109 protein-coding genes (2 of these 109 cut by a window edge) are annotated in these 114,454 nt (G+C 64.7%); 25 read left to right on the top strand and 84 right to left on the bottom strand.

The window, feature by feature from the left end; all coding sequences use genetic code 11:
* From HU825_RS17835 to flhA, 9 genes are all read right to left on the bottom strand, one after another.
* A protein-coding gene (locus tag HU825_RS17835; RefSeq protein ID WP_008570478.1) for a flagellar motor protein crosses the window boundary here: on the bottom strand, nt 1-719 show its 5' portion. The gene continues 22 nt to the left of window position 1, outside the view; 719 of the gene's 741 nt are visible here — the first part of the coding sequence; its start codon is at nt 717-719; its stop codon lies off the left edge, out of view.
* Nucleotides 720-1,817 (bottom strand): protein-glutamate methylesterase/protein-glutamine glutaminase, encoded by a 1,098-nt coding sequence (locus HU825_RS17840; RefSeq protein WP_043297333.1) that lies wholly within the window; start codon nt 1,815-1,817, stop codon nt 720-722.
* Nucleotides 1,818-1,863: 46 nt separating this feature from the next.
* Nucleotides 1,864-4,005 (bottom strand): chemotaxis protein CheA, encoded by a 2,142-nt coding sequence (locus tag HU825_RS17845; protein ID WP_234302590.1) that lies wholly within the window; start codon nt 4,003-4,005, stop codon nt 1,864-1,866.
* 12 nt (nt 4,006-4,017) lie between these two features.
* Complete coding sequence (locus tag HU825_RS17850) at nt 4,018-4,812, bottom strand: protein phosphatase CheZ (RefSeq protein WP_043297335.1); 795 nt, start codon at nt 4,810-4,812, stop codon at nt 4,018-4,020.
* Nucleotides 4,813-4,835: 23 nt separating this feature from the next.
* Nucleotides 4,836-5,210, bottom strand: a complete 375-nt coding sequence (locus HU825_RS17855; RefSeq protein ID WP_171819274.1) for a chemotaxis response regulator CheY — start codon at nt 5,208-5,210, stop codon at nt 4,836-4,838.
* A 73-nt stretch (nt 5,211-5,283) separates the two neighbouring features.
* A complete protein-coding gene (gene fliA / locus HU825_RS17860; protein WP_081002728.1) occupies nt 5,284-6,030 on the bottom strand; it encodes an RNA polymerase sigma factor FliA in 747 nt (248 codons plus the stop codon).
* Entirely contained in the window at nt 6,027-6,851 is an 825-nt protein-coding gene (gene fleN / locus HU825_RS17865; RefSeq protein ID WP_008570483.1) for a flagellar synthesis regulator FleN, read from the bottom strand. The genes fliA and fleN overlap by 4 nt, the downstream gene beginning before the upstream one ends.
* Before the next feature lie 90 nt (nt 6,852-6,941).
* The gene (flhF, locus tag HU825_RS17870) at nt 6,942-8,216 is read right to left on the bottom strand and encodes a flagellar biosynthesis GTPase FlhF (protein WP_138300196.1); all 1,275 of its coding nucleotides are present in this window, start codon (nt 8,214-8,216) and stop codon (nt 6,942-6,944) included.
* A gap of 15 nt (nt 8,217-8,231) precedes the next feature.
* Complete coding sequence (gene flhA / locus HU825_RS17875; protein WP_138300197.1) at nt 8,232-10,352, bottom strand: flagellar biosynthesis protein FlhA; 2,121 nt, start codon at nt 10,350-10,352, stop codon at nt 8,232-8,234.
* Between the two features lie 237 nt (nt 10,353-10,589).
* Here flhA and sodC point away from each other — a divergent pair, with 237 nt between their 5' ends.
* Nucleotides 10,590-11,111, top strand: coding sequence for a superoxide dismutase family protein (sodC, locus tag HU825_RS17880; RefSeq protein WP_043297340.1), 522 nt, complete (start codon nt 10,590-10,592; stop codon nt 11,109-11,111).
* A 48-nt stretch (nt 11,112-11,159) separates the two neighbouring features.
* On the opposite strand, the gene flhB is transcribed toward sodC, so the two are convergent.
* The 18 genes from flhB to fliE form a co-directional block, all read right to left on the bottom strand.
* Nucleotides 11,160-12,296, bottom strand: coding sequence for a flagellar biosynthesis protein FlhB (flhB, locus tag HU825_RS17885; RefSeq protein ID WP_234302591.1), 1,137 nt, complete (start codon nt 12,294-12,296; stop codon nt 11,160-11,162).
* Between the two features lie 33 nt (nt 12,297-12,329).
* Entirely contained in the window at nt 12,330-13,106 is a 777-nt protein-coding gene (fliR, locus tag HU825_RS17890; protein WP_234302592.1) for a flagellar biosynthetic protein FliR, read from the bottom strand.
* A 3-nt stretch (nt 13,107-13,109) separates the two neighbouring features.
* Nucleotides 13,110-13,379 carry a flagellar biosynthesis protein FliQ gene (fliQ, locus tag HU825_RS17895; RefSeq protein WP_043297348.1) on the bottom strand — a complete coding sequence of 90 codons (270 nt, stop codon included), beginning with the start codon at nt 13,377-13,379 and terminating at the stop codon, nt 13,110-13,112.
* 10 nt (nt 13,380-13,389) lie between these two features.
* A complete protein-coding gene (gene fliP / locus HU825_RS17900; protein WP_003287610.1) occupies nt 13,390-14,166 on the bottom strand; it encodes a flagellar type III secretion system pore protein FliP in 777 nt (258 codons plus the stop codon).
* Nucleotides 14,166-14,585: a flagellar biosynthetic protein FliO gene (fliO, locus tag HU825_RS17905; RefSeq protein ID WP_077682899.1), complete on the bottom strand. Its 420-nt coding sequence runs from the start codon at nt 14,583-14,585 to the stop codon at nt 14,166-14,168. Before fliO ends, fliP begins: the two co-directional genes overlap by 1 nt.
* 1 nt (nt 14,586) lies before the next feature.
* A complete protein-coding gene (gene fliN / locus HU825_RS17910; RefSeq protein WP_003287608.1) occupies nt 14,587-15,057 on the bottom strand; it encodes a flagellar motor switch protein FliN in 471 nt (156 codons plus the stop codon).
* A 40-nt stretch (nt 15,058-15,097) separates the two neighbouring features.
* On the bottom strand, nt 15,098-16,069 hold the full coding sequence (gene fliM / locus HU825_RS17915) for a flagellar motor switch protein FliM (RefSeq protein WP_003287607.1): 972 nt from the start codon (nt 16,067-16,069) through the stop codon (nt 15,098-15,100).
* Nucleotides 16,070-16,081: 12 nt separating this feature from the next.
* Nucleotides 16,082-16,606: a flagellar basal body-associated protein FliL gene (gene fliL / locus HU825_RS17920; protein WP_234302593.1), complete on the bottom strand. Its 525-nt coding sequence runs from the start codon at nt 16,604-16,606 to the stop codon at nt 16,082-16,084.
* A 206-nt stretch (nt 16,607-16,812) separates the two neighbouring features.
* Nucleotides 16,813-18,039: a flagellar hook-length control protein FliK gene (locus HU825_RS17925; RefSeq protein WP_234302594.1), complete on the bottom strand. Its 1,227-nt coding sequence runs from the start codon at nt 18,037-18,039 to the stop codon at nt 16,813-16,815.
* Nucleotides 18,040-18,117: 78 nt separating this feature from the next.
* Complete coding sequence (locus HU825_RS17930) at nt 18,118-18,468, bottom strand: Hpt domain-containing protein (protein WP_003287603.1); 351 nt, start codon at nt 18,466-18,468, stop codon at nt 18,118-18,120.
* A gap of 29 nt (nt 18,469-18,497) precedes the next feature.
* Nucleotides 18,498-20,186, bottom strand: a complete 1,689-nt coding sequence (locus HU825_RS17935) for a fused response regulator/phosphatase (RefSeq protein ID WP_234302595.1) — start codon at nt 20,184-20,186, stop codon at nt 18,498-18,500.
* A 7-nt stretch (nt 20,187-20,193) separates the two neighbouring features.
* Nucleotides 20,194-20,499 (bottom strand): STAS domain-containing protein, encoded by a 306-nt coding sequence (locus HU825_RS17940; RefSeq protein WP_043297357.1) that lies wholly within the window; start codon nt 20,497-20,499, stop codon nt 20,194-20,196.
* Between the two features lie 184 nt (nt 20,500-20,683).
* Nucleotides 20,684-21,136: a flagellar export protein FliJ gene (gene fliJ / locus HU825_RS17945; RefSeq protein ID WP_102828893.1), complete on the bottom strand. Its 453-nt coding sequence runs from the start codon at nt 21,134-21,136 to the stop codon at nt 20,684-20,686.
* 3 nt (nt 21,137-21,139) lie between these two features.
* Nucleotides 21,140-22,498, bottom strand: a complete 1,359-nt coding sequence (gene fliI, locus HU825_RS17950) for a flagellar protein export ATPase FliI (protein WP_043297359.1) — start codon at nt 22,496-22,498, stop codon at nt 21,140-21,142.
* Nucleotides 22,488-23,258 carry a flagellar assembly protein FliH gene (fliH, locus tag HU825_RS17955; RefSeq protein WP_234302596.1) on the bottom strand — a complete coding sequence of 257 codons (771 nt, stop codon included), beginning with the start codon at nt 23,256-23,258 and terminating at the stop codon, nt 22,488-22,490. Before fliH ends, fliI begins: the two co-directional genes overlap by 11 nt.
* A 3-nt stretch (nt 23,259-23,261) precedes the next feature.
* Nucleotides 23,262-24,278, bottom strand: coding sequence for a flagellar motor switch protein FliG (gene fliG, locus HU825_RS17960; protein WP_008570497.1), 1,017 nt, complete (start codon nt 24,276-24,278; stop codon nt 23,262-23,264).
* Entirely contained in the window at nt 24,271-26,058 is a 1,788-nt protein-coding gene (gene fliF / locus HU825_RS17965; protein WP_043297362.1) for a flagellar basal-body MS-ring/collar protein FliF, read from the bottom strand. The genes fliG and fliF overlap by 8 nt, the downstream gene beginning before the upstream one ends.
* 13 nt (nt 26,059-26,071) lie before the next feature.
* Nucleotides 26,072-26,401 carry a flagellar hook-basal body complex protein FliE gene (gene fliE, locus HU825_RS17970; protein WP_043297364.1) on the bottom strand — a complete coding sequence of 110 codons (330 nt, stop codon included), beginning with the start codon at nt 26,399-26,401 and terminating at the stop codon, nt 26,072-26,074.
* A gap of 253 nt (nt 26,402-26,654) precedes the next feature.
* Between fliE and HU825_RS17975 the strand changes: the two genes are divergently transcribed.
* On the top strand, nt 26,655-27,842 hold the full coding sequence (locus tag HU825_RS17975; protein WP_234302597.1) for a benzoate/H(+) symporter BenE family transporter: 1,188 nt from the start codon (nt 26,655-26,657) through the stop codon (nt 27,840-27,842).
* Between the two features lie 109 nt (nt 27,843-27,951).
* On the opposite strand, the gene HU825_RS17980 is transcribed toward HU825_RS17975, so the two are convergent.
* A complete protein-coding gene (locus HU825_RS17980; protein WP_234302598.1) occupies nt 27,952-28,713 on the bottom strand; it encodes an SDR family oxidoreductase in 762 nt (253 codons plus the stop codon).
* Between the two features lie 210 nt (nt 28,714-28,923).
* Between HU825_RS17980 and HU825_RS17985 the strand changes: the two genes are divergently transcribed.
* Nucleotides 28,924-29,922, top strand: a complete 999-nt coding sequence (locus HU825_RS17985) for an NADP-dependent oxidoreductase (protein WP_077683192.1) — start codon at nt 28,924-28,926, stop codon at nt 29,920-29,922.
* A 4-nt stretch (nt 29,923-29,926) separates the two neighbouring features.
* Here the strand turns inward: HU825_RS17985 and pyrF are convergent, their stop codons facing one another.
* Nucleotides 29,927-30,622: an orotidine-5'-phosphate decarboxylase gene (gene pyrF, locus HU825_RS17990; RefSeq protein ID WP_077682893.1), complete on the bottom strand. Its 696-nt coding sequence runs from the start codon at nt 30,620-30,622 to the stop codon at nt 29,927-29,929.
* A gap of 181 nt (nt 30,623-30,803) precedes the next feature.
* On the opposite strand from pyrF, the gene HU825_RS17995 reads away from it, so the two are divergent.
* Both HU825_RS17995 and HU825_RS18000 read left to right on the top strand, forming a co-directional pair.
* Complete coding sequence (locus tag HU825_RS17995) at nt 30,804-30,971, top strand: DUF2897 family protein (protein WP_008570503.1); 168 nt, start codon at nt 30,804-30,806, stop codon at nt 30,969-30,971.
* A 136-nt stretch (nt 30,972-31,107) separates the two neighbouring features.
* Nucleotides 31,108-33,669, top strand: coding sequence for a bifunctional diguanylate cyclase/phosphodiesterase (locus HU825_RS18000; protein WP_234302599.1), 2,562 nt, complete (start codon nt 31,108-31,110; stop codon nt 33,667-33,669).
* 26 nt (nt 33,670-33,695) lie between these two features.
* Here the strand turns inward: HU825_RS18000 and HU825_RS18005 are convergent, their stop codons facing one another.
* The 7 genes from HU825_RS18005 to HU825_RS18035 form a co-directional block, all read right to left on the bottom strand.
* On the bottom strand, nt 33,696-34,193 hold the full coding sequence (locus tag HU825_RS18005; RefSeq protein WP_234302600.1) for a hypothetical protein: 498 nt from the start codon (nt 34,191-34,193) through the stop codon (nt 33,696-33,698).
* Nucleotides 34,194-34,234: 41 nt separating this feature from the next.
* Nucleotides 34,235-35,665: an aminotransferase-like domain-containing protein gene (locus tag HU825_RS18010; protein ID WP_234302601.1), complete on the bottom strand. Its 1,431-nt coding sequence runs from the start codon at nt 35,663-35,665 to the stop codon at nt 34,235-34,237.
* A gap of 94 nt (nt 35,666-35,759) precedes the next feature.
* Nucleotides 35,760-36,566 carry an OmpA family protein gene (locus HU825_RS18015; RefSeq protein ID WP_052079031.1) on the bottom strand — a complete coding sequence of 269 codons (807 nt, stop codon included), beginning with the start codon at nt 36,564-36,566 and terminating at the stop codon, nt 35,760-35,762.
* On the bottom strand, nt 36,563-36,919 hold the full coding sequence (locus HU825_RS18020) for a DUF4398 domain-containing protein (RefSeq protein ID WP_234302602.1): 357 nt from the start codon (nt 36,917-36,919) through the stop codon (nt 36,563-36,565). Before HU825_RS18020 ends, HU825_RS18015 begins: the two co-directional genes overlap by 4 nt.
* A gap of 9 nt (nt 36,920-36,928) precedes the next feature.
* Nucleotides 36,929-37,750 (bottom strand): substrate-binding periplasmic protein, encoded by an 822-nt coding sequence (locus HU825_RS18025; protein ID WP_234302603.1) that lies wholly within the window; start codon nt 37,748-37,750, stop codon nt 36,929-36,931.
* Between the two features lie 119 nt (nt 37,751-37,869).
* Nucleotides 37,870-38,799, bottom strand: coding sequence for an electron transfer flavoprotein subunit alpha/FixB family protein (locus tag HU825_RS18030; protein ID WP_156715051.1), 930 nt, complete (start codon nt 38,797-38,799; stop codon nt 37,870-37,872).
* Entirely contained in the window at nt 38,800-39,549 is a 750-nt protein-coding gene (locus HU825_RS18035) for an electron transfer flavoprotein subunit beta/FixA family protein (protein WP_234302604.1), read from the bottom strand.
* Between the two features lie 328 nt (nt 39,550-39,877).
* Between HU825_RS18035 and HU825_RS18040 the strand changes: the two genes are divergently transcribed.
* A complete protein-coding gene (locus HU825_RS18040) occupies nt 39,878-41,533 on the top strand; it encodes an electron transfer flavoprotein-ubiquinone oxidoreductase (protein ID WP_234302605.1) in 1,656 nt (551 codons plus the stop codon).
* 77 nt (nt 41,534-41,610) lie between these two features.
* On the opposite strand, the gene HU825_RS18045 is transcribed toward HU825_RS18040, so the two are convergent.
* The 3 genes from HU825_RS18045 to HU825_RS18055 form a co-directional block, all read right to left on the bottom strand.
* Nucleotides 41,611-42,180, bottom strand: coding sequence for a DUF1285 domain-containing protein (locus HU825_RS18045; RefSeq protein WP_234302606.1), 570 nt, complete (start codon nt 42,178-42,180; stop codon nt 41,611-41,613).
* Nucleotides 42,181-42,218: 38 nt separating this feature from the next.
* Complete coding sequence (locus tag HU825_RS18050) at nt 42,219-42,827, bottom strand: DUF4823 domain-containing protein (protein ID WP_418652793.1); 609 nt, start codon at nt 42,825-42,827, stop codon at nt 42,219-42,221.
* 78 nt (nt 42,828-42,905) lie between these two features.
* Nucleotides 42,906-43,526, bottom strand: coding sequence for a TetR/AcrR family transcriptional regulator (locus tag HU825_RS18055; protein WP_008570636.1), 621 nt, complete (start codon nt 43,524-43,526; stop codon nt 42,906-42,908).
* 73 nt (nt 43,527-43,599) lie between these two features.
* Between HU825_RS18055 and HU825_RS18060 the strand changes: the two genes are divergently transcribed.
* Entirely contained in the window at nt 43,600-44,733 is a 1,134-nt protein-coding gene (locus HU825_RS18060) for an aminotransferase class V-fold PLP-dependent enzyme (protein WP_077683882.1), read from the top strand.
* Between the two features lie 201 nt (nt 44,734-44,934).
* On the opposite strand, the gene HU825_RS18065 is transcribed toward HU825_RS18060, so the two are convergent.
* The 14 genes from HU825_RS18065 to HU825_RS18130 all read right to left on the bottom strand — a co-directional run bounded on the left by HU825_RS18065 (nt 44,935) and on the right by HU825_RS18130 (nt 56,648).
* A complete protein-coding gene (locus HU825_RS18065; protein ID WP_043299404.1) occupies nt 44,935-46,329 on the bottom strand; it encodes an amino acid permease in 1,395 nt (464 codons plus the stop codon).
* Nucleotides 46,330-46,492: 163 nt separating this feature from the next.
* Complete coding sequence (locus HU825_RS18070; protein WP_077683881.1) at nt 46,493-47,278, bottom strand: TatD family hydrolase; 786 nt, start codon at nt 47,276-47,278, stop codon at nt 46,493-46,495.
* Nucleotides 47,279-47,362: 84 nt separating this feature from the next.
* On the bottom strand, nt 47,363-47,719 hold the full coding sequence (locus tag HU825_RS18075) for a PilZ domain-containing protein (protein ID WP_008570640.1): 357 nt from the start codon (nt 47,717-47,719) through the stop codon (nt 47,363-47,365).
* Between the two features lie 50 nt (nt 47,720-47,769).
* A complete protein-coding gene (locus tag HU825_RS18080; RefSeq protein ID WP_043299401.1) occupies nt 47,770-48,756 on the bottom strand; it encodes a DNA polymerase III subunit delta' in 987 nt (328 codons plus the stop codon).
* Nucleotides 48,749-49,381, bottom strand: coding sequence for a dTMP kinase (gene tmk, locus HU825_RS18085; RefSeq protein ID WP_043299399.1), 633 nt, complete (start codon nt 49,379-49,381; stop codon nt 48,749-48,751). The genes HU825_RS18080 and tmk overlap by 8 nt, the downstream gene beginning before the upstream one ends.
* On the bottom strand, nt 49,378-50,445 hold the full coding sequence (mltG, locus tag HU825_RS18090) for an endolytic transglycosylase MltG (RefSeq protein WP_077683879.1): 1,068 nt from the start codon (nt 50,443-50,445) through the stop codon (nt 49,378-49,380). The genes tmk and mltG overlap by 4 nt, the downstream gene beginning before the upstream one ends.
* On the bottom strand, nt 50,442-51,263 hold the full coding sequence (pabC, locus tag HU825_RS18095) for an aminodeoxychorismate lyase (protein WP_054095073.1): 822 nt from the start codon (nt 51,261-51,263) through the stop codon (nt 50,442-50,444). Before pabC ends, mltG begins: the two co-directional genes overlap by 4 nt.
* Nucleotides 51,260-52,504 carry a beta-ketoacyl-ACP synthase II gene (fabF, locus tag HU825_RS18100; protein ID WP_043299395.1) on the bottom strand — a complete coding sequence of 415 codons (1,245 nt, stop codon included), beginning with the start codon at nt 52,502-52,504 and terminating at the stop codon, nt 51,260-51,262. The genes pabC and fabF overlap by 4 nt, the downstream gene beginning before the upstream one ends.
* Nucleotides 52,505-52,685: 181 nt before the next feature.
* Nucleotides 52,686-52,922 (bottom strand): acyl carrier protein, encoded by a 237-nt coding sequence (gene acpP, locus HU825_RS18105; RefSeq protein WP_003283670.1) that lies wholly within the window; start codon nt 52,920-52,922, stop codon nt 52,686-52,688.
* A 190-nt stretch (nt 52,923-53,112) separates the two neighbouring features.
* Nucleotides 53,113-53,856: a 3-oxoacyl-ACP reductase FabG gene (gene fabG, locus HU825_RS18110; protein ID WP_043299393.1), complete on the bottom strand. Its 744-nt coding sequence runs from the start codon at nt 53,854-53,856 to the stop codon at nt 53,113-53,115.
* Between the two features lie 14 nt (nt 53,857-53,870).
* A complete protein-coding gene (gene fabD / locus HU825_RS18115; RefSeq protein ID WP_234302607.1) occupies nt 53,871-54,809 on the bottom strand; it encodes an ACP S-malonyltransferase in 939 nt (312 codons plus the stop codon).
* A gap of 63 nt (nt 54,810-54,872) precedes the next feature.
* Complete coding sequence (gene plsX / locus HU825_RS18120) at nt 54,873-55,922, bottom strand: phosphate acyltransferase PlsX (RefSeq protein WP_138300218.1); 1,050 nt, start codon at nt 55,920-55,922, stop codon at nt 54,873-54,875.
* Between the two features lie 3 nt (nt 55,923-55,925).
* On the bottom strand, nt 55,926-56,108 hold the full coding sequence (gene rpmF / locus HU825_RS18125) for a 50S ribosomal protein L32 (RefSeq protein WP_008570655.1): 183 nt from the start codon (nt 56,106-56,108) through the stop codon (nt 55,926-55,928).
* 12 nt (nt 56,109-56,120) lie between these two features.
* On the bottom strand, nt 56,121-56,648 hold the full coding sequence (locus tag HU825_RS18130; RefSeq protein ID WP_077683875.1) for a YceD family protein: 528 nt from the start codon (nt 56,646-56,648) through the stop codon (nt 56,121-56,123).
* Between the two features lie 105 nt (nt 56,649-56,753).
* On the opposite strand from HU825_RS18130, the gene HU825_RS18135 reads away from it, so the two are divergent.
* On the top strand, nt 56,754-57,332 hold the full coding sequence (locus tag HU825_RS18135; RefSeq protein ID WP_054095076.1) for a Maf family protein: 579 nt from the start codon (nt 56,754-56,756) through the stop codon (nt 57,330-57,332).
* A gap of 10 nt (nt 57,333-57,342) precedes the next feature.
* Here the strand turns inward: HU825_RS18135 and sppA are convergent, their stop codons facing one another.
* Genes sppA through rluC form a run of 3 tightly spaced genes read right to left on the bottom strand, consistent with a single transcriptional unit; the run spans nt 57,343 to nt 59,948 of the window.
* Nucleotides 57,343-58,326 carry a signal peptide peptidase SppA gene (gene sppA / locus HU825_RS18140; protein WP_054095077.1) on the bottom strand — a complete coding sequence of 328 codons (984 nt, stop codon included), beginning with the start codon at nt 58,324-58,326 and terminating at the stop codon, nt 57,343-57,345.
* Entirely contained in the window at nt 58,316-59,002 is a 687-nt protein-coding gene (locus HU825_RS18145) for an HAD-IA family hydrolase (protein ID WP_234303423.1), read from the bottom strand. Before HU825_RS18145 ends, sppA begins: the two co-directional genes overlap by 11 nt.
* Entirely contained in the window at nt 58,995-59,948 is a 954-nt protein-coding gene (rluC, locus tag HU825_RS18150) for a 23S rRNA pseudouridine(955/2504/2580) synthase RluC (RefSeq protein WP_077683872.1), read from the bottom strand. The genes HU825_RS18145 and rluC overlap by 8 nt, the downstream gene beginning before the upstream one ends.
* Nucleotides 59,949-60,505: 557 nt before the next feature.
* On the opposite strand from rluC, the gene rne reads away from it, so the two are divergent.
* Together rne and HU825_RS18160 are read left to right on the top strand one after the other, a co-directional pair.
* A complete protein-coding gene (gene rne, locus HU825_RS18155; RefSeq protein WP_234302608.1) occupies nt 60,506-63,520 on the top strand; it encodes a ribonuclease E in 3,015 nt (1,004 codons plus the stop codon).
* 155 nt (nt 63,521-63,675) lie between these two features.
* Nucleotides 63,676-65,280: an FMN-binding glutamate synthase family protein gene (locus tag HU825_RS18160; RefSeq protein WP_234302609.1), complete on the top strand. Its 1,605-nt coding sequence runs from the start codon at nt 63,676-63,678 to the stop codon at nt 65,278-65,280.
* Between the two features lie 10 nt (nt 65,281-65,290).
* Here HU825_RS18160 and murB read toward each other — a convergent pair whose 3' ends face one another.
* From murB to HU825_RS18200, 8 genes are all read right to left on the bottom strand, one after another.
* Entirely contained in the window at nt 65,291-66,310 is a 1,020-nt protein-coding gene (gene murB, locus HU825_RS18165) for a UDP-N-acetylmuramate dehydrogenase (RefSeq protein WP_234302610.1), read from the bottom strand.
* Entirely contained in the window at nt 66,307-66,771 is a 465-nt protein-coding gene (locus HU825_RS18170) for a low molecular weight protein-tyrosine-phosphatase (protein ID WP_234302611.1), read from the bottom strand. Before HU825_RS18170 ends, murB begins: the two co-directional genes overlap by 4 nt.
* 2 nt (nt 66,772-66,773) lie before the next feature.
* Nucleotides 66,774-67,538, bottom strand: a complete 765-nt coding sequence (gene kdsB, locus HU825_RS18175; RefSeq protein WP_234302612.1) for a 3-deoxy-manno-octulosonate cytidylyltransferase — start codon at nt 67,536-67,538, stop codon at nt 66,774-66,776.
* Nucleotides 67,535-67,720, bottom strand: a complete 186-nt coding sequence (locus tag HU825_RS18180) for a Trm112 family protein (protein ID WP_008570668.1) — start codon at nt 67,718-67,720, stop codon at nt 67,535-67,537. The genes kdsB and HU825_RS18180 overlap by 4 nt, the downstream gene beginning before the upstream one ends.
* A 46-nt stretch (nt 67,721-67,766) precedes the next feature.
* Nucleotides 67,767-68,771, bottom strand: coding sequence for a tetraacyldisaccharide 4'-kinase (lpxK, locus tag HU825_RS18185; protein ID WP_234302613.1), 1,005 nt, complete (start codon nt 68,769-68,771; stop codon nt 67,767-67,769).
* Nucleotides 68,771-69,199, bottom strand: coding sequence for an ExbD/TolR family protein (locus tag HU825_RS18190; RefSeq protein ID WP_234302614.1), 429 nt, complete (start codon nt 69,197-69,199; stop codon nt 68,771-68,773). The genes lpxK and HU825_RS18190 overlap by 1 nt, the downstream gene beginning before the upstream one ends.
* Nucleotides 69,196-69,828, bottom strand: a complete 633-nt coding sequence (locus tag HU825_RS18195; protein ID WP_043299365.1) for a MotA/TolQ/ExbB proton channel family protein — start codon at nt 69,826-69,828, stop codon at nt 69,196-69,198. Before HU825_RS18195 ends, HU825_RS18190 begins: the two co-directional genes overlap by 4 nt.
* Nucleotides 69,829-69,899: 71 nt before the next feature.
* Nucleotides 69,900-72,122 carry a DNA internalization-related competence protein ComEC/Rec2 gene (locus HU825_RS18200; RefSeq protein ID WP_234302615.1) on the bottom strand — a complete coding sequence of 741 codons (2,223 nt, stop codon included), beginning with the start codon at nt 72,120-72,122 and terminating at the stop codon, nt 69,900-69,902.
* Nucleotides 72,123-72,272: 150 nt separating this feature from the next.
* Between HU825_RS18200 and HU825_RS18205 the strand changes: the two genes are divergently transcribed.
* Nucleotides 72,273-72,788 (top strand): DUF2062 domain-containing protein, encoded by a 516-nt coding sequence (locus tag HU825_RS18205; protein WP_043299361.1) that lies wholly within the window; start codon nt 72,273-72,275, stop codon nt 72,786-72,788.
* Nucleotides 72,789-72,797: 9 nt separating this feature from the next.
* Here the strand turns inward: HU825_RS18205 and HU825_RS18210 are convergent, their stop codons facing one another.
* From HU825_RS18210 to HU825_RS18220, 3 genes are read right to left on the bottom strand one after another with little or no spacing between them, the layout of a single operon-like run.
* Nucleotides 72,798-74,042, bottom strand: a complete 1,245-nt coding sequence (locus HU825_RS18210; protein ID WP_234302616.1) for a lipoprotein-releasing ABC transporter permease subunit — start codon at nt 74,040-74,042, stop codon at nt 72,798-72,800.
* Entirely contained in the window at nt 74,042-74,740 is a 699-nt protein-coding gene (lolD, locus tag HU825_RS18215; RefSeq protein WP_234303424.1) for a lipoprotein-releasing ABC transporter ATP-binding protein LolD, read from the bottom strand. Before lolD ends, HU825_RS18210 begins: the two co-directional genes overlap by 1 nt.
* A gap of 7 nt (nt 74,741-74,747) precedes the next feature.
* Entirely contained in the window at nt 74,748-75,995 is a 1,248-nt protein-coding gene (locus tag HU825_RS18220; RefSeq protein ID WP_043299355.1) for a lipoprotein-releasing ABC transporter permease subunit, read from the bottom strand.
* A gap of 98 nt (nt 75,996-76,093) precedes the next feature.
* On the opposite strand from HU825_RS18220, the gene HU825_RS18225 reads away from it, so the two are divergent.
* The 3 genes from HU825_RS18225 to HU825_RS18235 are packed head-to-tail and all read left to right on the top strand — an operon-like array spanning nt 76,094 to nt 77,704.
* Nucleotides 76,094-76,666, top strand: coding sequence for a PilZ domain-containing protein (locus HU825_RS18225; protein WP_054095090.1), 573 nt, complete (start codon nt 76,094-76,096; stop codon nt 76,664-76,666).
* A gap of 4 nt (nt 76,667-76,670) precedes the next feature.
* Nucleotides 76,671-76,973 carry a phosphodiesterase gene (locus tag HU825_RS18230; RefSeq protein ID WP_234302617.1) on the top strand — a complete coding sequence of 101 codons (303 nt, stop codon included), beginning with the start codon at nt 76,671-76,673 and terminating at the stop codon, nt 76,971-76,973.
* On the top strand, nt 76,970-77,704 hold the full coding sequence (locus tag HU825_RS18235; protein WP_234302618.1) for a glycerophosphodiester phosphodiesterase: 735 nt from the start codon (nt 76,970-76,972) through the stop codon (nt 77,702-77,704). Before HU825_RS18230 ends, HU825_RS18235 begins: the two co-directional genes overlap by 4 nt.
* A 150-nt stretch (nt 77,705-77,854) precedes the next feature.
* On the opposite strand, the gene sthA is transcribed toward HU825_RS18235, so the two are convergent.
* The 10 genes from sthA to HU825_RS18285 all read right to left on the bottom strand — a co-directional run bounded on the left by sthA (nt 77,855) and on the right by HU825_RS18285 (nt 88,275).
* A complete protein-coding gene (sthA, locus tag HU825_RS18240) occupies nt 77,855-79,249 on the bottom strand; it encodes a Si-specific NAD(P)(+) transhydrogenase (protein WP_138300232.1) in 1,395 nt (464 codons plus the stop codon).
* 137 nt (nt 79,250-79,386) lie between these two features.
* On the bottom strand, nt 79,387-79,620 hold the full coding sequence (nqrM, locus tag HU825_RS18245; protein ID WP_234302619.1) for a (Na+)-NQR maturation NqrM: 234 nt from the start codon (nt 79,618-79,620) through the stop codon (nt 79,387-79,389).
* Nucleotides 79,617-80,540, bottom strand: coding sequence for an FAD:protein FMN transferase (locus HU825_RS18250; RefSeq protein WP_234303425.1), 924 nt, complete (start codon nt 80,538-80,540; stop codon nt 79,617-79,619). Before HU825_RS18250 ends, nqrM begins: the two co-directional genes overlap by 4 nt.
* A 105-nt stretch (nt 80,541-80,645) precedes the next feature.
* Complete coding sequence (nqrF, locus tag HU825_RS18255) at nt 80,646-81,869, bottom strand: NADH:ubiquinone reductase (Na(+)-transporting) subunit F (protein ID WP_234302620.1); 1,224 nt, start codon at nt 81,867-81,869, stop codon at nt 80,646-80,648.
* 13 nt (nt 81,870-81,882) lie between these two features.
* Nucleotides 81,883-82,491, bottom strand: a complete 609-nt coding sequence (gene nqrE / locus HU825_RS18260) for an NADH:ubiquinone reductase (Na(+)-transporting) subunit E (RefSeq protein ID WP_008570687.1) — start codon at nt 82,489-82,491, stop codon at nt 81,883-81,885.
* Nucleotides 82,491-83,165 carry an NADH:ubiquinone reductase (Na(+)-transporting) subunit D gene (locus HU825_RS18265; protein WP_175415042.1) on the bottom strand — a complete coding sequence of 225 codons (675 nt, stop codon included), beginning with the start codon at nt 83,163-83,165 and terminating at the stop codon, nt 82,491-82,493. The genes nqrE and HU825_RS18265 overlap by 1 nt, the downstream gene beginning before the upstream one ends.
* A complete protein-coding gene (locus HU825_RS18270) occupies nt 83,162-83,947 on the bottom strand; it encodes a Na(+)-translocating NADH-quinone reductase subunit C (RefSeq protein ID WP_043299343.1) in 786 nt (261 codons plus the stop codon). The genes HU825_RS18265 and HU825_RS18270 overlap by 4 nt, the downstream gene beginning before the upstream one ends.
* Entirely contained in the window at nt 83,940-85,151 is a 1,212-nt protein-coding gene (locus HU825_RS18275; protein ID WP_043299342.1) for an NADH:ubiquinone reductase (Na(+)-transporting) subunit B, read from the bottom strand. The genes HU825_RS18270 and HU825_RS18275 overlap by 8 nt, the downstream gene beginning before the upstream one ends.
* A gap of 3 nt (nt 85,152-85,154) precedes the next feature.
* Complete coding sequence (locus tag HU825_RS18280) at nt 85,155-86,492, bottom strand: Na(+)-translocating NADH-quinone reductase subunit A (protein ID WP_234302621.1); 1,338 nt, start codon at nt 86,490-86,492, stop codon at nt 85,155-85,157.
* Nucleotides 86,493-86,823: 331 nt separating this feature from the next.
* Nucleotides 86,824-88,275: a glyceraldehyde-3-phosphate dehydrogenase gene (locus HU825_RS18285; protein WP_043299338.1), complete on the bottom strand. Its 1,452-nt coding sequence runs from the start codon at nt 88,273-88,275 to the stop codon at nt 86,824-86,826.
* Between the two features lie 159 nt (nt 88,276-88,434).
* On the opposite strand from HU825_RS18285, the gene mfd reads away from it, so the two are divergent.
* From mfd to pdeM, 8 genes are all read left to right on the top strand, one after another.
* Nucleotides 88,435-91,872: a transcription-repair coupling factor gene (gene mfd / locus HU825_RS18290; protein WP_234302622.1), complete on the top strand. Its 3,438-nt coding sequence runs from the start codon at nt 88,435-88,437 to the stop codon at nt 91,870-91,872.
* A 9-nt stretch (nt 91,873-91,881) separates the two neighbouring features.
* On the top strand, nt 91,882-92,391 hold the full coding sequence (locus HU825_RS18295; RefSeq protein ID WP_234302623.1) for a CsiV family protein: 510 nt from the start codon (nt 91,882-91,884) through the stop codon (nt 92,389-92,391).
* 3 nt (nt 92,392-92,394) lie between these two features.
* On the top strand, nt 92,395-95,679 hold the full coding sequence (locus HU825_RS18300) for a DEAD/DEAH box helicase (RefSeq protein ID WP_234302624.1): 3,285 nt from the start codon (nt 92,395-92,397) through the stop codon (nt 95,677-95,679).
* 107 nt (nt 95,680-95,786) lie between these two features.
* On the top strand, nt 95,787-96,347 hold the full coding sequence (locus tag HU825_RS18305; RefSeq protein WP_234302625.1) for a hypothetical protein: 561 nt from the start codon (nt 95,787-95,789) through the stop codon (nt 96,345-96,347).
* A gap of 112 nt (nt 96,348-96,459) precedes the next feature.
* Nucleotides 96,460-97,476 carry a ligase-associated DNA damage response exonuclease gene (locus tag HU825_RS18310; protein WP_234302626.1) on the top strand — a complete coding sequence of 339 codons (1,017 nt, stop codon included), beginning with the start codon at nt 96,460-96,462 and terminating at the stop codon, nt 97,474-97,476.
* A complete protein-coding gene (locus HU825_RS18315) occupies nt 97,473-99,164 on the top strand; it encodes an ATP-dependent DNA ligase (RefSeq protein WP_234302627.1) in 1,692 nt (563 codons plus the stop codon). Before HU825_RS18310 ends, HU825_RS18315 begins: the two co-directional genes overlap by 4 nt.
* Nucleotides 99,165-99,201: 37 nt before the next feature.
* Nucleotides 99,202-101,760 (top strand): ligase-associated DNA damage response DEXH box helicase, encoded by a 2,559-nt coding sequence (locus HU825_RS18320; protein WP_234302628.1) that lies wholly within the window; start codon nt 99,202-99,204, stop codon nt 101,758-101,760.
* A 19-nt stretch (nt 101,761-101,779) separates the two neighbouring features.
* A complete protein-coding gene (pdeM, locus tag HU825_RS18325; RefSeq protein ID WP_234302629.1) occupies nt 101,780-102,436 on the top strand; it encodes a ligase-associated DNA damage response endonuclease PdeM in 657 nt (218 codons plus the stop codon).
* On the opposite strand, the gene HU825_RS18330 is transcribed toward pdeM, so the two are convergent.
* Nucleotides 102,437-102,670, bottom strand: coding sequence for a hypothetical protein (locus tag HU825_RS18330; RefSeq protein WP_077683855.1), 234 nt, complete (start codon nt 102,668-102,670; stop codon nt 102,437-102,439).
* A gap of 186 nt (nt 102,671-102,856) precedes the next feature.
* Between HU825_RS18330 and HU825_RS18335 the strand changes: the two genes are divergently transcribed.
* On the top strand, nt 102,857-104,194 hold the full coding sequence (locus HU825_RS18335; protein WP_234302630.1) for an erythromycin esterase family protein: 1,338 nt from the start codon (nt 102,857-102,859) through the stop codon (nt 104,192-104,194).
* A gap of 20 nt (nt 104,195-104,214) precedes the next feature.
* On the opposite strand, the gene HU825_RS18340 is transcribed toward HU825_RS18335, so the two are convergent.
* The 6 genes from HU825_RS18340 to cysM all read right to left on the bottom strand — a co-directional run bounded on the left by HU825_RS18340 (nt 104,215) and on the right by cysM (nt 110,809).
* Complete coding sequence (locus tag HU825_RS18340) at nt 104,215-104,376, bottom strand: hypothetical protein (protein WP_165595088.1); 162 nt, start codon at nt 104,374-104,376, stop codon at nt 104,215-104,217.
* Nucleotides 104,377-104,476: 100 nt separating this feature from the next.
* Nucleotides 104,477-105,016 carry a DUF2058 domain-containing protein gene (locus tag HU825_RS18345; RefSeq protein ID WP_077683853.1) on the bottom strand — a complete coding sequence of 180 codons (540 nt, stop codon included), beginning with the start codon at nt 105,014-105,016 and terminating at the stop codon, nt 104,477-104,479.
* A gap of 108 nt (nt 105,017-105,124) precedes the next feature.
* Nucleotides 105,125-105,955, bottom strand: a complete 831-nt coding sequence (gene mazG / locus HU825_RS18350) for a nucleoside triphosphate pyrophosphohydrolase (RefSeq protein WP_234302631.1) — start codon at nt 105,953-105,955, stop codon at nt 105,125-105,127.
* 181 nt (nt 105,956-106,136) lie between these two features.
* Nucleotides 106,137-108,380: a GTP diphosphokinase gene (gene relA, locus HU825_RS18355; RefSeq protein WP_008570709.1), complete on the bottom strand. Its 2,244-nt coding sequence runs from the start codon at nt 108,378-108,380 to the stop codon at nt 106,137-106,139.
* Nucleotides 108,381-108,470: 90 nt separating this feature from the next.
* On the bottom strand, nt 108,471-109,835 hold the full coding sequence (rlmD, locus tag HU825_RS18360; protein ID WP_234302632.1) for a 23S rRNA (uracil(1939)-C(5))-methyltransferase RlmD: 1,365 nt from the start codon (nt 109,833-109,835) through the stop codon (nt 108,471-108,473).
* A 71-nt stretch (nt 109,836-109,906) separates the two neighbouring features.
* The gene (cysM, locus tag HU825_RS18365; protein WP_077683850.1) at nt 109,907-110,809 is read right to left on the bottom strand and encodes a cysteine synthase CysM; all 903 of its coding nucleotides are present in this window, start codon (nt 110,807-110,809) and stop codon (nt 109,907-109,909) included.
* 205 nt (nt 110,810-111,014) lie between these two features.
* Here cysM and HU825_RS18370 point away from each other — a divergent pair, with 205 nt between their 5' ends.
* The gene (locus tag HU825_RS18370; RefSeq protein WP_008570712.1) at nt 111,015-111,641 is read left to right on the top strand and encodes a trimeric intracellular cation channel family protein; all 627 of its coding nucleotides are present in this window, start codon (nt 111,015-111,017) and stop codon (nt 111,639-111,641) included.
* Nucleotides 111,642-111,732: 91 nt separating this feature from the next.
* Nucleotides 111,733-114,454, top strand: partial view of a response regulator gene (locus HU825_RS18375; protein ID WP_077683849.1) — the 5' portion only. It continues 65 nt past the right edge of the window; 2,722 of the gene's 2,787 nt are visible here — the first part of the coding sequence; the start codon lies at nt 111,733-111,735; the stop codon falls past the right edge of the window.

The raw sequence follows: 114,454 nt of genomic DNA on the forward strand, positions 1-114,454 counted from the left end.
TTCATTTCGATGGAACGCGGATTCTCACCCTCGGCGATCGACAGCACGCCTTCGAGCAGCATCTCGCGATAGGCCGTCTGCCGCTGCACCACGCTCTTGAGCTTGTTGCCGATCGGCAGCACCAGCAGGTTGGCCACGCCGACGCCGTAGATGGTCGCGACGAACGCCACGGCGATGCCGTTGCCCAGCTGGCTGGGGTCGGCGAGGTTGCCCATCACATGAATCAGGCCCATCACCGCGCCGATGATGCCAACGGTCGGCGCGTAGCCGCCCATGCTCTCGTAGACCTTGGCCGCGCGCAGGTCACGGCTCTCCTGGGTGTACAGGTCGACCTCGAGGATGCTGCGAATGACTTCCGGCTCGGCGCCATCGACCAGCAGTTGCAGGCCCTTGCGCGCATAGGGATCGGGCTCGGTTTCAGCCGCCGGCTCCAGGCCCAGCAGGCCCTCCTTGCGCGCGGTGTTGCTCCAGCCGGTGACCAGTTGAATGCCGCCGTTCATATCGATGCGCGGCGGGAAGAAGATCCAGCGCGCGATGGACACCGCACGCATGAACACCGCGATTGGCGTCTGCAGCAGCACCGCGCCCAGGGTGCCGCCCAGCACGATGAGAGCGGCCGGCCCGTTGAGCAACGAGGAAATGTGCCCGCCTTCGAGGAAATTGCCGCCGACGATGGCGACAAAGGCCAGCACCAGCCCGATCAGGCTGAGAACATCCATCTAGATGCACGCCTCGGTGAGATGGCGACCGATATCGTCCAGGCTGTAGACGGCGTCGCTGAGATTCGCCTTAACCACCGCCATCGGCATGCCATAGATCACGCAGCTGGCCTCGTCCTGCGCCCACACCTGACTGCCGCTCTGCTTGAGCAGGCGCGCACCCTCGCGGCCATCGGCGCCCATGCCGGTGAGCACCACCGCCAGCACCTTGTCGTGAAAAGACTTGGCCGCCGAGCCGAAGGTGATGTCCACGCACGGCTTGTAGTTCAGTCGTTCATCGCCGGGCAGGATGCGCACCGCCCCGCGTCCGTCGATCATCATCTGCTTGCCGCCCGGCGCCAGCAGCGCAAGCCCGGGGCGCAGCAAATCGCCGTCCTCGGCTTCTTTGACGCGAATCTTGCAGAGCTTGTCGAGGCGCTCGGCGAAGGCCTTGGTGAACGCCGCCGGCATGTGCTGGATCAGCACGATCGGCGCCGGGAAACTGGCTGGCAACTGGGTCAGCACCCGCTGCAGCGCCACCGGGCCGCCGGTCGAGGTGCCGATGGCGACCAGCTTGTAGGCCTTGCGTTTGGGTGCCGCGGCGACGGGCGCCGGAGAGGTGCTGGCGCGCGGTGACACGGCCCCGGTCGTCAGCGGCGTGCTGCGGGCGACCGGGGTCGGTGCGGGCGCTGCCGTACCGCTCCAGCTGCCGTAGCGCCGGTTACTGCGCGAGACGGTATGGATCTTCTCGCACAGCAGTTGCTTGACCTTCTCCGGGTTACGCGAGACATCCTCGAAGTTCTTCGGCAGATAGTCCACCGCGCCGGCGTCGAGCGCATCGAGCGTGACCCGGGCGCCTTCGTGAGTCAGCGACGAGAACATCAGCACCGGCGTGGGACAGCGCTGCATGATCTGCCGCACGGCGGTAATGCCGTCCATCATGGGCATTTCATAGTCCATGGTGACAACATCCGGCTTGAGCGCCAGTACCTGATCGATGGCCTCGCGACCGTTGGTGGCGGTGCCGACCACCTGGATACCGGGATCCGAGGCGAGGATCTCCGAGACACGCCGGCGGAAGAACCCCGAATCGTCGACCACCAGGACCTTGACTGCCATAAAACACTCCTAGCGGCAGTGGCCCGTCACGACCCCTGCCGGTCTGTCACACCCGACGCGCGTAGCGCTTGAGCATGCTGGGAACATCGAGGATCAGGGCGATGCGGCCATCGCCGGTAATGGTCGCGCCGGACATGCCGGGCGTACCCTGCAGCATCTTGCCGAGCGGCTTGATCACCACCTCTTCCTGACCCACCAGCTGGTCGACGACGAAGCCGATGCTCTGGTTGCCGACGCTGAGAATGACCACGTGCCCCTCACGCTGCTCGTCATGCTCGGCGCCCTGCACCAGCCAGCGCTTGAGATAGAACAGCGGCAGTGCCTTGTCGCGGACGATGACCACCTCCTGGCCATCCACCACATTGGTGCGCGACAGGTCGAGGTGGAAGATCTCGTTGACGTTGACCAGCGGGAAAGCGAATGCCTGGTTGCCGAGCATGACCATCAGCGTCGGCATGATCGCCAGGGTCAGCGGCACCTTGATCACCACCCGCGAGCCCTGGCCCTTGGTGGAGAACACGTTGACCGTGCCGTTGAGCTGGGAAATCTTGGTCTTGACCACGTCCATGCCGACGCCACGGCCGGACACGTCGGAAATCTCGGTCTTGGTCGAGAAACCGGGCGCGAAGATCAGGTTGTAGCACTCCAGATCACTCAGGCGCTCGGCGGCATCCTTGTCCAGCATGCCCTTCTCCACCGCCTTGGCACGCAGGATGTTCGCGTCCATCCCTTTGCCGTCGTCGGTGATCATCAGCAGGATGTGGTCGCCCTCCTGCTCCGCGGACAGCACCACGCGTCCGACGCGCGGTTTGCCGGCGGCCTCGCGGTCCTCCGGCGACTCGATGCCGTGGTCGACGGCATTGCGCACCAGGTGCACCAGCGGATCGGCCAGCGCCTCGACGAGGTTCTTGTCTAGATCGGTCTCTTCGCCCACCAGCTCCAGGTTGATCTCTTTCTTCAGGTTACGCGCCAGATCGCGAACCAGCCGCGGGAAGCGGCCGAAGACTTTCTTGATCGGCTGCATGCGCGTCTTCATCACCGCGCTCTGCAGATCGGCGGTGACCACGTCGAGGTTGGACACGGCCTTGGACATGGCCTCGTCGCCGCTGTTGGCACCCAGGCGCACCAGACGGTTACGCACCAGCACCAGCTCGCCGACCATATTCATGATCTCGTCGAGCCGGGCGGTATCGACCCGTACGGTGGTTTCCGCGTCGCTGGCCGGCTTCTCGGCCGGAGCCGCTGCGCGCGGCGCCGCCTCTGCCTTGCTCGGCGCGGCAGCGGGCTGGCGCGGCGCGCTCTTGGCCACTGCTGCGGGCTGAGCCGCTGCCGCTACTGCAGCGACCGGCGCCACGCTCTCGGGCTCGAACTTGCCCTTGCCGTGCAACTGATCGAGCAGCGCTTCGAATTCGTCGTCGGTGATATTGTCGCCGGCCGCCGGGGCGCGGGTCTCGGCTACCGCGGGTGCTGACGCAGGCGTGGCGGCAGGCTCGTTGAACTGCCCTTTGCCGTGCAGTTGGTCGAGCAGCGCCTCGAATTCTTCGTCGGTGATCTCGTCGCCCGCGGCCACTACCGGCTCTGCTGGCGTCTCCGCTTCGGCAGGTGCGGCACTGAACTGGCCCTTGCCGTGCAGCTGGTCGAGCAGCGACTCGAACTCATCGTCGGTGATTTCATCGCTCGCCGCCGTTGCGGATCCGACTGCAGCCGGCGTGTCGATGGCCTGCAGCATCTGTTCGAACTCGTCGTCCGCCGCCACCGGCGCCGCGACTTCTGCCGCCACGCTGGGAGCATCCGCCGACGCCGGCTCGGCCAGACGCGCCAGCGCCGCCAGCAGCTCAGGGGTTGCCGGGGTCGGCTCGACGCGCTCGCGAACCTGACTGAACATGGCATTGACGGCGTCCAGCGCCTGCAGCACCACGTCCATCAGCTCGGAATCCACCCGGCGCTCGCCCTTGCGCAGGATGTCGAAGACGTTCTCGGCGATGTGGCAGCATTCCACCAGCTCGTTAAGCTGCAGGAAGCCCGCCCCGCCCTTGACCGTGTGGAACCCGCGAAAAATTGCATTGAGCAACGCCATGTCGTCGGGGCTGCTTTCCAGCTCCACCAACTGCTCTGACAACAGTTCGAGAATCTCGCCGGCCTCTACCAGGAAATCCTGGAGGATTTCTTCATCGGCGTCGAAGCTCATATTGCAATTCCCCTAAAAGCCCAGGCTCGAAAGCAGATCGTCCACGTCGTCCTGTCCGGATACGACGTCCTCACGTATATCGGCATGCATCTGCGGACCTTCACCGTTGGAAGGCTCTTTCTCTTGTTTTTTCTTTTCCTGCTCGGCGCGCATCGCGTCGCGGTCGTGCTGGATGCCGGCCACGCGATCGACCTGCCCGGCCATTGCCACCAGGTTGACCAGGTTGCTTTCCAGCTCGGTGATGAGCCGCGTGACGCGCTTGATCACCTGCCCGGTCAGGTCCTGAAAGTCCTGCGCCAGCATGATTTCGCTGAGGTTCTGCGACAGCTGGCTACCATCGTTCATCGAGCGCTGCAGGTACTGGTCGATGCGCCGGACCAGCTCGCGGAACTGCTCGGCATTCATCTCGCGGCGCATGAAGCGCTGCCAGTCGGCGGTCAGGCTCTGGGCTTCGTAGCTGACGTAGTTCACCAGCGGCGCCGACTCCTCGACCAGATCCATGGTGCGGTTGGCGGCCTTCTCGGTCATCGCCACCACGTAGGAAAGCCGGTCGGTTGCATCGGTGATCGGCGACGGATCCCCGCCCGTGGCGCAGGTGTCCACCTCGAGCTTGACGATAGCGTTGTGCAGTTCGCGGGTGAGCTTGCCAACTTCTTGATAGAGCCCGTGATTACGGACCTGGTTGAGCTGGTTGAACATCTGCGCCGCCTCGTCGAAGCGGCCCTGCTGCAGGCTTTCAATCAGCTGCGGTGCATTGGCCTGCAGAGTTGCTTCGAACTCCGCCAGGCTTTGGTCTGCTTGCGTCATAGTGCCCTCGCGGCGTTGCTGCTTCAGCCGTTGACGCGCTCGAAGATCTTTTCGATCTTCTCCTTGAGCACCTGGGCAGTGAAGGGCTTGACGACGTAACCGTTAACGCCGGCCTGAGCCGCTTCGATGATCTGATCGCGCTTGGCTTCGGCCGTCACCATCAGCACCGGCAGGTGCTTGAGGCGCTCGTCGGCACGCACGTGGCGCAGCAGGTCGATGCCGCTCATACCCGGCATGTTCCAGTCGGTGACGAGGAAATCGAAGCTGCCGCTCTTGAGCATCGGCAACGCGGTGGTGCCGTCGTCGGCCTCGGCGGTGTTGGTGAACCCCAGGTCTCGCAGGAGGTTCTTGATGATTCGTCTCATCGTCGAGAAGTCATCGACGATGAGGATTTTCATGTTCTTGTCCAAGTCGACCTCCGTAAATCCCAAAATCTCGGCAACCGAGCACGTCTCGCAGTGAGGGTACCGGTCAGCTCGCCCGCCATTCGCCGAGGCGGGCACGCAGACGGGCGGCGCACTGGCTATGCAGCTGACTGACCCGTGACTCGCTGACGCCGAGCACCTGACCGATTTCCTTCAAATTCAACTCTTCGTCGTAGTACAGCGACAGCACCAGTTTTTCGCGTTCGGGCAGGTTGGTGATGGCATCGGCCAGCGCCTGCTGGAAACGCTCGTCCTCGAGATCGCGAAACGGCTCGGAATGAGTGCTAGCGGCATCGTCGTGCAACTCGCCATGTTCGCCGTCCTGCAACAGGTCGTCGAAGCTGAACAGGCGGCTGCCCAGGGTGTCGCCGAGAATGCTGTAGTACTCATCGAGGCTGAGCTTAAGTTCGGCCGCAACCTCATGATCTTTAGCGTCACGTCCGGTTTTCGCTTCGATGGCGCGAATCGCCTCGCTGACCATGCGCGAGTTGCGATGCACCGAACGCGGCGCCCAGTCGCCCTTGCGCACCTCGTCGAGCATGGTGCCGCGGATGCGGATACCGGCGTAGGTTTCGAAGCTGGCGCCTTTGCCGGCGTCGTACTTCTTTGCCGCCTCCAGCAGGCCGATCATTCCGGCCTGGATCAGGTCGTCGACCTGGACGCTGGCCGGCAGCCGTGCGAGCAGGTGATAGGCAATGCGCTTGACCAGCGGCGCATACTGGTCGATCAAACGATGCTGGGCATCCTTCGCCTGAGCCTTGCTGTAATACATAGCGAATCCAGCAGCTGTCATTCGTGAGTGTCGTTCGCCGGCCTGATCAGGCGCTCGACGAAGAATTCAAGATGCCCGCGCGGCGTGGCCGGCAGCGGCCAGGTATCGACTTTCTGCGCGATGGCCTTGAATGCCAATGCGCATTTTGACCGCGGATAAGCCTCGTAGACTGCACGCTGCTTCTGAACGGCCTTGCGCACGGCTTCGTCGTAGGGAATCGCACCGACGTATTGCAGCGCGACGTCGAGGAAGCGCTCGGTGACCTTGGTCAGCTTGGCGAACAGATTGCGCCCTTCCTGCGGGGCGTGCGCCATGTTGGCCAGCACGCGAAAGCGATTGATGCCGTAGTCGCGATTGAGCAGCTTGATCAGAGCATAGGCGTCGGTGATCGAGGTCGGCTCATCGGTGACCACCAGCAGCACCTCGTGCGCGGCGCGCACGAAGCTGACCACCGCCTCGCCGATGCCGGCGGCGGTGTCGATGATCAGTACGTCGAGATCCTCGATCTCGCTGAACGCCTGAATCAGGCCGGCGTGCTGCAGCGAGGACAGCTGCACCATGCTTTGCGTGCCGGATGCCGCCGGCACGATGCGGATGCCGCCCGGCCCCTGGATGAGCACGTCGCGCAGGTCGCATTCACCGGCAATCACGTCGGCAAGCGTGCGCTTGGTGGTCAGCCCCAGCAGCACGTCGACATTGGCCAGCCCGAGGTCGGCGTCGAGCAACACCACCCGCCGCCCGAGTTCGGCCAGCGCCAGTGCCAGATTGACCGACACGTTGGTCTTGCCGACGCCACCCTTGCCGCCGGTCACCGCAATCACCTGTACGGGATGCATACCCATGTTCAAACGCCTATATGTTGCTCGGCCTGCAAGGCCGGCGATGCATTCAGCTCGAATGCATCAGGTTTATCCGAGTAACGCACTGCCGCTTCAGCCCGCTCGCCGCGATGATTCGTTGTACAGGCCGGCGAACATATCGGCCATCGTTTCCTCGCTCGGCTCCTCGCCGGATTGCAGGCTCACCGCCCGACTGACCAACTGATGACTGCGCGGCAGGTGCAGGTCATCAGGAATACGCGGCCCGTCGGCGAGGTAAGCTATCGGCAGGTGCTGGCTGATCGTTAGTCCGAGCACGTCGCCGAGCGAGCCGGCCTCGTCGAGCTTGGTCAGGATGCAACCGGCCAGGCCGCAACGACGATAGTTGTGCCACGCCGCCTTGAGCACCTGGCTCTGGCTGGTAGCGGCCAGCACCAGGTAGTTCTTCGATTTCACGCCACGATCGGACAGCGCTTCGAGCTGCATGCGCAGTGTCGGATCGCTCGCCGGCAGCCCGGCCGTGTCGATCAAAATCACGCGCTTGCGTGCCAGCGGCGCCAGCGTCTTGCCCAGCGGCTGCGACGGGTCGATCTGCACCACCGGCACATCGAGAATACGACCGAGCGTCTTGAGCTGCTCCTGCGCGCCGATGCGGTAGTTATCCATGCTCGCCAGCGCGATGTTCTGCGCGCCGTACTTCAATACGTAACGGGCCGCCAGCTTGGCCAACGTGGTGGTCTTGCCGACGCCAGCCGGCCCGACCAATGCGATGACCCCGCCCTCTTCCAGCGGTTCGTGCTTGGTGACCTTGATCGCCTGCGCCAGGTGCGCCAGCAGCATACGCCAGGCCTGTCGCGGATCAGCGATGGTCGCGACCTTTTCGAGCAGGCTGCGCGACAGTTCCGCCGGCAGGCCGAGACGCTGCAAGCGGCGCCAGAGCCCGGCCTGCTGCGGCCGCCGGCTCTGCTCCTGGCCCCAGGCGATGGAGCCGAGCTGCACTTCGATCAGCTCGCGCAGGCCCTGCAGTTCGGTGCACATGCTTTCGAAGGCGCGCGTATCGACCGGCGCGCTGGCAGCGGGTTGCGGCGCGGCGGCAGGCTGCTCGTCAAGCAGTTGACGGTCCTGGCCCGACTTCACGCGATTCGGCGCGCTCAGTTCGGCATGAGCCGAGGCGATACGCGCCTGCGTCTTGCGCAGCTCGGCTTCCAGCACGGGGTTGGGCTTGTTCGCTTCCGGGGCGGCCTGCATCGGGTAATCGAGCACGGCAGTCAGCTCGACACCGCCGGCGACCCGGCGATTGCCGATGATCACGGCATCGGCGCCCAGCTCGTCGCGCACCATCTTCATGGCGATGCGCATATCGGCGGCGAAGAAACGTTTGACCTGCATGGCCTGCACCCTCGATTAATTCTGACCCACCGTCGCAACGATGGTGACCTGCTTGTTGTCCGGAATTTCCTGGTAGGCCAGTACATGCATGTTCTGTACGGCCAACCGGGCGAAGCGGGACAACATCGCGCGAACCGGTCCGGCCACCAGTAGAATCGCCGGCTTGCCGAGCATTTCCTGGCGCTGAGCCGCTTCTACCAGCGACCGTTGCAACTTCTCTGCCATTCCCGGTTCCAGCAGGATGCCATCTTCGGCACCCTGTCCGGCCTTCTGCAGGCTATTGAGCAAGATCTGTTCCAATCGCGGCTCCAGAGTGATCACAGGCAGCTCCGGCTCTAGTCCCACAACGTTCTGCACGATTGCGCGAGACAGCGCGACGCGCACTGCCGCCACCATCGCGGCGGGATCTTGACTCTTGTTGGCGACATTGGCGATGGCTTCGGCGATGGTGCGGATGTCGCGCACCGGCACCTGCTCCTGCAGCAGCGCTTGCAAGACCTTGAGCAGCGTGGACAACGACAGCATGCCCGGCACCAACTCCTCGGCCAGCTTGGGCGAGCTACGGGCAAGCAGTTGCAGCAACTGCTGGACCTCCTCGTGGCCGAGCAGTTCATGCGCGTGCTTGTACAACACCTGATTGAGGTGGGTGGCAACCACGGTACTGGCATCCACCACGGTATAGCCGAGCGACTGCGCCTGGTCGCGCTGGCTGCCCTCGATCCACACCGCATCCAGACCGAACGCCGGGTCCTTGGCTGCAATGCCATTGAGCGGCCCGAATACCTGGCCGGGGTTGATCGCCAGCTCGCGATCCGGATAGACCTCCGCCTCGGCCAGGCTGACGCCCATCAGCGTCAGGCGATAGGCATTGGGCAGCAGATCGAGATTGTCGCGGATATGCACCGACGGCATGAGAAAGCCGAGATCCTGCGACAGCTTCTTGCGCACGCCCTTGATTCGCGCCAGCAGCTGGCCCCCCTGATTGCGATCGACCAGCGGAATCAGCCGGTAGCCGACCTCCAGCCCGACCATGTCCACCGGCGTCACGTCGTCCCAGCCGAGTTCCTTGGTTTCCGCCGCGCGCTGCGCTGGCAGCAGCTCCTGCTGCTTCTGCACATCCTGCTCGGCCTGCTGCTTGACGCGCTTCTGCCGATACCAGATCCAGTAGGCGCCCCCGGCAGCGAGCGCACCGAGGCCGAGGAATGACAGGTGCGGCATGCCCGGCACCAGTCCCATCGCGATCATGATCGCGGCCGATACCGCCAGCGCCTTGGGCGAGGCGAACATCTGCCGGTTGACCTGCTGGCCCATGTCCTCGGAACTGGTGACCCGGGTCACCATGATCGCCGCCGCGGTGGACAGCAGCAGCGAGGGGATCTGCGCCACCAGGCCGTCACCGATGGTCAGCAGCGCGTAGACCTTGCCGGCGTCGGCGAAGCTCAGGCCATGCTGCGCCATGCCGATACCCATGCCGCCGAGCAGGTTGATGAAGAGGATCAGCAGGCCAGCGATGGCGTCGCCGCGCACGAACTTGCTGGCACCGTCCATCGAGCCGTAGAAATCCGCTTCGGACGCAACCTCGACCCGGCGCTTCTTCGCTTCGGCCTGATCGATCAGCCCGGCATTGAGGTCGGCATCGATCGCCATCTGCTTGCCGGGCATCGCATCGAGGGTGAAGCGCGCGCTTACTTCGGAAATCCGCCCGGCGCCCTTGGTGACCACCACGAAGTTGATGATCATCAGGATCGCGAACACCACGATACCGACTACGTAGTTGCCGCCGATCACCACGTTACCGAAGGCTTCGATCACATGACCGGCCGACGCGCCGCCTTCGTGACCGTGAATCAGCACCACCCGTGTGGACGCGACGTTCAGCGCCAGACGCAACAGGGTCGCTACCAGCAGAATGGTCGGGAACACCGCGAAATCCAGCGGGCGCAGCGCGTAGACACTGACCAGCAGCACGACGATCGACAGCGCGATGTTGAAGGTGAACAGCACGTCGAGCAGGAACGGCGGCACGGGCAGCATCATCATGCCCAGCATCACCAGCAACAGCAGCGGCACCCCGAGGTTGCCGCGACCGACACCCGTCAGGTTGTTGCGCATGTTGATGAGTTGCGTGCGATCCAACGTGGCCCCCAGCAGAAAGTTTTTTGACGCCCGATGCGCCCTGCCGTGGGCTATAGCAAGAAGGGGTCCAACTTGGCGACGCAACGGCGGACTGGCGCAGTCACGCCAACTGATCTCAACTGAAACAGGCGCTACGGGACATCTCGCCGCATGCGGGCGAACCCGACCAGTGTCGCGCAGTCAGACCTTCGACCGGCGGAACCGCTCCGCCCGGCCCAACCTGCAAGGAGACAATCGATGAAACAGTGGATCATCGCCGCATTGGCCGGCTGCACCGCGTTGACTGTCCAGGCGGAGACGCTCAGCGTTCCGCTCAAGGCCGTCAGCGCCCAAGGCGTCGGCGCCGCCGTCGGCAGCGTGAAGATCGAGAGCAGCGAATACGGCCTGGTCCTGCGCCCCGAACTGTCGGGGCTGGAACCCGGCATTCACGGCTTCCACGTGCACGCCAAGGGCAACTGCGAGACCGCCGAGATCGACGGCAAGGTCACGCCGGCGGGCGCTGCGGGCGGCCACTGGGACCCGAAGAACAGCGGCAAGCACGGCGAACCCTGGGGCGACGGCCACCTGGGCGACCTGCCCGCGCTCTATGTCGACAAGGATGGCAAGGCCAGCCAGCCGGTGCTGGCCCCACGCCTGAAAAGCCTGGGCGACATCAAGGGGCTGGCGCTGATGGTGCATCAGGGCGGCGACAACCATGCCGACCATCCGCAGCCGCTCGGCGGCGGCGGTGCACGGGTCGCCTGCGGCGTCATCGAGTAACGGCAGCGCCGGCTTTCAAGCTGCAAGCGGCACGCTTGCAGCTTGCCGCTATTCGTCGCGACGCAGATCTGGCGGAATCGGAAGATCGTTCAGTGGATCGGGTCGACGGCCCTTGCCGGCGCGGTACTGGCGCAACTGATAGACGTAAGCCAGCACCTGCGCCACGGCCAGGTAGAGGCCGGCGGGAATCTCCTGCTCCAGCTCGGTCGAGTAGTACACCGCTCGCGCCAGCGCCGGCGACTCAAGCACCGTCACGCTGTGCTCCTGGGCGATCTCGCGAATCTTCAGCGCCACGAAGTCGCCGCCCTTGGCCACCAGCCGAGGCGCGCCACCCTTGTCGCCGTCGTATTTCAGCGCCACGGCAAAGTGCGTCGGGTTGGTAATCACCACATCGGCTTCGGGCACGGCCTGCATCATGCGCCGCTGCGCCGCCTCGCGCTGCAGCTGACGGATGCGCGACTTGACCTCCGGCTTGCCCTCGGAGTCCTTGTACTCGTCCTTGACCTCCTGCTTGGTCATCATCAGCTTCTGCTTGTTGTCCCAGAGCTGGAACGGCACATCCACCGCGGCGATCAGGATCAGCCCGCAGGCCATCCACAGCGCGCACCAGCCGACCACCTCGGCGCTGTGCATGATCGCCAGGTCTAGCGGCTGCTTGGCGATGGGGAGCAGATCGTCCTCGTAGGAGGACAGCACCATCAACGCCACCAGCAGCACCACCAGGAACTTGCCGAGGGCCTTGAGCAACTCCACCAGCGCCTTGGTCGAGAACATGCGCTTGAGCCCGGCAGCGGGGTTCATCCGACCGAAGTTGGGCGCCATCGCCTTGGCGGAGAACAGCCAGCCACCCAGCGCGATGGGCCCGGCGATCGAGGCGATGAGCAAGGCGATCAGCAACGGCAGGGTTGCCTCCAGCGCGATCCTGCCGCTGGCCGCCAGCAACACCGCCATGTTGCTCTCGTCCAGCAGGGTTTCGCGGCTCAGCTCGAAGCTGCCCTGCATCATGGCCATCAGCGCCTGCGCCAACCCGCTGCCGGACGCCAGCAGGCCGCCAATGCCGCCGATGGTCACGGCCACCGTGCTCAACTCGCGCGAGCGCGCGATCTGGCCTTTCTCGCGAGATTCCCGGCGCCGTTTCTCTGTGGGTTCCTCGCTTTTGTCGGCACCGCTTTCGCTTTCAGCCATCGACGGCCTCCGCGTTGTGCATGAGTCTATTCATCAGCGCAGCCCCACCAGCTCGCGCAGCATCGCCAGCGCTTCGCCGACGAAGATCTGGTATTGCGCGAGGATATCGGCCATCCCGATCCAGACGATGACCAGGCCCAGCACCAGGGTCAGCGGAAAGCCGATGGAAAAGATATTCAGCTGCGGGGCGGCGCGGGTCATCAGGCCAAACGCCAGGTTCACCACCAGCAGCGCGGTGATCGCCGGCAGCACCAGCAGCAGGCCGGCGCCGAGCACCCAGCCGAGCTTGCTCGCCACCTCCCACAGATGATTGGTCGACAGCCCACCGCCCACCGGCAAGGTCACAAAGCTCTCGGTGAGAATTTCCAGCACCACCAGATGACCGTTCATCGCCAGGAACAGCAGGATCACCAGCATATTGAAGAACTGGCCGAGCACCGGCACCGACACACCGTTGGCCGGATCGACCATCGAGGCGAACCCCAGGCCCATCTGCATCGCCAGCAGCTGCCCGGAGACGATGAACACCTGAAAGAACAGCTGCAGGACGAAACCGAGCATCACACCGATCAGAATCTGCTCGGCGATCAGCAGCAAGGCACGCAGGCTCAGCGCCTCGACCAGTGGCATCGGGCCTAGGTTCGGCGCCAGCACCAGGGTGATGGCCAGCGCCAGATACAGCCGTACCCGCGGCGGCACCAGCTGCGTGCCGATGATCGGCATGCTCATCAGCAACGCGGCGATACGGAACAGCGGGAGCAGAAACTGCGCCACCCAGCTGCCGATCTGCGCATTGCTCAGTTCCAGCATGGTTCAGCCGATGATCAGCGGAATGTTGGTGATCAGCCCCTGGGTATACTCCATCAGCTCGCGCACCAGCCAAGGCCCGGCCCAGATCAGCGTCAGCAGCATCACCAGGAGGCGCGGCAGAAAGCTCAGGGTCTGCTCGTTGATCTGCGTGGCAGCCTGGAACATGGCCACCACCAGACCGACCAGCAGGCTCGGCATCACCAGCACGCCGACGATCATCGCGGTCATCCACAGGCCTTCGCGAAACAGGTCCACCGCGACTTCGGGCGTCATGACGAGCCTCCTAGAGCGTGCCGAAGCTGCCGGCCAGGGTGCCGATGATCAGCCCCCAGCCGTCGACCAGCACGAACAGCATGATCTTGAACGGCAGCGAGATGATCAGCGGCGAGAGCATCATCATGCCCATCGCCATCAGCACGCTGGCCACCACCATGTCGATGATCAGGAACGGAATGAAGATCATGAAGCCGATCTGGAACGCGGTCTTCAGCTCCGAGGTGACGAAGGCCGGCACCAGAATGGTCAGCGGCGCCGCTTCCGGGCTGGCGATGTCGGTACGCCGCGACAGACGCATGAACAGATCGAGATCGCTCTCGCGAGTCTGCGCCAGCATGAACGCCTTGAGCGGGACTTCGGCGCGGGTGATCGCCTCCTGCGCCGGAATCTGCTCGGCGAGGTACGGCTGCAGCGCTTCCTGGTTTATCCGCTCGAACACCGGGGCCATGATGAACAGCGTGAGGAACAGCGTCAGACCGATGAGAATCTGGTTCGATGGCGTCTGCTGCAGGCCCAGCGCCTGACGCAGGATGGAAAACACGATGATGATCCGCGTGAAGCTGGTCATCAGCATGACGAACGCCGGGATGAAGCTCAGCGCCGTCATGATCAGCAGAATCTGCAGGCTGACCGAATACTCCTGCTGGCCCTGGGCGTCGGTGCTCAGGGTGATCGCCGGGATTGACAGCGGATTGTCGCCACGGGTCAGCAGTCCGCCCGCCTCCTGGCCGAGAGCCAGCGGGGCGACCACGGCCAGCAGCAACGCCAGCAGAATTCGCAACATCAGGGCTTGTCCTTGTGATCCTTGCCCAACAGCTCCATCAGGCGCTGGGCGAACTCCGGGTTGGCCGGTTCGGAATCGGGCAGATGCACCGGCTCCTTGAGCACGTGCAGCGGCGTGATGCGCCCGGCGGAGAGACCGATCAGCACTTGCTCGCTGCCGACCTGCACCAGCACCAGCCGCTCGCGCGGGCCGAGTGCCTGGCTGGAAACCAGCTTAATCACCTGAGTACCGCGTGGATTCATCTGCTGGACGCGGCGCAGCAGCCAGGCCAGCAGAAAGATCAGGCCGACCACCAGCAGCAGGCCGAGCAGCAGCTTGCTCAGCTGCGCGCCCATGTCGGTGCCACTCATGCTGGCGGCCGGTTCGGCAGCCAGTGCCGGCAGCGCTACCAGCAGAGCGAGAAAGGCTAGCGCGCGCATGTCAGCGCAGCTTCTTGATGCGTTCGGTGGGGCTGATCACGTCCGTCAGGCGAATGCCGAACTTCTCGTTGACCACCACCACCTCGCCATGGGCGATCAGCGTGCCGTTGACCAATACGTCCAGCGGCTCGCCAGCCAGCCGGTCGAGCTCCACCACCGAGCCCTGATTGAGCTGCAGCAGGTTGCGGATGCTGATCTCGGTGCTGCCGACTTCCATCGAGATGGACACCGGAATATCCAGAATCACATCCAGATTCGGCCCTTCCAGCCCCAGCGGCACGCCGCCGCCGCCCTTGGGTGCGCTGGCGAAATCCTCCAGCGGGGCACGCGGAGCAGCCGGTGCCGCCGCCGGTCCCTGGTTGAGCAGCGCGTCGATGTCGTCCTGGCTGGCATCGCCGGCCTCGGCCAGCGCCGCGGCCCATTCGTCGGCCAGCGCCTGCTCTTCGGGGGAAGTGTTCTGATCGTCTGCCATCGCTAGTCCTCGACCGGCTCGAATTGAGTAGAAAAATGAGTCACCGGGTTCGCACCACCGGCTCCAGCACCTGCAGGGCCAGATTGCCCTTATGCGCACCCAGCTTGACCTTGAAGGCCGGCATGCCGTTGGCGCGCATGATCATGTCCTCGGGCATCTCCACCGGAATCACGTCGCCCGGCTGCATGTTGAGAATGTCGCGCAGTTTCAGCTGGCGGCGCACCACCGTCGCGCCGAGCGGTACGTTGACGTCGAGGATGTCCTCGCGCAGCGCCTTGATCCAGCGCTCGTCCTGGTCGCTGACGTCGGACTGGAAGCCGGCGTCGAGCATTTCGCGGATCGGCTCGATCATCGAGTAGGGCATGGTCACGTGCAGGTCGCCGCCGCCGCTGTCCAGCTCGATGTGGAAGGTCGATACCACCACCACTTCGCTGGGGCTGACGATGTTGGCCAGCGCCGGGTTCACCTCCGAGTTGATGTACTCGAAGTTGACGTCCAGCACCGCATGCCAGGCTTCCTTGAGGTCGGTGAAGGCCTGATCGAGCACCATGCGCACCACACGCAGTTCGGTGGGGGTGAATTCGCGGCCCTCGATCTTGGCGTGGCGGCCGTCGCCGCCGAAGAAGTTGTCCACCAGCTTGAACACCAGCTTGGCGTCGAGGATGAACAGCGCGGTACCACGCAGCGGCTTCATCTTCACCAGATTGAGGCTGGTCGGCACGTACAGCGAATGTACGTACTCGCCGAACTTCATGACCTGCACACCGCCCACCGAGACGTCTGCCGAGCGGCGCAGCAGGTTGAACATGCTGATGCGGGTGTAACGCGCGAAGCGCTCGTTGATCATTTCCAGCGTCGGCATGCGCCCGCGGACGATGCGGTCCTGGCTGGTGAGGTCGTAGCTCTTGATCGCGCCCGGTTCGGAATCGCTTTCGGTATCGACCAGACCGTCATCGACGCCATGCAGCAGCGCATCGATCTCGTCTTGCGAAAGCAGGTCTTGAACAGCCATCGGCGGAACCTTCTATTGCAGTACGAAGTTGGTGAACAGTACTTGCTCGACCGCCAGCTTGCCGACTTCCTTCTGCGCCAGTTCCTGCACGCTGGAGGTCGCCTGCTGACGCAGCATTTCCTTGCCCACCGGGGTCATCAGCGCCGCAAAATCCTGGCTGGAGAACAGCATCACCAGATGATTGCGCAGCAACGGCATATGTCCTTTGAGCGCATCGAGCGCCAATTGATCGCGCGACATCAGTGCCACGCTCACCTGCATGTAGCGCTGGCGCCCCTTGTGATTGAAGTTGACCACGAAGGCCGGCATCAGCACCTCGTAGATCGCCGCCGGCTTGCCGGTCGCCGTCTCGGCCTCGGCCGGTTGCTCAGCCGCCTCGTCCCCACCCTTGTCGAGGAAGAACAGCGTGCCGCCGATGGACAACCCGATGGCCAGCAGGAAGGCCACCGCGATCGCGATGATGATTTTCAACCGACCTTTGCCCGCGTCCTGCGCGTCGGCAATCGGTGGTCCGGGGGGTACCTGTTTCTTCGCCATGCCAAATATCCGTCATTCTGCGCGCGACCGCTCACTGAGGCATCGTTGGAGCAACTGCTGTGCCAATGTCAGCGCCGCGCTGCGCATTAGGCCGCAGAGGATACGGCATCCCTGAAGGCGCCGCCCCGCACGCCCGAAGGAAGATAGATGACCGCTCCGGCGCGAGACGGGCCTGCGCGCCAGAGCGACGGGAGACCGGCGGCCGGTCAGGCGTAGTAATCCACCAGCCCGCGGTTGCCCACGGCACGATTGCTGGCGACTTCGCTGACGCCTTGCAGCTGCTCGTCGTCGCCCGCCGTCGCGGCAGGCGACGCGCCACCCCGCCCCGCCTCGCCTTCGCCGCGGCCCTGCCAGCCACGCGCCAGGGACTGATCGGAAACGTTGACGTTCATGCTCATGCCTTGCTGTTCGAACATCTCGCGCAAGCGCTGCATCTGCCCTTCGAGCGCATCGCGCACGCCGGCATGCGGGCTGAGGAAGGTGATCTGCGCCTGCTCGCGGTTCATCTCGATGCGCACCTCCATCCGTCCCAGTTCAGCCGGATCGAGCTGGATCTCCGCCGATTTGAGGTTCTGGCTGGACAGCCACATCACCCGATCGACCACCGCCTCGCTCCAGCCGGCCTGCTGCATCGCTACCGGCTGCCCCGGTACCAGCGGCGTGCGCTGCGCCTGCTGAATCTGTTGGGTGATCGCCTGGCTCAGCGGGCTGGCACGGCCGAGCGCCGGATCGGCCGGCTGACGGCTGTCCTGCGGCGCATCCAGGCCCTTCGAGACTTCACTCAGCGCAACCTCCAGCTCGACGTCTGGCTCGGGCTCGCTGCTGGCTTGCAGCAGACTGGCGAAGTCGCCCTCGGCGGGTGCCGCGGTCTCGCTCGCAGCGGCTGGCGAAACGGCGGTGGGCGCGGCCTTCAGCGTCAGGGCCGGTGCCGCGACGGTGGTCGCCGATTCGCCGGAAACATCCTCCGACACCTGCATCTCGGCATCAGCGAGCGGCGGTGTCAGCTGCGTCTGGCCCAGCCCTGGCATCAGCGTCAGGGTCGCGGTCTGAGCGGCGGCCGGCTCGGGCGCCGGCAACTGGCCATTCAGGCCGAACAGCAGCAGCGGATCGAGCTCGCCCTCCGGCAGCGGCTCATCGCTCGCTTCCTCGCCAGGCAAGGAATTGCCGCTCTCGGCAACCGTCGACTTCTCGGCGTCAGCGGTTGCCGTCGGCTCACCGGCGCTCTGCTCCTCGTCGACTTGCTCGCGCGACGATGCCGAAGCATCGTCCTTGCGCTCGACAGGCTTGGTCTGGCGCTCGCGCGCATACACCTCGGAGAAGCTGGAACGCTTGCCATCGCTCGCCTCGGGCGCCGGCGACGGTTGCGCGGCGGCGGCCTTGGGACGCACTTCGAGAGTCGGGGACTTGAGCAACAGATCGGGGGAAACGGCCATGAAACATTCCGCTCAGTGTGGTTCGTGCAGAACCTTGAGCAAGTTCCGGGCCAGCAAAACCGTCAGAGAGCCGTCCGTTCAGCCGTAGCGCTGACGCTCGGCACGAAACAGGATGCCGACGATGGCGAACTCGCGCTCGATCCGCTCGATCATCGCCGGCGCTTCGACCAGTCGTTGCTCGCGGGCCAGGGTCTCCAGCTGGCAGCACAGATCGGCCAGCGCGGCGGCGCCCAGGTTGCTGCAGCTGCCCTTGAAGCTGTGTGCCGCACGCCGCAGCGTCTCGCCCTCCCCGGCTTGGAAGGCCTGGCGCAGCAGGCGCAGGCGCTCCTCGGAGTCGGCCAGGAAGGTGTCCAGCAGAAGTGGGTACTCGCCTTCCATGACCGCTTGCAGCGTGACGAGTACGGCACTGTCGAGATGAGGAATGGACACCGATCCGCTCCTGGGAGAAAGGCGCTGAATTATGCCTGAGCCGACCAACGGAACTCCACGCTCAGTCCGCGCCCGTCGGCCTGCCAGGCGAAACCGTCACTGAGCTGACGGATCAACTGCAATCCCCGTCCACGCAGAGATTCCACGCCGCGCGCCTCGCCCAGCGCGCGCTCGACATCGAAGCCCGTGCCGCTGTCCTGAATGCCGATGCGCAGGCGACCGCCCGCTGCGTCGCACTGGATATCCAGTTCGAGACGGATGTAACCGTCCACCAGCGCGGCCAGACGCTCGCTACGCGCCTCGTAATAGCGGGCGAAGCCGGCGGCATCGCGCTTGAGCGCCGAATCCAGACCGAGCACGCCGTGCTCCAGCGCGTTGGAATACAGCTCGACCAGTACCGCATAAACGGCGCCGGCGCGAGGCCGCAGCTGATGGAACTGCAGCAGTACTTGCAGTAACAGCGGCAAGGGATTGCCGGCGCGCAGGCTGGCCGCACGCAGCTCGAAGCGCCCGGACCAGTTGGCCGGCCGGCCCTCCTTCGGCGCACCGAACGACAACGGCAGCTGCAGCGCCGCCATTTTCTCGCTCAGATCGACCTCGACCAGGCTGAGGTCGTCGCGCAGCTGGCCGTGAAATGCCAGCAGCGCCTCCTCAATCTCGTCGAACAGCCGCGTCGCATCACGGTTGGCATCGAGAACGGCCAGCAGGCGTTGTTCGCCGAACAGCTCGTCGCGGGCATTGATGCTCTCCACCACGCCGTCGGACAGCAGCAGCAGCCGGTCGCCGAGCTTCAGCGGGTGGCTCTCGAAGTGCGCATCGAACGCGCCTGGTGCCAGCACGCCCAGCGGCAGATGACGCGACACCAGTGCTACGCGCTCGCCGTCGGGACGGATCAGGTAGCCGTCCGGCAGCCCGCCACTCCAGACATTCAGCACGCCCTGAGTGAGGTTGATGTCCAGCAATGTGGCGCAGCAGAACATCTCCACCGGCAGGATCTGTTTGAGCTTGGCATTCAGCTCGCGAAGGATGTCCTTGGCGGCGTAGCCCTTGGCCGTCATGCCGTAGAAGGTCTCGGCCAGCGGCATGGCGCCGATCGCCGCCGGCAGGCCGTGGCCGGTGAAGTCGCCCAGCAGCACGAACATCTGTCCGGTCGGCGATTGCGCCGCCAGCAGCAGGTCGCCGTTGAAGAGCGCACGCGGCGATTGCCGGTAGCGGATGTTCGGCGCGCCCAGGCAACCGGCATGCGCCACCTTGTCGAAGATCGCCTTGGCCGCGCGCTGCTCGTCGAGCAGCTGCTGGTTGCGCCGGGCGATCAGGTCGCGCTGCTCGACCACCGTCGCCTGCAGCCGACGCAGCCGATGCATGGCCTTGATCTTGGCTTCGAGAATTACCGGGTTGTACGGCTTGACGATGAAATCGTCGCCACCGGCATCCAGACAGCGCACCAGCGCCTGATTCTCGCTGAGCGAGGTGAGGAAGATGATCGGTACCAGCTCGTCGCCAGCCAGGCTCTTGATCCGCCGCGCGGCCTCGAAGCCGTCCATCAGCGGCATCAGCGCATCCATCAGCACCAGTTGCGGACGCTCACGCTCGTAGAGCGCTACGGCTTCCAGGCCGTCGCTGGCGGTCAGCACGTGGTGGCCCTGGCGGGCGATGATGGTCGACAGCAGCATCCGATCGACCGGGCTGTCCTCGGCGATCAGGATGGTCAGGCGCATCGGCACCTCAGGCGATCACGAACAGTTGTTCGAAGTTGGACACCGAAAGAATCTTGCGCACGTCGGCATTGCAGTTGACCAGCCGGACGTCGGCTTCATCGCCGCCGGCATGATCGCGCAGCAGCAACAGCATGCCGAGCGCCGAGCTGTCGAGATAGGTCGCACCCTGCAGATCGACGACGTAGCGCTCGGGCGCGACGTCCTGGCGCTGGTACGCATCGCGGAATGCCTGGTGGGCGTTGAAATCGAAGCGTCCGCTGATGGCGATCGTCAGTTCGCGCCCATCGGCCGATGGTTGAGAAGTAATGGTCATGTAGCACTCCCTGATCCGAAACGGGGTCTTGCCAGACCGCCATGCGCCACGTGAGAACGACTGTGCCTGCCGGCGAACCGGGCGCAGGCTGCACGGCGCTGAATGGGCGCGTACCAGCGAGCTGTCGCGGGCTGCTGCGATGATACCCGAGAAGATTTAGCATTCAGACCCTACAGCGGCAAGCTCAATCCTGCCGGGGCCGTCCTGCCAGCCGCTGCGAGAACTCGTCGAGCAGTTTCTGCTCACGCTTGTCGGCCGCGACGCGCGCCTCGCGCAAATAACTCTCCACCAGCTTGCTCAGCCCTTCGAGCCGCGCGTGCCGCTGCTGCCACTGGCTTCGCAGCTTGGCCAGGTTGTCGCGATGCCAGGCCACGCTGCGCTGCTGCTGGCCGATGGCCGATTCGAGCTGGGACAGAAAACGCTGATAGTTCATCAGCCACTGGCCGGACACGCCTTGGCTGCCCTGGCGCAGCCACTGCTGCTGGTAATCGCTGAAATACTGCTCGAGCTCGCCGAGCTTGGCCTCGGCCTGCGACAGCTGCATCTGCCCCTGACCGAGCATGCGCGCGGCGTCGCGCTCGGCCTTCTGCGCCATCTCGATCACCGGCGCCAACCGGTCGGCACGACTGCTTGCCACGGATTACGCGCCCTGACGCGGGCCGAATACCGCGGCCAGTTGTGCCGCGCTTTCCTCCAGCCGCTCGCTTTCGTTCAGACCCTGGCGCAGGTAGCGAACCATCTCGGCCTGGCGGGCGATGGCAAGGTCGGTATCCGGGTCGCCGCCGGGCACGTAGGCACCGACGCTGATCAGGTCGCGACTCTGCTGGTAACGCGACCACAGCTGCTTGAAACGCTGCGAGGCGCGCACATGCTCGGCATCGACCACTTGCGGCATGACCCGGCTGATCGACGCTTCGATATCGATGGCCGGGTAGTGGCCCTCCTCGGCCAGCCGCCGCGACAGCACGATGTGGCCGTCGAGCACGCCGCGCGCAGCATCGGCGATCGGGTCCTGCTGATCGTCGCCTTCGGAGAGCACCGTGTAGAACGCGGTGATCGAGCCGCCGCCCTGCTCGGCATTACCGGCGCGCTCGACCAGACTCGGCAGCTTGGCGAACACCGATGGCGGATAGCCCTTGGTCGCCGGCGGCTCGCCGATGGCCAGGGCAATTTCGCGCTGGGCCTGGGCGTAGCGCGTCAGCGAATCCATCAGCAGCAGGACGTTCTTGCCTTTGTCGCGAAAGTACTCGGCGATGCGCGTGCAGTACTGTGCGGCGCGCAGGCGCATCAGCGGCGCCTCATCGGCGGGCGAAGCGACCACCACCGAGCGCTTGAGGCTCTCCTCGCCGAGGATGTGTTCAATGAATTCCTTGACCTCGCGGCCACGCTCGCCGATCAGGCCGACGACAATGATGTCCGCCTCGGTGAACTTGGTCATCATGCCCAGCAGCACCGACTTACCGACGCCGGTACCGGCGAACAGTCCCAGACGCTGGCCGCGGCCGACGGTGAGCAGGCCGTTGATGCTGCGGATGCCGACGTCCAGCGGCTCGCTGATCGGATGGCGCTTGAGCGGGTTGATCACCGGGCCGTCCATCGGCACCCAGTCCTCGGCGCGCATGCCGCCCTTGCCGTCCAGCGCGCGGCCGGCGCCGTCGAGCACCCGGCCAAGCATCGACATGCCCATCGGCAGGCGACCGGTGTTGGGCAGCGGCACCACCCGCGCACCCGGCGCGATACCGGCGAGACTGCCGACCGGCATCAGATAGAGCTTGCCGCTGGAGAAGCCCATGACCTCGGCCTCGACCTCGGTCGGGTGGTAGCTGTCGTCGTTGATCACCCGGCAGCGGCTGCCGACCGCGGCGCGCAGGCCTTCGGCCTCCAGCGTCAGGCCGACCATGCGCAGCAGACGGCCTTCGAGAATCGGCTGACTGGGCAGCTTGACCGCCTCCGTGTAGCAGGCCAGGCGCCGGGCGAAACTGACCCGGTCAAGGCGCATCGGGGTGGTCCAGATCGAGGTGCAGGTCAGCCGCCGGCGGATGGGTGGCGTTCTCGCGCTGTTGCTCGAACAGCTGCTTGATCGCCTGGCTCAGGCGCGTCTCGACGCTGGCATCGATGCGGCTGTGTTCGGTCTCGATGAGGCAGCCGCCGGGCAGCAGGCTGGCATCTTCGAGAATCCGCCAGCTCTCCTCGTGGCGCTCGCGCAGCGCCTTGATCATTTCGAAATCCTGTGGATTGACGTGAACATGCACATTCTGCGCGCCCATCGGCAGCAGCTTGAGCGCCTCACGCAGCACCTGGCGGATCTGGCTGGAATCGATCAGCAGATCGCGCTGGATCACCTCGCGTGACAGGTGTCTGACCAGTGTGACCAGAGCGTGTTCGAGGTTGCGATCCTGCTCGGCGATCGGATCGAGCAACTGCGTCATCAACTGCTCCAGGCTTTGCAGGCGTGCGGCCAGCACCGTCTCGGCCTCCTGGCGCGCCTTCAGCTGGCCGGCGTGGAAGCCGTCCTTCTCGCCGGTGGCGAAGCCGTCGTTGTAGGCCTCCTGGCGAATCGCTTCCAGCTCGTCGAGTGTCAAGGGTTTGACTTCCTCGACAGGTACCTCTTCGCTGTGCGCCAGCTCTTCGACGATCGGTTCCGCTTCGAGGGGCGCTTCGGCTGCCGCACCCTCGGCGTCGAAGCTGGGCAACGCCCAGCGGTCGAACAGCCGCACGTCCTGGGCACGGATCACATCGCTGGGATTTTCCTTGGCCACGGCTTAGACCATTTCCTCGCCGCCCTTGGCACCCAGGACGATCTCCCCGGCTTCGGCCATGCGGCGGGCGATGGTGAGGATTTCCTTCTGCGCGTTCTCGACTTCGCTGACGCGCACCGGGCCCTTGGCCTCCAGGTCGTCGCGCAGCAGTTCGCCGGCACGCTTGGACATGTTCTTGAAGACCTTTTCCTTGATCGCTTCGTCGGCACCCTTGAGCGCCAGCACCAGCACGTCGGAGGAAACCTCGCGCAGCAGGATCTGAATGCCGCGGTCGTCGACGTCGGCCAGGTTGTCGAAGACGAACATCAGGTCCTCGATCTGCGTGGACAGGTCCTCGTCGACTTCGCGGATGGCGTCCATCAGCTGGCCTTCGATGGAGCTGTCGAGGTAGTTCATGATGTCGGCGGCACGCTTCACGCCGCCAAGGCTGGCGCGGCTGGTGTTGGTGTTACCGGAGAATTGCTTCTCGAGGATCAGGTTGAGTTCCTTCAGCGCCGCCGGCTGCACGGTGTTGAGCGACGACACGCGCAGCACGATGTCCAGACGCACCTTGTGGTCGAAGTGCGACAGCACCTCGCCGGCCTGATCGGGGTCCAGATAGGCCACGACAATCGCCTGGATCTGCGGGTGCTCGTAGCGGATCACGTCCGCCACGGCGCGCGGTTCCATCCACTTCAGGCTGTCCAGGCCGCTGGTGTTGCCGCCCAGCAGGATGCGGTCGATCAGACCGCCGGCCTTGTCCTCGCCCAGCGCCTGGGTGAGCATCTTGCGGATGTAGCCGTCGGAGCCGACGCCGAGGCTGGTCTGGTCGCCGACGATCTCGACGAATTCGCTCATCACCCGCTCGACCTGCTCGCGGTGGATGTTGCGCATCTGCGCCATCGCCGTGCCGACCCGCTGCACTTCCTTCGGACCGAGGTGACGCAGCACCTGCGCGGCATCGGTTTCACCCAGCGACAGCAGCAGGATGGCGGCCTTGTCGACCTTGTTGAGCTTGGTTTGAACCCGGTTCTCACTCATCGGCGTTGATCCACTCTTTCACCACCTGGGCGACCCGTCCCGGATCTTCGGCCACCAGGTTCTTGATCGCGTTGAGCTGGGCTTCGTATCCCTCGCTCGGACTCGGCAACATGATGTTCTGCGGACCGCTCAGGCTGACGCGGTCGTTGGCCAGCGCACCGTCGACGCCGTCCATGTCTCCCAGTTCGACATCGCCGTCGCCAATGTTCTGCAGTTCCTTGCCCTTGCCGGCATGGGTCAGGTTGTTCAGCACCGGACGCAGCACGCCGAACACCAGCACCAGGATGAACAGCACGCCCAACACCTGCTTGACCACATCCCAGAACCAGGGCTGCGAGTAGAACGGGATGTCGATCACCGCGTCGTCGAAGGAATCCGCGACGAAGGCGGTATTGATCACGCTGACGCTGTCGCCACGGCTGGCATCAAAGCCCACGGCGTCCTGCACCAGGCGGGTGAAGCGCGCCAGGTCGTCGGCCGTCCACGGCGTACGGGTGACTTCTCCGGCGGCATTGGTCATGACCTGGTCGTCGACCACCACCGCCACCGACAGCCGGCGCAGGCGACCCTGCTGCTGCTTGGTGTAGCTGATCGAGCGATCCAGCTCGTAGTTGCGGGTGGCCTGCTCGCGCTTGTCCGAGGGATATGGTGCCAGCATCGGCTGACCGGTCGCCGGATCCATGATCTGCTGACCGTTGGCATCCAGCAGCGGCTGGCCGGGTGCCACGGCGCCCGCGGCGGCGGCCTGCTGCCTGGCCTGCTCCGGCGCCGAAGCCGGTCCGGGCGGCTGATTGCTCAGCGCACCGGGCACGCCCTGCGGCGGCAGGCTGCTCTGGCGCTGCTCGTTGACGCTCTGCTCGCTGCGCAGTGCCGGCTGGTCAGGGTTGAAGGTTTCCGAGGTGGACTCCACCGCACTGAAATCGACGTCCGCCGAGACTTCCGCCTTGTAGCGACCGCTGCCCAGCACCGGCTGCAGGATGTTGTGCACGCGCTGGGTGTAGAGGCCTTCCATGCGCCGGCTGTAGTCGAACTGCTTGCCGGCCATGGTCAGCTCGGACAGCTCCTGCTGGTCGGACAGCAGGTTGCCCTTCTGGTCCACCACGGTGATCTGCGACTTGCTCAGCTCCGGCACGCTGGTGGCGACCAGGTTGATGATCGCCATCACCTGACTCGGCTCCAGCGAGCGGCCCGGGTACAGCTCGACCAGCACCGAGGCGCTGGGCTTGCGTTCGTCACGGACGAACACCGAACTCTTGGGAATCGCCAGGTGCACGCGGGCACCCTTGACGTTGTTCAGGCTGGACACGGTGCGAGCCAGTTCGCCTTCCAGGCCGCGGCGATAACGGGTCGCCTCCATGAACTGGCTGGTACCCAGGCCCTGCTCCTTGTCGAGAATTTCAAAGCCGATGTTGCTGTCGGCGGGCGCAATGCCGGCACCGGCGAGCTTCAGCCGGGCGCGCGCCAGGTCGTCGGCCTTGACCAGCAGCGCGCCGGAATTGGGTTCGACGGTGTAGGCGATATCCGCCGCGGCGAGCGTCTCCATCACCTGATTGGCGTCCATACCGGCCAGGCTGCCGAGCAGCGGGCGGTAGTCCGGCTGCTGCGACCAGAGCACCACGGCGAAACCGATGGCGACGCTCGCCGCCAGCCCGACCAGCAGGCCGATCTGGCGCAGCATCGACATCTCAGAGAGATTTTCCAGGAACGACAGCCCCAGCAGCGGCTTCTTCGCCTCTACCGCGCCGCTCTGCACCGGAACGTTGCTCACCGCATCAGCCATAATTCAATCCGCCTCACACCGGCATCTGCATGATGTCTTGATAGGCCTGGACCAGCTTGTTACGCACTTGGGTCAGGGCCTGGAAAGAAACGCTGGCCTTCTGCGAGGCGATCATCACTTCGGTCAGGTCGACGCCGCCCTGCCCCATCTCGAAGGCGGAGGACATCTGACTGGAAACCTGCTGGGTTTCGTGCACCTTGTTCACCGCCTGGCCGAGCATGTCGGAGAAGCTCGGCGCACCGGCTTCCTGTACCGGCGTCTCGGGCTTGGTGCGTGCCATGGCATCGGTCTGCATGGCCCGCATTTCCAGCATCAAGCGATTGAATTGGACACCCTGACTCATCTACTTCCTCCAACAGCCACGGATTTTTGACGCTACGTGGCAGGCAGTGAGTAGATAGCAACAAGGGTGCCAGAAACTGTGACATGCCCTGCCGCCGGCCCCTCCCTTCGTCCGACTGCGAACACCGACACTGTTCCGGCGAACCCGGCGCCGGCTGTACTGCATGGCGCGCGCATCGCGCCGGTAGGCTAGCCTGCAGATTCGCCCCGGCCCGGCCGGCGGCGCCCCGTCGGCCCGCACAAGAACAAGCACCATGACCGAATCCGTCCGCCTCGGACTGCGCCCCCTCGGCGACAGCTCGCCCTCGACCGTCGTCGCCGGCTTCATCGCCATGCTGACCGGCTACACCAGCTCGCTGGTACTGATGTTCCAAGCCGGCCAGGCAGCCGGTCTGAGCGCCGGGCAGATTTCCTCGTGGATCTGGGCGCTGTCGATCGGCATGGCGATCTGCAGCGTCGGCCTGTCGCTGCGTTACCGCACGCCGGTGGTGGTCGCCTGGTCAACGCCCGGTGCCGCCCTGCTGATCGCCAGTCTGCCCGGCGTACCGTATGCCGAGGCGATTGGCGCTTACATCTTCGCCTCGGCGCTGATCGTGCTGTGCGGGCTTACCGGCAGCTTCGAACGGTTGATGCGCCGCGTCCCCGCGTCGCTCGCCGCGGCGCTGCTGGCCGGCGTGCTGTTCAATATCGGCAGCGAGATTTTCCGCGCCGTGCCGGCCCAGCCGTTGCTGGTGCTGGGCATGTTCTTCACCTACCTGCTGGGCAAACGGCTGCTGCCGCGCTATGCGGTGCCGGGTGCGCTGGTGGTCGGCTGCGTGTTGGCGGCCGTGCAAGGGCTGCTGGATTTCCGCGACTTGCGTCTGGAACTGGCGGTGCCGGTATGGACCACGCCGGCGCTCTCATTTGCCGCGATTCTCAGCATCGGCATCCCGCTGTTCGTCATCGCGATGGCGTCGCAGAACATGCCGGGGCTGGCGGTGCTGCGTGCCGAGGGTTACGACGTACCGGCCTCGCCGCTGATTTCGGTGACCGGCATCGCCTCGGTGCTGCTGGCGCCGTTCGGCTCGCACGGCATCCATCTGGCGGCGATCACCATGGCGATCTGCGCCGGCCCCGAGGCGCATCCCGACCCGCGCAAGCGCTACACGGCGGCGGCGTGGTGCGGGGTATTTTATGGCATCGCCGGCATCTTCGGCGCGACCCTGGCAGCGCTGTTCGCGGCGTTTCCAGCGGCGCTGGTGCTGTCGATCGCGGCGCTCGCGCTGCTCGGCTCGATCGGTGCGGGGCTGACCCAGGCCATGCAGCAGCCGCATGAGCGCGAGGCGGCGCTGATTACCTTCATGGTCACGGCATCGGGACTGACGCTGTTCGGCATCGGGGCCGCGCTGTGGGGCTTGATTGCGGGGGTGGTGACGTTGCTGGTGCTAAGCAAGCGAGACTGAGCGCGCCTGGTTTTCCGCGCCGCTCCGGGGCGGCCCGGGGCAGGCACGCTGACCGGCAGGGCGAAACCCGAGGCACTCGCGAATCGCCCAGCTCCCGACACCCAGAACGCTAAATCGCCGTCGCTCCACCATCCACCGCCAGCGCATGGCCTGTGGTAAACGCCGCGCCATCGCTGCACAGATAGAGCACCGCCGCCGCGATCTCCTCGACCTTGCCGATGCGCCCAACCGGATGCATCGCCGCAGCGAACTCCGCCTTGCGCGGATCGGCCTCATAGGCACGGCGGAACATGTCGGTGTCGATCACCGCCGGGCACACCGCATTCACCCGGACTGCCTTCTTCGCATACTCGATGGCAGCCGACTTGGTCAGGCCGATCACCGCATGCTTGGATGCCGAGTAGATGCTCATCTTCGGCGCCGCACCCAGGCCGGCCACCGAGGCGGTGTTGACGATGGCGCCGCCGCCCTGCGCCAGCATCAGCGGCAACTGGTGCTTCATGCACAGCCACACGCCCTTGACGTTGACGCCCATGATCGCGTCGAACTCCGCCTCGCTGCCTTCGGCCAATCGGCCTTGCTCGATCTCGATACCGGCGTTGTTGAAGGCGTAGTCCAGCCGGCCGAAACGACCCACGACCTGCTCCAGCAAGGCTCTGACCTGTTCGTCGCGCGTGACATCGCAACGGACAAACAACGCCTCGCCGCCGTTTTCCCGAATCGCTGCGGCGGCCGCCTCGCCCGCGGTTTCATCGAGATCGGCGAGGACGACCTTGAGGCCCTGCTCGGCGAAGGCCTGCGCCGTGGCGCGGCCGATACCCGCCGCTGCACCGGTAACGAGGGCGACCTGACCGGAGAATTTCATGCTCATGCTGGAGATCCTGAACGAGAGATTGAACCTGGCGACGGGTCCTGACGTGACCACGAGACCATAAGCGGTCACCGTTATACCGCTCCGTGGAACCCACGATGCCGATATCACCGCTCTGGATGCCAGTGCATACGCGCCGACGGATGCATGTTGCGATCACGCCCGGCGGCGGCTAAACCAAGCTTTTCGCTCAACGAAGGCTTGTTCGACATGCTCAATCAACAGTACCTGCTGGCCCAGCGGCCGATCGGCGCACCGACGCGCGACACCTTCCGGTTCGTCGAGGCGGAAACCGGCGAGCCCGGCCCCAACGAAATCCTGGTGCAGGTCGAGTACCTGTCCATCGATCCGGCCATGCGTGGCTGGATGAACGAGGGCAAGTCGTACATCGCGCCGGTAGGTCTCGGCGAGGTGATGCGCGCGCTCGGCGTTGGCAAGGTGATCGCCTCGCAGCATTCGGGCTTCGCCGTCGGCGACTACGTCAATGGTCCGCTGGGTGTGCAGAAATACTTTTGCGGCGAGCCGAAGGGTTTCTACAAGGTCGACCCACAGCAGGCACCGCTGCCGCGCTACCTGTCGGCGCTGGGCATGACCGGCATGACCGCCTACTTCGCCCTGCTCGCCGTCGGCCAGCCGAAGGCCGGCGATACCGTGGTGCTTTCCGGCGCCGCTGGCGCGGTGGGCAGCGTGGCCGGGCAGATTGCCAAGATCAAAGGCTGCAAGGTGGTGGGCATCGCCGGCGGCGCCGACAAGTGTCGCTTCCTGGTCGAGGAGCTGGGCTTCGACGGCGCCATCGACTACAAGCACGAGGACCTCGCCGCGGGCCTGAAGCGCGAATGCCCGCAGGGTGTGGACGTGTATTTCGACAACGTCGGCGGCGACATCCTCGACGCCGTGCTCACCCGTATCAACGTCGGTGCACGGGTGGTGCTGTGCGGCGCGATCAGTCAGTACAACAACAAGGAAGCGGTCAAGGGACCGGCGAACTACCTGTCGCTGCTGGTCAACCGCGCGCGCATGGAAGGCATGGTGGTGACCGACTATATGGCGCGCTACCCGGAGGCGATGCGCGAGATGGCCGGCTGGCTGGCCAGCGGCCAGCTGAAGAGCAAGGAAGATGTCGTCGAGGGTCTGGAGACCTTCCCCGACACCCTGTTGAAGCTCTTCAGCGGCGAGAACTTCGGCAAGCTGGTGCTCAAGGTCGGCTGAGCGCTCAACCCAGCTCGGCGACGACCGCGGCCAGCGCCTGCGCCGGATCGGCGGCCTGGGCGATCGGCCGCCCGATGACCAGATAGTCCGAACCGGCGGCCATCGCCTGCGCCGGGGTGAGGATGCGCCGCTGGTCGTCCTGGGCGCTGCCGGCCGGGCGGATGCCGGGCGTCACCAGCTGCAGCTGGGGGTATTGCGCCTTCAACGGCTGCGCTTCCTGGGCCGAACAGACCAGGCCATCGAGGCCTGCTCGCGCGGCCAGGCCGGCCAGACGCAGCACCTGCTCCTGCGGCGCGATGTCCAGACCGAGATCGGCCAGATCGGCCTGTTCCATGCTGGTCAGCACAGTCACGCCGATCAGCAGCGGCGCCGGCCCGCCGATCTTGTCCAGCGTCTCGCGACAGGTCGCCATCATGCGCAGACCGCCCGAACAGTGCACGTTGACCATCCACACGCCCAGCTCGGCGGCCGCCTTGACCGCCATCGCCGTGGTGTTGGGAATGTCGTGGAATTTCAGGTCGAGGAACACCTCGAAGCCGCGCGCGCGCAGCGCCTCGACCACTGCCGGGCCGCAGCGGGTGAACAATTCCTTGCCGACCTTGACCCGGCACAGCGCGGGATCGAGCTGCTGCGCCAGCGCCAGGGCGGCGTCCTGCGAAGGAAAGTCGAGCGCAACGATGATCGGAGTCTGGCAAGTCATGACGGGGTCCTCGGCAAAATTCGGCGCGCATTGTCGCAGAAAATCTGCGGTCGAACTAAAGCCCCCGCCGCTTGCGCCGACAAACCGGATCGCACGTGACCCATACTACGGCGCAGCGTAAAGTGACGCTGTCCGCAAATCAGGTCTGCGGGTTCGTCTATTTCGTCTGTGGAGGTACGCCATGCCCTGGTACTTCTGGCTGATTCTGGCCGTAGCGCTCGGCTCCATCGTCGGCAGCCTGCTCATGTTGCGCTCGACGGCGCGCAAGATTCCCCTCAGCGAAGAACAGAAGAAGCGCATTGCCGAGCGCAATGCCGCAGCAGACGCACAGGACGCACGCGACCGCTGAACCCGGTCGCCGCTGCGGCTGCAGCATCGCAATCGCCGCACGTTCGGCAAGTGAAAGGAAGCACGACACGCTCATCGGTGGCAGCGCCCGTCCGGATCGCCGCGCCGATTTTTCCTTTCCCTCCAGATGAATGTGCATGCCAGCAGCCCTGCCCGATATCGAAGAAAACCGCCTCCACGCCCGCGCCATTTTTACCCGTCGCATACTGCCCGGCGCAGTTGGCGTGCTGCTTTGCGCGCTGCTCGGCGCCAGCGTCGCGGTCAGCCGGATCGCCACGAGCATCGATGAAGACGCCCTTGCGCAAAGCCGCTTCCTCACCGGCAAGGCCATCGAGGGGCAGCGCGAGTGGATGGGCCGCTCGGTGGTCGACTACGCCTTCTGGGGTGATGCCTATGCGCACCTCAACGGCCCGGTGAGCATCGACTGGGCCTATACGCAAGCCAACTTCGGCGCCTCGCTGTACGAAGACTTCGGCTATGAAGGCGTGCTGCTGGTGACACCGCAAGGCGAAACGCCCTATGCGGTGATTGACGGCGAGCTGCGCTCGGTCGACGCCTACCGGTGGTTGCAGGGCGGCCTGGAGCTGCTGCTGGCGCGCGCACGCCTGGCGTTCGACCACGAACAGGGCGTAGTCGGCCTGTTGTCGGTGGATGGCACGCCGGCGATGGTGGCCGCGGCCGTGCTCTCGCCAGGAGACAGCACGGTCAAGGCTGCCGCGACGCCGGCCTCGATCGTGCTGTTCGTCGATGTGCTGGATGCCGCCCGCCTCGCTGAGCTCGGCCAGGACTACGCCGTCGACGCATTGCGCGTAGCGGATGCCGACACCCCGCGCACGGCGCCACAGCTGCCGCTGACGCTGGAAGACGGCACCGCCCAGACCTTGACCTGGAAACCCGCGCAACCAGGACGACGGATGCTCTGGGTGGCGCTGCCAACGCTCGCGCTGGCGGCGCTGGCGCTGGGCGGGCTGATCTGGCTGCTGGGCCGTCTGGCGCTGCGTACGGTACAGATGATGGACACCAACTACGCCCGCTTGGCGAGCAAGAGTCGCGAACTGAGCGCCAGTGAAGCGCGCTTTCGCGACGTCGCCGAGGCCGCCTCCGACTGGATCTGGGAAACCGATGCACAGGTGCGCCTGACCTATCTCTCCAGCCGATTCGAGGAAATCACCGGCCACGCTCCGGGCAACTGGATCGGCCGTCCGCTGATCGACCTGCTGATCAGCGACCACGCCGCGCTGCACGAGTGGCTGCAGGCTCCGCATGCAAGCGTACTGAAGTGCAGCTACCGCGCCGCGGACGGTCGCGAGCGGCATTGCCGACTGGCCGCGCGGGCGATCCGCGATGACGGTCAGCTGCGCGGCTATCGCGGCACCGCGAGCGACATTACCGAGGAAACCCGCGCCCAGGCCCGCGTTCAGTATCTGTCGCAACATGACGCGCTGACCGGGCTGCCCAACCGCGCCCGCCTGCGCGACCACCTGGAAGGCCGATTGGCCGCGCTGCGCGGCGCGTCGCGGCTGGCGGTGCTCTATCTCGATCTGGATCGCTTCAAGCCGGTCAATGACACGCTCGGCCATGCCGCCGGCGACGAGGTGCTGATCGGGGTCGCCCAGCGCCTCAAGCAATGCACGCGCGACGATGATCTGGTGGCGCGCCTGGGAGGCGACGAGTTCGTCATGGTGCTCGGCCGCCTGGGCACGCCGGAGGACATCGCGCGGCTTTGCGAGCGGGTGATCGCAGCCATCCACGAGCCGTTCTTCTACGAGGGGCACAAGATCTACGTCGGCGCCAGTATCGGCGTCGCGGTGGCGCCCGGCGACGGTCTGTTGGCCAGCGAGCTGCTGCGCTGCGCCGACATCGCGCTGTACCAGGCCAAGGCCAATGGTCGCGGCACCTGGCACCTGTACGCGCGAGAACTGGACAACCGCGCCAACGATCGCCACCGGCAGGAAGACGAGCTGCGCCAGGCGATGGCCGAAGAGCGTTTCGAAGTTCATTACCAGCCGCGCTACCGCAGCGCGGGCTTGCGCATCATCGGCGCCGAGGCCCTGCTGCGCTGGCCGCATGCAGAGCGAGGGCTGCTGCTGCCCGAGTCGTTCATCCCGCTCGCTGAAGAAACCGGCCTGATCGCCACGCTGGGCAACTGGGTTCTGCGCCAGGCCTGCCGCGACGCGGTAGCCTGGCCGGACGATCTGGTGGTATCGGTCAATCTTTCTCCGCTGCAGCTGCGCCATGAACAATTGCTGGATGAGGTAACGGCCGCGCTGGCCGAAAGCGGCCTGCCCGCCAGCCGGCTGGAACTGGAAATCACCGAGAGCGCCCTGTTGCAGGAAAACGCCGGCACCCTCGCGCTGCTCAGCAGCCTCAAGGCGCTGGGTGTGCGATTGGCGATGGATGATTTCGGCACAGGCTATTCATCGCTCAGCAACCTGCGCACCTACCCGTTCGACGTGATCAAGATCGACACCAGCTTCGTCGGCGGCATGCAGCAGAATGCCGAAGACCACTCGATCGTCCGCGCGCTGATCGATCTCGGCCGTGGGCTGAATCTGCAGGTCACCGCCGAAGGCGTGGAAACCGCAGAACAATTGCGCCTGTTGCAGGCCGACGGCTGCACCGAGGTACAGGGCTTCCACATGAGCCGGCCGCTGGCGGCCGACGCGCTGCTGACGCTACTGGCACGCCGGGCGCCCTGAGCGGCGCGCGGCGCGTCCGGCCGCGCTCAGCGCTTGAACTCGAACTGGATTTCCGCGCCCTCGATCAGCGGATCGTCCTCCTCGTCGCCAGTGATCAACCGCCCGCTCATTTGCACCGACTGGGTGGGTTCGCTGAACAGCGGCGGCAGCAGGCTCATCGCTGGCGCGGGATCGTCGTGCCCGAGCTCCTTGGCCCAGTCTTCCGGCAGGCTCAAGTCGAGGCGGGGGACGGTCAACTCGACCTCTTCGATCTTTTTCTCGCGAGGCGCGGCCTGGTGCGCGGGCGCCGCAGGCGGCGGTTTCGGCACGCTGATCCGCAGCGGCGGTTTCGTCTCGTCGACCTGTTCAGTCGCGGGCGCCACCTCGATCTTCAGATCCGGCGGCGTTTCAGCGGCCTGCCGCGGCGCAGCCGGTGTTTGCAGCACGGGCGGCGCGGTCTTCGCTGGCGCCGGCGGTGCAGGCGACTCCTTTTCGCAGGCTGTCAGCACAAGCAGCGCGCCCGCCAGCCACAGAGGTTTGATCATCGCAGCGCCGCTCCTCTCGTTCGTGCAGGCCGAGCGCGGCGCTATTGTGCCTCTCGGCAAAGCTCGCCGGCCAGCGCGCCGAGCGTACTCAGCGCCCGCTCTGTCTCGCGGTTCCAGGGCAGGCCGCAGTTCAACCGGATGCAGTGATTGAACTGCTCGGTGTTACTGAAGATCAGCCCCGGCGCGATGCTGATGCCCTGCGCCAACGCACGCACCTGCAGGTCCTTGGTGTTGACCCGCGCCGGCAGGCTGACCCAGAGAATGAAGTTGCCCTTGGGCCGGGTCATCTGCGTGCCTTCGGGAAAGTAGCGCTGCACCGCCAGCTGGAACGCCGACAGGTTCTTGCGGTACTCCTGCCGAATGAAGCGCAGGTGGCGGTCATAGCCTCCATTCTCCAGATAAGCGGCCACACCCATCTGCGTCACGCTGCACGCCGAGTGCGTGCTGAATGTCTGCAGGCGCTGCACCTCGGCCTGGTGCCGGCCGGCGATGATCCAACCGATGCGTACGCCCGGCGACAGGGTCTTGGAAAAGCTCGAGCAATAGATCACCCGGCCTTCGCGGTCATTGGACTTGAGCGCCTTGTACTGGCCCTGCTCGAACATCAGCTCGCCGTAGATATCGTCCTCGACGATCTGGATGTCGAAGCGTGACGCCAGGTTGAGCAGCTGCTTCTGCCGGCTGTCGGGCATGCTCACGCCCAGCGGGTTGCTTAGTCGCGCGGTCAGCACCAGCGCCTTGATCGGCCACTGGCTGGCGGCCAGCTGCAGCGCCTCGAGACTCATGCCGGTGTCCGGGTCGCTGGGGATCTCGATCACCTTCAGCCCCAGCAGGTCCGCCAGTTGTAGCAAGCCGTAGTAGGTCGGCGACTCGGCGGCGATCAGATCGCCGGGCCGGGTCAGCACGCGCAACGACATCTGCAGCGCGTCGACACAGCCGTGGGTGATCACCACTTCGGCAGGGTCGACCAGCACCCCGGCGTCGCGCATGCGGATCGCCACCTGCCGGCGCAACGGTTCGTAACCCGGACTGAACATGTAGCTGAACGCCCGCGGGCTGTGGAAGCGGGTTACCTTGGCCAGCTGCTGGTGCAGCGCGCGCACCGGCAGGTAGTCCACGTGCGGAACGGCAGCGCCCAGCGGAATCAGGCCCTCGCGGCGCGACTCGTTGAGCACCTGGTTGATGATGCTGCTGCGGGTGACCAGCGTGGGTCGCTCGACCTGCGCGATGTCGGGCGTCGGCGCGGTCAGCATTGGCGTCTGGTGCACGTAGAAGCCCGACTGCGGACGGGCGCGGATCATGCCCTGGTCTTCCAGGTTGGCGTAGGCCTGCAGCACCGTCGCGTGGCTGACGTTGAGCTGCTGGCTCATCTTGCGCACGGACGGCACGCGCTCCCCAGGACGATAGACGCCGCGCCGGATATCCTCGGCCAGCTGTTGAGCGATGCGCTGATAGAGCAACAGATTGGTCATTTTTGCCGATCCCCGCAAACTGAACCGTAACAGTAGCTCAGCAACGAAGAATGAAACCAATACAGTTACATCGCGAGTGGGCGAAACAGATGTTTCAGCGATCAGGCCCCAGCTCGCCTTGCGCATCGGAAAAGAGGATTTCCACGCGTCGATTCTGCGCACGACCGCGCGCCGAAGCGTTTTCGGCAACCGGGAAGGCTTCGCCGTAACCGCGTATCTCGATGCGCTGCGAGGCGATGCCCAGATCGGTCAGCACCTCGGCGACGGCCGCAGCACGCGCCTGCGATAGCGCAAGGTTGCGGTCGGCGTCACCGCGGCTGTCGGTATAGCCCTCGATGCGTACCCGCCGCTGCGGGTTGAGTTCGAGGAAATGCGCCAGCTTGAGCAACGTGCGATTGGCCTCGCGACCCAGCTCGTCGCTATCGGCACGGAACAGCACGTCGCCCAGCGTCATCACCAGCCCACGATCGGTCTCGGTCGCCGCCATGCTGATGATCTGATCATCACCCCAACGACCCGGCTGCTGCGCACTCAACAGACGCGCGTCGCGCAGCATGTCGCGCAGGCGCTGGCGCTCCATCTGCAGTTGCACGATACGCTGCTGGTTGTCGAGCAGCGTACCGTGCTGCCGGGCGATCTCGCTGTAGCTGAGGCTCAGGTAGGAATAATGCAGCGCGTCCTCGGCGCCGCCCCAGAACTCGGCAAAGCGCTGCGCTCGCGCCAGCGATTCGCCGGCTCGCACGACATCCTTCGGCGCACCGCGCTGGACCCGCGTATCGCTGCTGACCTGGGTGTAGCTCTCTGCTGCCTGGGAAAGCTGCTGTTCGAGTTCGGGGTTGGCGCAGCCGGCCAGTCCGCCCAGCAGGAAGCAGACCAGTACCTGTCGACGAAACCGACTCACCGCAGATCCCCCAGTTGTTGGCGCAGACGCTCGATGCTGCGGTTCAGCTCGGCAATCTGGCTGAAGCTCTTGGCATTCAGCACCCGCGCTTCGGCCAGGCGCGCATCCAGCTCAGCCTGCTCGCTCAGCAGGCGCGCCTGCCGGAAGTCCTCGTCGTTCATGGCCGCATGGGCCGCGGCCAGCTTCAGCTCGGCAAGCATCAGCTCGGCGGTATGCTCGTCGGCACCGACCGCCCGTGCCTGCTGCACGGCCTGTTCGGTCAAACGTATTTGTTCAAGCGGTGCCGGATCACTGGCGCAACCACCGAGGACGGCCAGCGCCAGCCCGAATAATAGACAGCAAAGTTTCTTCACGACGATGTCCTACTGTGGCGACGCCTTCGCCGTTCCGACCTGCTGCAGTTTCCAGCGTTCCAGATTGCTGGCCAGCAGCTGCTCGGGTACCCCGGCGGCGCGCAATTCTGTCATCTTCAGCGCCAGTTGTCCCCGCAGCCAGGCGTCGTTGCAGGCGGAGTTGTGGGAAATGGCCAGATGCATCTCATGGCTGAGCACCGGCGGCTCCAGCCGCTGCACCTTGTCCAATATCGCCAGCGCGCCCATGCCGGCAAGCGCGCTGTAGCGCTCGTGCAGGACGTAGTCGGTCTTGCCGGCCACCAGCTGCTCCATCGCCTGTGACAACGAGGCAACAGGCTGCAGCGTCAGGCGTTGCTTGGCAAAGGCATCGAACTCGCGACCAAATCGACTGGTGCTGACGAAACGTCCGTCATGCCCGGCGAGGTCGTCGCGTGCGGCATAGAAGAAACCCGGCTCGTTGCGCACCCAGGCCACCGTCTGCAGCGAAGCGATGGACGGATGAACGAAATCCATCTCGTCCAGACGCTGCGTCACCAGCCGCGCATCGGCCAGGATATCGACCCGACCGCTGCGCACTTCGTCGAGCGCCTTGCTGGCATCGCCGCTGTAGAGCAGTTCGATCTTTACCCCGAGGGATTTGCCGATCTGCTTCAATAGCTCGGCGTTGGCGCCCATCAGCCGTTGCGGATTCAGCGGGTCGCGCCAGAGAAACGGTGGGTTGTCCGCTGCCCCGGTGGCAACCAGTCGCTCGCATTTACCCACTGCGAATGCCAGCGAGGGCACCACCAGCAGCGCAACCAGAACCGATTTCAGCAGAAGGCCAAACCCCATGAACGACACCTTTATGAAGGAGCACACGAACGCGACGCGGCGTGATCTTAGCATTGGCCGCCCGGCCGTTCGCGCATAAAAAAACCCGCTCGAAAGCGGGTTTTTTGGCGACTGACGAATCAGACCAGCTTTTCCAACTCTGGCACGATCTCGAACAGATCGCCCACCAGGCCGTAGTCGGCAACCTGGAAGATCGGTGCTTCCTCGTCCTTGTTGATCGCGACGATCACCTTGGAGTCCTTCATGCCGGCCAGGTGCTGGATCGCGCCGGAAATACCGACGGCGATGTACAGCTGCGGCGCGACGATCTTGCCGGTCTGGCCGACCTGCATGTCGTTCGGCACGAAGCCGGCATCGACCGCGGCACGCGAGGCACCGACCGCCGCGCCGAGCTTGTCGGCCAGCGAATACAGGTGCTTGAAGTTCTCGCCGTTCTGCATGCCGCGACCGCCGGAAACGACGATCTTGGCGGCGGTCAGCTCGGGACGGTCGGACTTGGCCAGCTCTTCGCCGACGAAGGCGGACTTGCCTGCATCACCGCTGCCGGAGATCTGCTCGATGGCAGCCGAACCACCTTCGCCGCTGACCGCATCGAAACCGGTGGTACGCACGGTGATGACCTTGATCGGTGCGGTGGACTGCACGGTGGCGATGGCGTTGCCGGCGTAGATCGGGCGCTTGAAGGTGTCAGCGCTTTCGACCGACGTGATCTCGGAGATCTGGTCGACGTCCAGTAGCGCAGCGACGCGCGGCAGGAAGTTCTTGCCGTTGGTGGTGGCCGGAGCCAGCACGTGGCTGTAACTCTTGGCGAGATCGGCGATCAGCGGCGCGACGTTTTCCGGCAGCTGATGGGCGTAGGCGGCATCGTCGGCGACCAGCACCTTGGAAACGCCGGCGATCTTGGCAGCTGCCTCGCCAATGGCACCACAGCCGGAACCGGCGACCAGCACATGGATGTCGCCACCCATTTTCGCGGCAGCCGCCACGGTGTTCAGGGTTGCGGCCGCGAGGACGGCGTTGTTGTGTTCAGCGATAACCAGGATAGTCATTTAGATTACCTTCGCCTCGTTCTTCAGTTTCTCGACCAGTTCTGCCACGGACTTGACCTTGATACCGGCGCTGCGGGCAGCCGGCGCTTCGACCTTCAGGGTCTTCACGGTGGAACCGGTGGCGACGCCCAGCGCGTCCGGGGTCAGGGTTTCCAGCGGCTTCTTCTTGGCCTTCATGATGTTCGGCAGCGACGCGTAGCGCGGCTCGTTCAGACGCAGGTCGGTGGTGACGATCGCCGGCAGGCTCAGCGCGACGGTCTGCAGACCGCCATCGATTTCGCGGGTGACGTTGACCTTGTCGCCAGCCACTTCCACCTTGGAGGCGAAGGTGCCCTGGGCATAGCCGGTCAGCGCGGCCAGCATCTGGCCGGTCTGGTTGTTGTCGCTGTCGATGGCCTGCTTGCCGAGGATCACCAGCTGCGGCTGCTCTTTGTCGACCACCGCCTTGAGCAGCTTGGCAACCGCCAGGGAGCTCAGTTCGTCGTTGGACTCGACCAGCACGGCGCGGTCGGCGCCCAGTGCCAGTGCGGTGCGCAGCTGCTCCTGAGCAGCGGCCGAACCGATGGAGACGACAACGATCTCGCTCGCCACGCCCTTTTCTTTCAGGCGTACGGCTTCTTCCACGGCAATTTCGCAGAAGGGGTTCATCGACATCTTGACGTTGGCGAGGTCGACGCCGGAGTTGTCCGCCTTGACGCGAACCTTGACGTTGTAGTCGACCACTCGTTTGACAGCTACAAGAACCTTCATGGATTCCTCGTTACTCTCCGGTGAATAGAATTTCGCCGAGGCGAACCGAACCCGGCGCGAAGGCTCTGGGATCGTCAGTCATCTGCCTGTGCGGCGAGCGCAAACCGTTCGTATCTTGACTGCAGGCCGCAGATGGGGTCAACAACGCATATGCCCCGTCATAACCTTGCGGTACAGGCGATTCTAACAGGCTTCGGAAAAATTCAAACAAACGTTTGTATTGGACCGGTTCGAGCGTCTATATATAATGCGCCGGCCGGTTCGATCAGGGAACGATTGCGGCTTTGCCACTCACATAACAAACAAGCCTTGACTAGGAGAAAGCCCAATGGAACGCGAATACATGGAATTCGACGTTGTCATCGTCGGCGCCGGCCCTGCAGGCCTTTCCGCTGCCTGCCGCCTGAAGCAGAAAGCCGCCGACGCTGGTCAGGAAATCAGTGTATGCGTCGTCGAAAAGGGTTCCGAAGTAGGCGCCCACATCCTCTCCGGCGCAGTCTTCGAGCCGCGTGCGCTGGATGAACTGTTCCCCGATTGGAAAGAACTTGGCGCCCCGCTGAACACTCCGGTCAAACGCGACGACATCTACCTGCTCAAGAACGCCGAAGCCGCCAGCAAGCTGCCCAACGCACTGGTTCCCAAGACCATGCACAACGAGGGCAACTACATCATTTCGCTCGGTAACCTGTGCCGCTGGCTGGCCCAGCAGGCCGAGAACCTGGGTGTCGAGATCTACCCGGGCTTCGCCGCTCAGGAAGCGCTGATCGACGAGAACGGCATTGTGCGCGGTATCGTCACCGGTGACCTCGGCGTCGACCGCGAAGGCAACCCGAAGGACGGCATGTACACCCCGGGCATGGAGCTGCGCGCAAAGTACACGTTGTTCGCCGAAGGCTGCCGCGGTCATATCGGCAAGCAACTGATCAACCGCTTCCAGCTCAACGCCAACGTCGATCCGCAGCATTACGGCATCGGCATCAAGGAGCTGTGGGACATCGACCCGGCCAAGCACGAGCAGGGTCTGGTCGTACACACCGCCGGCTGGCCGCTGGACGATGAGAACTCCGGCGGCTCCTTCCTCTATCACCTGGAAAACAACCAGGTGGTCGTCGGCCTGATCGTCGATCTGTCCTACAGCAACCCGCACCTGTCGCCGTTCGACGAATTCCAGCGCTACAAGCATCATCCGGTGATCAAGCAGTACCTGGACGGCGGCAAGCGCGTGTCCTACGGCGCCCGCGCCATCGCCAAGGGCGGCCTGAACTGCCTGCCGAAGATGGTGTTCAACGGCGGTGCGCTGATCGGCTGCGACGCCGGCACCCTGAACTTCGCCAAGATCAAGGGCAGCCACACGGCGATGAAGTCCGGCATGCTCGCCGCCGAAGCGGCTGCCGACGCGCTGCTGGCCGGCCGCGAGGGCGGCGATGAGCTGACGGCGTATCAGGAAGGCTTCAAGAACAGCTGGCTGTACGACGAGCTGTACAAGAGCCGCAATTTCGGCGCCGCCATCCACAAGTGGGGCGCAATCAAGGGTGGCGCATTCAACTTCATCGACCAGAACATCTTCGGCGGCAAGATTCCCTTCACGCTGCACGACACCAAGCCGGACTACGCCTGCCTCAAGCCGGCCGCCGAGTCGAAGAAGATCGAGTATCCGAAGCCGGACGGCAAACTGAGCTTCGACAAGCTCAGCTCGGTATTCCTCTCCAACACCAACCACGAGGAAGACCAGCCGATCCACCTGCGGCTGACCGATCCGAACGTTCCGATCGAGAAGAACCTGCCGCTGTACGACGAGCCGGCACAGCGCTACTGCCCGGCCGGCGTGTACGAAGTCGTGAGCAACGACGATGGCAGCAAGCGCTTCCAGATCAACGCGCAGAACTGCGTGCACTGCAAGACCTGCGACATCAAGGACCCAGCGCAGAACATCACCTGGGTAGCGCCAGAAGGCACCGGTGGTCCGAACTACCCCAACATGTAAGCAAAGCATTAACGAAAAAGGCTCCTTCGGGAGCCTTTTTCGTTGAGGTGACATTCTCGCGGAGCCGTCTCGCGGTGCTACTCCGGCGCACGCCCGAGCGGGAAGAACTCGCCGCAACTCCAAACACCCAGCCAGCTCTCCCCGTCGAGCAGACGTGGCACCGCCAGCTCCACCAGTTCGTAGAACACATTGCGATGAATCAGCGCCTCCAGATTGGCACGCACATGCACATAGGGAGACGGCTGGTCGGTTTGTGGATCCAGTTCGACGCGCAGCGGATGCTCGCCACCAACCAGAACCTCATCCTCGACGTTGGTGAGCATACGCAGCTGCTGCGCCTCACCCTGCCCCGCCACCTCCAGACGCACCGCCACGAACGGCGCGTCGTCAACGCGTATTCCGACCTTCTCGACCGGCGTAACCAGAAAGTACGCGTCGCCATCGCGCCGCAACACGGTGGAGAACAGACGCACCATCGCCGGCCGGGTGATCGGCGTGCCGAGGTAATACCAGCTGCCATCGCGGGCAATACGCATGTCGATGTCGCCGCAGAACGGCGGATTCCAGAGATGCACCGGCGGCAGTCCACGCCCTTCGGCCTTCGGGATCTGTCCAAGCAGTGCGGTGGCTTTCGTAGATTCGCTCATTGGCATGGTCCTCCGCGTCGCCCTTCTACACGCGACACTCAGTCGCTGAGCCCCAGCAGGCGCCGAGCATAATCGCGCAACGGCGGGCCGAGCAGTTCGTCAGGCTTAGCATCGTACAGATTGAGTAGCCCGCCGCGCGCGCGGATGCGGGCAGTATCGACCAGATAACGCGTGCTGGTCTCGACCAGCATGAGTTGCACGACGCCACTGTCGACCCCCAAGCGATCGACGGCTCGCTGTTCGTTCAGCTCATCGAAACTACCGATACGGTCATCGGCCGCGGCGAAGCGCGTATAGAGCACGTAATGCGCGCCGACGGCCGTTGCCTGCGTCATCGCTTCTTCGAAGCCAACCGGCTGCTCCGCGCGACGCACCATGGGGAAATACTCGACGAACCCGGCGAACGCTTCCTCGGCGACCACATTGGGACGCGGATAGCCATTACCCGGTGGGGTGAAATGTCCCTGCGCAATATAGATGAAGGAATCGGCCTGCAAACGCCATGGGCTCGCACGGCGGGTCTGGCTATGGTCGAGGATACCGGCATCGCGCAGGTGGTAGCGGGTGCCTTCGGCCATGTCGCTGACCTTCATGCAGCCGGCCAGAGTCAGGGCACCCAGCACTACGTAGAGCAATCGCATCTGCATATTCTCCAGCCGGCGACGGAAAGCCGGCACGTGGCTGCCTGAATGCAGCATCCACGCCATACCACCCGCCGGTACCGCTCAATCACGCTTGCGCTTGTTGCCCATGCGCACGCCGATGTCCATGAGGAACTGGAAGAACCCTTCCTGATCCTCGAGCACATTGCTCCAGAACGGCGAGTGATACAGCGCGACTGCGCCATGTACAAGCGCCCAGGCCGCGCAATAGTGGAAATACGGCGGTACGTCTTCGAGCTTGCCTTCGGCGATGCGCCCTTCGATCAGCTGAGTCAGACGCTGGAAGTTGGAGGCGCGGATGCGATGCAGCTCTTCCACCAGCTCCGGCACCTGATTGCCCTTCACAACCTTCTCTTCCAGCCGATCGAACAGGCGGTAGCGCTGCGGATCGCGCATGCGGAACTCGAAATAGGCCCGTGACAACGCTTCCTTGTCACGGTCGACATCTTCGGAATGCAGCAGCGCGTTCAGGTCACGCTCATAATCGAGCATCAGCCGCAGGTAGATTTCGGCCTTGGACTTGAAGTGCTTGTAGATAGTGCCTTTGCCGATTCCGACGGCATCGGCAATCATCTCGACCGTGACGCTGTCTTCGCCCTGATCGAGAAACAGCTGCAGGGCGATGTCGAGTATTTCCTGTTCGCGACGACGAAACTCGCGAACCTTCCGGGATTCTGTCTGCATGGAGGGCTGCTGGCGTGAAAAACGAGGTAGCCATTATGCCTATCCAGTCATCGAATGCACGAGGCATCCAACAATGATTCAATTCAGTAACGAATTTCCTCATCCGGTCGGATTGAGGTACCTGAACCACGCTGCCGTCGCTCCCTGGCCACGACGCGCGGCGCAGGCCGTGTCTCGCTTCGCCGAGCAGAACATGACCATCGGCGCGCGCGACTATCCCCAATGGCTAGAAACCGAACAGCGCCTGCGCGAGCGCCTTGCGCGCCTGCTCAATGCGCCCGGCAGTGCGGACATCGCGCTGGTCAAAAACACCTCGGAAGCCTTGTCGTTCGTCGCATTCGGCCTGAATTGGCAGCACGGCGACCAGATCATCATCAGCGATGAGGAGTTTCCGTCCAACCGAGTGGTTTGGGAGGCGCTGCGGCCGCAGGGCGTGGAGGTCATCCAGGTCAGCCTCAAAGGCGCCGACCCGGAAGCGGATCTGCTCGCCGCCTGCGGCCCGCGGGTACGCCTGATGGCCATCAGCGCCGTGCAATATGCCAGCGGCCTTCGTCTTGACCTCCAGCGCCTGGGCGAAGGCTGCGAGCAACGGGGCGTGCTGCTATGCATCGATGCGATACAGCAGCTCGGCGCCCTGCCCTTCGACGTGCAACAAAGCCGCTGCGCGTTTGCGATGGCGGATGGACACAAGTGGATGCTAGGGCCGGAGGGACTTGGCGTGTTCTATTGCCGGCGCGATCTGCGCGAGCGACTCACGCTGCACGAGTTCGGCTGGCACATGCTCGAGCACGCCGGCGACTACGAGCGCAGCGAATGGGAGCCAGCCCGCAGCGGCCGGCGCTTTGAATGCGGCAGCCCGAACATGCTCGGTGCTATGGCGCTGGATGCCAGCCTGTCGCTGCTTGAGGAGATCGGCATGCCTCAGGTTGCCAGCGAACTGGCCGAGCGCATCGACTGGCTACGCCAGGGCCTGAAAGGTATCGACGGCATTGAACTCCTGAGCCCAGAGCTCCCGGAGCGTCGTTCCGGCATCGTCACCTTCCGTCTGGACAGCGGATCGAATCAAACGCTTTTCGAGCAACTGAAAGCCGAACAGATCGTGTGCGCGCTGCGCGGTGGCGGTGTGCGCTTTTCACCGCACTTCTACACCGAGGCGCGGATCATCGATGAAACCCTGGCGGTAGTCGCCCGGCTGGCTCGCAATTGAGCGATGAACCCTCAGCCGATGTATTCCAAATAGATTTAACAAAACTGCCGCTATTGGCGGCGAATTCTTTTGAACAGGCTAATACTGATAGCACTGGTGAGGCATTCCCCCCACTGCCTGACCAGCTGAGAGCGTGAGGAACACGCTCTCATACTCCTAATGGTCTTGACCCGGCTCTCCGTTCAGGGAAGCCGGGTTTTTTTAGGCCGTCCGGGCGATACGCGTGCGGCGTATCTGAAAGCACAGACCGAGGAAGGCCACCCAGAACGGAATGGCGTACACCGACAGACGGATACCCGGGATGAACAGCATGATGGCCAGGATGCCGGCCACGAACGCGAGGCACAAATAATTGCTGAACGGGAACCAGAACGCCTTGAAGCTCGGCTCGACGCCACGCTGCTGCATCGCCTTGCGGAATTTCAGATGCGCCATGCTGATCATCGCCCAGTTGATTACCAGCGAGGCGACTACCAGCGACATCAGCAATTCGAGCGCATTTTGCGGTGCCAGATAATTGACCAGTACACACAGCAGCGTAACAGCCGCCGAGACTCCAATCGCCAGCACCGGTACACCACGCCGGTTGACCTTGAGCAAGGCTCGGGGGGCGTCCCCTTGCTCGGCCAGGCCATAGAGCATGCGGCTGTTGCAATACACGCCACTGTTGTAGACCGACAACGCGGCGGTCAGCACGACGAAGTTGAGCAGATGGGCGGCGGTATCGCTGCCGATCAGCGAGAAGATCTGCACGAACGGGCTACCGCTGTAGGGGTCGGCTGCCGAGCCCAGGGTTTCCAGCAGGCTGTCCCACGGATACAGCGTCAACAGCACGGTAAGCGCGCCGATGTAGAAGATCAGAATCCGATAGACGACCTGGTTGATCGCCTTCGGAATCACCGTTTTCGGGTCGGCCGCCTCCGCGGCGGTGATCCCCACCAATTCCAGCCCGCCGAAGGAAAACATGATGATGGCAAGCGCCATGATCAGGCCGTGGATGCCGTTGGGGAAAAACCCGCCGTGACTCCACAGGTTGCTGATGCTTGCCTGCTCGCCGCCCTGTCCGCTGAACAGTAGGAACAGTCCGAGCATGATCATGCCAATGATTGCCGCGACCTTGATGATGGCGAACCAGAACTCAGCCTCGCCGAACGCCTTTACGTTGGTCAGATTGATCAGGTTAATCAGCACGAAGAAGGCTGCCGCCGTCGCCCAGGTGGGTATTTCCGGCCACCAGAACTGCACGTATTTGCCGACTGCCGTCAGCTCGGCCATGCCGACCAGAACGTACAGCACCCAGTAATTCCACCCCGACATGAAGCCGGCAAACGGTCCCCAGTACTGATGGGCGAAATGGCTGAACGAGCCGGCTACCGGCTCCTCGACGATCATCTCGCCAAGCTGACGCATGATCAGGAAAGCGATCAGGCCACCAATGGCGTAGCCCAGAATCATCGATGGGCCAGCGCTACGCAGCACCCCGGCCGATCCCAGGAACAGGCCGGTACCGATGGCGCCACCGAGCGCGATGAGCTGGATATGGCGATTCTTCAGGCCACGCTGGAGCGGGCCGGTGTGCAGTGTGTCGCGAGTCATTGCGTCACCTTCTGTGACGGTTGTGGGGCCGCCGACAGGGTGTCGGCAGCGACGAAACTCCGAGCATGTAGCCAACGCATCGGATTACGCTCGATGGCGCGGAGCCACGAGCACAAGCGGCGCGCATTGTACACGCCCGAAACGCGCGCGCAGCCCTCTGAAATCAAGGCGCGACGTGCGCCAGCGGGAATAGGCGGCGGAAGTTGGCCGTGGTCTGCTCGGCGAAACGCTCGAAGGGTACGCCACGCCATTGCGCGAGAAATTCGGCGACCTCACGCACGTATTGCGGCAGGTTGGGCCGGCCCCGATGAGGCACCGGTGCCAGATACGGCGCATCGGTTTCCACCAGCAAGCGGTCGGCCGGTATCCGCCGCGCCACATCGCGCAGCGCATCCGCGTTGCGGAAGGTGACGATCCCGGACAGCGAAATGTAGAACCCCAGATCGAGCGCTGCGCTGGCCATGTCCCAGTCCTCGGTGAAGCAGTGCAGCACACCAGCCTGCGGTAGCGCGGCCTCGCGCAGTAGCGCCAGGGTATCGGCGCGCGCTTCGCGGGTGTGCACGATGACCGACTTGCCTGTGATCTGCGCAGCCTGCAGATGCAGACGGAATGCCTCGCGTTGGCGCTCGGCAGCCTGCGGCTCGTAATGGTAGTCGAGACCGGTTTCGCCAATAGCCACCACTCGCGGGTGCGCCAGCTCGGCGAGCAACCAATCCAGTGCCGGCTGCGCACCCGGCTCCAGATCCAGCGGATGCACGCCAATCGAGCAATCGACATCGGCATGGCGCTCGGCGATGGCCTTGACCTCGGCCGCATTGTCCGCACTGACGCCAATGCAGAGAAAATGTCCAACACCGCACGCACGTGCCGCGTCCAGCGCCGCATCGAGCGAACCGCCATGAGCGGCGAGATCGAGTCGGTCCAGATGACAGTGGGAATCTACCAGCATGGGAAATCGCTTATCGCCTGGTTGGGAAAGGCGGCGATTGTAAGGTAAACACGTGCAGGCTTGGGGCGGTGCATCGCCCGCCGGTCACATCGTGTGGGTCGGGCGATCGGATTTCAGCGCGCCAGCCAGGTAGGTTTCGATCTTGTTGCGGGCCGTGGCGTCGCCGTCATTGAACTGCACGCCAACCCCCGCCGCGCGGTTGCTCTGCGCCCCTTTGGGAGTGATCCACACGACCTTGCCGGCGACCGGAATCTTCTCCGGTTCGTCCATCAGATTGAGCAACATGAAAACCTCGTCGCCGAGCTTGTAACTTTTGTTCGTCGGTATGAACAATCCACCGTTCTTGATGAAGGGCATGAAGGCGGCGTACAACACGGACTTGTCCTTGATGGTCAGGGACAGAATGCCATTACGCGGACCAAGGTTTGCTGGCAGGCTCATGCGATTTCCTAGGTTGTTGACGCTCCGGCGCAAGCCGCGTTCGGTGGATTCTAGCGTGCCCCCGGTAGGCTTGCCCATTGCACCAGCAGTGCTTCGAGAAGCAGGACACGATTGAGGTTGGCCTTGCCGAGTACCTTGTGCCGCTGTGCCAGCAACCAATCCTGCAACGCCATGACGTTTTCGCGCGAAGCTTTCTGGCCCAGGTACTGCAGGACTTTGTTCATATCGGCAGCGCCGAGCGCTGCTTCATCACCGGTCATCTGATAGCGAAGAATCAGGTGTGCCCATTCGCAAAACCAGTCGAATAGCAGCCCCACCGGCAAGGCATTCCAGCTCTCCGCCAACTGGCTCGGCGACTGCTGCGCCTTGTGCAGCTTCTTCACCCCCTCGACGACCTGCGCCCGCAGTTCCAGCACCGATTGCCCGTGAAGCTTTGCCGCCAGCAGCGGCGAGCCACCGGCAAGCGCCAGCAACTCCTCGTGCAGTTCGGCAGCCAGGTCAGGCAGCTGGCTCGCCAGCCATTCGAGACTCTGCTGACGGGATGGCAAGGGACAGGCCTGCTGCACGCAACGACTTTTGATGGTTGGCAACAGGCGACTGGGCTGGTGGCTGACCAGCAGCAGAATCGTCTCGCCCGACGGCTCTTCCAGACTTTTGAGCAAGGCGTTGGCGGCATTCAGATTCATCGCCTCGACGGGCTCAAGCAGCACCATCTTGCGCCCGCCGAGCTGCGCCGTCTGCGTAACGAAACCGACCAGATCACGCACCTGATCGACACGGATCGCCTTGTCGACATCTTCCGGCTCGAGCACGTAGTAATCCGGATGTGTATGTGCTGCCAGCAACTGACAGGCCTTGCAACGACCGCAGGCGCCCGCCGCAGAGGGATTCTGGCAGAGCAGAGAAGCGGCGAACTGCTCGGCGAGCAGCCGCTTGCCGATGCCGCGCGGACCGTGCAGCAGATAGGCATGGGCATGTTGCGCGCGCGCCACCAGTTGCTGCCAGATTCCACGTTGCCAAGCCAGTACCTCACCCATCGAAGCGCCCCAGCAATTCGGGGATGAGAAGATCGATTGCCTGCTGCACTTGGGTCAGAGGCTGCGCTGCATCGATCACGTGATAGCGCGATGGGCTGGCATGCGCGCGCGCGAGATAGGCTTGGCGCACTGCCTCGAAGAATCGCAGCCCTTCCTGCTCGAAGCGATCCAGCCGGCCACGCGCAGCGGCGCGGCTGAGCCCAATCTCGACAGGCAAATCGAAGATCAGCGTCAAATCCGGGCGCAGATCGCCCTGAACGAAGGTCTCGAGCTGCGCAATCCGCCCGACCGATAAGCCACGACCGCCCCCCTGATAGGCATAGGTCGCATCGGTGAAGCGGTCGCAGAGCACCACGGCGCCCCGCTGCAACGCAGGACATATCACTTGCGCCAGATGCTGAGCGCGCGCAGCGAAGACCAGCAACAGCTCGGTATCGTCGGCCATCGGCTCGTCGGCCGGAGTCAGCAGCAGCTCACGAATCCGCTCCGCCAGCGGCGTACCACCGGGTTCGCGAGTAAGCACCACATCCAGCCCGCGAGCGCGCAGCCGCTCGGCCAGGTACTCGCGATTGGTGCTCTTGCCGGCGCCTTCCGGCCCTTCCAGGGTGATGAAAAGTCCTGTCACGGTGCTTGCTCGCTGGTGCTCGGGGCCGGTTGGGGTGCCGGACTGGACCGATAGTCGGCGCGCCGGTTGAGTTGATACTGACGTACCGCGCGATTGTGCGCGTCGAGGGTGTCGCTGAAGACGTGGCTACCATCACCGCGCGCGACGAAGTAGAGACTGCGCCCCTCCTTCGGATGCAGCGCGGCGTGAATCGCTTCGCGCCCGACCATCGCAATCGGGGTCGGCGGCAGACCGGCGGTGGTGTATGTGTTGTAAGGCGTCGGCCGGCGCAGGTCGTTGCGGCTGATGCGTCCGCGATAGCTCTCGCCCATGCCATAGATCACGGTGGGATCGGTTTGCAGCAACATGCCGCGTGCAAGGCGGCGCACGAATACGCCGGCGATTTCGCCCCGCTCCTGCGGCACTCCGGTTTCCTTCTCGATGATCGAGGCCATAATCAACGCCTGGTAGGCGTCCTGATAAGGCAGTCCTTGCGCGCGCTCCTGCCACTCTTCCGCAAGCACCTGTTCCAGGCGCGCGTAGGCCTGTTTTAGCAAGTCGAGGTCGCTGGTACCCCGGGTATAGCGATAGGTATCGGGAAAGAAGCGTCCCTCAGGATGCAGGTCGGGCCGCCCCAGACGGGCCATGACCTCTGCGTCTGCAAGCCCCTGCAGGGTCTGCTGCAGTTTCGGCTGCGCCTGGAGGGCAGCGCGCAGCTGACGGAAATTCCAGCCCTCTACCAGGGTGAGGCTGTACTGCTCCACGTCGCCGCGTTGCCAGAGCCCAATCAGATCACGTGCGCTCATGCCGGGCGTCAGCCTATATTCGCCGCTGTGCAGGCTTTGACCGGACAGGTTCAACCGCCAGTAAACACGCAGCCAGAACGAATCACGCAGCAAGCCCTGCGCCTCCAACCGCTGGAATACGCCACTGGGCGTGTCGCCGGGCTGGACGTCGAGCAACTGCTGCTCCTCCAGCGCCAACGGCTGTTCCAGCGCGGAGTACTGCTTCCAGGCAAACAGTCCGAGACCGGCGAGCGCCAGCAACGCGACCAGCCCAAGCGAAATGAGAAGTTTACGAATCACGAGACACTCGACAGGTCGGCTATGGCCGCTTGCAGTTTACGGGTCAGAACGCCCACCGGCCAAGTATGTCCGGCCAGCGCTACCACGGGCCAGATGCCGTAAAGACTGTTGCAAAGCAACACCTCATCGGCCGCCAGCAGTTCCTCGTACGACAGATCGCGCACGACTACGGCAACGCCTAATTGCTGCGCGCGCTCGATGAGTTCCGCACGCATCACTCCGGCGACACCACATCGCTGTAGCGCTGCGGTGAGCAATATGCCGTCACGCACGATAAACAGATTACTGAAGACGCCCTCGATCACCCGTCCCGCGCTATCGCGCATTACCCCCTCGGCACAGGTCGAATCCTGCCACTCGGCACGGGCCAGGACCTGTTCCAGTCGATTGAGATGCTTAATTCCCGCCAGCAGCGGTTGTTCGGCAAGCCGCGTCGCGCAGGGAAACAGACGTACACCTGTCTGCCCGTTGTGTACCGGATAGGCCGGCAGCGACGAAGCGAGCAGCAGTCGCCGCGGAGCGCAGGGTTGCGGGGGGGCATAGCCGCGACGGCCGGCACCACGGGTTACCATGAGTTTGGCCACTCCGGCGTCGAGCTCGCGGCAGAACGCCAGAAGCTCTCCCTTGACCAGAGGCACATCGAGAGGGATAGCCAGCCGCCGGCAACCTTCGACAAGACGCTGCAGATGACGTTCGAGCAACTGCGGCTGACCGCGCACGACTTTGATAGTCTCGAACAGGCCGTCGCCATAGGCCAGGCCGCGATCATCGACGGGCAACCCGGTAGCAGGCTGTCCGTCGATCCAGCAGGGTTTCACTCGGCGAATCGGCGGAACACCAGCGAGCCGTTGGTGCCACCGAAACCGAACGAGTTGGAAATCGCCACATCGATGGGCATCGGCTTCGCTTGATGCGGCACGAAGTCCAGATCGCAGCCCTCGTCCGGCTCATCCAAATTGATGGTCGGCGGCGCCACCTGATCGCGAATCGCCAGCACACTGAAGATCGCTTCGACCGCGCCGGCTGCCCCCAACAGGTGACCAACCATCGATTTGGTCGAGCTAACGGACAGCTTGTAGGCGTGATCGCCGAACACGCTGCGTATCGCCGCAGCCTCGGCCTTATCACCTGCCGGAGTAGAGGTACCGTGAGCGTTGATGTACTGCACCTCTACGGCGTTGAGTCGGGCATCGTTCAACGCGTTGCGGATACAGCGTGCCGCACCAGCGCCATCGTCCGGCGGTGAGGTCATGTGGAACGCGTCAGCGCTCATGCCGAAACCGATCAGCTCCGCATAGATGTGCGCACCGCGCGCCTTGGCATGCTCCAGCTCCTCGAGCACCAGCGCGCCGGCACCATCGGACAGCACGAAGCCATCACGCTGCCGATCCCATGGACGACTGGCAGCAGCAGGATCATCGTTACGCGTCGACAGCGCGCGCGCCGCGGCAAATCCGCCAATGCCCAGACCGCTAGCAGCCATCTCGGAGCCGCCGGCAACCATTACGTCCGCTTCACCGTAAGCGATGTTGCGCGCCGCCATGCCGATGCAGTGGGTGCCGGTAGTGCAGGCGGTAGCAATCGCATAGTTAGGTCCCTGTAACCCCAGATGAATCGACAGGAAGCCGGACACCATATTGATGATCGAGCCGGGAACGAAAAACGGCGAGATACGCCGCGGCCCCTGCTCAATCAGCACTTTGCAGCTGTTCTCGATATTGGTCAGCCCACCGATACCGGAGCCCATGGCGACGCCGATGCGCTCGCGGTTGGCGTCGGTAATTTCCAGACCGGAATCGCGAACGGCCTGGAAGCTGGCTGCAAGGCCGTATTGGATGAACAGATCGAGCTTGCGTGCCTCCTTGGCCGGCAGGTATTGCTCGACCTCGAAACCTTTGATCGAACCGCCAAAACGTGTGGAATAGGCGGAAAGATCCATGTGCTCAAGCAGGCCGATGCCGCTGCGGCCGGCCAGGATACCCTGCCAGCTGCTCGGCACATCGTTGCCCAGCGGCGATAGCATGCCCATACCGGTAACCACGACGCGTCTACGCGACACAGCAATTCTCCTATACCTTGACGTTTGGCTCAGCTCCCGCGCGTAATTCCGACGAACGCGGGAACACTCGCGGCCTGCGGCAAACATACATCGCCGCACCGCGAATGGACTCTCAAAGAAAAGCCGCACTACCTCGTGCAAGGCAGTGCGGCTTTTCCTAGTTCCGAAGCAGGATTACAACTTACTGCGCGTGCGCGTTGATGTAATCGATGGCTTCCTGAACGGTGGTGATCTTCTCAGCTTGCTCGTCCGGAATCTCGGTCTCGAATTCCTCTTCCAGAGCCATCACCAGCTCGACGGTGTCAAGAGAGTCGGCACCCAGGTCTTCGACGAAGGAAGCGCTGTTGGTAACTTCCTCTTCTTTAACGCCAAGTTGCTCGGCAACGATTTTCTTGACGCGTTCTTCGATGGTGCTCATACCTTGTTTTCACTCCTATGGAAAAAGCAGGCAGCTGGTCTGCGCGGTAGTGTATAGAAAGCGTTTTCCGCATTTCAAGCTGAAAGCGGGCAAGCATGAGCCCACTTCCAACCATCTGTCTATAAACGTTTCGCAGCTTATAGCGATTAAAACAGCCATTATGACTGCCGAGTCACGCCCGGCGTCACATTCAACTCATGTACATGCCGCCGTTCACCGGAACCGTGGCACCAGTGACATAGGCAGCGCCATCCGAAGCCAGAAAGGCAACGACCTTGGCGATTTCCTCAGCCTGACCGAGACGTCCCAGCGGGATCTGCCCCAGCAAGGCGTCACGCTGGGCCTCCGGCAATTCACGCGTCATATCGGTATCGATGAAGCCCGGCGCCACGGAGTTGACCGTGATACCACGCGACCCCACCTCACGCGCCAGGGCACGACTGAATCCTTCGAGGCCGGCTTTGGCGGCGGCGTAGTTTACCTGCCCCGCGTTACCCATTGCACCCACCACCGAACCGATGTTGATGATACGTCCCCAACGCGCCTTGGTCATGCCGCGCAACACGGCCTTGCTAAGGCGATACAAGCTGTTGAGATTGGTATTGATGACATCGAACCACTCATCATCCTTCATCCGCAGCATCAGATTGTCGCGTGTGATCCCGGCGTTATTGACCAGAATCGCGGGCTGCCCGAGATGTTGCTGAATGTGTTCCAGCGTACTGGCGACCGACTCGTCGTTGCCGACGTCGAGCACCAGACCAGCGCCTTCGATGCCGTTCGCCTTCAGGGTTTCGGCGATACGCTCGGCACCTGACGGCGTGGTAGCCGTGCCGATAACGATGGCGCCCTGGCGCCCCAACTCCAGGGCGATGGCCTGACCGATACCGCGGCTAGCGCCAGTGACCAGCGCCACCTTGCCTTGCAGATTCATAGTGTTCTCCTTGATCAAGCCAGCGCAGCGCGGGTGGCGGCGAAGGCTTCTGGGGTGTCTAGGTTGTAGGTGTTGATGCCCTTCACGCAGCGCTTGTTCAGGCCGGACAGCACCTTGCCGGGGCCGCACTCGACCAAATCCGTCACGCCGCGCTCGCTGAGCGCAACCATTGACTCGACCCAGCGCACCGGACTGTAGAGCTGAGCCAGGAGATCGCGCTGAAGAGTTTGCAGATCAGCGACGACCGCTGCGCTGACATTCTGGACCAGCGCGATCTGCGGTGCCTGCCAGGCAACAGCGGCAATCGCATCCGCAAAGCGCTCGGCCGCGGGACGCATGAGCTCACAATGCGAAGGCACACTCACGGGCAGCGCCATCGCGCGCTTGGCGCCACGCGCTTTGCAGGCTTCGATGGCGCGTTCAACGGCGGCCGCATTGCCGGCGATCACAACCTGCCCGGGCGCGTTGAAGTTCACTGCACTGACGATTTCTCCCTGCGCCGCCTCGGCACAGGCCGCCAGCACGTCGGCATCTTCCAGCCCCAGAATCGCCGCCATTCCACCCAGACCAGCCGGCACCGCCTGCTGCATCAACTGGCCACGGAGCTCGACCAGTTTCACCGCTTCGGCGAACGGCAAACTGCCCGCGGCGACCAGCGCGGAATACTCCCCAAGACTGTGCCCGGCAACGAAGGCGGGACGTGCGCCGCCCTCGGCCAGCCACAGACGCCACAGCGCCACCGATGCAGCCAGGATGGCCGGCTGGGTCTTATCGGTCTGATTCAGTTGTTCTTCCGGACCTTGCTGGGTCAACGCCCAGATGTCATAGCCAAGTGCCGCCGAGGCTTCGGCGAACGTGTCGATGACGAGGCTCTGCTGGACGCCCAGCTCGGCGAGCATCCCGAGCGACTGCGAACCCTGACCAGGAAAGACGAAAGCGAATGATGCGGACATGAAGCAGCTCTCTTATGGTTCTGATCGTCTGTTACGCGAACCTGGAGGCAGGCGTCGCGAATTTCAGTTGGATGGTCGACTACCGGACGCAGTCACATTGTCCGATCCCAGCACCTGCGCCAAGCGCTCGCGCAAATGGCCAGGCAGGTCATGCTGGACATCTTCCGCCGCACGCAGGATAGCGGACCTGAAGCCAGCCTCCCCGGCGCTGCCATGACTCTTTACCACAATCCCCTGAAGGCCGAGGAAACTGGCGCCGTTGTAGCGTGATGGTCGCAGCTCCGTGCGCAACTGACGCAGCATCGGCAACGCCAGCCCGCCAACGATGCGTGCGGCAAGCGACCGCCGAAAAAGCGCCTCCACCCTGGCGATCACCATCTCCGCCAGCCCCTCACTGGACTTGAGCAAAACATTGCCGACGAAGCCGTCACACACCACGACATCCGCTTCGCCGCGATACAGACCATCGCCTTCGATGAAGCCGATGAAGTTGAGCCCCTGCATCTGCTGCAACAAGGTGGCCGCAAGCTTGACCTGCTGGTTACCCTTGACCTCTTCGACTCCGATGTTCAGCAGGGCAACGCGAGGACGATCGACACCCAAAGCCTGTGCAGCAACCGATCCCATGACCGCAAATTGCTGCAACTGCTCGGCAGCGCAATCGACGTTAGCTCCCAAATCGAGCAACAAACAGGGTTTTGCGCGCGTCGGGATCGCAGTCACCATCGCAGGGCGATCAATGCCTGGCAGCGTTTTCAGCACCTGCCGCGCCAAGGCCATCAACGCACCGGTATTGCCAGCACTGACACAGGCCTGCGCCCGCCCGTCGCGCACGAGCTCCAGCGCGACATGCATCGATGATTGCGATCTGCCGCGTAGAGCCTGCGCCGGACGCTCGGCCATACCGATAACGTCCTCGGCGTCAACGATCTGCAGACGTGTGCGATCGACCGATGAGTGCTCGGCGATGAGGCGTTCCAGAAGGGAGGATTGGCCGACAAGAGCCAGATGCAGCGAGGGGAGGTCAGCCAGGCAGGACAGACTGGCTGGAACAATGCAACGGGGACCGTAGTCCCCGCCCATTGCGTCGATCGCGATGACCGGAGCGGACAAGGATTACTCGTCAGCGCCCTTGTCGATCACCTTGCGACCACGGTAGAAACCGTCCGGAGAAACGTGGTGACGCAGGTGGACTTCACCAGTGCTCTTTTCCACGGACAGAGCGTTCGCCTGCAGAGCATCGTGGGAACGACGCATGTCGCGAGCGGAACGGGATTTTTTGTTCTGCTGAACAGCCATTTGGATCAACTCCTAAACGTTTGGGTCACGCTTTAACTGCGCCAGTACGCTGAACGGGTTGGACCGCGTTACCTCGTCCTCACTCGGCTCAGGCTCGTCTGGCCCAACCGGCGGCTGGCAAATTTCAGGATCATGGAGTGGAACAATCGGCAGAGCGAGCAACAGCTCGTCTTCGACCAGCGCCAGCAGATCCAACGGATCTTCTCCCACTTCCAGCACGTCATAGCCCTTGGGCAGGTGCTGGCTGCTCGCCCCCTCATTGACAACGGCGTAGTCGCATTCGCTGTGAATGGGCAAAACAACCGGCTCCAGACAACGCTGGCAAATCATTTTGACGTCAACATCGAGCTGGCTGTGGATAACCGCAGTACGCTGCTCGTCGCGCCCGAACGAAAAACTGGCACGCACCACACCCTGATCATCTTCAAGAGACTCAGCGAGTCGCTGAAGCTGCGACAGGCTTAGCTCGCCCTGCAGGCTAGCCGCCCGATCTGCAAGCTTGCGCGGATCAATGTGCGGAGGTATCGGTCCTTTCAACATAAGCGCGGCATTCTATGGATGCGCCCCATGACTGTCAAAGGAATTCAGCCCGCTGGCCACACCGCGCGCATAGAATTGCCCATCCATATATAAAAGGAAGGACACATGCGCCGACTATTACTTGCTTCGAGTTCCAAGTACCGACAGGAACTGCTTTCACGCCTGCGCCTGCCTTTCACAAGCTGCGCCCCGGCCATCGACGAAACTCCACATCCTGGCGAATCAGCCGAACAACTGGTGTGCCGTCTGGCCGCCCAAAAGGCACAAGCACTCGCCGAAACCCACCCCGATCATCTGATCATCGGCTCCGACCAGGTAGCAACACTGGGCGACAGCATCCTCGGCAAACCCCACACGTTCGAAAGAGCCAGACGCCAGCTGCAGGCCGCCAGCGGCACCACTGTTCGCTTTCTCACCGGCCTAGCCTTACTCGATAGTCGCAGCGGGCGCATTCAGATCGACTGCGTTCCGTTCACAGTCCATTTCCGCGAACTGGACGACGCGCGCATCGAGCGTTATCTGCAGATCGAGCAACCCTACGATTGCGCCGGCAGTTTCAAGGCCGAGGGCCTGGGCATAAGCCTGTTCCGCGCCACCGAGGGCGAGGACGCTACCAGCCTCATAGGCCTGCCCCTGATTCGCCTGGTGGACATGCTTCTGGCCGAGGGAGTGGAACTACCCTGACGCACAGCCACTAGCGCAACGCTGGCCCCTGCAGACCGACCAGCAGCGCGAGCCGCTCGGCGACGCCCGCGCCGAGCTTCTTGGTGAAGCGGTCGATTGGCGATTCCTTCACGGTGAAGTCTACCAACTCTGGCTCACCGATCACCTCACGCGCCACGTGCGCCGTACTGCCCAAACCATCGATCAGACCAAGTTCCAGGGCCTGCTCGCCCGACCAGACCAATCCTGAGAACAGCTCGGGATGCGCGGCCACCTGCAGGCGATCGCCACGCCCACGCTTGACGCTATCGATGAACTGTCGGTGCGTAGTCGCCAGTACCTCACGCCAGAACTCGGTTTCCTCCGGCTTCTGCGGCTGAAACGGATCGAGGAATGCCTTGTGCTCGCCAGAGGTGTAGACGCGCCGCTCCACACCCAGCTTCTGCATGACCTCGACGAAACCGAAGGTCGCCGCCGTCACGCCAATAGAACCAACCAGACTCGACTTGTCCGCATAGATCTCGTCCGCTGCGCTGGCAATGTAGTAAGCGCCGGACGCTCCCAGGTCGGTAATCACGGCATAAACCTTGATGGCCGGGTACTCGCTACGCAACCGACGAATTTCGTCGTAAACGTACCCCGACTGTACCGGGCTGCCGCCTGGACTATTGATTCGCAGAACGATGCCCTTGGTATTCGTATCCTCGAATGCAGCACGCAAAGCGCCAACGATATTGTCAGCGCTAGCGGACTCCTCGTCAGCAATCATGCCGCGCACATTGATGACGGCGGTATGGCTTTCCCGCGCTGCCTTGTCTTTGCCGAGCTGCCACGCTGGCGAAAACACCATCAGCGCACCGAACAAATAGATGAAGGTCAGCAGTTTAAAGAAGATGCCCCAGCGCCTGGCGCGCCGCTGCTCCTGGATACCTGCCTGCAACGTGTTCTCCAGCAGCTTCCAGCTACTGCGCTCGTCACGCCCTTCGTTCATCGGCGCCTTCCATTCATCCGACATGCTCATTCACCTCACTACTTTGCGACTCACCCAACCAGGTGGCCAGCTCTGCAAAACGATTGATCACCAGGCGCGGACCGTACGCCTGAAGCTTCTCCACCGGCTGCGCACCGTAAGCGACCGCCACGCTATCGACCCCCGCCCGCCGCGCCATCTGCAGATCGAATACCGAGTCGCCGATCATCAGCGCCTGCTCCGGACGCATGCCGCAATGCACAAGAATTTCCTCGATCATCAGTGGATCAGGCTTACCCGCCGTCTCGTCGGCGCAGCGCGTGACATCGAAAAAGTCCGTCCAGCCCTGCCCTGCCAGCACTCGATCCAGCCCCTTGCGTCCCTTGCCGGTGGCGACAGCCAACAGATGGCCGCGCTCGCGAAATCCCTTCAACGCACACGCAACCCCGGGGTAGAGCGCCGAAGGCTGCGCCTCCAGGGCAAGATAATGCTCGCTGTAGCGTTGACGAAATTCCTCGATCAGAACGGGATCATCGATATGCGGATACAACGTGGCAATCGCATCCGTCAGCGCAAGGCCGATGATCGCCTTGATGGAAACATCGTCGCGTGGCGGCAGATCGAAAGCACGCGCAGCCACCCGTACCGATTCGACGATACGCCCAATGGAGTCGACCAGCGTGCCATCCCAATCAAAGATCAGCAGTTGGTATCTACTCACCAAGCTTCTCCAGCGTCCGCGTCCAAACTTCGTCCACGGGCGCCTCCAGCGCCAGCTCGCCGCCATCCGGCAACGGCACCCGCAGCGCATAGGCGTGCAAAAACAGCCGCTTGCCGCCAAGTTCACGAATCTCGCGGGTGAACTCTTCATCGCCGTATTTGCTGTCACCGGCGATGCTATGTCCAGCATGGCGGGCATGCACGCGGATCTGATGGGTGCGTCCGGTCACCGGCCGGGCCTCGACGAGCGTCGCGAAGTCACCGAAGCGTCGCAGAACACGAAAAAGCGTCAGCGCCTCCTTGCCATCCTCGGTCACCTCGACCATGCGCTCGCCAGAGCGCAGCGTATTCTTCAGTAGCGGCGCATTCACCTGCTTCTTCGAGGTTTCCCATCGGCCACGCACCAGCGCCATGTAGCGCTTGTCCACACCATCACCGCGCAGCGCCTGATGCAGATGACGCAGCATGCTGCGCTTCTTCGCAATCATCAGCAGCCCGGACGTATCGCGATCCAGACGGTGCACGAGTTCGAGCTCCTTGGCATCCGGTCGCAACTGGCGCAAGGCCTCGATCACGCCGTAACTAAGCCCGCTGCCACCGTGCACCGCGATGCCGGCCGGCTTGTTCAGCACAATGAGCGCCTTGTCCTCATAGACGATTGCCGCCTCGAGCCGCTCGAGCAGGCCCTGCGCCAACGGCTCGGGTTCGTCGCGCTCGGCCAGGCGCAGCGGCGGCACGCGCACCAGGTCGCCCGCCTGCAGCTTGTACTCGGGCTTGACCCGGCCCTTGTTCACCCGCACCTCGCCTTTGCGCAAAATGCGGTAGATCAGCGTCTTGGGAACGCCTCTGAGCTGGGTCCGGAGAAAATTGTCGATGCGCTGGCCGGCAAGTTCCGGCGCGACCTCGAGCATTTGCACGCCGGAGGTCTGGGAGGGGGTAATGGTCATTATCAGATCATATCAATTTTCATGGAATTGAAGCACTTAAACATTGCTGCTATAGTCGCGAACGCCGCCAAAAGCGGCCGGATCATGGGATGCAGCGATATCGCCAACCTTGATCGGAAAAATGTTCGAGGACGTGAGGCTGTCCGGCGCATCTTCCCAATGTGGTGAGGATACGAAACAAGCCTTGAAGACATGATGCGTGCCCCCAGGTTGGGGAATCGCGACAATCGACAACCCGCTCCCTGGATTCTGCGAGCGGCACCCGATTTTCGAAGTATGCGTGTTGGGTGGAGATGCACAGCATCGGATTTGCGTAGCAAGGGCTTTCACAGACGCTTCATCAATCGTCCGCTACCGATGTCTGATTCCTCCTCCCCAAGCATTTGCTGCTGTTCCGACAGCAAAGCAGGAGACGTCGTCGCGACGCCGGCCCATCTGGCCGCTCATCGCTGGACACTGGAGTGCCTTACAACCATTCCTGACTCACCTGACACCGACCGCGAGAGTCGTGTGTGCCGAACGCCGTTTCCGGACGCCACGGAAACCGACGGTACTACATGAAAAGAATGCTAATTAACGCAACTCAGCCCGAAGAGTTGCGTGTCGCACTGGTCGATGGCCAGCGGCTGTTCGACCTGGACATCGAGTCCGGTGCACGCGAACAGAAGAAGGCCAACATCTATAAGGGCAAAATCACCCGCGTAGAACCCAGCCTGGAAGCTGCCTTCGTCGATTTCGGCGCCGAGCGCCACGGCTTCCTCCCGCTCAAGGAAATTTCCCGCGAGTACTTCTCCAAGGCCCCTGAAGGCCGCGTCAACATCAAGGAAGTGCTGAAGGAAGGCCAGGAAGTCATCGTCCAGGTCGAAAAGGAAGAGCGCGGCAACAAAGGCGCCGCTCTGACCACCTTCATCAGCCTCGCCGGTCGCTATCTGGTATTGATGCCCAACAACCCGCGTGCGGGTGGCATCTCCCGCCGCATCGAAGGCGAAGAGCGCAACGAACTGCGTGAAGCGCTCAACGGCATCAATGTGCCGGCCGATATGGGTCTGATCGTGCGCACCGCCGGTCTGGGTCGTTCCAGCGAAGAGCTGCAGTGGGACCTGGACTACCTGCTGCAACTGTGGACCGCGGTCAAGGACGCCTCGCAGGGCCGCGCTGCGCCGTTCCTGATCTACCAAGAATCCAATGTCATCATCCGCGCCATCCGCGATTACCTACGCCAGGACATCGGCGAAGTGCTGATCGACAGCGTCGAAGCCCAGGACGAAGCGCTTTCCTTCATCCAGCAGGTCATGCCGCAGTACGCCAGCAAGATCAAGCTGTACGAAGACTCCGTTCCGCTGTTCAACCGCTTCCAGATCGAAAGCCAGATCGAAACGGCCTTCCAGCGTGAAGTGAAACTGCCGTCCGGCGGCTCCATTGTCATCGACCCGACCGAAGCCCTGGTATCCATCGACATCAACTCGGCGCGCGCCACCAAGGGCGGCGATATCGAGGAAACCGCGCTGCAGACCAACCTGGAAGCAGCCGAAGAAATCGCCCGTCAGCTGCGCCTGCGCGACATCGGCGGTCTGATCGTGATCGACTTCATCGACATGACCCCGGCGAAAAACCAGCGCGCCGTCGAAGAGAAGATGCGCGAAGCGCTGGAAGCCGACCGCGCGCGCATCCAGGTCGGGCGTATTTCGCGCTTCGGCCTGCTGGAGATGTCCCGCCAGCGCCTGCGCCCGTCGCTCGGCGAGACCAGCGGCATCGTCTGCCCGCGCTGTAATGGCCAGGGGATCATTCGCGACGTCGAGTCGTTGTCGCTGGCGATTCTGCGCCTGATCGAGGAAGAGGCGCTGAAGGACCGCACCGCCGAAGTCCGCGCCCGTGTGCCGTTCCAGGTTGCGGCATTCCTGCTCAACGAAAAGCGCAACGCCATCACCAAAATCGAACTGCGCACCCGCGCACGCATCTTCATCCTGCCGGACGATCACCTGGAAACGCCGCACTTCGAAGTCCAGCGCCTGCGTGACGACAGCCCGGAGATCGCCGCTGGCCACGCCAGCTACGAGATGAGCCACAGCGAAGCCGAGGAAGTCCAGCCGGTCAGCTCGACCCGTACATTGGTACGTCAAGAGGCCGCGGTGAAGACCGCGCCGCAGCGCAGCACACCCGCTCCGGCACCGGCCGCAACGACGGCCGTCGAGGCACCGGCGCCTGCCGCCACGCCCGAGCCGAGCCTGTTCAAGGGACTGATCAAGTCGCTGGTCGGCTTGTTCGCCGGCAAGCAGGAAGAGCCGAAAGCAGCCGTTACCGCCGAGACCAAGCCGGCCGGCAATCGCACGCCGCGCAATGAAGAGCGTCGCAGCGGACGTCAGCAAAATCGTCGTCGTGACGGCCGTGGTCGCGACGAGGAACGCGCACCGCGTGAGGAACGCAAGCCGCGTGAAGAGCGCGCCTCCCGTGAGGAGCGCCAACCGCGCGAAGAACGCCAGCCGCGACCGCCTCGCGAGGAGCGCAAGCCGCGCGAGCAGCTCGAAACCGCCGAAGCTCAGCCGCGCCGTGAACGCGGCCCGCGTGAAGAACGCCAGCCGCGCGAGGAGCGCAAGCGCGAACTGCGCGCGCCGCTGGATGAAGCCAGCGCACTGGAGACTCCAAGCGAAGAGCTGACCGAACGCAAGCCTCGACCGCCGCGTGAGGAACGCAAGCCGCGTGCCGAGCAGGTACCCAGCGAGGAAGAGCTGCAGCAGAACGAGGAAAACGCCGAGGAAGACCAGGAAGCCACCGACGGCGAGCGTCCCCGTCGCCGTTCCCGCGGTCAGCGCCGCCGCAGCAATCGTCGCGAGCGCCAGCGTGACGCCGATGGCAACGAAATCGCCGAAGCAGGCGAAGACAACGCGCCGGTGAAGAGCGAGGACATCGCCGTCGCTGCCACGGCCGCCGCCATCGTTGCAAGCGCCGAAGCGGAGCCGCAAGCCGACACGTCGTCGGCAGCCGAAGTCGCCACCGCTGCAGAGACCGAAGCAGTCATCGAGAGTACGACTGTCGCCGAAGAAGCACCGCAAGCAGCGATCGAGCACCCCGCGACGCTTGTTGAAGAGCAGCCGGCCGTCGCAGCTGAAACCATTGCGGAAACGCCGGAAACTGCGGTCGTCGAGCCGGCGGCGGAAGCGCCTGCGCCGGTCGAGCCGAGCGCCGAGCAAACGGCACCGGCAGTCGCGCCCAGTGGTCGCGCACCCAACGACCCGCGAGAGGTACGCCGTCGTCAGCGCGAAGCCGAGCGCCTTGCGGCACTGGCTGCCGCGGCGCCGGTGCAAGCCGAACAAGAAGCTCCGAGCATCGCGCAGCAGCCGCTGGCCGCTGCAGAGATCGTCGTGAGCGAGCCCGAGATTGCCGCACCGCAAACCGAGACACAGGCCGAGGTGCAGCCATCGGAACAGCCTGAACCGCATGCAGCCCCGAGCGAACCGGAGCAGGCTGTGTCGGCGCACGAGCCACACGTTGTCGCGGAGCCCGCGCCGGAAGTCGAGCAGGCGCCGCTGCCTGAACAAGGCGAGCAAGACGACAAGGACAAGCCTCAGGCCTGACCCACGCCAAAACGAAAAAAGGGATGCTTCGGCATCCCTTTTTTCGTTCAGGCGGCGCGATCAAGTAAGGCCAGCCGACCAAAGCGCAATAGCCGGCATTTCGCCATCAGCGCACCATCCACGCGCCGTGCGATTCCGCAAACCCGAGGGTGCCGATGAATCTGTCGCTGATGAACCGTTACGCCTTCTACGCGTTCTGCGTGCTGTTCACCCTGTTCAGCCTTCCCTGGCTCGAAAAGGTCTGGGGGCTGACCCTGGTCACGGCATTGCTGAGCGCCATCGGCACGCTGGACCTGCTGCAACCCCGGCAGGCTGTGCGACGCAACTACCCGATCCTCGGCAACCTGGGCTACCTGATCGAGACCATCCGCCCGGAAATTCGCCAGTACCTGCTGGAGAACGACAGCGATCCCCTGCCCTTTTCCCGAGCACAGCGATCGCTGGTGTACGCCCGCGCGAAGAACGAAGTGGCCGACAAGCCCTTCGGTACGCTCAGCGACGTCTATGGCGCCGGCTTCGAGTTCATCGGTCATTCGATCCGCACGGCGCCGCACAGCGATCCATCAAGCTTTCGCGTCAGCATCGGCGGTCCGCAATGCCGCCAGCCTTACGGCGCGTCGATCTTCAACATCTCCGCGATGAGCTTCGGCTCTCTCAGCGCCAACGCGATCCGTGCGCTCAATCGTGGCGCCAAGCTCGGCAACTTCGCCCACGACACCGGCGAAGGCAGCATCAGCCGTTATCATCGCGAGTACGGCGGTGATCTGATCTGGGAACTGGGCAGCGGTTACTTTGGCTGCCGCGACGAACAGGGGCGCTTCGATCCGCAACGCTTCGCCCAGCAGGCAGTGGATCCACAGGTGAAGATGATCGAGGTGAAACTGAGCCAGGGTGCCAAGCCGGGCCACGGCGGCATTCTGCCGCGGCACAAGATCACCGCGGAGATCGCCGCGACACGTGGCGTGCCGATGGACCAGGACTGCGTATCACCGGCCAGCCACGGCAGCTTCTCCACGCCGCTGGAGCTGCTGGCATTCATCGCTCAGTTGCGCGAGCTGAGCGGCGGCAAGCCGGTGGGCTTCAAGCTGTGCCTCGGCCACCCGTGGGAGTTCATGGCAATCGCCAAGGCCATGCTCAAGACCGGCATCCTGCCGGATTTCATCGTGATCGATGGCAAGGAAGGCGGCACCGGCGCGGCACCGCTGGAGTTCACTAATCACATCGGCGTACCGCTGCGCGAAGGCCTGCTGTTCGTGCACAACACGCTGGTCGGCCTGAACCTGCGCGAACACATCAAACTGGGCGCCAGCGGCAAGATCGTCAGCGCTTTCGATATCGCCAGCGTGCTGGCCATCGGCGCCGACTGGGCCAACTCGGCACGCGGCTTCATGTTCGCCATCGGCTGTATCCAGTCGCAGTCGTGCCACACCAACAAGTGCCCCACCGGCGTGGCCACCCAGGACCCACTGCGTCAGCGCGCACTGGTGGTGCCGGACAAGGCGGAGCGAGTGCACAATTTCCATCGCAATACGCTCAAGGCGCTGGCCGAAATGCTTGCCGCGGCCGGGCTGTCGCACCCGAGCGAACTGGAGGCCAAGCATCTGGTACGCCGGATGTCAGCCACCGAGATCAAGTTGTTCTCTCAGCTGCACACCTTCCTCGCACCCGGGGAGCTGCTGGCGGAAAACCTGCAGGGTGACTTCTATCCGCGGATGTGGCGAATGGCGCAGGCGGAAAGCTTCGAGCCGAGACTCACGTGACGCGAGCGGATCAGATGACGTTCGGCTCGATCTCCAGCGCCACCCCGAATCGGCTGGCGATATCGCTCTGGATACGCTGCGCCAGCTGCAGCAGCTGCGCGCCCGTGGCCTGGCCATAGTTGACCAACACCAGCGCCTGCAAACGATGCACCCCCACGTCGCCTTCGCGGTAGCCCTTCCAGCCGGCCCGTTCGATCAGCCAACCAGCGGCGAGCTTGACCCGACCGTCCGCCTGAGGATAGGCGACCAACCCCGGATGGGCAGCGCGCAGCCGCTCGGCCAGCTCCGCCGACACCAGCGGGTTCTTGAAGAAACTGCCAGCATTGCCCAATTCGCTCGGGTCCGGCAGCTTCTCACGGCGAATGGCACAGACCGCCTGACTGACATCCAGCGCCGTCGGCGCGATGATGCCCTGCTCCGCCAGGCGCTGCCGGATCGGCCCGTACTCCAGATGCAGGGAAGCCTGCCGTTGCAGCCGCACGCGCACCCGCAGGATTACGTAGCGACCCGGCTGCCGCTTGAACAGGCTGTCACGGTAACCGAAGGCACACTCGGCTTGACTGAAGTCGCGCAGCGCGCCCGTCTCGCAATCCAGCGCGGTGATGCCCGCCAGCACATCGCCGATCTCCACGCCGTAGGCGCCGATGTTCTGGATCGGCGCCGCCCCCACGGTGCCGGGAATCAGGCTGAGGTTCTCCAGTCCAGCCAGGCCCTGCTGCAGCGTCCAGAGCACGAAGGGATGCCATGGCTCGCCCGCTTCGGCCTCTACCAGCACGCTGCCGTCCTGCTCCGCCACGATGCGCTTGCCTCGACTGGCCATGCGCAGCACCAGCGCCTCGACATCGCGTGTCAGCAGCAGGTTGCTGCCACCACCAAGCACCAGCAGGGGCAGGTCGTGTCGCGTCGCGAGCGCCAGCGCCTGACGGACCTCGGCATCGTCATGCGCCTCGGCAAACAGGCGGGCACGCTGCTCCACGGCAAAGGTGTTGAACGGCTTGAGCGAGCGCCACGTGTCGACCCGCAGGTTCACAGGCGCTCCCGAACTTCTGTAAGCAGCGCTTGCGAGCCCTGTTCGATCAGGTCGAGCACTTGCTCGAACCCATCCGCACCGCCGTAGTAGGGGTCGGGCACCACATCGCCCGCCACACCGTAGCGACGCAGGAACAAGTCGAGCTCGGCGGTCGCATCCGCCGGACGCAGCGCTTGCAGACGCGCCAGATTGTCGTGATCCATGGTCAGGATCAGGTCGAAGCGACGGAAGTCCTCAACCTCTACTTGGCGCGCACGCAGCGTGTGGAGGTCATAGCCACGACGCCGCGCCGCCTGGCGAGTCCGGCTGTCTGGCGACTTGCCGACATGCCAGTCGTCAGTACCGGCCGAATCGATCTGGATCCGATCCTGCAAACCGGCCAGCTGCACATGATGACGAAACACGCCCTCGGCAGTCGGCGAGCGGCAGATGTTGCCCATGCAGACGAACAGCACTTTCATGCTTAATGTCCCAGCAGACGCCGGACCCGCTCGAGGTCCTCGAGCGTATCCACTCCCGCCGGCGGCGCCTCGATGGCATCGGCGACGTGAATACGCTGGCCATGCCAAAGTGCCCGCAGCTGCTCAAGGCATTCGGTGTTCTCCAGCCAGCACGGCCCCCAGGCCACGAAGTTGGCCAGGAACCCGGCGCGATAGGCATAGATGCCGATGTGCCGGCGGTACGGCACGCCTTGCGGCAATGCCTCGCGGTTCTGCGCGAAGGCATCACGCGCCCACGGCAGCGGGGCGCGGCTGAAGGTCAGAGCGAGACCGTTGATATCCGCCAGCACCTTCACCGCGTTTGGATTGAACAGCGTCGTCGCATCGATGATCGGCTCGGCCAGGGTCGCGATCGCCGCCTCAGGATGCGCCGCCAGATTCGCCGCAACCTGGTCGATGACCGCCGGCGGGATCAGTGGCTCATCGCCCTGCACGTTGACGACGATGGCCTCGGCATCCAGACCGAGCAGACCAGCCACTTCGGCCAGGCGGTCGGTCCCGGAATTGTGCTCGATGCGCGTCAGCACAGCCTCGGCACCGAAGGCGGCGCAAGCGCTGAGAATCCGCTCGTCGTCGGTCGCCACCACTACACGCTGCGCTGCGCTGCGGCTGGCCTGCTCCCAGACGTGCTGGATCATCGGCTTGCCGACAATATCTTGCAGCGGCTTCCCCGGCAGGCGGCTGGAGGCATAGCGAGCCGGAATCACCACGGTGTAGGGGGTGCTCATTTGTCCAGACGCTCATCCACATCGAGGGTACGAGCTTCCCCTTCCAGCATCACCGGAATACCGTCGCGCACCGGGAAGGCCAGGCCGTCGGCCTTGCAGATCAGTTCGGATTTGTCGTCGGCCAGCTTCAGCGGCCCCTTGCACAGCGGGCAGGCCAGAATATCGAGGAGTTTGGTGTCCATGCGCAGTCCTTGGAAAGCAGCCGACTGCATCGGCAGATCGGACGGCTTATGAGTGAGCGGGCAGCAATCGGGCCAGTTGTTCGTCAAACCAGGTCACGAACGCCGCCGACGGCGCTGCCTCGACCTGCAGATAGGACCAGCCCGGGGGCGCGAACGCCCGGCATTTCACCGCATCCTTCTCGGTCATTACCAGCGGCAGCTCGGGAGCGAACTGCAGCTGCAGCGTGCTGTAGGCGGCATGATCGGCGAAGGCGTGCGGAATCGGGCGCCAGTGTAGCGCCTCGAGCGTGGAGAAGAAACGCTGCGGATTGCCGATACCTGCGACGGCGTGAAGCCTCTGCCCCGGCGGAAAATGGTCGAGTGGCCAGCGCTCGCCGCTGTGCAGCTCGATCAGCGCCGAAGGCCGCAGACGGAAGGCATAGCCTTCTGGAGCATCCGCCTGCGCGCCATTGAGCAACACCGCATCCACCGTCCGCAGGCGCTCGGCCGGTTCGCGCAGGGGCCCGGCTGGCAGGCAGCGACGGTTGCCGAGCCCGCGTGCGGCATCGATCAGCACCAGCTCCAGATCGCGCGCCAGACGATAGTGCTGCAGGCCGTCGTCGGACAGGATCAGATCCAGCGGCTCACTTGCCAGCAGTGCACGCACGGCGCGGGCGCGGTCAGGATCGATCATCAGTGGTACGGCGGTTCGCTGCACGATCAGCAGGGGTTCGTCGCCCGCTTCACTCGCCGCCTGCTCCGCCCGCACTCGCCACGGCACCGTCGGCGGGGTCGCGCCGTAACCGCGACTGACTACCCCGACTCGCAGACCACGCGCACGGCAATGCTCGATCAACCAGAGGATCAGCGGTGTCTTGCCGGTACCCCCGACCGTGATATTGCCGACCACGATGACCGGCACCGGCGCCCGGTAGCTGTCGCCCTGCCCGGCCAGGAAGCGCCGACGCTTGCGTTCGACAACCGCCCGATAAAGCGCCTCCAGCGGTGCCAGCAGGTGCAGTGCGGGATGCCCGCGATACCAGGCGCGTTGCAGCCGCTCGGCGAACGACATCAAGGCGCCGCCTGCGCCTCGACGGTGGTGATGCGCAGATGCGCGAAGCCAAGCTTGCCGGCGGCATCCATCGCGGTGATTACCGCCTGATGGGGCGTCTTGCCGTCCGCGCTGATGATCATCGGCAGGCTGTTGTCGCCCTCAGCCTCCTTGCTCAACGCCGCCATCAGCGAATTCAGGTCGCTCTTGAGCAGACCCTTGCCGTTGAGCGAATAGTTGCCGTCAACATCGATGACGACTTCCAGCTGCTTGACTTCGGTCTGCTCCGGCGGCGTGCCACTGGCCGCTTCCGGCAGATCCACCTGCAGTTGTGTCTCGCGAGTGAAGGTGGTGGTAACCACGAAAAACAGCAGCAGGATGAAGACCACGTCGATCAGCGGCGCCAGGCCGATTTCGACATTCTCCCGCGGTTTGCGCCGGAATTTCACGCCTTGCCCTCGTCCAGATCGACATCGCGGTCGCCCTGGACCACCTCGACCAGCTTGATAGCCTCCTGCTCCATGCCGACCACCAGCTCATCGACGCGACGCAACAGGAAGCGATGGAAAAACAGTGCCGGAATCGCCACGATAAGGCCCGCCGCGGTAGTGATCAGCGCCTTGGCGATCCCGCCGGCGAGTTGCGGCGCATTGGCCATGCCCGACCCCATGAAGGCGCTGAAGATCTCGATCATACCCAGCACGGTACCCAGCAGACCGAGCAATGGCGCGATGCCGGCAATCGTTCCCAGCGCATTGAGATAGCGCTCCAGGTCATGCACGACACGGGCCGCGGCTTCCTCAATGCATTCTTTCATGATCTCGCGGCCGCGTTTGGAATTGGCCAGCCCGGCGGCGAGAATCTCGCCCAGCGGCGAATCGGCGCGCAGCTCCTTGAGCCGTTGGTTGCTGAGCTTCTTTTCCTTGATCCACTTCCACACCTGACCGAGCAGATGCGGTGGCGTGACCCGGCTTGGACGCAGCGTCCACAGCCGCTCGGCAATGATCGCGGCGGCGACGATTGAACACAGAATGATCGGCAGCATTATCCAGCCGCCCGCTTTGACCAGCTCCCACACGAGACGAATCCCCCTCGAAAAAGTGGCGCCACTCTAGCATAGGGTCCGCAGCCCGCCGACCGCCGCCGTTCTCATTTTTCCCGCCAGAATCGGCGCTGCTCGCGCAAACCACGCGCTTCGTGAAACGCCCCCAGTTCAACCTTCAGCGCGCCTGACTCGGCAGTGTCGTACAGCCGCACGCCTACGTCTTGCAAGCGTCCGATGACCATCGGATGAGGATGACCAAACGCATTGTGGCGGCCGCGTGAGATCAGCGCATTCTGCGGCCGTACCGCCGAAAGAAAAGGCAGCGAAGAGGAACTGTTGCTGCCGTGATGCGGTAACAGCAGCCAGTGCGCCGCCAGCGGCCAGTCACTCTGCACCAGCGCCTGTTCCGCCCGCGCATCGATATCGCCGGTCAGTAGCAGGCGCTCGCCTCCCGCCTCGATCATCAGCACGCAGGACGACTGGTTGCCATCCGCCGCCTGCGCCCAGCGCCAGAGGCCGAAGCGCACGCCGTCCCACCGCCAGGTCTGACTCTCGCAGGATTGCGCCTGCAGCACCGCCGGCAGTCGCGCCGGTTCGCCGCCGAGCACTCGCTGCGTCGGCAGCAGTCGCTGCACGGCCACCGCGCCGCCGGCATGATCGCTGTCGGCATGACTGATCAGCAGCACGTCCAGCCGATCCACTCCCAGCCGCCGCAGCGACGGGAAGACGATTCGCTCGCCCGTGTCGAAGTCACCGTGGCGTGGGCCGGCATCGTAAAGCAAGGCATGGGAGCGGGTGCGCACCAGCACCGAGAGGCCTTGCCCAACATCGAACACCCAGACGTCGGCTTTGCCGGCAAGCGGCAGCGGCGTCGACGGATACAGCAGTGGCAGCAGGAGCAGCGCCCCCAGCGCACGGAACGGCACGCCGGCGGGCAGCAGCAACATCAGCGCGCCCACCGTCGCCAGCGACCAGGCCCAGAGCGGCAGGCTCTCCACTATCCAGGCTGCCTGCCAGTCCGCGAACAGCTCCAGCAACTGGAACAGCCATCCCAGCGACCAGCCCGCCAGTAGCAGCAGACCTTCGCCAAGGCCTGACAACGGCAGCAGCGCGGTGCCGAGCAGCGCCACCGGCACCGTCAGACCAACCCAGGGCACTGCCAGTAGATTCGCCAAGGGCCCGCTGGCGCTGATCGGCAGCCCCAACGCCAGCATCAAGGGCAGCAAGCCCACCACCATCGCCCACTGCACACGCGGTAGAGTCAGCCACCAGCGCCAGGCGCCCAGTCGTCCGGAGAACGTCAAGGCGAGCAAGGCGACGGCGCCGAAGGACAACCAGAACCCCGGCTGCAGACTGGCCAGCGGATCGAACAACAGGACACCGTCGAGCGCGATCAGCAGCGGTAGCCAGACACCCAGCTGACGAAAGCACAGACGCCAGAGCAGCACCACTGCCACCATCACGCAGGCCCGCTGGACCGGCACCTCGAACCCGGCCAGCCAGCCGTAACCGAGGGCGCCAGCGAAGGCCGCCGTACAGGCGCAGGGCAGCCACGGCAGATGTCGCGGCCACCAACCGATGCGCGCCAACAGCGCCACCAGCCCGTACAGCAGGCCGGCCAGCATGCCTACATGCTGGCCGGAGATGACCATCAGGTGCACCGTCCCGGTGTCCTGCAGGATGCGCCAATCCGTTGGTGACAGGCCCGAGCTATCGCCGACCACCAGCGCCGCGATCGCGCCCTGCCGGCCCTGCGCCTCGACAGCCAACAATCGGGCACGCAAGCGATCGCGCCAGCTACCGGCACCAACCGCTTCCCGCAGACGCTCGCCGGTTTTGACCGTTCCGGTCGCGCCGATGTGGTGCGCTAGCAGCCAGGCCTCATGATCGAACGAATGCGGGTTAACCAGTCCGTGCGGGCGTTTCAGCCGCGCTGCCAGCCGCCAACGCTCACCGGCGCGCAGCTGCGGACCGCCATACCAAGCCAGGCGCAGGCGCGGCGGCAAGCCGGCGTGCCGCGAGCGGATGTCGCCGAGTTCGAAGCGCACCACACCGTCCTGCGCGGCCGGCAGCCCGAGCACCTGACCTTCGAGCCAGAACGTGCGACCGTCGAGTTCGCTGGCGAGCCGCCCGTCCAGCGCCGCCTGCATCTGCAGAGACGCCCAGAGCAGGCCGAAACACAACCAGGCCAGCGGCCGGGATGCTGGTCGCAACAGGCACAGCAGCCCCAACATGCCCAGCACAATCAATGCCCAGGCCGCTGGCAACTCCGGCAGAAAGCGCGGCAACAACAAACCCATGGCCAATGCCAGCATCCCTGCCCGCATGTTCTTTTCCTCCTCGGAATCCATTCCCCGGAAGTCGTACCGCGCCTACCGCGCCCTATCGGACAGGAGACCTTATGTGACAAAAGCGCTGCCGATCCTGCACGGTAAACAGCGCATAATTCGCCGAGCTCCGTTCGCCCGAGAATCTCCATGCCGCGTCGCTTCTTCAAACGCTACATGCCGCATCCCGACCGCATCAAGACTAACAAGTCGCTGCGATTTCTCGGCGCGCTGATTCACGATCCCAACCTGTGGCATCTCAATCGCCATTCGGTATCCCGGGCCATGGCCATCGGTCTGTTCTGGGCGCTGATTCCCATGCCCATGCAGATGCTCGCTGCAGCGAGCTGCGCCCTGCCAGCCAGAGCCAACCTGCCAATCGCCATCGGCCTGGTCTGGCTGACCAATCCACTGACGATGCCGCCGGTGTTCTTCTGCACGTACAAGCTCGGCGCCTGGCTGATGGATGCCCCCGCACTGAGCATGCCGGATGAACTCACCCTGGCCTGGGTGACGCAGCTGCTGCAGAACAACTGGCAGCCGCTGTATCTCGGCTCGCTGGTAGCGGCAATCGGTTCTGCCGTGCTGGGCTATGTTGGCACGCAGGCCTATTGGCGCTGGTGGGTCGGGCGTAGCTGGCGCCGGCGGCAGAACGGCCGGCGCTGAGCGCCGCCCTTATTCGTAACGCAGCGCCTCCGCTGGCTGCGTCTGCGCGGCGCGCCAGGCTGGATACAGCGTCGCGAGGAAGCTCAGGCTCAACGCCGATACGGCGACGATCGCCACATCCTCCCAGCGCAACTCAGATGGCAGCGTGCTGATGAAGTACACGTCGGAGCTGAAGATATGCTGGCCGGTCACTCGCTCTAGCCAGCCGACCAGTTCGCTCACGTTCAACGCGCCGAGCACGCCGAGCACGATGCCGATCAACGTACCGCTGATGCCGATCAGACTGCCCTGTACCATGAAGATCGCCATGATCTGCCGTGGCGTTGCGCCCAGCGTGCGCAGGATGGCGATGTCCGCGCGTTTATCGGCCACGACCATGATCAGCGTGGCGATGATGTTGAATGCCGCGACCGCCACGATCAGCATCAGCAACACGCCGATCATGGTCTTCTCCATCTTCATCGCGCTGAACAGGCTGCCCTGCGTATGCGACCAATCCTCCGCACGGTAGCCTTCGCCCAACTGAGCCAGCAATTGCCCAGCCACCTGCGGTGCGCGATAAAGGTCGTCCAGCTTGACCCGCACGCCCTGCACCTGCTCCGGCTGCCAGCGGCGAATTTGCGCGGCGTCGGCGCGATGGATCAGCGCCAGGCTGCCATCCAGATCGGCGCCGACCTTGAACACGCCAACGACGTTCAAGCGCTGCATGCGCGGGGTGATGCCACCGGGGGTCGCGCTGACTTCCGGTACGATCAGGGTCAGCTTGTCGCCCACCGAAAGGCCGAAGCGCCGGGCGGTGATCATGCCGATGATCACACCGAACTCGCCCGCCCGGAGGTCATCGAGACTGCCGGCAACCATGCGCGAAGCCACGATCGAGACGTCGCCTTCGACCTGTGGCTCGATCCCGCTGACCTGGAGCGGCTGCATGCTGCCCTTGAACGAGAGCATGCCCTCGAGCTGGGTCAGCGGCGCTGCGGCCTGCACCTCGGGGTGCGTCCGCAACCGCTGCGCCAGCGCCTGCCAGTCGTCGAGCGGCTGACTACCGTCGATCGTGGCGTGCGGCACCATGCCGAGAATCCGTGCGCTCATCTCACGCTGAAAGCCGTTCATCACCGACAGCACCAGAATCATCGCCAGCACCCCCAGCGACAGTCCGATCAGCGAGGTCAGGGAAATGAACGAGATGTAGTGATTGCGCCGCTTGGCACGGGTATAGCGGCTGCCGATGAAGACGCTCAGCGGGCGGAACATTATTCGGCCACCAGTCGGCCGTCTTCCAGACGCAAAACCTGATCCATCTGCGCCGCCAGCTGGCGATCGTGAGTAACCACCAGGAACGCGGTACGCAGCGAGGTGCTCAGCTCCAGCATCAGATCCTGAATGCCCTGCGCGGTGTGATGGTCTAGGTTGCCAGTCGGCTCGTCGAGCAGTACCAGCGCCGGCCGGTTGACCAGTGCACGGGCGATCGCCACCCGCTGGCGCTCGCCACCGGAGAGCTCGGCCGGCTTGTGCTCCAGGCGGTGACCGAGCCCCACGCGGGCCAGTAACTCGCCGGCACGCTGGCGCGCCTCGGGGATCGCCACCTTGCCAATCAGCAACGGCATGCAGACGTTCTCCAGCGCGGTGAATTCCGGCAGCAGGTGGTGAAACTGGTAGACGAAGCCCAGCGCGCGATTGCGCAGCAGGCCGCGCTCCTTCTCGCTCAGCGCGGACAGCTCCTCGCCGGCCAGCCAGACGCTGCCCTCGCTCGGCGTATCGAGCCCACCCAGTAGATTCAGCAGGGTGCTCTTGCCGGAGCCGGAACTGCCGACGATTGCCACGCGCTGGCCGGGAAACAGTTCCAGCTGCAGTGAGCGCAGCACATCGACCGATTCCGGCCCCTGTTCGTAACGCTTGCCCAGGTTGCGGCAGCTGAGCACCGCGCGATCTTGGGAGGACAGCTCATGCATAACTCGTTCACTCATAACGAAGCGCCTCCGCCGGCTGGGTGCGCGCGGCGCGCCAGGCCGGATACAGGGTGGCGAGAAAGCTCAGCAGCAGCGCCGCGACGCACACCTGCACGACATCGGCGGCCATCAGCCGCGACGGCAGGTAGTCGATGAAATACACATCGGCGCTGAGGAATTTGTGGCCGATCAGCCGCTCCAGCGCGGCGATCCAGCTGCTGATATTCAGCGCCGCCAGGATGCCGAGACCGGCACCGACCACCGTACCGACCACACCGATCACCGTGCCCTGCACCATGAAGATCGCCATGATCTGCCGCGGCGTCGCGCCCAGCGTGCGCAGGATGGCGATGTCGCCGCGCTTGTCGGTGACCACCATGACCAGTGTCGAAATGATGTTGAACGCCGCCACGGCGACGATCAGCAACAACAACAGGCCGATCATCGCCTTTTCCATGCGAATCGCCTGGTAGAGGTTGCCGTGAGTCCGCGTCCAGTCGCGTGAATAGAAGTCACCGTCCAGCTGACCGGCTAGCTCCCAGGCGATCCGCGGCGCCTGGAACAGATCGGCGAAACGCAGGCGCAGCCCCTGGACCTGATCGGGCTTCCAACGGTGCAGGCGAGCCAGATCGGCGATGTTGGCCAGCGCAACGTAACCGTCGATCTCGCCGGCGCCGACGTGGAAGATGCCGACTACGGTAAAGCGTTTCATGCGCGGAAACATGCCGGCCGGCGTCACCGTCACCTCAGGCGCAACGAAGGTGAGCTTGTCGCCAACGCCCACGCCGAGTTTCTGCGCCGCCTTGTCACCGATCACGATGCCGAACTCACCGGGCGCGAGCGCGGCCAGCTCGCCCTCGCGGAAGAAGCGATCGATGATCGAAACCTGTGGCTCGATCTGCGGATCGACCGCATTGATCAGGATCTTGCTGACCTTCCCCTCGTGCGTCAGCAGACCCTGCATCTGGATGAACGGCGCCACCGCGACCACCTGCGGGTGCTGGGAAAGGCGCTCGCTCAGCTGCTGCCAGTCGTCCACCGGCACAGGGCTTTCGATGGTGGCGTGCGGCACCATGCCGAGCACCCGGGTGCGCATCTCGTGATCGAAGCCGTTCATCACCGACAGCACGACGATCATCACCAGCACGCCGAGCGCCAGCCCGATCATGGACGTCAGCGATATGAAGGAAACGAAGAGGCTGCGGCGTTTGGCGCGGGTATAACGCGCTCCGATATAAACGGACAGCGGTCTGAACATAGATCGACGGGTTCGCTGGCGGGGGAAGAAACGAGCATGCGACAGGGATAGTCCCAAGGCCTGATACACTCTGGCCATCACGCTGCCTGGGTATCGCCATGCCAACACAAGACACTGAAGAACGCCGGGAATACTATCGTATCGAGGACCGGATCGCACTGGAAATCATCCCCGATACCCAGCCGCCGACCGCTTCGGACGACGAGCGTCAGCAGCTGTTCGATCTGCTCGGCGAGCTGCATCAGTTGGACTTCGAAGCCCAGCACCTGCTGCGCCAGATCGCCGAAGGCAACCGCACGCTGGCCAGCTACCTGAAGGTACAGAACAAGCGCATCGAACTGATCGGCCAGGCGCTGACCCAAGACCTGCTCAAGGACATCGGCCCGGCGCGCACGGTGGTGCTCTCCGAAGGCGGCGTCAGCTTCCGCCATGACACCGCGTTAGGGATCGGCACACTGCTCACTCTCAAGCTGGTCCTGCTGCCACAGGGGCTGGGGCTGAGATTACCGGCCCGTGTGACCCATTGCGCGGCTGACGCCGAAGGCGGCTTTCAGCTGGGTACCGAGTTCGAAGCGCTGACGGATGCACAGCGGCAATTGCTGGCCAGGCATATCCTGCAGAAACAGGCGCTGCAACGGCGTCTGGCCCGTGGCCCTCTACAAGGAAGCTGAATTCATGCTGCGCCTGTCGTATCTGCTGCTCCTGCTCGCTGGCAATCCCGCCGTGGCCGAGGAAATCGGTATACCGCTGGGCCAGCAAGGCCCGTCGAACATCGACGTGCCCGCGCGGGGCGAGCACAAGCACGACGTTCTCGAACGCTTCGGCCTCGCCGACCAGGAGCATCCCGCAGTCGGCAGACCCCCGATCCTCCGCTGGGATTACCGCGAGTTCTCGGTGTACTTCGAGAACGACCGAGTGATCAACAGCGTGCTTCATCATCAGCCCACTCACCCTGCACAGGAACAGTCCCTACCGTGACCCTGATCTACGGCCACCGTGGCGCCAAAGGCGAGGCGCCGGAAAACACCCTGGCCAGCTTTCAGCGCTGCCTGGAGCATGGCGTCCGCCGCTGCGAGCTGGACCTCCATCTGTCTGGCGATGGCCAATTGATGGTCATCCATGACCCTACCCTCAAGCGCACCACCGGTCGGCGCGGCAAGGTCCTCCAGCACACCGCCGAGGAACTGGCCGGTTACGACGCGCGCTTGGGGGGACCGGGCTGGAAACAACCCTGCCCGATCCCGCGTTTGAGCGAACTGTTCGAGAAGTGCGACTTCGAGCACTGGCAACTGGAGGTCAAGAGCGCTTCGCGCGAACGTGCGGCGCGCACGGTACTGGCGATCCGCGAACTGGCCGAGCACCATGGTCTGCTCGAACGCATCACCGTCACGTCAGGTTCGCGCGAGGTGCTGCATGCGCTCAGGCGCCTGACGCCGGAGATTTCCCGCGGACTGGTTGCCGAATACGCCTGGCTCGATCCGCTCAAGGTCGCCCATCACCACGGCTGCCAGCTCCTTGCACTGAAGTGGACGCTGTGCACGCCTGAGCGTCTGGCGAAGGCTCAGCAGCAAGGGCTGCACGTGTCGGTCTGGACGGTCAACGAACCGGCGCTGATGCGCCGGCTCGCCGATTTCGGCGTCGACAGCCTGATCACCGATTTTCCCGGCCTGGCTGTCGAAACGCTGGGCCACGGCGGCTGCGGCGCCTGACAGGCCCGACTGGCTACGGTCATCAGCCCGAGCATTCGGGCTGAAACCGCGCCGTTTCGCTACCTGATCACAGGCTCTCCCGGTTCGGCCAACGCCAGTCGCGGGAATCGCTGGTGCCTCCGACCGGCTCAGGCCACCGGTCGGAGCCGCTCAAAAAAGCCGGTTGAGCCCGTCGAACGCGGCAACGCGATAGGCCTCGGCCATCGTCGGGTAGTTGAAGGTGGTGTTGACGAAATACTTGATGGTATTCGCCTCGCCCTTCTGGTTCATGATCGCCTGACCGATATGCACGATTTCCGAGGCCTGATAGCCGAAGCAGTGCACGCCTAGCACTTCCAGTGTTTCGCGATGGAAAAGGATCTTCAGCATGCCGACCGGCTCGTAGGAGATCTGTGCACGCGCCATGCTCTTGAAGAACGCCTTGCCGACTTCGTAGGGAATCTTGGCCTGTGTCAGCTCGCGCTCGTTCTTACCAATGGAGCTGATTTCCGGAATCGTATAGATACCGGTCGGCACGTCGTCGACGAAGCGCCAGGTGTCGTTGTCAACAATGCTGCCGGCGGCCGAACGTCCCTGGTCATAGGCCGCACTGGCCAGTGAGGGCCAGCCGATCACATCACCAGCCGCGTAGATATTGCCGACCGCGGTGCGATAGAACTCGTCCACCTGTACCTGTCCGCGGCTATTGGCCTTCAGACCGATGTTCTCCAGCCCCAGCTTGTCGGTGTTGCCGGTTCGGCCGTTACACCATAGGAACGCATCGGCCTTGATCTTCTTGCCGGACTTGAGATGCAGGATCACCCCGTTGTCCAGGCCTTCGACCCGCTCGTATTCCTCATTGTGGCGAATAAGCACGTTGTTGTTGCGCAGGTGATAGCTCAGCGCATCGGAGATTTCGTCGTCGAGGAAGCTGAGCAGCTGGTCGCGGTTGTCGATCAGGTCAACCAGAACGCCAAGACCACTAAAGATCGAGGCATATTCGCAGCCGATCACTCCAGCTCCGTAAATGATCATCCGGCGCGGCGTGTGGCTGAGATTCAGGATGGTATCGCTGTCGTAGACGCGCGGGTGGTTGAAGTCGATGTCCGCCGGGCGATACGGACGCGAGCCGGTGGCGATGACGATCTGGTTGGCGACCAGTTTTTCCACCATGCCATTGAGGCACACCACCTCGACGCTCTGCTCGTCGGAGAAGCTCGCGGTGCCGAAGAAGGTGTCGATGCGGTTGCGCGCGTAGTAGCCGGTGCGCGAGGTGACCTGCTTGCTGATCACTTTCTCGGCGCTCTTCAGCACATCGGGAAACGAGAACCAGCGCGGCTCGCCAATCTGACGGAACAACGGGTTGGTGTTGTACTGCATGATCTGGCGGACGGAGTGACGTAGCGCCTTGGACGGGATGGTGCCCAGATGCGTGCAGTTACCACCTACCAACGGGCGATTGTCCACCACGGCGACCTTGCGCCCCGCCTTCACGGCATTCATCGCCGCGCCCTCCCCAGCCGGACCGGAACCCAACACCACCACATCGTAGTTATAGACAGCCATATACACTCCTGAGAACGCGGCGAACCAGCGCCGCTGTCAACAAATTCGCTGAACGCCGGGCAGAGGCGACCCTACGCGTAGGCGCGGTAGCCAGCGCATCCGTACGGGCGAGTACCTGGCAGCGCCCGCAAGCACAATCAGCGCTTGGCTGCGTCGTAAGCCAGTGCCGCGTTATCGCCGCGACTCTTGCTCGCCTCGTTCACTTCTTCACATTTCTCGCGACTGCCGCCGCAGATCGAACATTCTTTCTCGATGCCCAGATTGGCGATGCCACCGCAGGAACCGGCAATCGGCTTGCGGCCCATGATCACACCGATGGCCATGCCAGCTACCACGAGCAGCATGAACAGAAATACCAGTAGCCAGGTCATTGCTTTGCTCCCGCACCGATGACTTGTTCGAAGCGATCGGTGCTCTTGGTTACGAAACCCTGTCCTTCGCGAATCACGAAGAACGCGGCGATCCGATGCTGGCTGGCGAACTCGAAACCACGCTCGGGCCCTAGCACCATCAACGCGGTCGACAGACCATCGGCCTGCAAGGCCGAACCGTCGAGCACCGTCACCGACGCCAGCTTATGCTCGACCGGACGCCCCGTCTGCGGGTCGAGCGTATGTGAATAACGCTTGCCGTCGCGCTCGAAGTAGTTGCGGTAGTCACCCGAAGTGGAAATTGCCAGGCCATCAAGTTCAATGACCTGCTGGGCAACGCGCTGATCGTCACGCGGCGCCTCGATAGCGATCCGCCAAGGTGCGCCATCGGGCTTGCGCCCCTGCGCCTTGAGTTCGCCGGTGATCTCCACCAGGTAGCTGCTCACACCGAGCTCCTGCAGACGCTGCGCCACTCGGTCCACGGCATAGCCAGCAGCGATGCTGTTGAAGTCCACTTCCACAGCGGCGTTCTTGCATAGCTGCTCGCCTTCGATACGCAGGTGTTCGTGACCGACTCGCTGCATTACCTCGGCGATCTGTGCCTCGCCAGGAGTCTGCTCGACACGCCCTTGCGGACCGAATCCCCACAGGTTCAGCAGCGGTTCGAGGGTCAGGTCGAAAGCGTCATCCGTTTGCTGTGACAGTTGCTCGCCAGCCTCGACCAGCAACCGCACGGCGGGCGGCATCACTTCGCAGCTGCCGGCCGGCAGCGCATTGAAACGCTCGATATCGGAATCGGCACGGTAGGTGGAGAGTTGCCGGTCGAGTTCCGTCAGGATGTTCGAGGTTTCCCGCTGCAGTGTCTGTTTGTCCGCCACGCCACTGCTGCGCACGTACTTGATCGAAAAGGTACTGCCCATGGTCGGGCCGTCGAAGGACTCGATCTTGTCCTGAAACAGGCAGCCCGTCATCGTCGCCGCCAAGGCGACAGCGATGACGGGCTGCAGTATCGCTCGGCTCATGTGCTAGCCGCCGAAGTCGTCGAGCAGGATATTCTCCGGTTCGACTCCCAGCTCGGTGAGCATCTTGATTACCGAGGCGTTCATCATCGGCGGGCCGCACATGTAGAACTCGCAGTCTTCCGGCGCCGGATGATCCTTGAGGTAGTTCTCGAAAAGGACGTTGTGGATGAAGCCGGTCGGCCCCTGCCAGTTGTCTTCGGGCAGCGGATCGGACAGTGCCAGGTGCCACTGGAAGTTCGGATTGTCCGCCTGTAGCTGGTCGTATTCCTCAACATAGAAGGCCTCGCGCATCGAGCGCGCGCCATACCAGAAGCTCATCTTGCGCTTGGACTTCAGGCGCTTGAGCTGATCGAAGATGTGCGAACGCATTGGCGCCATGCCCGCGCCACCACCAATGAAGACCATCTCGGCATCGGTATCCTTGGCGAAGAATTCACCAAACGGACCGTACACGGTCACCTTGTCGCCGGGCTTGAGGCTGAACACCCAGGAGGACATCTTGCCCGGCGGGATATCGTCACGTCCCGGCGGTGGCGACGCTACCCGGATGTTGAATTTGACCAGGCCCCGTTCTTCCGGGTAGTTGGCCATCGAATAAGCGCGGATAGTGGTCTCGTCGACCTTGGAGACATAGCGCCATAGATCGAACTTGTCCCAATCGGCGCGAAACTCCGGCTGAATGTCGAAATCCTTGTAGCGCACGGTGTGCGGCGGACATTCCAGCTGCACATAACCGCCAGCGCGGAAGTCCACGTTCTCGCCTTCGGGAAGCTTGAGCGTGAGCTCCTTGATGAAGGTGGCGACGTTCGGGTTCGACTCGACCGTACATTCCCACTTCTTCACGCCGAAGACCTCCTCCGGCACTTCGATCTTCATGTCCGCCTTGACTGGCGTCTGGCAGGACAAACGCCAGCCCTCGCCAGCTTCGCGCCGGGTGAAGTGCGACTCCTCGGTGGGCAGCATCTCGCCGCCACCGCTTTCGACGATGCACTTGCACTGCGCACAGGTACCGCCGCCGCCACAGGCCGACGACAGGAAGATGTTGTTGGACGCCAGCGTCTGCAGCAGCTTGCCGCCGGCAGGCACAGTGATGGTGCGCTCGCCGTTGATCTCAATGCTGACATCACCGCTGGAAACCAGCTTGGCGCGTGCCGCCAGGATCACCACCACCAGCGCGAGCACGATGGCGGTAAACATGCCGATGGCGAGGAAAATTTCGTAACTCATCTGCATCCCGTCCTTAGAGCTGTACGCCAGAAAATGACATGAAGCCCAGCGACATCAGCCCGATGGTGATGAAGGTGATTCCCAGACCCTGCAGGCCATCCGGTACGTCGCTGTACTTGAGCTTCTCGCGAATGCCCGCCAGCAGAGCGATGGCCAGCGCCCAGGACAGACCTGAGCCGACCCCGTAGACGGTACTTTCCGCCAGGTTGTAGTCACGCTCGACCATGAACAGCGAGCCGGCCATGATCGCGCAGTTCACGGTAATCAGCGGCAGGAACACGCCCAGCGCGTTGTACAGGCTGGGCACGTACTTATCGAGCAGCATCTCGAGGATCTGCACGATCGCGGCGATCACGCCGATGTAGCTCAGCAGGCCGAGAAAGCTCAGATCCACGTCCGGCAGTCCGGCCCAGGACAGGGCTCCGGCCTTGAGCAGGTAGGTGTAGATCAGGTTGTTGGCCGGTACGGTAATAGCCTGCACCACGACCACCGCGATGCCCAGGCCGATGGCGGTTTCCACCTTCTTGGAAATCGCGATGAAGGTACACATGCCGAGGAAGAACGCCAGCGCCATGTTCTCGATGAACACGGCGCGCACGAACAGGCTGATGTAGTGCTCCATTAGTAAGCCTCCTTGTTCGAGACTTGCGGTGCCATCCGGTAGGTCGGCTTCTCGACCTGCTCGGTGCGCCAGCTACGGATGCCCCAGATGATCAGGCCGATCAGGAAGAACGCCGAGGGCGGCAGCAGCAGCAGTCCGTTGGGCTGATACCAGCCGCCATCGTTGACCACCGGAATGATGGTGTAACCCATCAGCTTGCCGGCACCGAACAGCTCGCGGATCACGCCGAGCACCAGCAGCATCGCGCTGTAGCCCAGGCCGTTGCCAATGCCGTCGAAGAACGACAGCACCGGTGGGTTCTGCATGGCGAACGCCTCGGCGCGTCCCATCACGATGCAGTTGGTGATGATCAGACCGACGAACACCGACAACTGCTTGGACAGACTGAAGGCATAGGCCTTGAGGATCTGGTCCACCACGATCACCAGGGAAGCGATGATCACCATCTGCACGATCATGCGGATGCTGCCCGGAATCTGCGTGCGAATCATCGAGATGAACATGCTGGAAAACGCCGTCACCAGCGTCAGGGCGATGGACATCACCACGGCGGTCTTGAGGTTCGAAGTGACCGCCAGCGCCGAACAGATGCCGAGGATCTGCAGGCCGATCGGGTTGTTGGCGATGATCGGGTTGATCAGAACTTCTTTGACTGTAGGTTGCGACATGCTCAAGCCTCCCCGGCGCGCAGGTTAGCGATAAAAGGACCGAATCCGTTCTCGCCCAGCCAGAAATGCAACAGGTTGTTTACCCCGTTGCTGGTCAGGGTTGCCCCGGCCAGGCCGTCCACTTGGTGATCGGCCTTCGGACTCTGCGGATCGACGCTGCCCTTGATGATCTGGACAGCCAGCTTGCCATCGTCGAACAGCTCCTTGCCTGGCCACAGGCCACGCCATTTCGGATTGTCGACCTCGCCGCCCAAACCCGGGGTTTCGCCATGCTGATAAAAGCCCAGCCCGGCGACGGTATTCAGGTCACCCTTGACCGCCATGAAGCCATAGAGCGTCGACCACAGCCCATAGCCGCGGACTGGCAGGATCAGCGTATCCAGCTGGCCGTCCTTCTCCACCATATAGACGATGCTGTAGTGCTCGCGGCGCTTGATCGAGGCGATGTCCTGCTCCCCCGGCAGGGATGCGGACAACGCCGGATCCTTGGCAGCAGCCAGCGGGTCGAAGTCCTGCGCGTCGAACTCATCGCTGAACTTGCCGGTTTGCAGATCGACCAGTCGGGCCACGATGCGCTCGCCGTACAGGGCCCGAATCTCTTTGGCGGACATGTTGGCCTGACCGAGACCGGCGATGGCTAGGATGCTGCGCTGCTTGTCCAGCAGCGCGTTCTGCTGTTGCGTCGGCCGCAGTGCGACCGCGGCGCCCGCGACGAACACCGAGCAGACCAGGCAGACCAGCAGGGCCACCGTCAGCGTGCGCGCGGTGGATTCTTTTTTACTAGACATTGCGCGCCAGCCTCCGCTTGATATTGGCCTGGATGACGAAGTGGTCGATCAGCGGTGCACAGAGGTTGGCGAACAGGATCGCCAGCATCATGCCTTCGGGGAACGCAGGGTTGACCACGCGAATCAGTACCACCATCACGCCGATGAGCACGCCGAAGATCCATTTGCCGGTATTGGTCATCGAGGCCGAGACAGGATCGGTGGCCATGAAGATCATGCCGAAGGCGAAGCCGCCGACCACCATGTGCCAATACCAGGGCATGGCGAACAGCGGATTGCTGTCCGAGCCGATCAGGTTGAACAGGGAGCTCAGGCCGATCATGCCCAGCATCACACCGGATACGATGCGCCAGGACGCGATCTTGGTCAGTAGCAGAACTGCCCCGCCAATGAAGATCGCTAACGTGCTGGTTTCACCGATCGAGCCGTGGATCGTGCCGACGAAGGCATCCATCCAGCTGATGCCGTGGTCGATCACGTTTTCGATGCCGCCTGCGTAGCCCAGGCTCAGCGCAGTAGCGCCGGCATAGCCGTCGACCGCGGTCCAGACCTGGTCGCCGGAGATCTGCGCCGGATAGGCAAAGAACAGGAACGCGCGGCCGGTCAGTGCCGGGTTGAGGAAGTTCTTGCCAGTGCCGCCAAACACCTCCTTACCGATCACAACGCCGAAGCTGATACCCAGCGCGACCTGCCACAGCGGAATGCTCGGCGGTAGGGTCAAGGCGAACAGCACGGAAGTGACGAAGAAGCCTTCGTTCACTTCGTGCTTGCGAATGGAGGCGAACAGCACCTCCCAAAAGCCACCAACGATGAAGGTCACCGCATAGATCGGCAGGAAATACGCCGCGCCCTGGATGACGTTATCCCACAGACTGCCCGGATCGAACCCGGCCAGCAGCCCGGTCAGCGCGAACTGCCAGTCCGACTGCGACTGCAGCAACTCCGGATTGGCCGCGTAGATCAGGTTGGCCTGGTAGCCGGCGTTCCACATGCCGAAGAACATGGCCGGGAAGGTGCACAGCCAGACGGTGATCATCATCCGCTTGAGATCGATGCCGTCGCGCACATGTGCCGTGGTCTTGGTGACGCTGCCGGGACGATAGAGGAACGTGTCCGCCGCTTCATAGAGCGCGTACCACTTCTCGTAACGCCCGCCTTTCTCGAAATGGTGCTCGATCTTGTCGAGGAATGCGCGAATGCCCATGCCTTAGCCCTCCTTCTCGATGCGGGTCAGGTTGTCCCGCAGGATCGGGCCATATTCGTATTTGCCAGCGCAGACATAGCTGCACAGCGCCAGGTCTTCCTCGTCGAGTTCGAGGCAGCCGAGCTTCTGTGCCATCTCGGTATCGCCGACGATCAGCGAACGCAGCAGCTGGGTCGGCAGTACATCGAGCGGCATCACTTCCTCATAATTGCCGACCGGCACCATGGCTCGCGGGCTGCCGTTGGTGGAGGTGGAGAAGGCGAACTTCTTGCCTGCCATCAACTTGGAGATATAGATGTTGAGGATCGAATGCTTCTCCGCACCGGCGCGCAGATAATGCAGCATCTCGCGCTCCTTGCCCTCGCGCAGGCAGGAAACCTGATGGTGATAACGGCCGAGGTAGGCGAATGCCCCATGCGCGGTACGTCCACCGAGCAGGGAACCGGAAACCACGCGATTGCCGCCGGGCTGCAGTTCGCCCGCAGTCAGCTCGTCCAGATTGGCGCCCAGACGCGTGCGCAGCAGGCGCGGCGCGGTCACTACCGGACCGGCCAACGCAACGACACGCTCGACCGACAGGCGCCCGCTGGTGAACAGCAGGCCGATGGCGATCACGTCCTGATAGCCAATGCTCCAGACACTCTTGCTGGCGCTGACCGGATCCAGGAAATGGATGTGCGTGCCGGCCAGACCTGCCGGATGCGGACCGCTGAATGCCTCGACCTGCACGTTGGTCAGGCCTTCGCCGGGCAGCGTCGCGCTCGGCGCCTTGCACAGGAACACCTTGGCGAGCCGGGCGAGAGTCTTGAGACCGGCCTCGAAGGCGTCGGCCCGTTCAGCGATGATCAGCGCCGGATCGGCCGCCAACGGATGGGTATCGATCGCGGTCACGAAGATCGAACTCGGCACGGCATCGACCGCCGGCACCTTGCTGTAGGGACGCGTACGCAGCGCGGTCCACAGGCCGGACTGCTGCAGATTCTCGCGAACCTGATCGCTTGTCAGACCATCCAGCTGAGCGCTGCTATAGGCAGCAAAGGTCAGCTCGTCATCACCCTCGAGGTCGATCACAACCGACTGCAGGACACGTTTCTCGCCGCGGTGAATGGCGCTGACGACACCGGCGCCGGGCGCGGTGAAGTTGACGCCTGGAGATTTCTTGTCGGAAAACAGCAACTGCCCTAGCTTGACCCGATCCCCGACCTGCACGTTCATGGTCGGCTTCATGGTCGGGTAGTCGAAGCCAATCACGGCCACGCTGCGCACCGGCCTCGCAGCCTCGATACGCTGCGCTGGCGCGCCGGCTACGGGCAAGTCCAGCCCTCGTTTTATATTGATCATCGGTTTGCTTAACCACTTATTCTGAAAGCTTTTTCAGCCAAGCGACTGATAGCAAAAAAACGCCACACCGCTCGCGCCGATAGCTCATCAGCGCGACGCCATGTCACGGCCCCAAGTGAAAAATCCGCCCGATTATAGGGGGGGGGCGCGCCGACTGACCACCCGGTACCGAGCGTTTTTATCTACACCTTCGCCGCATAGCGGCAGCTCGCTTGCGTAATAAAACATCAGTGCGCGCACCACAGCCCGGCGATGCTCGGCCGTTTTTCGTTACCCCAGAAACGCGAAACGGGAGCCACAGGCTCCCGTTTCGTTTCAGCTGGCGATGCGCTTAGCGGGGAAAGGCAGGCGGGTTGACGCCGGCCATGTCTTCCATCACGCGAACCACCTGGCAGCTGTAGCCGAACTCGTTGTCGTACCAGACGTACAGCACGACACGGTTGTCATTGCAGATGGTGGCCTCGGCGTCCACCACGCCGGCATGACGCGAGCCGACGAAATCTGTTGATACAACTTCCTGCGAGTTGACGAAGTCGATCTGCTTCTGCAGATCCGAGTGCATGGCCATCTGGCGCAGATACTCGTTGATCTCGTCGCGGCTGGTGGCCTTTTCCAGATTCAGGTTGAGAATGGCCATGGACACGTTCGGCGTCGGTACGCGGATCGCATTGCCGGTCAGCTTGCCCTTCAGCACCGGCAGCGCCTTGGCGGCGGCGGTGGCAGCACCGGTCTCGGTAATCACCATGTTCAGCGCAGCGCTGCGACCACGACGACTGCCCTTGTGGAAGTTGTCGATCAGGTTCTGGTCGTTGGTGTACGAGTGAACGGTTTCGACGTGACCGTTGACGATGCCGTACTGATCATTCACGGCCTTGAGCACCGGCACGATAGCGTTGGTGGTGCAGGATGCGGCGGAAATGATCTTGTCGTCAGCGGTGATGTCGGCATGGTTGATGCCATGCACGATGTTCTTCAGCTCACCCTTGCCCGGTGCGGTCAGCACCACGCGGGCAACGCCCGGGCACTTGAGGTGCTGGCCGAGGCCTTCGGCGTCACGCCACTTGCCGGTGTTATCGACCAGCAACGCGTTCTCGATGCCGTACTGGGTGTAGTCCACCGAGGCCGGATCGTTGGAATAGATCACTTGGATCAGGTTGCCGTTGGCGGTGATGGTGTTATTGGCTTCGTCGATGGTGATGGTGCCATCGAACGGACCGTGCACCGAGTCGCGACGCAGCAGGCTGGCGCGCTTGACCAGATCGTTGTCGGCGCCCTTGCGCACGACGATGGCGCGCAGGCGCAGGCCGTCGCCGCCGCCGGTCTTCTCGATCAGGATACGGGCCAGCAGGCGGCCGATGCGGCCGAAACCATACAGCACCACGTCGGTGCCCTTGCGGCCGGTTGCGGTATGACGCTTGTCAGCCACTTCCGCCAGTTCCTGACGCACGAACTGCTCGAGAGTGCGGCCTTCGCCAGCCTGCTTGAACTTGGCGACCAGCTTGCCGAGGTCAACCGAAGCAGCGCCCAGGTTCATCTCGCTCATGGTCTTGAGGATCTGGAAGGTATCATGTACCGACAGCTCGGCCTCGTCGGCGATACGGTGACGCGCGAAGCGGTGCGCCTTGAGAATGGCGATCACCGAGCGATTGATCAGGCCGCGCCCGTAGATCGAAGTCACCACGTTGTTGTTGCGGTACAGCTGACCAATCAACGGAATCATCGCTTCGGCGAGCGCTTCGCGGTCAATCCATTCACCAAGACACTGGTCGGGCTTCTGAGTCACGGGCAGTTCCTTCCAACATGTAGGGGCTGAGAAAAGGGGCTACATTATGACGGCGCACCCTAGCGCCGGCAATCTGCAGCGGACGAAACACTGACAGCCCTGCACCGCGATAGTTACAATCCCGGCGGCCTATTTTTTCGATCGGAGCCACGCCCACTCGTGTCCGTCCTGCGCCTTGCGCCCCTGCCTGCCGCCAGCGGCAAGCAACACTGGGGCAACCTTCCCGGAGCCGCGCTGAGCCTGGCCATTGCCGAAGCCGCCAGCAACGCCAAACGCTTCACCCTCCTGCTTACCGCCGACAGCCAGAGCGCCGAGCGCCTGCAGGAAGAGCTCGCCTTCTTCGCGCCCGAGCTGTCCGTGCTGCATTTCCCCGATTGGGAAACGCTGCCCTATGATCTGTTCTCGCCACACCAGGACATCATTTCCCAGCGCATCGCCACGCTCTACCAACTGCCGGAGCTGAGCCACGGCGTGCTGGTAGTGCCGATCACCACTGCCCTACACCGGCTGGCGCCCAAGCGTTTCCTGCTCGGTTCGAGCCTGGTGCTGGACGTGGGCCAGAAGCTCGACGTGGAGCAGATGCGTCTGCGCCTGGAAGCCGCGGGGTACCGCTGTGTGGATACCGTCTACGAACACGGCGAGTTCGCCGTGCGCGGTGCGCTGATCGACATCTTCCCGATGGGCAGCGCCAAGCCCTACCGCATCGACCTGTTCGACGACGAGATCGAGACGCTGCGCACCTTCGACCCGGAGAACCAGCGTTCGATCGACAAGGTCGAGTCGATCCGTCTGCTGCCGGCGCGCGAGTTCCCGCTGAAGAAGGAAGCGGTCACCGGCTTTCGCGCACGCTTTCGTGAACGCTTCGACGTCGACTTCCGCCGCTGCCCGATCTATCAGGATCTTTCCACCGGTATCACCCCGGCAGGTATCGAGTACTACCTGCCGCTGTTCTACGAAGAAACCGCCACCCTCTTCGACTATCTGCCTGAGGACAGCCAGGTATTTTCGCTGCCCGGGATCGAACAGGCCGCCGAGCAGTTCTGGACCGATGTGCGCAATCGCTACGAGGAGCGCCGCGTCGATCCGCAGCGCCCGTTGCTACCGCCCGGCGAGCTGTTCGTGCCGGTGGAGGACTGCTTTGCCCGCCTCAAGCAATGGCCGCGCGTGGTGGCCAGCCAGGAAGACGTCGAACCCGGCATCGGTCGCGAGCGCTATCCGGCGCAGGCGTTGCCGGACCTGGCAATCGAGGCCAAGGCCGGCGAGCCGTTGGGCAAGCTGCGTCAGTTTCTCGAAAGCTATCCGGGCCGCGTGTTGTTCACCGCCGAGTCCGCCGGCCGCCGCGAGGTGCTGCTGGAACTGCTCGCCCGGCTGAAACTGCGCCCGCAGGAAGTCGAAGGCTGGTCCGGCTTTCTCGGCAGCGACCAACGGCTGGCGATCACCATCGCCCCGCTCGATGAAGGCTTGCTGCTCGACGAACTCGCGCTGATCGCCGAAAGCCCGCTGTTCGGGCAGCGCGTGATGCAGCGCAGGCGCCGCGAAAAGGGTCGAGGCGACGGCGACAACGTGATCAAGAACCTCACCGAGTTGCGCGAAGGCTCGCCGGTGGTGCACATCGACCATGGCGTCGGCCGCTATCAGGGGCTGGTCACGCTGGAGATCGAAGGCCAGGCGCAGGAATTCCTCCTGCTGCAGTACGCCGACGAAGCCAAGCTCTATGTGCCGGTCGCCAGCCTGCACCTGATTGCCCGCTACACCGGCAGCGACGACGCCCTGGCGCCGCTGCACAAGCTCGGCTCGGAAACCTGGCAGAAAGCCAAGCGCAAGGCCGCCGAGCAGGTACGCGACGTGGCTGCAGAACTGCTCGACATCTACGCCCGTCGCGCCGCACGCCAGGGCTATGCCTTCAAGGACCCCCAGGTCGACTACGAGACCTTCGCCGCCGGCTTCCCCTTCGAGGAAACACCGGACCAGCAGGCCGCCATCGATGCGGTGCGCGAGGACCTGCTCTCGGCCAAGCCGATGGACCGCCTGGTCTGCGGCGACGTCGGCTTCGGCAAGACCGAAGTGGCCATGCGTGCCGCCTTCATCGCCGTGCATGGCGGCAAGCAGGTCGCGGTTCTGGTGCCCACCACATTGCTCGCTCAGCAGCACTACAACAGCTTCCGCGACCGCTTCGCCGACTGGCCAGTGCGCGTCGAGGTGATGAGCCGCTTCAAATCGGCCAAGGAGGTGCAGAGCGCCATCGCGGAGCTGGCCGAAGGCAAGATCGACATCCTCATCGGCACCCACAAACTGCTGCAGGACGACGTCAAATTCAGCAACCTGGGGCTGGTCATCATCGACGAGGAACACCGCTTCGGCGTGCGCCAGAAGGAGCAGCTCAAGGCACTGCGCAGCGAAGTGGACATCCTCACGCTGACCGCCACGCCGATCCCGCGCACGCTGAACATGTCCATCGCCGGCATGCGCGACCTGTCGATCATCGCCACGCCGCCGGCGCGCCGGCTGTCGGTGCGCACCTTCGTCATGGAAGCCAACAACCCGACCATCAAGGAAGCCCTGCTGCGCGAGCTGCTGCGCGGTGGTCAGGTCTACTACCTGCACAACGACGTGAAAACCATCGAGAAGTGCGCCGCCGACCTCGCCGAGCTGGTGCCGGAGGCGCGCATCGCCATCGGCCACGGACAGATGCGCGAGCGCGATCTCGAACAGGTGATGAGCGACTTCTACCACAAGCGCTTCAACGTGCTGGTGGCCTCGACCATCATCGAGACCGGCATCGACGTGCCGAGCGCCAACACCATCATCATCGAGCGTGCCGACAAGTTCGGCCTCGCTCAGCTGCACCAGCTGCGCGGCCGCGTCGGGCGCAGCCACCACCAGGCCTACGCCTACCTGCTGACCCCGCCGCGCAAGCAGATGACCGACGACGCGCAGAAGCGCCTGGAGGCCATTGCCAACGCCCAGGACCTCGGCGCCGGCTTCGTCCTGGCCACCCACGACCTGGAAATCCGCGGTGCCGGCGAACTGCTCGGCGAAGGCCAGAGCGGACAGATCCAGGCCGTCGGCTTCACCCTCTATATGGAAATGCTCGAGCGCGCGGTCAAGGCCATCCGCAAGGGCGAGCAGCCAAACCTCGAGCAGCCACTCGGCGGCGGCCCGGAGATCAACCTGCGCCTGCCGGCGCTGATCCCCGACGACTACCTGCCGGACGTGCATGCGCGGCTGATTCTCTACAAGCGCATTGCCAATGCCGCCGACGAGGATGGCCTCAAGGAACTGCAGGTGGAGATGATCGACCGCTTCGGCCTGCTGCCCGAGCCGACCAAGAATCTGGTGCGCCTGACGCTGCTCAAGCTGCAGGCCGAGAAGCTCGGCATCGTCAAGATCGACGCCGGCCCGCAGGGCGGGCGCATCGAGTTCTCCGCCGATACCTCGGTCGATCCGCTGGTGCTGATCAAGCTGATCCAGAGCCAGCCGAACCGCTACAAATTCGAAGGCGCGACGATGTTCAAGTTCCAGGTACCGATGGAACGCCCGGAAGAGCGCTTCAACACCCTCGAAGCGTTGCTCGAAAGGCTCGCGCCCAGCGCATAAGGATTCCGGATGTCGCCGCTACGTCGCCTGTTGCTGTTGCTCGTGCTATGCGCGCCGCCCGCGTGCGCCGATGCGCTGTATCGCATCGAGCTGATCCTGTTCCGCCATGCCGAACCGCTGGAGGCCAGCCGTCGCGCGCCTTACGACTGGGCACGCAATGCCCGTCTGCTCGCAGGCAGCGACGCGCAGCCGGGGGACTTCGAGGCGCTGGCCGAACGACTGGACAGCGGCGACGGCTATCGCGTGCTGCTGCGCCAGACCTGGCGGCAGCGCATCGACGAGCGCGTCGCCGTGGTCGAGGGCGCGCGGCATCTGGAGCATTTTCCCGTGCAGGGCGTGATCGCCCTGCGCCGCCGCCACGGACTGGAAGTCGATGCGCGGTTCTGGGTCAACCGCTTCGGCGAACATGGCCGACTGCTCGCCAGCGAGCAGCTGCAACAGCGCGTGCAGTTGCGCCCCGGTGAGCTGCGCTATATCGACCACGGCAGCCTCGGTGCGCTGATCCGGGCAAGTTACTGACCCATGGCCAGGGATTTTCTCACCCGGCTGCCACCGACCTGGGCGCTGGGCTTCTCGGACAACGCGCTGGCGCGCGGCAAGCAGTACGCCGAGGAGGATCGCGTCACCCTGCTGCGCGAGGACGACGGGCTGATCGAGGCCAGTTGTCGCGGCACCGGCGGCAAGCGCTACCGGCAGTCGCTGCTGCTGGACAAGCGCGGTGGGCTCAGCTGCGTTTGCAGCTGCCCGGTGGGGCTGGCCTGCAAGCACGCCGCGGCCGTCATCCACCACCTGCAGCAGCTGGCCGAGCACGCCCCACAGGGCGCCGACGCCTCGCCGGAGGGCGAGCTGCCCGACGCCCTGCGGCACTGGCTCGCGCAGTTGCCACGTGCGCTCGGCGAGGACACCGGCCAGGACGCGCCCACGCACTGTCTGCATTACCGGCTGCTGCCGGACCTCTACGTGGAAGTGAACAAGGTGCGCCTGCGACAGGACGGATCGGTCGCTGCGCGCGAGCCGTACCCGGCCGTGCGCGAGGCCACGTTCCGCCAGCCGCGCTTCATGCAGCCGCTGGACCTGCATATCGCTGCCCTGCTGGCGCTCGCACCGATCGCCAGCAACCGCTTCGCCCTGACCGGCGAGAACGGTGCCGAGGCTCTGCGTCTGCTGCTGGAAAGCGGTCGCGCCTTTCTCGACTGGGATGCCCCAGCGCTGCAACCAGGCCATCGCCGCTCGGCCCGTTTCGCCTGGCAGCAGCACGAAGGCGCGCTGCGTCCGGTGCTGGAAGTCGAGGGCGGCGCCGAGGCGCTGACCGCCGTGGACCCGCTGTACTACCGCGACGACGCGAGCAACGAGGTCGGCCTGATCGAACACGGCCTGTCGGCACCCCTGGCGCGTCACCTGCTCGAAGCCCCCGCGGTGTCACCGAACCAGGCCGGGCTGTTCAGCCTCTCGCTCAGCGAGATCGCCCCGCAGCTGCCGGTGCCGACCAAGGCCGAAGAGCAGCGCATCGACGACTTGCAGCCCATCGCCCGGCTGACGCTCGGCAGCCATCAGGCGATGAACTGGCAGCCGGCCAGCGGGCGGATGGTCAACGAGCAGCAGCACCGCGCCGGCCTGAGCTTCGTCTACGGCAGCCTCGCCACGCACGGCAAGCTCAAGGGCGAGCAGCGTCTGCGTCAGGCCGAGGGCGAGCGTGTGCTCAGCATCGCCCGCCAGCCTGCGGCCGAACAGGCGCTGCGCCAGCAACTGCAGCAGCTGGGTTTCCGCCCGGCGCTGCGCCAGAGCCCGGCGCTACCGAAGGATTCGGCGGAAATGTTCGAGCTGCCCAGCGAGAGCGCCTGGCAGCACTTCGCCGACACCCAACTGCCGTTGCTGCGCCAGCAGGGTTGGCAGATCGTCATGCAGCCCGGTTTCGCCTACGACCTGGCGCCGGTCGAGCAGTGGTACGCCGAGCTGGACGAATCCCCGGAGCACAGCTGGTTCGACCTGCAGCTGGGCATCCTCGTCGAAGGCGAGCGCATCAGCCTGCTGCCGGTGCTGCTCAGCGTCATCCGCCGCAATCCCGCCCTGCTCTCGCCGCAGCACCTGGCCCAGCGCGCCGACGACGAAACGCTCCGGGTCGCGCTGGGCCGGCGCAGCGCGGTAGACGACCGACCGTTGCAGGTGCTGCTGCCCTTCGGCCGGCTGAAACCGATCCTCGCCACACTGGGCGAGCTGTACCTGCGCGACCAGCCGGCCGGCGACAGTCTGCGCCTGTCACGCCTCGACGCCGCGCGCCTGGGCCAGCTCGACGCGCTGCCGTTCGCCTGGAGCGGCGGCGAGCAGCTGCTCGATTTCGCCCGGCGTCTGCGCGATTACAACCAGCAGCCCGTCGCCGCGCCACCGGGCCTGCGCGCGACGCTGCGCCCCTACCAGCTCGATGGTCTGAGCTGGATGCAGGCGCTGCGCGCACTGGACGTCGGCGGCATCCTCGGCGACGACATGGGCCTGGGCAAGACGCTGCAGACCCTGGCCCACCTGCTGCTGGAAAAGCAGGCCGGCCGTCTCGATCGCCCGAGCCTGGTGGTCATGCCCACCAGCCTGATTCCCAACTGGCAGGACGAAGCAGCGCGCTTCACCCCGCAACTGCGCGTGCTCACGCTGCACGGCAGCGATCGCCAGCGGCATTTCGCACAGCTCGCCGGGCACGACCTGCTGCTGACCACCTACGCCCTGCTGCCGCGCGACATCGAACAGCTCGTCGCGCAGCCGCTGCACCTGCTGGTGCTGGATGAGGCGCAGAACATCAAGAACGCCAGCAGCAAGGCCGCGCAGGCCGCCGGCCGGCTGGTCGCCCGGCAGCGTCTGTGCCTGACCGGCACACCGCTGGAAAACCACCTCGGCGAGCTGTGGTCGCTGTTCCACTTCCTCATGCCTGGCTGGCTCGGCGATGCGCGCAGTTTTACCCGCAGCTACCGCACGCCCATCGAGAAACACGGCGACCGCGACCGCCTGCAGCACCTGATCGCGCGCATCCGCCCGTTCCTGCTGCGTCGGCGCAAGGAAGACGTGGCCCGCGAGCTGCCGCCGAAGACCGAGATCGTCCACTGGGTCGACCTGAACCCGGCGCAGCGCGACCTCTACGAAACGGTGCGCCTGGCGATGGACCGCAAGGTGCGCGAGGAGATCGACCGCAAGGGCCTGGCACGTAGCCAGATCGTCATCCTCGAAGCGCTGCTCAAGCTGCGTCAGGTCTGCTGCGACCTACGCCTGGTCAAGGCCGACGGTGCCCGGGTGGCGCGTAGCGGCCATTCCGCCAAGCTCGACAGCCTGATGCAGATGCTTGACGAGCTGCTGGCCGAAGGGCGGCGCGTACTGCTGTTCTCGCAGTTCACCTCGATGCTCGCGCTGATCGAGGACGAGCTGCGCCAGCGCGGTATCCCCTACGTGATCATCACCGGCGACGTCCGCGACCGGCGCACGCCGGTGCGGCAGTTCCAGAATGGCGAGGTGCCGCTGTTCCTGATCAGCCTCAAGGCCGGCGGCACCGGCCTGAACCTCACCGCCGCCGACACCGTCATCCACTACGACCCCTGGTGGAACCCGGCCGCGGAAAACCAGGCCACCGACCGCGCCTACCGCATCGGCCAGGACAAGCCGGTGTTCGTCTACAAGCTGATCACCCGCGGCAGCGTCGAGGAGAAGATCCAGCAGCTGCAGACGCGCAAGTCGGAGCTTGCCAGCGGCGTGCTGGACAGCGGCGGGACGGACGACTGGCGCCTGCAGCAGAGCGATATCGATGCGCTGCTGGCGCCGCTACCGGACTGACCCCCACAGTCGCCAATGGGACGTGCTCACTGGATGACGGCGGGCTTTTCGTCCAAGCTTGCCCGGCTATCCACGCGCTCGCCCTCGCCCCGCACAAGGATCTTTCGATGAGCCTCTACGAGATCGCCTTTTCCGGCCAGCTGCTTCCCGGCGCCCGCCTCGAACAGGTCGAAGCCAACCTGACCCGGCTGTTCCAGGCCGATGCCCAGCGCATCGCTCTGCTGTTTTCCGGACGCCGCATCGTCATCAAGCAGAACCTGGATTTCGACGCCGTGGAGAAGTACCGCGTGGCGATGGAACGCGCCGGCGCGCAGGTCGAAGTCAAGCCGATGCCGGTGGATGTCGAGGAAATCGAACTGGCACCGCCGCCGGCCAATGCCGCATCCGCCGCGCCGGCTCCGGTGGCCGATGCCACAAGCCGCGCGCCCGGCCCGCTCAAGGTGGTGCCGCGCGATGAGTACATGGCCGCCTTCGCCGACGTCGAGGCGCCCGACTTCAGTATCGCCCCGGTCGGCGTCGACCTGCAGGATGCCCGCCCGGAACCGACGCCACCGCGCGTGGACCTGTCGCAGTTCAGCCTGGCGCCGGTGGGCAGCGACATGAGCGAACGCCGCCGCGCCAGCGATGTGCCGCCGCCAGACACCTCGCACCTGAAGCTGCTGGACTGACCGGCCGGGCGGGTCGGTCGCCGCCCTGCCCCGCCGAACCCTTCGCCTGGCAAACGAACTCGCGGCGCCGCGCCGGGTTCCAACACTGCAAGCCCTCCAGCCAGACGTCGTCATGGACCTTGTCGTTGCCCGTCCCGAAGGCCTGTACTGCCCGCCCGGCGATTTCCATATCGATCCGTGGCGCCCGGTCGAACGCGCCGTCATCACTCACGCCCACGGCGACCACGCGCGCTGGGGCATGGGCCACTACCTGGCGAGCCAGGACAGCGCCGGCATCCTGCGCTCGCGCATCGGCGCCGACATGCCACTGCAGACCCTCGCCTACGGCGAAGCGATCGCCCACCACGGCGTCCGGCTGAGCCTGCATCCAGCCGGCCACGTGCTCGGCTCGGCGCAGATTCGCCTGGAGTATCGCGGCGAGGTCTGGGTCGCCTCCGGCGACTACAAGGTCGAACCGGACGCCACCTGCGCCGCCTTCGAGCCGGTGCGCTGCCATACCTTCATCAGCGAATCGACCTTCGGCCTGCCGATTTATCGCTGGCCGGCCCAGACGCAGGTGTTCCGCGAGATCAACGACTGGTGGCGCGCCAATGCCGCCGTCGGCCGCACCTCGGTGCTGTTCTGCTACGCCTTCGGCAAGGCCCAGCGCATCCTTCACGGGCTGGACGCCGGCATCGGCCCGATCGTCGTGCACGGCGCGGTCGAGCCGCTCAACCGGGTCTACCGCCAGGCCGGCGTCGCGCTGCCGGAAACGCTCTACGCCGGCGATCTGCCGCGCAACGACCCGCGTCTGAAGCAGGCCATCGTCATCGCCCCGCCCTCGGCCGGCGGCAGCACCTGGATGCGCCGTTTCGGCGATTACGCCGACGCCTTCGCCAGCGGCTGGATGATGCTGCGCGGCACGCGCCGGCGACGCGGCGTGGATCGCGGCTTCGTGCTGTCCGATCACGCCGACTGGCCGGGCCTGCTCTGGGCCATCGAGCAGAGCGGCGCCGAGCGGGTGATGGTCACCCACGGCTCGGTCGCCGCGCTGGTGCGCTATCTGCGCGAGGAGCGCGGCCTGGACGCCCAGGCTTTCGATACCGAGTACGGCGAAGAGGACGATGCCACGCTGCCGGAGGCTGAATGAAAGCCTTCGCCGATCTCTACGCCCGCCTCGACGCCACCACCTCGAGCAACGCCAAACTGGCGGCGATGCGCGACTACTTTCGCGAGGCGCCGGCCGAGGACGCCGCCTGGGCGGTGTATTTCCTCGCCGGTGGCCGTCCCCGACAACTGGTGCCGACGCGGCTGCTGCGCGAAACGGCGATGCGCACCGCCGCGCTGCCGGAATGGCTGTTCGAGGAAAGCTACCAGGCAGTCGGCGACCTGGCCGAAACCATCTCGCTGCTGATGCCCGAGGCCGAACACTGCAGCGATGCCGGTCTGGCGCAATGGATGCAGGAGCGTCTGCTGCCGCTGCGCGGATTGCCGCCCGAGGAACTAGCCGCGCGGCTGCCGGTGTTCTGGGGGCAGCTGGACCGACGCAGCCTGCTGGTCTGCATCAAGCTGATCACCGGCGCCTTTCGCGTCGGCGTGTCGAAACTGCTGGTCACCCGCGCGCTGGCGTCGCTCGCCGACCTTGACCCCAAGCGGGTGGCGCAGCGGCTGGTGGGCTACACCGACCTGTCGCACCATCCCAGCGCCGAGCGCTACCGCGCGCTGATCGCTGCCGAATCCGACGACGAGCACGCGCAACGCGGCGGACAACCCTACCCGTTCTTCCTCGCGCACCCGCTGCAGGCAGATGTCGCGCGCTTCGACGAACTGCTCGGGCCACCGGACCACTGGCACATCGAGTGGAAGTGGGACGGCATCCGCGCCCAGCTGGTCAAGCGCGACGGGCTGATCTGGATCTGGTCGCGCGGCGAAGAGCTGGTCAGCGAGCGCTTCCCGGAACTCTGCGCGCTGGCCAACTGCCTGCCGGACGGCACGGTGCTCGATGGCGAGATCGTGGTCTGGAAGCCGGACGATGCCCTGCGCCACGTGCCACTCGATGCGACACACGAGTCGACGACGTTCGGCGTGCAGCCGTTCGCCCTGCTGCAACAGCGCATCGGCCGCAAGAACCTCACCGCCAAGGTGCTCGACGCCGCGCCGGTGGTCGTGCTGGCCTACGACCTGCTCGAATGGCAGGGCATGGACTGGCGCCAGCGACCGCTCGCCGAGCGCCGCCAGCAGCTCGAAACGCTGCTCGAACAGTGCCGCCATCCGGCACTGCTGGCCTCGCCGCGGGTGCGCGGCGCGGACTGGCCGGCGATCGCCCGCCAACGCGAGCGCTCCCGCGCGCTCGGCGTCGAGGGCATGATGCTCAAGGCCCGCGCCGGGCAATACGGCGTCGGCCGCACCCGCGATGTCGGCCTGTGGTGGAAGTGGAAGATCGATCCCTATGCGATCGACGCCGTGCTGATCTACGCCCAACGCGGCCACGGCCGGCGCGCCAGCCTCTATACCGACTTCACTTTCGCCGTCTGGGACGGCGAGCCGGGCGATCCCGAGCGCAAGCTGGTGCCCTTCGCCAAGGCCTACTCGGGGCTGACCGACGAAGAAATGCGCCAGGTCGACGCCATCGTGCGCCGGACCACGGTGGAGAAATTCGGCCCGGTACGCTCGGTGACGCCGACGCTGGTGTTCGAGCTGGGCTTCGAGGGCATCGCCGCCAGCAGCCGGCACAAGAGCGGCATCGCCGTGCGCTTCCCGCGCATGCTGCGCTGGCGCCACGACAAGCCCGTGGACGAGGCCGATACCCTGGCGACGCTTAAGGCCCTGCTGCCATGAGCGGGCCGACGCCCGAACACACGCACGAGGCGCACGCATGAGCCTTGCCGAACGCTGGTTCGCCGCGCGCGGCTGGCAGCCCTTCACCTTCCAGCACGAGGTCTGGCAAGCGGTGCGCGACGGCGAATCCGGGCTGCTGCACGCGACCACTGGCTCGGGCAAGACCTACGCGGTGTGGCTGGCCGCGCTGGAGCGCTTCGCCCAGCAGATGCCTCGCTCAGGCCAGCCGGCCCCGCTCAGCCTGCTGTGGATAACCCCCATGCGTGCGCTGGCGGCCGATACCGCCCGCGCGCTGCGAGCGCCGCTCGACGAACTCGGCATCGCCTGGAGTATCGGCCTGCGCACCGGCGACACCGGCAGTGCCGAACGCGCGCGCCAGGGCCGGCGGCTGCCGAGCGCGCTGGTCACCACGCCCGAAAGCCTGACCCTGCTGCTGACCCGTGCCGATGCCCGCCAGGCCTTTGCCGGGCTGCAGATGCTGGTCGTCGACGAATGGCACGAGCTGCTCGGCAACAAGCGTGGCGTGCAGCTGCAACTGGCGCTGGCACGCCTGCGCCGGTGGCAGCCGCGGCTGATCGTCTGGGGCCTGTCGGCGACGCTCGGCAATCTGCCCGAGGCGCTGCAGGTGCTGTTGCACCCGGGCCGCGGCCGGCTGGTCCAGGGACGCATCGACAAGCCGCTGCTGGTCGACAGCCTGCTGCCCGAGAGCATCGAGCGCTTCCCCTGGGCCGGGCATCTGGGCCTGCGCATGCTGACGCAGGTGGTCGGGGAGATCGACGCGGCGTCCACCACCCTGGTGTTCACCAACACCCGCTCGCAGGCCGAGCGCTGGTATCAGGCGCTGCTCGACGCCCGTCCGGACTGGGCCGGGCTGATCGCCCTGCATCACGGTTCGCTGGCGCGCGAGGTGCGCGACTGGGTCGAACAAGGGCTCAAGCAGGGCGCGCTGAAGGCCGTGGTGTGCACCTCCAGCCTGGACCTGGGCGTCGACTTTCTGCCGGTCGAACGGGTGCTGCAGATCGGCTCGCCGAAAGGCGTGGCGCGCCTGCTGCAGCGCGCCGGGCGCTCCGGCCACGCGCCCGGCCGCACCTCGCGGGTGACACTGGTGCCGACCCACAGTCTTGAGGTGCTCGAAGCCGCCGCCGCGCAGCAGGCGATTGCCGAACGCCGTATCGAGGCCCGCAGCGCGCCGCAACGCCCGCTCGACGTGCTGGTGCAGCATCTGGTCAGCATGGCGCTGGCCGGCGGCTTCCGTCCCGACGAACTGTTCGCTGAAGTCCGCCAGACCTGGTCCTATCGCGAACTGGACGAGGCGCACTGGCAATGGGCGCTGGCCTTCGTGCGGCATGGCGGCCATTCGCTGACCGCCTACCCCGACTACCAGCGCGTCGAGCCGGATGACTCGGGGCTGTGGAAGGTGCCGAGCCGACGCGTCGCGCTGCGTCATCGGATGAGCATCGGCACCATCGTCAGCGACGCCAGCCTGACGGTGAAGTTCTGGGCCAGAGGCGGCAGCGGCCGCTCGCTGGGCAGCATCGAGGAAGGCTTCATCGCCCGTCTGCGCCCCGGCGACTGCTTCCTCTTCGCCGGACGCCTGCTGGAATTGGTGCGGGTGGAGAACATGACCGTCTACGTCAGCCGCGCCACCGGCAGGAAGGCCGCCGTGCCACGCTGGAACGGCGGGCGCATGCCGCTTTCCAGCGAGCTGGCCGACGCGGTGGTCGAACAGCTGGACGCCGCCGCGCGCGGCGAATTCGATGGCGCCGAGATGCGCTTGCTGCAGCCGCTGCTGCAGGTGCAGATGGCCTGGTCGGCGCTGCCGCGCAGCGAAACGCTGTTGGCCGAACTGCTGCGCTCGCGCGAGGGCTGGCACCTGTTCCTCTACCCGTTCGCCGGGCGCCACGTGCATCTGGGGCTGGCCAGCTTGCTCGCCTGGCGCATGGCCCGCCACCAGCCGCTGACCTTTTCCATCGCGGTGAACGATTACGGGCTGGAACTGCTCTCGGCCAGCGAACCGCACTGGGCGAGCCAGTTGACGCCGCACCTGTTCGACAGCCGCGACCTGCTGCACGACGTGCTCGCCAGCCTCAACGCCGGCGAGCTGGCGCGGCGGCGCTTTCGCGAGATCGCGCGGATCGCCGGGCTGGTATTTTCCGGCTATCCCGGCGCGCAGAAGAGCGCACGCCAGCTGCAGGCCTCCAGCGGTCTGTTCTTCGACGTGTTCCGCCAGTACGACCCGGACAATCTGCTGCTCGGCCAGGCCGAGGAGGAAGTGCTGCGCCAGGAGCTGGACGTCGAGCGGCTGGAGCAGACGCTGCGCCGCCTGCAGGCGCGCCGTCTGGACCTGCGCCAACTGCAGCGGCCGACGCCGCTGGCCTTCCCGCTGCTGGTGGAGCGTTTCCGCGAAAGCATGAGTTCGGAGAAGCTGGCCGACCGCATCCGCCGCATGGTCACCGAACTGGACCAGGCCGCCGGCCCCGGCGGCTATCAGGGCGATGCGGCGGTCATGCCGGCCGTGGAGCGCGAAATGCCCCGGCCACGCACGCCACGCGCGCGCAAGGACGGCACGCCCAACCGGCGCAAGCGCGCGCCATGACCCGTACAGGGCAGCGTCGATGACCGCCTGCCTGCCCATCGAGCTGGCCGGCAGCACGCTCTGGCTGCTGGCGGACAAGGCCATCTACTGGCCGGCGCAACAGGCGCTGCTGGTCGCCGATGTGCATTTCGGCAAGGCCGCCGCCTATCGTCGGCTCGGCCAGCCGGTGCCGCGCGGCACCACCGCCACCAACCTGCAGACGCTCGACAGGCTGCTGGCGCACTACGCCTGCCGCCAGCTGATCTTCCTCGGCGACTTCCTCCATGCGCCCGAAGCGCATGCGCCCGCCACCCTCGCGCGGCTGGCCGAATGGCGCGTCCGCCACGCGCAGCTGGCCGTGACGCTGATCCGCGGCAACCACGACCAGCGCGCCGGCGATCCGCCGCTCGAGCTGGGCATCGAGGTGGTGGGCGAACCGCTGCTGCTCGGGCCGTTCGCGCTGCAGCACGAACCCAGGCCCCATCCCACTCATCACGTGCTCGCCGGCCACGTGCATCCGGCATTCGTCCTGCGCGGCCGCGGTCGCCAGCGGTTGCGCCTGCCATGCTTCTGCCTCGGCGAACGGATCAGTCTGCTGCCGGCCTTCGGCAGTTTCACCGGCGCGACCGAGATCGGCGCCGAAGCGAGCCGGCGCCTGTTTCTGATCGGGGATGGGGAAGTCTGGCCGCTGGCCTGATCAGGCCTCGGAAATACCGGTGACGGTTATGCCGTAACGCTCGGCGAGCCGCGTGGCCGGCGTGCTTTCCATGTCCGGGTCATGTTCGTGCTCGATTTCCTCGCCGGCATACTCCTGCTCGGCCTTGCGCGTGACCAGCTCGACGGCCTCGTCGATATCCGGTTGGTGCGCTGATTCGATCTTCAGCGTCGATGTGTTGCCATCTTTGTTGTAGGCAATGATCCAGGTTGTCATTTGGCAGCCCCTCGTTCTAGTTCAAAGCCAGGCCGGCAGCAGACGCCACCAATCCCAGTGTATGCCTTAGAGGCGAAAGCCACCGGGCAAGTTCGTTCGAGACATGTCAGTCGCGCCGATCAGATGCCCTGGCACGGGCGTTCACGCGGGCTAGTCTGTCCATGAGGATCCCCGCAGGAGTCACCCATGCGCGCCGCCCTTCCCCGCGCCGCCGACTACGACGAAGAGCAGCTGGTCGAACTGCTGCGCCGGCACGTACAACCGTTGCCGGACCTCGACGACCCTGCCTTCGCCGACGCCTTCGAGCGCTTCGCCGATGCCCGCGTGGTGCTGATCGGCGAAGCCAGCCACGGCACCTCCGAGTTCTACCGTGCGCGGGCGGCCATCACCCGTCGGCTGATCGAGCGCCACGGTTTCTCCATCGTCGCCGTCGAAGCCGACTGGCCGGACGCTGCCTGGATCGATCGCCACGTGCGCCAGCAGCAGCCCGCCGCCTGGGTGGAAGACGCCTTCAAGCGCTTTCCGACCTGGATGTGGCGCAATCGTGAGGTCGCGGCGTTCACCCGCTGGCTGCGCCAGCACAACGACCGCCTGCCGGCCGAGCAGCGCGTGGAGTTTCGCGGCCTGGACGTATACAGCCTGGGCACCTCGATTGCTGAGGTGCTGCACTATCTCGATCAGATCGACCCGTCCGCCGCCGGCGCGGCACGCCAGCGTTACGGCTGCCTGAGTCCGTGGCACGACGAACCGGCCGCCTACGGCCAGCATGTGCTGCTGGGTGAACCGTCTTGTGAGGAGGCGGTGGTCGCGCAGCTGCGTGCACTGCTGGAGCGCCGCCTGGAGTACGCCGCACGCGACGGCGAGCGCTTCTTCGATGCGGCGCGCAACGCCCATGTCGTGCTCGCCGCCGAGCAGTACTACCGCGCCATGTATCGCCGTTCCAGCGAATCCTGGAACCTGCGCGACCGGCACATGTTCGACACCCTGCGCGCGCTGCTGGAGCATCGCGGGTCGCATGCCCGCGCGGTGGTATGGGCACACAACTCGCACATCGGCAACGCGGCGGCGACGTCGATGGGCTGGGACGGCGAATTCAACATCGGCGAGCTGTGTCGCACCGCGCTCGGCCGCGATGCGGTGCTGATCGGCATGGCCACCGATCGCGGCAGCGTGGCCGCCGCAGACAACTGGGATGAGCCGATGCAGATCATGGAGGTGCTACCGTCGCGGCCGGACAGCTGGGAGCAGCTGTTTCTGCGTGCCGGGCACGGAGCGTCGCTCACCGAGTGGCGCAGCGAAGCACACGGCAAGCTGCGCCAGGCGTTGGCCCAACCGCGCTTGGAGCGTGCCATCGGGGTGGTCTACCGGCCGCGGACCGAGCGTCAGAGCCACTATTTCCGTGCGGTGCTCGCCGAACAGTTCGATGCGCTGGTCTGGTTCGAGCAGACCAGCGCGGTGACGCCGGTCGGTCCGCGCCGATTCGACGACGCGGCCGTGCCGGATACCTATCCGTTCGGCGAGTGAAAAACGCGCGCCCGGCGCGCTCAGGCGACCGGTGCGGGTGGCGGCTGATCGGGAATGGTCGGTTCGCCCGGCTCGCCCGGTTGCACCGGCACGCCAGGCTCCTCGGGATCGCCCGGCACACCGCCGGCCCGCCAGTATTGCGCCTCACCGTTGCCCATGGTCCGAATCGCTGCGCCAGTCATGCCGCTGCCCTCCACAACGCGGGCACCCGGAATTGGGTGCACCCGGACTGTAGAGGCCGGGCGCGGCAGTTCTATCCCGCCATCGGTCGGAACCGTGGGCTTACCACATCAGGTCGTCGGGGATCTGGTAGGCGGCGTAAGGATCGTCGGCATCCGGCGCTTCGGTCTGCACGTTGAGCTGCACGATGCGCCGCGGGTCGCGCTCCTGGATCTTCAGCGCGGCCTCGCGCGGAATCACTTCGTAGCCGCCGCCGTGGCGGACGATCGCCAGCGAGCCGCTGGCCAGCTTGTCGCGCATCAGCTTGTTGACCGACAGGCGCTTGACCTTCTTGTCGTCGACGAAGTTGTAGTAATCCTCGGTGGTCAGCTTCGGCAGGCGGCTGGTCTCAATCAGCTGCTTGATCTGCGCGGTACGGGCCTTCTGCTCGGCTTTCTCCTGCTGCTGACGGTTGAGTTCCTGATCGCGGGCAATCTTCTCGGCCTGCGCCTGCAGGGCCGCCTGGCGCTGGGAATCGTCCTTCTCGATCTGCCCCTTCTTCTCCAGGCGCTGCTGCTTCTGCTTCTGCTTGACGGCCTGCTTGGCCTGCTTTTCGTTGACCAGCCCGGCTTTGAGCAGCTGGTCGCGAAGGGAAAGACTCATGTTTCGGCTCGTCTGTGGTCATTCAAGTGGGCGCGCGGATCGCTCGATGGCGATCCGCCGCGCGGGATTGTGGTGGAGGTGAAAGCGACTCCACCGTGCGTACCGTCATCAGCCGCAGGCAGGCGACTGCTCGGCCCGCTTGGCTGCATCCCAGAGCGCATCCAGCTCTTGGAGGGTGCAATTCTCGATGGGTCGCCCCGCCTGCCGCAAGGCCTGCTCGATGAAGCGGAAACGCCGCTCGAACTTGCCGTTGGCGCCACGCAGGGCATTTTCCGGGTCCACCTTGAGGTGGCGCGCCAGATTGACGACGACGAACAGCAGGTCGCCCAGCTCCTCGGCGACGGCCTGGGCGTCGTTCTCGCTCATTGCCACCAGTACTTCGTCGAGTTCCTCGCGCACCTTGTCGACCACCGGCAGCGCTTCCGGCCAGTCGAAGCCGACCTGCGCGGCGCGCTTCTGCAGCTTGGCCGCGCGGCTCAGCGCCGGCAATGCGGCGGGCACGTCGTCGAGCAGCGACAGCTGTTCCGGCGCGGCGGCCTTCTCGGCGCGCTCCTCGGCCTTGATCTCCTCCCAGCGCTGCTTGATCGCGGCCTCGTCGAGGCGCGGCAGCTCGGGCGAACCGTACAGATCGCCATCGGGAAACACATGCGGATGGCGGCGCAGCAGCTTGCGGGTGATCGCATCGACCACCGTGGCGAAGTCGAAGCGCCCCTCCTCCCGTGCCAGCTGGCTGTAGTAGACAACCTGGAACAGCAGATCGCCCAGCTCGCCGGGCAGATGGTCGAAATCGCCGCTCTCGATGGCATCGGCCACTTCGTAGGCCTCTTCCAGCGTATGCGGCACGATGCTGGCGTAGTTCTGCTGCAAGTCCCAGGGGCAGCCATGCTGTGGGTCGCGCAGACGGGCCATCAGGTGCAGCAGGTCGGGGAGTTGGTACATGGAATTCCTCAGCGAATCGAGGGCTGGTGAGGGATGCTGATGGCATCACGGTGGATGTAAAAAACGACATCCAGCCTACGGTTCGGTCGCGGGCCAAGCGCTCCGGAACCTAGTGCATCGTGGGTGGATGACGCTCCGCCATCCACCGTGACGCGGCCGGCGCCACCGCCGGCCTCGTGCCTTACGTGGCCCGCTGGCGCTTGGCCTCGATGATGTTCGGCAGCTGCGATATCCGGCTCAGTAGCCGCCCGAGCGCATTCAACCCGGGAATCTCGATGGTCAGCGTCATCTGCGCGGTGCTGTCTTCCTTGTTCGAGCGGGTGTTCATCGACAGCACGTTGATTCGCTCGTTGAGCAGCATCTGCGAGATATCGCGCAGCAACCCGGAACGGTCGTAGGCGCGGATGAAGATTTCCACCGGATAGGTCTTCTCCGGGACCGGCCCCCAGCTGACCTGGATGATTCGCTCCGGCTCGCGGCCGGCCAGTTGCAGCACCGACGGGCAGTCCTGCCGGTGAATGCTGACGCCCCGGCCCTGGGTGATGTAGCCGACGATGGGATCGCCCGGCAGCGGCTGGCAGCAACCGGCCATCTGCGTCAGCAGGTTGCCCACGCCCTGAATCTGCACATCGCCGCGCTTGCCCGGCTTGTGCGGCGTCGAGCGCCGCGGAATCAGCTCCAGCTGGTCGTAGCCGCGCTCCGGCTCGACCAGCTGCTGCGCCAGATTGACCAGATGGGCCAGGCGCAGGTCGCCGGCACCGAGCGCGGCGAACATGTCTTCGGCAGTCTTGAGGTTGGCCTTCTCCGCGACCTTGTCGAAATCCACCGGCGGCAGGTCGAGGCGGTTCAGTTCCCGCTCCAGCAGCGTCTTGCCGGCGGCGACGTTCTGGTCGCGCGCCTGCAACTTGAACCAGTGGACGATCTTCGCCCGCGAGCGCGAGGTGGTGATGTAGCCCAGGTTGGGGTTCAGCCAGTCGCGGCTCGGCGACCCCTGCTTGCTGGTGATGATCTCCACCTGCTCGCCGGTCTGCAGGCTGTAATTGAGCGGCACGATGCGCCCGTTGACCTTGGCGCCGCGGCAGTTGTGGCCGATCTCGGTGTGCACCCGGTAGGCGAAGTCCAGCGGCGTGGCGCCCTTGGGCAGGTCGATGGCGTGGCCATCCGGGGTGAACACGTAGACGCGGTCGGGCTCGATGTCGACGCGCAGCTGGTCGGCCAGCCCGCCGATGTCGCCCAGCTCCTCATGCCATTCGAGCACCTGACGCAGCCAGGCGATCTTCTCCTCGTAGTGGTCCGAACCGGAATTGACGTCGGTGCCCTTGTAGCGCCAGTGCGCGCAAACCCCCAGCTCGGCCTCCTCGTGCATGGCCTGGGTGCGGATCTGCACCTCCAGCACCTTGCCTTCCGGGCCGATCACCGCGGTGTGCAGCGAGCGGTAGCCGTTCTCCTTGGGGTTGGCGATGTAGTCGTCGAACTCCTTGGGAATGTGCCGCCACAGCGTGTGCACGATGCCGAGCGCGGTGTAGCAGTCACGCACCTCCGGCACCAGCACGCGCACGGCACGTACGTCGTAGATCTGGCTGAACTGCAGGCCTTTCTTCTGCATCTTCCGCCAGATCGAGTAGATGTGCTTGGCGCGGCCGTCGATCTCCGGCTGGATGCCGGCCGCGGTCAGCTCATCCTTGAGTTGCTGCACCACGTTGGCGATGTACTGTTCGCGATCGAGCCGGCGCTCATGCAGCAGCTGGGCGATCTGTTTGTACTGCTCCGGCTCCAGATAGCGGAACGACAGGTCTTCCAGTTCCCACTTGATATGGCCAATGCCGAGGCGATGCGCCAGCGGCGCGTAGATGTCGAACACCTCGCGCGCCACGCGCTGACGCTTGTCCTCGCTGGCGTTCTTCACCGCGCGGATGGCGCAGGTACGCTCGGCCAGCTTGATCAGCGCCACGCGGACGTCGTCGACCATGGCCACCAGCATCTTGCGCAGGTTCTCCACCTGCGCCTGCGACCCCAGCACCAGCGACTCACGCGGGTTGAGGCTGGCGCTGATCGCGGCCATGCGCAGCACGCCCTCGATCAGCTTGGCGACCACCGGGCCGAAGCGCTGGTGCACCTCGGCCAGCTGAATCTTGCCTTCGCGCACGCCGCGGTAGATCACCGCAGCCACCAGGCTGTCCTGGTCGAGCTTGAGATCGGCCAGAATTTCGGCGATCTCCAGGCCGGTCTGGTAGCTGGAGGTGCCTTCGCTCCACAGATTCTGCGCGGCGTTGGCTTGCTGCTCGGCCTCGCGAGCGAACTCGCAGGCCTCCTTGAGTGCCGCGCGATCCAGCGCCGGGTCCATGCCCAGCACGTGGTCGAGCCAGCTGTCGAGGTTGATGCTGCCGTCGGTGTTGACCGGCTGAAGCGCTCTGACCTGTACCATCTAAACCTTCCCTCTGCGCAGTGACTGCGCCGCACGCCGGCATTCTGCGTGCCGGTCGGTTGAATCGCAGGCCGGTTGCCTGCCAAGAAATCACCGGGCAGCGCGGTCCGACATTTCGAACAGCGCCATCGCCTCGACATGCGCCGTCTGCGGGAACATGTCGATCACACCGGCCCGGGACAGCCGGTAGCCCTGGCGGGCCAGCTCGGCCGCGTCGCGGGCGAGCGTTGCAGGATTGCATGAAACATAGACGAGGCGGCGCGCACCGAACTCCGACATTTGTCGAACAACCTCCAGCGCGCCGTCACGCGGGGGGTCCAGCAGCACCGCGTCGAATCCGCTGCGCGCCCAGGGTGCATCGGCCAGCGGCTTCGACAGGTCTGCACGATAAAAGTGCAGGCCGTCCAGGCCGTTGCGCAACGCATTGCCCCGTGCCCGCTCGACCATCGCCTCGACGCCTTCTACGCCGGTCACCTGCGCGCCGCTGCGCGCCAGCGCCAGGGCGAAATTACCCAGCCCACAGAACAGGTCCAGCACCCGCTCGCCGGGAGTCGGCACCAGCCAGTCCAGGGCCTGGGCGATCATCGCCTCGTTGACCGCGGCGTTGACCTGGACGAAATCGCCCGGTCGCCACTCCAGCTCCAGATTCCACGGTTCCAGACGATAGCCCAGCGGTGCCGCTTCGAGTGGTACCGGCTCGCCCTCGCCCTGCAACCACAGCTGCGCACCCTGCTGGTGCGCGAACGCCTGCAGCTGCGCCAGATCGTCCGTCACCAGCGCCGCCGTGTGGCGCACCAACACGGCCTCGGCGGTACCGCTGAACAGTTCGATATGGCCGATGGCCTGGGGTCGGGTCAATTTCTGCAACACCGCCAACAAATGCGGCAACATCTTTTGCAAGGGCTGTACCAGCACGGGGCATTGTTCGATCGGGACGATCTGCTGGCTGGCCGCGGCGCGAAAGCCCACTGCCAGTCGCGCGGCCTTGGCATCCCAGCGCACGGCAAGTCGGGCGCGGCGTCGATAGCCGAGCTCCGGGCCGCTGAGCGGCGCGGCCCAGGCCTGTGGCTCGAGGCCGGCGACGCGCGCCAGCTGCTCGGCGAGGGTGCGCTGCTTGAGTTCGAGCTGATCGTCCGCCGCCGCATGCTGCAGGGTGCAGCCGCCACACAGGCGTGCATGCGGACAGGGTTCGTGGCGCCGCTGCGGGCTGGCGTCGAGTACCCGCTCACAGCGCGCCTCGACGATCTGCGCGCGCGCACCGAGCACGCGCGCCTCGACCCGCTCGCCCGGCAGCGCACCGGCTACGAACCAGGTACGGCCGTCGACGAAGGCGATACCGCGCCCATCGTGGGCCAGCCGCTCGATGAGCAGCGTCTGCTTCTTGCCGACCGGCACCTGCGGCTTGCGCTCGCCACCGCTGGGCTGAAAGCGCAAGGCGCCGCTACGTTTGGCCATTGGCTGGAACCTGCTTCAAGGGAACGGCAAGGCGCCGCGATGCCACCGGATGGCGGCAGGCGGCGATGAATTCAGTTGGGAGCGTCATACACGCCGGTGGACAGGTAACGATCGCCACGGTCGCAGACGATGGCCACGATCACCGCGTTCTCGACCTCGCGCGACAGGCGCAACGCCGCCGCCACCGCGCCGCCCGAGGACACGCCGCAGAAGATGCCTTCTTCGCGAGCCAGGCGACGCATCACCGTCTCGGCCTCGTCCTGCGACATGTCGACGACGCGGTCGACGCGCTCGGCCTGGAAGATCCTCGGCAGGTATTCCTGCGGCCAGCGGCGGATGCCGGGAATCGCCGCGCCTTCCATCGGCTGCAGGCCGACGATCTGCACGTTCGGATTCTGCTCCTTGAGGTAGCGCGACACGCCCATGATGGTGCCGGTGGTGCCCATCGAGCTGACGAAGTGGGTGATGCTGCCATGGGTCTGCCGCCAGATTTCCGGGCCGGTGCTGCCGTAGTGCGCTTCGGGGTTGTCGTCGTTGGCGAACTGGTCGAGCACCTTGCCGCGGCCCTCGGCCTGCATCTGCAGCGCCAGGTCGCGTGCGCCTTCCATGCCCTGCTCGCGGGTCACCAGGATCAGTTCGGCACCGTAGGCGGTCATCGCCGACTTGCGCTCGGCGCTGGAATTGTCCGGCATGATCAGGATCATCCGGTAACCCTTGATCGCCGCGGCCATCGCCAGGGCGATACCGGTATTGCCCGACGTGGCCTCGATCAGCGTGTCGCCGGGCTGGATATCGCCGCGCAGCTCGGCACGGTTGATCATCGACAGTGCGGGACGGTCCTTGACCGAGCCGGCCGGGTTGTTGCCTTCGAGCTTGACCAGAATGGTGTTGCTGGTGGTGCCGGGCAGGCGTTGCAGGCGAACCAGCGGCGTGTTGCCGATGCAGTCGGCAATGGTCGGGTAGTGGATTGTCATGACGTCATGAACCACACGGCGTGGAAAAAAGGCGCTCATGATACCGGCAACCGCCGGTCACGGGCAGACTCCGCGTGCCGCCGCGCTGGCCGCTTCGTCGCCTGCCCGATGGCCGCCTCGCATGGCGCGCAGCCCGCGCGTGCTCCATAATCGCGCCCCTTTGGCGCTGCCCGCCGTCTGGTGCAGCGGGCACTGGAGGTCTGTCGTGGAACTGCTGCATACCATCTACCTGATCGCGATCACCGCCGAAGCCATGTCCGGGGCCATCATGGGCATGCGTCGCGGCATGGACCTGTTCGGCATCTGCCTGCTCGGCACGGTGACCGCCCTGGGTGGCGGCACGGCCCGCGACATCCTGCTCGGCCATTATCCGATCGGCTGGATCGCGCACCCGGAATACCTGTCCTTCACCATCGGCGCGGCGATCGTCACCGGCTTCATCGCACGCTACCTGCATCGCCTGCGCCAGGTGTTCCTGCTGGTGGACGGCCTGGGCCTGGTGGCGTTCACGGTGATCGGTTGCGACGTGGCGATGGGCATGGGCGCGCACCCGTCGATCGTGGTCTTCGCCGGCGTCATCACCGGCATCTTCGGCGGTCTGATGCGCGACGTGCTGTGCAACGAGGTGCCGATGGTGCTGCAGCGCGAGCTGTACGCCACCGTCGCGCTGTTCACCGGCGTGCTCTACGTCGGACTGCTGTGGCTGGAGATGAACACCGCGCTGGCCACGCTGATCGCGCTGGGCAGCGGTTTCCTGTTCCGTGTGCTGGCGATGACTTTCCGCTGGCGCCTGCCGGACTTCAACGGCAAGGAGATTCGCGGCCTCGACTGAGCCGCGGCGGCGCCCGCCGGCTTGACCTGCGTACAGATTCGTCCCCGGCAAATCGCTACACTAGCGGGCTGGCAACCCAGGGGAATGGACTGTGCTCAAAGACGTAGGAATCCGAGGCCGCGTACTGGTGCTCACGCTGCTGCCGAGCACCCTGCTCGCCATCGCGCTGGGCGCCTACTTCACCTGGATGCAGCTCTCCGAGATGCGTCACCAGCTCGACGAACGCGGCGTGCTGATCGCCGAACAGCTGGCGCCGCTGGCCGCTCCGGCGATGAACCTGGGCTACGACAAACGCCTGCAGCGCATCCTGGCGCAGGTGCTCGACCAGAACGACGTCCGCGCGGTAACCATCCTCGACGCTGAACGTAACGCGCGCGCGCACGTCGGCCCGCGCATGCTCACCCCCTCGCCGCCCGGCGACCCGGAGGGCCTGACCCGGGTCAGCAGCCTGGACTACACGCGCATCCTCATGCCGGTGCTGCAGCAGCACCTGAATCTCGGCGAGGAGGCGCGCGGCAACGGTAATGCGCTGATCGGCTGGCTGGAGCTGGAGCTGTCGCATCACGGTACGCTGCTGCGCGGCTATCGCAGCCTGTTCACCAGCCTGCTGCTGGTCGGCGCCGGCCTGATCGTCACCGCCCTGCTGGCGCTGCGCATGAGCCGCACCATCAGCCAGCCGCTGCAGCGCGTGCAACTGGCCGTCGCCCAGCTCAAGGACGGCCATCTGGAAACGCGCCTGCCAGCGCTGGGCAGCCACGAGATGGACGAGCTGGCCTCGGGCATCAACCGCATGGCCGAGGCCCTGCTCAGCGCCCGCGAGGAGCTGCAGCAGAGCATCGACCAGGCCACCGCCGACGTGCAGCAGAATCTGGAAACCATCGAGATCCAGAACATCGAGCTGGACCTGGCGCGCAAGGAGGCCCTGGAAGCCAGCCGGATCAAGTCCGAGTTCCTCGCCAACATGAGCCACGAGATCCGCACGCCGCTCAACGGCATCCTCGGCTTCACCCATCTGCTGCAGAAAAGCGACCTCACTCCGCGCCAGCAGGACTACCTGTCGACCATCGAGAAATCCGCCGACAACCTGCTGGGCATCATCAACGAAATTCTCGACTTCTCGAAGATCGAGGCCGGCAAGCTGGTACTCGACAGCGTACCGTTCAACCTGCGCGACCTGATCGAGGACACCCTGACCATCCTCGCCCCGGCCGCGCACACCAAGCAGCTCGAGCTGGTCAGCCTGGTCTACCGCGACACCCCGCTGTCGCTGGTCGGCGATCCGCAGCGGCTCAAGCAGGTGCTGACCAATCTGGTCAGCAATGCCATCAAGTTCACCAACGAAGGCACCATCGCCGTGCGCGCGATGATCGAGGAAGAAAGCGCCGAGCGCGCGCAGTTGCGCATCAGCGTGCAGGACACCGGCATCGGCCTCACCGATCAGGACCTGCGGGCACTGTTCCAGGCCTTCAGCCAGGCCGACAACTCGCTGTCGCGCCAGCCCGGCGGCACCGGCCTGGGGCTGGTGATCTCCAAGCGCCTCATCGAGCAGATGGGCGGCGAGATCGGCGTCGACAGCATTCCCGACGAAGGCTCGGAATTCTGGATCACCCTGAGCCTGCCCAAAGCACGCGACGACATCGAGGACCAGCCGCCGGCCGCGCTGCTCGGACGCCGGGTGGCGCTGCTCGAACAGCATCCGCTGGCGCGTCAATCGCTGCAGCACCAGCTCGAAAGCTGCGGACTGAGCGTGCAGAACTTCGACAATCTGGAGCAGTTGCAGCGCAGCGTCGCCAGTCAGCGTGACAGCAACGTGCCGATCGACCTCGCCGTACTCGGCATCACCACCCGCGAACTGGCGCCGGCGCAGCTGGGCCAGCTACTCCACGAATTCGACACGCTGGATTGCAAATGCGTGGTGCTCTGCCCGACCACCGAACAACCCTTGTTCAGCGACACGTTGCCGGATCACCACAGCCACGCCCAGCTGCAGGGCAAGCCGGCGCGCACGCGCAAGCTGCAGCGCGTACTGCTGGAGCTGCTGCGCCCGGCGCAAGCGATGGCGCCGTCCGTTCAACCGGTCAATGGACGGGTGCCGCAGCTGCTCTGCGTGGATGACAACCCGGCCAACCTGCTGCTGGTGGAAACGCTGCTGAGCGATCTCGGCGCCGCGGTAGTCGCCGTGGACAACGGCCCCGATGCGCTGGAGGCGGTCAAGCGGCACAGCTTCGATCTGGTCCTGATGGACGTGCAGATGCCCGGCATGGACGGCCGGCAGACCACCGAGGCGATCCGCCAGTGGGAAAACGATACCGGCGCGCTGCCGCTACCGATCGTCGCCCTCACCGCGCATGCGCTGGCCAACGAAAAACGCGCCCTGCTGCAAGCCGGGCTGGACGACTACCTGACCAAGCCGATCAGCGAGCGCCAACTGGCGCAGGTGGTGCTCAAGTGGACCGGCCTGACCCTGCGCAGCCAGCCTCAGACGCAGCCGCCGAGTCCGCCGCGCGCCGTTCCGGCTGAAGCCCCGCCAGCGCTGCCGGAGCAGGTGTTCCCGGTTCTCGACGAGGAGGAAGGCCTGCGCCTGGCCGCCGGCAAGGCCGATCTCGCCGGCGAGTTGCTGAGCATGCTGCTCGGCTCGCTGGATGCCGACCGCGTGGCGATCCGCCAGGCGCGCCAGGCCGGCGACCGCCAGCTGCAGATCGAGCGCGTGCATCGCCTGCACGGCGCCACCCGCTACTGCGGCGTACCGCAGCTGCGCAACGCCTGTCTGCAGAGCGAGACGCTGCTCAAGCAGAACAGCCCGGCTGCCGAGG

It is taken from the genome of Pseudomonas phenolilytica, from assembly GCF_021432765.1.
In the GTDB taxonomy this organism is placed as follows: domain Bacteria; phylum Pseudomonadota; class Gammaproteobacteria; order Pseudomonadales; family Pseudomonadaceae; genus Stutzerimonas; species Stutzerimonas phenolilytica.

Excerpts from the sequence above, each read along its gene's own strand:
- HU825_RS18320 (WP_234302628.1), top strand. The coding sequence starts at position 99,202 with ATGAGCCTTGCCGAACGCTGGTTCGCCGCGCGCGGCTGGCAGCCCTTC.
- HU825_RS18000 (WP_234302599.1), top strand. The coding sequence starts at position 31,108 with ATGCCAGCAGCCCTGCCCGATATCGAAGAAAACCGCCTCCACGCCCGC.
- HU825_RS18075 (WP_008570640.1), bottom strand. The coding sequence starts at position 47,719 with ATGAGCCTGCCAGCAAACCTTGGTCCGCGTAATGGCATTCTGTCCCTG.
- fliE (WP_043297364.1), bottom strand. The coding sequence starts at position 26,401 with ATGAGTCAGGGTGTCCAATTCAATCGCTTGATGCTGGAAATGCGGGCC.
- fliQ (WP_043297348.1), bottom strand. The coding sequence starts at position 13,379 with ATGACGCCCGAAGTCGCGGTGGACCTGTTTCGCGAAGGCCTGTGGATG.
- fleN (WP_008570483.1), bottom strand. The coding sequence starts at position 6,851 with ATGGGTATGCATCCCGTACAGGTGATTGCGGTGACCGGCGGCAAGGGT.
- HU825_RS18335 (WP_234302630.1), top strand. The coding sequence starts at position 102,857 with ATGCGCGCCGCCCTTCCCCGCGCCGCCGACTACGACGAAGAGCAGCTG.
- HU825_RS18305 (WP_234302625.1), top strand. The coding sequence starts at position 95,787 with ATGAGCCTCTACGAGATCGCCTTTTCCGGCCAGCTGCTTCCCGGCGCC.
- HU825_RS18035 (WP_234302604.1), bottom strand. The coding sequence starts at position 39,549 with ATGAAGGTTCTTGTAGCTGTCAAACGAGTGGTCGACTACAACGTCAAG.
- HU825_RS18300 (WP_234302624.1), top strand. The coding sequence starts at position 92,395 with ATGGCCAGGGATTTTCTCACCCGGCTGCCACCGACCTGGGCGCTGGGC.
- HU825_RS18250 (WP_234303425.1), bottom strand. The coding sequence starts at position 80,540 with ATGGGCAGTACCTTTTCGATCAAGTACGTGCGCAGCAGTGGCGTGGCG.
- HU825_RS18060 (WP_077683882.1), top strand. The coding sequence starts at position 43,600 with ATGATTCAATTCAGTAACGAATTTCCTCATCCGGTCGGATTGAGGTAC.
- fliF (WP_043297362.1), bottom strand. The coding sequence starts at position 26,058 with ATGGCTGATGCGGTGAGCAACGTTCCGGTGCAGAGCGGCGCGGTAGAG.
- pdeM (WP_234302629.1), top strand. The coding sequence starts at position 101,780 with ATGACCGCCTGCCTGCCCATCGAGCTGGCCGGCAGCACGCTCTGGCTG.
- relA (WP_008570709.1), bottom strand. The coding sequence starts at position 108,380 with ATGGTACAGGTCAGAGCGCTTCAGCCGGTCAACACCGACGGCAGCATC.
- HU825_RS18220 (WP_043299355.1), bottom strand. The coding sequence starts at position 75,995 with ATGTTCAGACCGCTGTCCGTTTATATCGGAGCGCGTTATACCCGCGCC.
- HU825_RS18315 (WP_234302627.1), top strand. The coding sequence starts at position 97,473 with ATGAAAGCCTTCGCCGATCTCTACGCCCGCCTCGACGCCACCACCTCG.
- sppA (WP_054095077.1), bottom strand. The coding sequence starts at position 58,326 with ATGTCGGATGAATGGAAGGCGCCGATGAACGAAGGGCGTGACGAGCGC.
- HU825_RS17940 (WP_043297357.1), bottom strand. The coding sequence starts at position 20,499 with ATGACCATTACTTCTCAACCATCGGCCGATGGGCGCGAACTGACGATC.
- cysM (WP_077683850.1), bottom strand. The coding sequence starts at position 110,809 with ATGACAATCCACTACCCGACCATTGCCGACTGCATCGGCAACACGCCG.
- HU825_RS18045 (WP_234302606.1), bottom strand. The coding sequence starts at position 42,180 with ATGAGCGAATCTACGAAAGCCACCGCACTGCTTGGACAGATCCCGAAG.
- HU825_RS18225 (WP_054095090.1), top strand. The coding sequence starts at position 76,094 with ATGCCAACACAAGACACTGAAGAACGCCGGGAATACTATCGTATCGAG.
- HU825_RS18050 (WP_418652793.1), bottom strand. The coding sequence starts at position 42,827 with ATGCAGATGCGATTGCTCTACGTAGTGCTGGGTGCCCTGACTCTGGCC.
- HU825_RS17840 (WP_043297333.1), bottom strand. The coding sequence starts at position 1,817 with ATGGCAGTCAAGGTCCTGGTGGTCGACGATTCGGGGTTCTTCCGCCGG.
- HU825_RS17845 (WP_234302590.1), bottom strand. The coding sequence starts at position 4,005 with ATGAGCTTCGACGCCGATGAAGAAATCCTCCAGGATTTCCTGGTAGAG.
- rne (WP_234302608.1), top strand. The coding sequence starts at position 60,506 with ATGAAAAGAATGCTAATTAACGCAACTCAGCCCGAAGAGTTGCGTGTC.
- HU825_RS18210 (WP_234302616.1), bottom strand. The coding sequence starts at position 74,042 with ATGTTCCGCCCGCTGAGCGTCTTCATCGGCAGCCGCTATACCCGTGCC.
- pyrF (WP_077682893.1), bottom strand. The coding sequence starts at position 30,622 with ATGACTTGCCAGACTCCGATCATCGTTGCGCTCGACTTTCCTTCGCAG.
- kdsB (WP_234302612.1), bottom strand. The coding sequence starts at position 67,538 with ATGAGCACCCCCTACACCGTGGTGATTCCGGCTCGCTATGCCTCCAGC.
- HU825_RS18200 (WP_234302615.1), bottom strand. The coding sequence starts at position 72,122 with ATGCGGGCAGGGATGCTGGCATTGGCCATGGGTTTGTTGTTGCCGCGC.
- HU825_RS18135 (WP_054095076.1), top strand. The coding sequence starts at position 56,754 with ATGCGCCGACTATTACTTGCTTCGAGTTCCAAGTACCGACAGGAACTG.
- rpmF (WP_008570655.1), bottom strand. The coding sequence starts at position 56,108 with ATGGCTGTTCAGCAGAACAAAAAATCCCGTTCCGCTCGCGACATGCGT.
- HU825_RS17855 (WP_171819274.1), bottom strand. The coding sequence starts at position 5,210 with ATGAAAATCCTCATCGTCGATGACTTCTCGACGATGAGACGAATCATC.
- HU825_RS18310 (WP_234302626.1), top strand. The coding sequence starts at position 96,460 with ATGGACCTTGTCGTTGCCCGTCCCGAAGGCCTGTACTGCCCGCCCGGC.
- sodC (WP_043297340.1), top strand. The coding sequence starts at position 10,590 with ATGAAACAGTGGATCATCGCCGCATTGGCCGGCTGCACCGCGTTGACT.
- HU825_RS18340 (WP_165595088.1), bottom strand. The coding sequence starts at position 104,376 with ATGACTGGCGCAGCGATTCGGACCATGGGCAACGGTGAGGCGCAATAC.
- HU825_RS18010 (WP_234302601.1), bottom strand. The coding sequence starts at position 35,665 with ATGACCAATCTGTTGCTCTATCAGCGCATCGCTCAACAGCTGGCCGAG.
- HU825_RS18345 (WP_077683853.1), bottom strand. The coding sequence starts at position 105,016 with ATGAGTCTTTCCCTTCGCGACCAGCTGCTCAAAGCCGGGCTGGTCAAC.
- HU825_RS18065 (WP_043299404.1), bottom strand. The coding sequence starts at position 46,329 with ATGACTCGCGACACACTGCACACCGGCCCGCTCCAGCGTGGCCTGAAG.
- HU825_RS18040 (WP_234302605.1), top strand. The coding sequence starts at position 39,878 with ATGGAACGCGAATACATGGAATTCGACGTTGTCATCGTCGGCGCCGGC.
- fliO (WP_077682899.1), bottom strand. The coding sequence starts at position 14,585 with ATGCGCGCGCTAGCCTTTCTCGCTCTGCTGGTAGCGCTGCCGGCACTG.
- fliI (WP_043297359.1), bottom strand. The coding sequence starts at position 22,498 with ATGCGCCTTGACCGGGTCAGTTTCGCCCGGCGCCTGGCCTGCTACACG.
- fliP (WP_003287610.1), bottom strand. The coding sequence starts at position 14,166 with ATGTTGCGAATTCTGCTGGCGTTGCTGCTGGCCGTGGTCGCCCCGCTG.
- fliR (WP_234302592.1), bottom strand. The coding sequence starts at position 13,106 with ATGCTGGAACTGAGCAATGCGCAGATCGGCAGCTGGGTGGCGCAGTTT.
- fliA (WP_081002728.1), bottom strand. The coding sequence starts at position 6,030 with ATGACAGCTGCTGGATTCGCTATGTATTACAGCAAGGCTCAGGCGAAG.
- rluC (WP_077683872.1), bottom strand. The coding sequence starts at position 59,948 with ATGACCATTACCCCCTCCCAGACCTCCGGCGTGCAAATGCTCGAGGTC.
- HU825_RS18025 (WP_234302603.1), bottom strand. The coding sequence starts at position 37,750 with ATGGGGTTTGGCCTTCTGCTGAAATCGGTTCTGGTTGCGCTGCTGGTG.
- fabD (WP_234302607.1), bottom strand. The coding sequence starts at position 54,809 with ATGTCCGCATCATTCGCTTTCGTCTTTCCTGGTCAGGGTTCGCAGTCG.
- lolD (WP_234303424.1), bottom strand. The coding sequence starts at position 74,740 with ATGCATGAGCTGTCCTCCCAAGATCGCGCGGTGCTCAGCTGCCGCAAC.
- HU825_RS17850 (WP_043297335.1), bottom strand. The coding sequence starts at position 4,812 with ATGACGCAAGCAGACCAAAGCCTGGCGGAGTTCGAAGCAACTCTGCAG.
- HU825_RS18205 (WP_043299361.1), top strand. The coding sequence starts at position 72,273 with ATGCCGCGTCGCTTCTTCAAACGCTACATGCCGCATCCCGACCGCATC.
- nqrM (WP_234302619.1), bottom strand. The coding sequence starts at position 79,620 with ATGACCTGGCTACTGGTATTTCTGTTCATGCTGCTCGTGGTAGCTGGC.
- HU825_RS18295 (WP_234302623.1), top strand. The coding sequence starts at position 91,882 with ATGTCGCCGCTACGTCGCCTGTTGCTGTTGCTCGTGCTATGCGCGCCG.
- HU825_RS17935 (WP_234302595.1), bottom strand. The coding sequence starts at position 20,186 with ATGCGCCTGACCATCCTGATCGCCGAGGACAGCCCGGTCGATCGGATG.
- nqrE (WP_008570687.1), bottom strand. The coding sequence starts at position 82,491 with ATGGAGCACTACATCAGCCTGTTCGTGCGCGCCGTGTTCATCGAGAAC.
- HU825_RS17975 (WP_234302597.1), top strand. The coding sequence starts at position 26,655 with ATGACCGAATCCGTCCGCCTCGGACTGCGCCCCCTCGGCGACAGCTCG.
- HU825_RS17980 (WP_234302598.1), bottom strand. The coding sequence starts at position 28,713 with ATGAGCATGAAATTCTCCGGTCAGGTCGCCCTCGTTACCGGTGCAGCG.
- HU825_RS18280 (WP_234302621.1), bottom strand. The coding sequence starts at position 86,492 with ATGATCAATATAAAACGAGGGCTGGACTTGCCCGTAGCCGGCGCGCCA.
- HU825_RS18055 (WP_008570636.1), bottom strand. The coding sequence starts at position 43,526 with ATGCAGACAGAATCCCGGAAGGTTCGCGAGTTTCGTCGTCGCGAACAG.
- fliG (WP_008570497.1), bottom strand. The coding sequence starts at position 24,278 with ATGAGTGAGAACCGGGTTCAAACCAAGCTCAACAAGGTCGACAAGGCC.
- HU825_RS18180 (WP_008570668.1), bottom strand. The coding sequence starts at position 67,720 with ATGGACACCAAACTCCTCGATATTCTGGCCTGCCCGCTGTGCAAGGGG.
- HU825_RS17995 (WP_008570503.1), top strand. The coding sequence starts at position 30,804 with ATGCCCTGGTACTTCTGGCTGATTCTGGCCGTAGCGCTCGGCTCCATC.
- fliN (WP_003287608.1), bottom strand. The coding sequence starts at position 15,057 with ATGGCAGACGATCAGAACACTTCCCCCGAAGAGCAGGCGCTGGCCGAC.
- rlmD (WP_234302632.1), bottom strand. The coding sequence starts at position 109,835 with ATGGCCAAACGTAGCGGCGCCTTGCGCTTTCAGCCCAGCGGTGGCGAG.
- HU825_RS18030 (WP_156715051.1), bottom strand. The coding sequence starts at position 38,799 with ATGACTATCCTGGTTATCGCTGAACACAACAACGCCGTCCTCGCGGCC.
- flhF (WP_138300196.1), bottom strand. The coding sequence starts at position 8,216 with ATGCAGGTCAAACGTTTCTTCGCCGCCGATATGCGCATCGCCATGAAG.
- HU825_RS18080 (WP_043299401.1), bottom strand. The coding sequence starts at position 48,756 with ATGGGTGAGGTACTGGCTTGGCAACGTGGAATCTGGCAGCAACTGGTG.
- HU825_RS18170 (WP_234302611.1), bottom strand. The coding sequence starts at position 66,771 with ATGAAAGTGCTGTTCGTCTGCATGGGCAACATCTGCCGCTCGCCGACT.
- fliM (WP_003287607.1), bottom strand. The coding sequence starts at position 16,069 with ATGGCTGTTCAAGACCTGCTTTCGCAAGACGAGATCGATGCGCTGCTG.
- HU825_RS17925 (WP_234302594.1), bottom strand. The coding sequence starts at position 18,039 with ATGGCCGTTTCCCCCGATCTGTTGCTCAAGTCCCCGACTCTCGAAGTG.
- HU825_RS17985 (WP_077683192.1), top strand. The coding sequence starts at position 28,924 with ATGCTCAATCAACAGTACCTGCTGGCCCAGCGGCCGATCGGCGCACCG.
- HU825_RS18330 (WP_077683855.1), bottom strand. The coding sequence starts at position 102,670 with ATGACAACCTGGATCATTGCCTACAACAAAGATGGCAACACATCGACG.
- HU825_RS18230 (WP_234302617.1), top strand. The coding sequence starts at position 76,671 with ATGCTGCGCCTGTCGTATCTGCTGCTCCTGCTCGCTGGCAATCCCGCC.
- lpxK (WP_234302613.1), bottom strand. The coding sequence starts at position 68,771 with ATGTCGTTCGCCGAGCGGCTGCAACGCGCCTGGTATCGCGGGCATCCC.
- HU825_RS18160 (WP_234302609.1), top strand. The coding sequence starts at position 63,676 with ATGAATCTGTCGCTGATGAACCGTTACGCCTTCTACGCGTTCTGCGTG.
- sthA (WP_138300232.1), bottom strand. The coding sequence starts at position 79,249 with ATGGCTGTCTATAACTACGATGTGGTGGTGTTGGGTTCCGGTCCGGCT.
- HU825_RS18070 (WP_077683881.1), bottom strand. The coding sequence starts at position 47,278 with ATGCTGGTAGATTCCCACTGTCATCTGGACCGACTCGATCTCGCCGCT.
- HU825_RS18005 (WP_234302600.1), bottom strand. The coding sequence starts at position 34,193 with ATGATCAAACCTCTGTGGCTGGCGGGCGCGCTGCTTGTGCTGACAGCC.
- HU825_RS18130 (WP_077683875.1), bottom strand. The coding sequence starts at position 56,648 with ATGTTGAAAGGACCGATACCTCCGCACATTGATCCGCGCAAGCTTGCA.
- HU825_RS18275 (WP_043299342.1), bottom strand. The coding sequence starts at position 85,151 with ATGGGCATTCGCGCATTCCTCGACAAGATCGAGCACCATTTCGAGAAA.
- fabG (WP_043299393.1), bottom strand. The coding sequence starts at position 53,856 with ATGAATCTGCAAGGCAAGGTGGCGCTGGTCACTGGCGCTAGCCGCGGT.
- flhB (WP_234302591.1), bottom strand. The coding sequence starts at position 12,296 with ATGGCTGAAAGCGAAAGCGGTGCCGACAAAAGCGAGGAACCCACAGAG.
- nqrF (WP_234302620.1), bottom strand. The coding sequence starts at position 81,869 with ATGAGTTACGAAATTTTCCTCGCCATCGGCATGTTTACCGCCATCGTG.
- fliL (WP_234302593.1), bottom strand. The coding sequence starts at position 16,606 with ATGGCGAAGAAACAGGTACCCCCCGGACCACCGATTGCCGACGCGCAG.
- acpP (WP_003283670.1), bottom strand. The coding sequence starts at position 52,922 with ATGAGCACCATCGAAGAACGCGTCAAGAAAATCGTTGCCGAGCAACTT.
- mazG (WP_234302631.1), bottom strand. The coding sequence starts at position 105,955 with ATGTACCAACTCCCCGACCTGCTGCACCTGATGGCCCGTCTGCGCGAC.
- HU825_RS18270 (WP_043299343.1), bottom strand. The coding sequence starts at position 83,947 with ATGTCTAGTAAAAAAGAATCCACCGCGCGCACGCTGACGGTGGCCCTG.